The sequence below is a fragment of the Alteromonas sp. 07-89-2 genome (assembly GCF_013113925.1).
In the GTDB taxonomy this organism is placed as follows: Bacteria; Pseudomonadota; Gammaproteobacteria; order Enterobacterales; family Alteromonadaceae; genus Alteromonas; species Alteromonas macleodii.
On record NZ_VTYM01000009.1, the window covers coordinates 1 to 115,343 of the forward strand.

Below are 115,343 nucleotides of genomic sequence, written 5' to 3' on the forward strand. Positions count from 1 at the left end.
AGATGTGTATAAGAGACAGATTTTATGTTTACTAGATATAGCCCGCACAGACCATTTTTTTGCTTGTTAAGACCAGCATGCCCTAATCAAAACATCTATAGCTAAAAACTAGGATAGTTTTAATCGGCTATTAATACGCTTTTTAGCTTGATAGAAATATTATAAATGTAGTTTAAATAAAATTCATAAAAACAAGCATATTCAAACTATTGAATAAACTTTTGCTCTATTAACGGACAATTATTTTGAAAATTATTACATCATTAAAAATACTTGCTAGCAGTGCTTTGTTACTCTGTTTAACGACTCCTGTACATGCAACAGAAGATCCTTCACGCCCTAATGTATTAGCGATATGGGGAGATGATATAGGCATGGATAACTTAAGCGCCTATACCATGGGACAAGCAGGTCACTGGACACCAAATATTGACCGTATTGCTAAAGAAGGCGCAATATTTACTGATTACTACGCAGAAAACTCTTGTACTGCTGGTCGCTCTGCATTTATTCATGGCCAACATCCAATGCGTACAGGCTTAACCAAAGTTGGCTTACCTGGTGCTAAAGAAGGCGCTCGTGAAGATGATGTTACATTAGCAGGTTTATTAAAGCCTCTAGGTTACATGACCGCCCAGTTTGGTAAAAATCATTTTGGCGATCAAGACAGTCATTTACCTACAAACCATGGTTTTGACGAATTTTATGGCAACCTGTATCACTTAAATGCCGAAGAAGAGCCTGAACATGAAGACTATAACCGATTCATGACTGCGGAAATGAAGAAGCGTTTTAGCCCTCGCGGCGTTATTCATTCATTTGCTGATGGACGTATTGAAGACTCAGGTCCATTAACCAAAAAGCGTATGGAAACAGCCGACGAAGAGTTTTTAGCAGCCACCATAAAGTTTATGGAAAAAGCGCACAAAGCTAAAAAGCCATTTTTTGCATGGTTTAATGCAACTCGAATGCATATTTGGACACATTTAAAAGATGATGTTAAAGGTATCTCTAAACGTGGCGGCCTATATGGCGACGGCTTGGTAGAGCATGATCGTCACGTAGGACAATTACTCGATAAGCTCGATGAGCTAGGCATCAGTGGCAATACAATCGTTATTTACACAACGGATAATGGCGCAGAAAAGTTTTCTTGGCCTGATGGGGGCACAGTGCGCTTCCGTGGCGAAAAAAATACCACTTGGGAAGGTGGCTTTAGAGCACCTGCCATGGTTCGTTGGCCAAATAAAATAAAATCAGGTCAGATAGTTAACGAACTAACCGCTCATAATGACTGGTTACCAACGGTTATGGCTGCGGTAGGTAATACAAATATTAAAGAACAGTTAAAGAAAGGGGCAATATTTAACGGTCGTCAATATAAAATTCATTTAGACGGTTACAACATATTGCCACAACTAATTGAAGGTAAAAATACTACTGCTGACGATAATACAAACTGGCCTCGTAAAAACTTTATTTATGCAACCGATGGCGGCAAAGTTGCTGCAATTAGAATGGGCGACTGGAAATTATTATTCTTAGAGCAAAAATGTAAGGGTTGGGAAGTATGGGCTTGTCCTTTAGTGGCACGCCGTCTACCTTTAATTTTAAATTTACGCCAAGATCCATATGAAGAAGCACCAATAAATGCGGGAGGCTATGATAGATGGTCGGTAGATCACTTATTTACTGTTGCTCCTGCGGCAACAGAAGTAATAAAATTCTTACAAACATTTAAAGAATTCCCGCCATCACAAGCACCAGCCGACTTTACCTTTTCAACGGTTGTTGAAAAAATGAAAATTTGGGAAAACGTGACATATAAATAAAAATCACAAAAAAAAAAGCAAGAGTTAATACAGCTCTTGCTTTTTCGTTCTACACTAAAATAAAAGCTTAGTTATGTAATTCATTAAAAACCATGTATTTATACACACTTTTGGCATTACAAATAAACTAATAACACCATTACCAATAAAGAATAAATATGGCCGAAAACATATTAGCTCAAATTAAAGCGCTTCAGTCAGAAGTAAACCAGTCAATTTTAGGGCAAGAAAAGCTCGTTAATGCCTTAATAATTGCATTGCTGACCAACGGCAACGTACTGCTTGAAGGATTACCTGGTACCGCTAAAACCCGCTCTATTCGCACCTTGGCTAAAGTGCTTGAAGCTAAGTTGGGGCGTATTCAATTTACGCCCGACTTGTTACCATCAGACGTTACAGGCACAGAAATGTTCCAAGATATCGATGGTAAAACTGATCTCTCCTTTAAAGAAGGGCCTATATTCAATCAATTAGTTCTAGCCGACGAAATCAATAGAGCTCCTGCAAAAGTACAAGCGGCATTGCTTGAAGCAATGGAAGAAAGACAAGTTACTGTGATGGGGAAAAGCTATCAATTACCTGATCTATTTATGGTATTGGCCACACAGAATCCAATAGAGCAAGAAGGTACCTACCCTCTTCCTGAAGCACAAATCGATCGTTTCGCGCTAAAAATTCAAATCGACTACCCTGATGATGAACAAGAATTATCAATAATTCGTTTAGTGCGCTCAGAAGAAGGTAACAAACAACAAGCGCCTATCAAAATACAACAAAGTGTTGTTTTTGATGCTCGTCAACAAGTATTAAACATACACATGAGTGAAGCGGTAGAAAAGTACATTGTCGCAATAGTGATGGCGACTCGTAAACCAGAACGCTACCCAAATAGCAATTTAAAAAACTGGATAGCAGTTGGCGCTAGTCCTCGCGCTAGTATCATTTTAGACAGGTGTTCACGAGCACAAGCATTCTTAAATGAAAAAGACTATGTAGATCCCGATGATGTTAGACAAGTAGTTTGTGACGTCCTCAGACATCGAATAAACCTAAGTTATGAAGCGCAAGCTGACGGAATAACTTCTGACGATGTTATTAACGAAATAATTAAGCAAGTCGCTGTCGTATAAACCAAGCCAATGAAAACAGTTAAAGCAATTGATGAACGCATACAAATAACGCTAAAACAACTTATGCGTTTAAAACACGACGCTCATGGCTTTAGCTTTTTATCTAATCAACCATTAAAAAGTAAATTAATGGGTCGTAAACGCTCTACCATTAGGGGAAGAGGTTTGGACTTCTCCGAGTTAAGAGATTATCGCCCAGGAGACGATATAAGAAATGTTGACTGGCGTGTCACTAATCGTATGGGCAAGCCCTATGTGCGCCTTTATTGTGAAGAAAAAGACTGTTCTGCGCAACTAAATCAGGACACTTTTCTTAAGGAACTTTGCTCATATTCTATTGGCGACAGATCACCATTAGCGGTATGAAGTCGCTCTAAGTTGTAATAGCGCATATACGCAGTTACATCATTTCTCATATGTTCACGAGTTGGTTGTGGTATTTTCAATAGCCAATCATGTTTTAAGCTGCCGAAGAACCTTTCAACTACCGCATTATCCCAACAAGCACCAACATCACCCATGCTCGCTCTTATACCGAAATTGGCTAGCAATTTACGATAATGCTTACTGGTGTATTGTGAGCCTCTATCCGAGTGAAACACTAAGCCTTTAGGCGGTTGGCGCAAGTTATAAGCCTTCATCATAGCTTTGCTTACTAAGTCAGTCGTCATTCGTTTGTCGATATGCCAACCAACGATGCGGCGTGAATATAAGTCCATAACAATGGCTAAGTACATCCAGCCTTCACCTGTTCTTAAGTAAGTCACATCACCAGCCCAGACCTGATTTGGTGCAACAGGGTTAAAGTTCTGGTTCAACAGGTTATCAGCAACAGCATCACTGTGTTTGCGTTTGGTTGTCACCTTGTATGCCACTCGTTGAGTCACAACTAAGCCAAGTGTTGCCATTAACTTCTGAACGCCATAATCACTGACGTTAAAGCCCTCTCTGCGTAACTTCTTTCTAAGCTCCCGATAACCTAAGCTATTTCTGCTTTTCTCGAAGAAGTGCTTTGCCATTCGATATAAGTTCAGTTGCTCTGCTGTGATGATTTTGACTGGCCGTTTGAGCCAAGCGTAATAAGCACTACGGCTTACTTTCATCACTTTACAGAGCTTAACTACGGGAAATGCCGAAGATAACTGCTTAATCGTTTTAAACGTTACTTGGTTTCCTTTAGCAGGAGGGCGCTGGCCTTTTTTAAAATCTCTTTTTCCATCCTTAGCTCTTTATTTTCCTTACGTAGTTTTAGCAGCTCTGCTCGTTCATCCGCATTTAAACTGGCTCCAGATTGCTCAGCCTCGAATTTAGCTTTCCAGTGATAAAGTAACTTATCTGTGATACCTAAAGACGCTGCTGCTTTTGGTACGCTGTAGCCTTGCTCGGTTACCAATTTGACAGCTTCTTGTTTAAATTCAGCCGTGTAACTTCTGTTTGTTCGTTTTGTCATTTAACACCTCAATAATTGGATTATATTCCATTATTAAAGTGTCCTGTTTGATTAAAGCAGATCAAGCTCTTCCGCTAGCTTTTTATCAACAGAGTTCTCAACCTTACCAGTAAGAACGACATTACCGTTTTTAACGTCAGTATTAATGTCGAATGAATCAAGGTTACCATTGAACAACAGCGTTGCTTCTGCTTTGCCATCAATCCATGCGTCTTTGGCACCTTTCTCCCATTTATTACTTGTGCTGTCTGTGTCCATGTCACCTGCATATGCAGCTGTAGTCAAAGTTGTAGCAACAATCATAGAAATAAGTGAACGTTTCATAACATTTCTCCTTTGTCGAAACTCGTAGATAGTCATGCCAATTCCTTGCCAACAAAATAAGATATTGTTTTATATGATAAATATTCAGTTCCAGGGCTAGTTAAGTATTTTTTGTTTTGCAAACTTTGCCTTTGTTTGAGAACTTTTTACTTAACTCTGTTAATGCCCAAAACTCGTCAACGTCACTTAAGAAAGCACCTCTTAATTGTACTAGGAAATAACTCTTCGCCGTTGCCCGCCACCTTGTTGCAGTGATACCTAGGTTAAACTTATTTCACAAAGCAGCCGTAGTTATAACGATTCGTATCGCTTCACTAGCTGCCATTAATTTAATCTTGCAGACAGAAGCAACAGGTGGAGTGTTTTTCGTTAATTTAACTCAAGGACCAACTAGACATGGATACTGCACTTACTGCTGTTTCAGTCTTATTTATAGCCGTAAGCTGGGCCCCTTTGCTTCCTTCTTCTCATTGGTTAGTAAGAGTGTGGGAATTTCCGCGACTACAAATAGCAGCTATCATTTCTTTGCTAATTGCTGGGCATATTTTTGAATCAACCTATTACGCACAGATAGATAGCCTAGCAGTAATTATTGTCGCTGGATTAACAGTTAGCCTTATTTATCAGGTTATCTGGATCATTCCTTATACCCCTCTGTATAAAAGAGAAGTTAGGCACGTCGAGGTTGAGAGTGCGAGCCAAAAGCTAAGTGTTTTATCAAGCAATGTGTATATGCCTAATGACGATTTTCGCAAGCTCATTGAACATGTACGTAATAAGCAACCTGATTTTCTCGTAACGTTGGAATCTAATGAGAAGTGGCAGAAAGGCATCAGTGAAATTGAATCTGAATACCCGTATCGTAAATTTTGCCCACTCGAAAACCTCTACGGTATGCATCTTTATAGTAAGCTTCCCTTTGAAGAGGTCTCATTGCGATTTCTAATAGAAGAAGATGTGCCGTCTATGAAAGTTAAAATCAATCACCACGGACAAGATGTCACGCTATATTTTCTTCATCCAAAACCACCAAGCCCAACAGAAAACACGTATGCAAAGCCCAGAGACGTAGAACTTAATGTTGTGGGGGAAGAAATAGCTGAAACAGAGGGCCCTATTGTCGTCGCTGGCGATCTTAACGATGTAGCTTGGTCACCTACTACCAGAAAGTTCAAGAAAATAAGCGGACTTTTAGACCCACGAGAGGGGCGCGGTTTTTTCAATACATTTCACGCGAAATATCCTTTAGTGAAATGGCCGTTAGACCACGTATTTCACTCGGAACACTTTGCATTGGTCAATATAGAGAAGCTTGAAAGCATAGGCTCAGACCACTACCCGCTTTATACTGAACTAGCGCTAATCACGGACAAAGATTAATATTCAAGACTTTAACTTTAATGAAAGCTACGGTGTTTGACACACCACATGAGGCTATCACACGCCTCCTCACGCTTTTTAAAGTGGGCCAGCCCTATTAGCTTGTTATCCCGAGGCCAAACCGCTTGGTTAAGCACCTCATGATCTTCTGCCGATAGTTGTTCGCTATCTAACACAATCTCAACCGCTTTTTTATTGGGTTTTATTAATGTGGGGTTAGCTTCTTTGACCAGAGCAGAGTTCACACAAATATACTCTCTCTTAACAGGATCTCTCACCACGCCGATGTAGTTGTTGTCACAAATTATAGCTGGCCAGCCTTCCGTTATTCTGCTCTGTCCAAACATTACGAGTGTAAAAGCAACAAGAACGAAAAGCGTTAAACCGATAAATTGAGCGCTCAAATCTGGTGCTACACTTACAATAACGCCGACAACAGCAGCGAAAAATATCCAGCCGCCAAATACTCTGCGCATAGCATTTGGTGAGATACCAGATATAACATCAACCACCTTTAATGATTGTTTGTCATAGTGTCGAATGAATACAAACGATTGTGATTCCACAGCCTTTGTCCACCAGAAAAAATACGAAATACAGAAATTAATACGTTACAAGTAAGGCTGAAGATTTACCTACTCTCTGAGTGAGTAAAAACCAATAATATGAGATTAGTTCTACTCGAAAGAAAACGTGTTAAGCAATATTTGTAGGAATATTTAAACTATTGAATTGTAATGTTTAACCTACTAACCAAGCATATCAAAATATGTGGGAACGGCAAAGCAATTACGCGCTAGATGCACAGTAAAAACAAGACTTATGAAAAGAAGCGTCATGTTAAACTGCAAATAAGAACAAACCACCAAAAATTAATATAAAAAACTGCTATTAGCCTCGATACATTCGTTTGTAAATTTTTCTCTCCCTTTGCACCTCTTGCTTGTTTTGGCGCTCAACCATTGCTAAAAATTTTCAAAAACATAACTTGATAACAATTCTTTTATCTAACAATCAATAATTTACAAAAAAAGGAACACTCTTTGCTTGTACGAAAGTATAACGTTCAACATTTCATGTCGTCGTTATTACAGGTTCAACAAATTAGAAAGGGAGGAAGAGTATGCGTTCACCGATAAGTGCAGTAACTATTGTTAAGAGCAGAACTGAGAAGCTGACCAATTTGATAACTCAGTTAGAGCAATGCTCTCCAACGCCAGATGAGCTAGTCATTGTTTGGATGGCACCTCCTTCTGATTTGTCACTCGTACGCAGTGACAAATTCGACATTGTTCACAAGTTTGTGACTCAAGATGCGCTTCCGATAGCGAAAGCGCGCAACAAGGGTATGTCAGCGGCCAAGCACGCGAATTTAGTTTACCTAAACGTAGACGCAGTTATTGCCCCATCGCTTTTTAGAGATGGCTTGCTTGCGCTTCGTGACAACACCGTAGTGATCACATCAGTGGTGTTTTTACCCAATGAGCACTGTTGCAAGCCCTACCGACAAATTTCAAAAGATGAAAAAGAAATCGGTTATTTAGCAAGTAATGACGACACGTTAACCGAAGACGACAATAACGAAATACCTTCAAGAGATCAGGAAATTAATCATGGAAAGTTTAATGACGATAGTATTTGTTCTACAGTGTTTTTTATTCGTAAGGCAGACTTTCATAAAACCGGCGGCTTCGATGAAGGCTACGCGGGTTTCGGACTAAACGACGAAGATTTTTTCACTAACTGTAGAGCATTAGGGTTTTCGTTAGAGCAATTGCCCACGCGCACATTTGCACCACACCGCCCTAATTATCAATGCCCGATAAATCACCTTTTAGACTTTGTTCATAATGCACAGCGTTTTCACTCGAAATGGGGATTTTACCCATGTGTCAATGTATTGAACGCGTATGCAGACCAAGGTTTTATTAATGCTGACTTCAAGCAAAACGGCATTAAGATCAAGCACCTCCCCCAGCAGGTAGAGGAAGACAAGGCGGACGCGCCGGTTGAGCAATTAACGGTAACCAACGCCCAAAACAATGTTGAATTTACGTCTTTTCATTCGCCGGAGAAAGGCTCTGACCTTTTAAGCACGACCGCATAAAACGCTTTCAGGGAGATATGGAATGTCTTTAATGAAACCGAATCTAACCGAGCGCTTTTTGTCGTTTGTAGGGGAAGCCGATTTCCCCTGCGTCGGAGCCAAAACAGCCCTCAATAAAAGCCAAATTCATGTAAATCAATACGACGATATTCGCTGTCCTCTCAATGAGACAGATATGTTGGCGTCAATTCACCAATTTGTAGAGTCGTTTGATCTTGAACGGGACATGTACTCCTCTTTGGTCGCAACTTTTGAGCTTCCAGATACGATAAGCGAAACTGAATTTGATCGGGTTTTATGGGAAAAATTGCAGCGTTTACACGAGATTGACGCCTGTTTAAAACCTTGGGATAGTAAAGTATCAAGTGACCCTCATAACGCTCAGTTTAGCTTGAGTTTAGGCGGAAAGGGTTTCTTTGTAGTTGGACTGCATCCGAATGCATCAAGAAAAAGCCGTCGATTTCCCTACCCTGCCATCGTGTTTAATTTACACGAGCAATTTGACATGTTGAGAAAGCAGAAGCGTTTTGAAGCATTCAAAGACCACATTCGTAAACGAGATACCGCGTACTGCGGAAGTAAAAATGAGCTACTCGCAAACCATGGTGATAGCTCAGAGGTATATCAATATAGTGGTGTAAAACATTCCGAAAACTGGGAATGCCCGTTCAAGCGGATTAAGCACTAAACCTAAATAAAAGGGACAAGTCACATAATGTTACAAACTATACAGCCAAGAAGCGGCACTGCATTTACTATGAAAAAAGGGGAAAGACTTAAAGTTATTGATCCAGAAGGTGAACAAGTGGCCGACCTCTATGCGTTCAATGAACACGATAAAAATGAGTTTATCTCTTCAGGACGAAGTTTAGATTACAATGAAAGCATCCAATTCAAAAAAGGCAGCTTGCTATACTCTAATCAAAGTAACGTGATGTTCGAAATTATTGAAGACACTGTAGAAGACCATGACTTTCTTTTGACTCCTTGCAGTGTTGACACGTTTAAGCATTTTTATCCCAATGAAGAGCCAGTACCTGGGTGCCACGGCAATTTAGTCGCGGCTTTTTCAGAGTTTGACATCCCAGAGCATCACGTTTGTACCACATTCAATACCTTTATGAATGTGGAGGTAGACGCCAAGGGTAAAATATCTGTTCTTCCTCCTAAGTCTAATGCCGGTGATTACACAATATTTGAAGCAAAGATGGATCTAATCGTAGGGTTAACCGCGTGTTCAGCGGGCGAGTCAAATAACTTCCGTTACAAACCGATTCAGTTTGAAATTTTACCCGCGGCTAACATCTAGCCGCGAGCGTTATCTTCTAAATAAACAAGCGCTACCGAGCTTCTGCAATGGCGCTTGGCTTTTCTTGTTGCCAGTTAAGTCGCATATCCCACTTGAAACGATGTTCAGGCTTAAGCGGTGGCTGTTCGGCATCAATAGTGCTTAACACGTTAGTCGCCTTAGTCAGCGTTGCGTCGCGACCGAACAAATAGCTTTGCTCTTTCACTATGGTCAAATACGCTTTGTTTAACGCATACGCGCGCTCTGGTGAAGAAGTAATGATGTCGTACACTGACTTGGCACGTTGCACTGCTTCCACCTTGACCATGCCTTTTTCATCAAACCATTTGGCCAGCATTTCTCCGTTCTGACGGAACTCATCGCCACCGCCCACGCGCTCCATATAAGTAAGGAACTCGCCTTTTTCCTCGTTAATATTTGGCACATCTTCAATTTCACGCAGGTCTATATAGCCCCACCCTGCTTGTCCGGGAACTTTCCGTGCAAATGAAAATGTTTGGTCGAAGGTTGACCCTACTGTTTTGTGACAGCCGTTACAAAACGCAAGCTCTTGATCGTGCTGTGCACGAAGTTCGCCCTGCTCATTTTCAATGAAGCCATTAATTGTCCAGCCAAAGCCGTTGTCTATCCCTTTTTCACCTAGGTAGCGGGTTTGGGGCAGCTTTTCAAAATGCTTATCTTTTGCTTCCGCATAATAGGCAGATGCTAAGCTTTCTCTGCTTCTGAACATATGCTTTTTCATGTAGCGCACTTCCTTCATACGCGGCGCGTTATAAATATTCCCGTTTTCATCCACGCCAATGTAGCGCACGGTATGTAAGAATTCTGTACCTTCGGGGTAAAGCATGTGCGCTAGCGGAACATCGCTTGCGTCGCCAACGTAATGCGACGAACGAGCAACTTCAGTTACGGATTCTGACAGCTTGCCGTCTTGATTAATGTCAATATTCAGTTCCACCTCATTAACCGGCGCTACAGTTAATGTGTCTAGCTCTTTAAGTGCCATTTCAACTAGGCTTAGGTTCAATGTGTAAATAGCTTTGTTGTAGTCGCCACTTAGCGTTTGAAAGTTTTCCGGAAGTCGGATCATGGCATCGCCCGTCGACCCGTTGGTCGGCCAGAAAGTGCTCGGGAAAGGTTTGTAGTTGTATGATACCCACCCGCTGCCATCTTTAGCAAAACCGTCGCTATCAAAGGCTTTATCAGCGGCGCTCAAATTTTCAATACGCATGTAGTCTGGCATGGCGTCATTGTTAAGCGAAGCGGTATAGTTGTCTTGCGCTATATATTTTTTAATCGTGGCATCATCAATGCCCGCAATTAGTGATGTACGGTCAATAAACAGGTTTTTCCAGCTGTTTGTTAACCCTACGTCAGAAAATTCGTAGTTGCCCTGTAACGTACCATCGCCCATTTGATTAGGACGCTTTTCCATTGAATCGTAACTTTGGTGGCATGCATAACATGGGTTGTTAACACCTTCTGTTTTGGTGTAACACTGGGGAGGAATAACCGATTCAGGGTTATACACTTCATCGTGTTCAATATATGCCAGAGCGGGAATAGCATCGCCTTCTTGATAAGGATAAGCGTGGGTGCTGTCGGTCTTTTCGTGAGTAGAAGTAGGCAGTTGTGTGTCAACTGTAAAGCTTGTTGAGTTTTGCTCATAGTTTGACTGATTGTTCACGTCAGTACCCGTGTTATCAGTGCATCCTACACTGATAAGTAGTGAAAGCAGAATGCTTACACCTGAAGTTATTTTTAACATTTTCATAATCGTCACAACGGAAAAATCCGGGCACATAAGTGCCCGGAGTATTTTTAAATTAAAAAGAAAACTTACTTATCTGCTGGCTCATACATCCACAGCGTATTGTTTTCTTGGAAACCGTCTTCACCGATAAGAATACGGCCGTCGTTCATCACCACTACGTTATCTGGTTGAGAAAGCTGTTCAACGTCACAACGCTCGGCGCCAGTTAGGCTTGAACGGTACGTACCGCCCATCACTACAGGTTCAATACGAGAGATGTTATAGCCTTCTTCAAGCTTGGCACGATAAACGCCACCACAGTCTTTAACGCGGGCAGAAAGCTGCATATCGCCTTCACCGTCAATCATTGTGTTGTCGATATCAGCGATGCCGATGTAAAGGTATGCATTCTGTACCACTTCACCTTCGATAGTATCTACACCTTCAACCGCTTCTTTTGCGCGTTTCTGGTTGATTGAGATACCTTCCAGTTTTCTCCACTCTGCGGTAGCCCCTTTAAGACGGGCCGCTGCACGACTCTCTAAGAACGCTACGCGGTTATCCATTGGCTGTCCTGCTGTTACGCTAGAGCCACCTTCCTCTACCGTTGGATAGGTCGCATCGCCATCAGCCCATGCTTGAACGTCGGCCATAGTAATGTAAGAGCTTTGTCCATCCACGTAATCGTCGGTACCAATACCATTGTATTCATCAATCCACGCGCGAATAGTCAGGTTATCACCGCTAGCTAATTCCACCCATTCAACCGCAAAACCAGTTGTCGCAGGATCATTCTGACCTGCATCCTGAGTGAGCTTAGCGCCGTAAAGTGTACCTGCCGATAAGTCTTCAGCTGTGTCTGCGACAAACTTAAACAGTACGCCACCCGTATCATCTTGAGAAAGGTAAACCGTTTTACCGTCAGGCATGACCGTTGAGTTCTCATGCTCGTACCGGCCCATGGCAAAATGCTTAACAATAACCGGCTCATCAGCCAACGGCTCTGTTACTTCCGCAATGTAGCCATAGTTGTAAGGGTTTGGCGCATCTGGCGCCGTCATTTGCCACATACGACCTAAGCGCGCATCTGTAGAAACGGCCTCTGGGTTATTCCAGCTTGGTGATGTTGTCGTATCCACCGCCGAATCAACCACCCACTCTTCTGAAGTAAGCGGTGTACCCCAAGGTGACATTGAACCAAAGCAGTTTGCCGCCGTTCCCCACACTGGCGAGAAATCCAGCATCATGGCTTCAGTTACTTCCCACATACCAAACTCGTCTTTTTCAACTTTCATGCGGCTCATACCGCCAGGAAGCTCTTCCCAGTTCGAGAAAAGGTAACCTTCGCCTTCGGCGGTTGATATGAAGCCGTTAAAATCAGGCATGTCATTTTCAAGAACCAACTCTTCGCCATCCAACGTGTAGATGTGACCTAAGCCTTCTGGTAGGTCAGTACCGAAAGTGTCGCCCGTTTGTCCGAGTACTTGATATTGACCAATGGCAGAAACCACCAGCTCTTTTTCTTCATCTGAGCTTGGTACAGGTGAATTTGGTAATGTTACTGGCAGATTGTTGAAGTTAGCACCTGCAAGCACGCCCACTGTACCGGTGTTGATAGGCATTGCATTTACACTGGTTGTCGCCGCATTAGTGCCAGACGGGTGCTGAACGTTAAAAAATAAATCGCCTTCGTCTGTTAAGAATATACCGGTCACTTCTGCACCAAGTGGAACCGTAGCGATACGTGTTAGCGTACCTGCACTATCACCTTGAGGACCTTGATCGCCCACCGGGCCTTGATCTCCTACTGGGCCTTGCTCACCTACAGGGCCTTGTACACCGTCTTCGCCATCGTCACCTTCCAGTGAACAGGCAGTCATCCCTAGTGTTACAGCCAGTGCTATCGCTGAATACTTAATTCCACGAAGAGTTTCGCTTTTCATTATAGTTCCTTGCTTATACTTGTTTTCGATGTTGAGTGGAGGTAAGCAGAAGACTCACCTCAGTAAACGGTCTTAGCGGGCGAAAGTCTGGAGGACATTTGTGACATTCCGGTGACAGTGAATTGACACCAAAATGAAGCTTTATTGACACAAGGGTATGAAAAAACGAATAAAACAAATGCGAAGATTTACGAAGGCGCTGTAATCATTGGGATTATTGAATACTCAATCAAGAAAACCTAAACCACTCAGTCAGTTTATGAATTATTTGTTTCACAATACTGGTCAGAGCTTTGTGCCCGTGAACACAACAGCACATAACTGCTTGAAAGTTGGATGGGCTAAAATGGAAAAAGTGGGTAGTTGAAGAAGGCAATTAGAGAAAGACATAATATAAGCTAACGGGCTACGCATTTCGCTACAGCCCGCTAGCCTGGTCGCTAAGTAATACTTAGTTTAAGACGGTAAGAGGATGATTATACATCTTTAATTTATTAACCAGATAATCTTCGAACTGCTTTGCAGTTTGTACATCACTGCTGCGCTTAGGCCAAACCGCGAGAATTTTATAATCTAAAGCGGTTAAAGGTTTGAACAATACAAGGTGGTCATGTTCACCCTCGAATACCTTTTCGACCTGATCTAATCGATAAACAACGGCTAATCCTAAGTTGTCATTATCTGCCAAGATACTTTGCGTTCCCCAAGTCGCTACAACGCCCCACTCTCCACGCTCGGCTTTAATCACCTGCATTCCATCATGCGCCACTAAACCTGCGACAATATTATCCGATGGCTCTGATACAAAAACGCTGATGTGGGTTGTGGGGTCAAACGCATCAATTCGATAGTGCGTGGTAACGTCGATGCTGTCCGCTTTCGCATCAGACGATGACCACCCTTCGTAGCCAACCTCGAACTCAGCCCGCAACTGAGAATTCGAGACTAATTGGTATTGCGTATTCTCTACATGCTGAAAGTGCATAACTGTCTGCGTTGAGGAGTCTTGGGTTTCTTGTTCTGTTAATCGACCTAGCGCACCCACGCCCAACGATCTACCAACTTTAAGCGCGTCTCCACCCCACGAAGATAAATTATGATAGCTATCGTAGCCGTCTTGCCCCACCTCAGGTAATACTACACTGTCGTTCGCTTTAACAAAGACATCAATAGCGTTACGCCAATCAAGATAAAGGCGATAGCCCATTTGATCTGACTCCCAGCCTGGTCCTTCGTAACGCAAAAAGTAAGAATGATCGGTCAATTGCGGAGGCGATGTGAATGAAGTAACTTCTTCAAAAGAAAAACCCTCAGCGCTATATACTGCGTCTTGCCATTCTCCTCCTGTTCTTACGGAAAGTTCAGCGTGCGCCCGGTCTTGGAGGTTAACATTCGTAGCTTGCTCAGGTGGCCTAAGTTCCAATGACGCACTACTTCCTGGCGCAATGGATGCTGCACCTAGTAACACCGCTTGCCCTTCGCTATTCTCAATCCATTCTGACGGATATTGCTTTAACTTCCACCCCGAATATTGCGGGGGCAGAGATACTTCAAAAATTTGATCGCCACTACCACCGTCTGCCGAATTTTTCACCTTAACAGACAAAGCCGAATTTATATCCCCTTGTGAGCAACTTGCCAATAATGGCACCAAAATTAGACCTATCTTACTAAATTTCATCACTTTTATGCTCTCCATCGGTTGTTAACGCATTTAACTAATTAACGATATTTATAAACAATATATTGACAAATGCCACCGGTGGCAATTATTTTAAATTTTGTTAACGAGATTTTTCAATTTAGTATGTCGATAAAATTCGTCATACCCATGAACCATTTAGTGAAAGGTAAATTACATGGTCAACTTTAGCCTAGAAGGTAAAACCGCATTAGTGACCGGAGCAAGTCGAGGTATAGGCCAAGCGCTTGCTTTAGCACTCGCCACTTCTGGCGCCTTCGTCATCTGCGCCAGTTCTCGACCAGGTGGATGTGACGAGACACTACGTAAAATTCAAAGTGAAGGTGGTCAAGCCATGGCATTAGATGCCGACCTCGCTGATGCCGACGCGGTAGTTAAACTTGCTGAAGATGCGTTAAGCATTAAAGGACACATCGACATCCTGCTGAATAACGGCGGCACTATTTTCAGAGCACCAGCAACCGACTTTCCTTTTGACGAGTGGAAAAACGTGCTTGCTGTCAACATCGATTCAGCTTTCCTACTTAGCCAAACTATTGGCAAGACGATGGTAGAACGGGGACAAGGCAAAATCATCAATATTGCATCAATGTTAAGTTATACAGGTGGCATCACCGTTCCTGCCTACACAGCGAGTAAACACGCCATCGCGGGTCTTACGAAAGCGCTAGCAAACGAATGGGGCCAATATAATGTGCAGGTGAACGCAATTGCGCCAGGTTACATCAAAACCGATAACACCCAAGCACTGCAAGATGATGAAACGCGCAGTGCTGAAATTTGTGCCCGCATTCCAGCTAATCGCTGGGGGGAAAGTGATGATTTAGCAGGTGCGGCGGTATTTCTTGCTAGCGCAGCAAGCAATTACGTAAACGGCCATATCCTTGCCGTCGACGGCGGCTTTCTAGCACGTTAATTCACGAATGGGGGATACAGCCATGAGCGATAGAAAAGACATGAGCAAGAAAATAGACACCCGATATGCTATCGGTCGTAAAGAGGCCAATGCTTACAACACGCAAGAATTGCGTGACGCGTTTTTAGTCGACGCCCTAATGACACAAGGTGAAGTCGTGTGGATATACACCCACTACGAACGCTTTATGCTTGGAAGTGCCGTACCGACAACGTCAGCGCTAACGCTAGAAACCATTGAAGATCAGTTAAAGATGCCGTTCTTTACCGCCCGTCGCGAAGTCGGTGTAATTAATATCGGCGGGCCTGGAACCATTACTGTTTCAGGCACCACTTATCACCTAGATAATGAAGAGGCCTTGTACATCGGACAAGGCAATGAAGAAGTCATTTTTGAGTCGGACAATGCGTCCAATCCTGCCAAATATTACTTAAACTCGGCGCCGGCTCACCACGCCTATCCCTGCAAGAAAATAGGCAGCACAGATGCAAACATCCTTCACTTAGGCAGCCAGGAAACCTCCAACAAGCGTGATATCAAACAGTTACTTATCAATACTGTTGTCGATACTTGTCAGCTTCAAATGGGCCTAACGCGTCTGCATACAGGCTCTGTCTGGAACACCATGCCAGCTCATCAACATGACCGACGCAATGAAGTGTACTTTTACTTTGATATGGATAGCGAAAGTCGCGTATGTCACTTCATGGGCGAACCTCACGAAACTCGCCATATTTTTGTAGCGAATGAAGAAGCCGTGGTATCGCCACCTTGGTCCATTCATTGTGGTGTAGGTACTGGAAGCTATGCATTTATCTGGGGAATGGCAGGTGAAAACCTGGATTACGATGATATGGATAAGTTTCCGCCTTCACAGTTGCGTTAAGCAGCCCTGCTCTAATTAGGTGTAATGATTATGTTGCGGTATATAAAACTCACACTGTCAGCCACGGCCCTGTTGCTAACCTCGGCGTGTTCGCAAAATGAACTGCAAGGCGAAGTCACCGTATTGCGCTTGGGGCATACGCTGGACACTCAACACTCAGTACATAAAGCAATGGAATATCTTGGAGAGCGCCTAGATTACTATTCTGACGGTACAATGAGTGTGGTTATTTACCCGAGCAGCCAGCTGGGAACCGAGAGGGAGATGGTAGAACTGCTGCAGATTGGCTCACTCGCCATGACTAAGGTGTCGGCAAGTCCTTTGGAAGGGTTTGCTCCCGAAATGAAGATTTTTAGCATTCCCTACATTTTCCGCGATAACGAACACTTCTGGCGTGTATTAAACAGCGATTTAGGCGATGAGTTGCTATCTGGTGTTGAAGACTTTCGACTTAAAGGTCTCGGCTATTACGATGCGGGAAGCCGCAGTTTTTACACCAACGACAAACCAATAGAAACACCAAGCGATCTGAACGGGCTCAAAATTCGCGTATTGAACAGCCCTACTGCAGTAGCAACAGTTCGCGCACTCGGAGGAGCTGCAACCCCCGTTGCCTGGGGAGAACTGTACACTGCGCTTCAGCAAGGCGTTGTAGACGGCGCAGAGAATAACCCGCCCAGCTACTACCTTTCACGTCATTATGAAATTGCCCGTTACTACAGTCTTGACGAGCATACCAGTGTTCCAGACGTCATGCTGGCATCGCTGCCGGTATGGGAAAGTTTGAATGAACAGCAGCAAACGTGGCTAACCAAAGCAATGGAAGACTCTGTTGAATACCAACGCGAACTTTGGAAAACATCTACGCAAGCCTCTTTAGAAAAGGTAAAAGCCGAAGGCGTCACAGTTATTACGCCTGATAAAGCGCCTTTCGTCGAAGCGGTAAAGCCTTTTCATAAGAGCTTTGAAGACACGCCAATTGGCGACTTAATTACGCAAATAAAAGCGATGTAACAATGACAATAATACGCCTCATCGATAAAGCCTTAGCCGGCACCCTTATTATTGCCATGGTAAGTATTTTACTTACCGTAATTTGGCAAGTGGTCTCACGTTACGTACTTAAAGACCCCGCTTCGGTCACCGAAGAGTTGTCTAGGTTCATACTTATTTGGATTGGCATCTTAGGTGCGGCCTACGCCTATCGCCAAAACGCGCATTTGGGGTTCAACTTAATTGTTGAGCGTCAGTCTCGTAAAGTGAAACGCCTTCTACTTACCTGCGTTGAAGTCATTGTCATTATCTTCTGTGTATTGGTGATGGTTTACGGCGGTGCTGAACTAGTGTCTCTTACATTAGAGCTAGAGCAAATCTCAGCGGCGCTAGGTGTAAAAATGGGCTTTATCTATAGCGTGCTTCCCTTATCTGGAGGCCTTATCATTGCCTATGCACTGGTTAACATTACTGCACTTTGGCGAAACAACAATAAGGAGTCAGCGTAATGGAACTGACCGGTATTATCTTAGTCGTCACCTTTTTTGTACTCCTTCTTTTAAATGTTCCCATTTCAATCAGCATTGGTGTAGCCACGCTGCTTGCTATGGTAATGAGCATGGACATTGCTCCGGCTACCATTACTATTGCCCAGCGTATGGCAGGTGGTCTTAATAGCTTTGCGCTCTTGGCAATCCCATTTTTTGTTTTATCTGGCCTTATCATGGGACGCGGCGGGATAGCCAAGCGATTAATTGAATGTGCAATGGCGCTTATTGGTGCCCTTCCCGGTGGTTTAGCCTTAGTAAATGTTGTTTCCTGCATGCTGTTTGGTGCAATTTCAGGGTCTGCAGTAGCGACTACGTCTGCTATTGGCAGCTTCATGTTGCCCGAAATGAAGAAAGCTGGCTACGAGCCGAATTTTAGCGCAGCGGTCACTGCCGCTGCATCAACTACGGGAATGTTAATTCCGCCAAGTAATATCTTAATTGTATACGCAATCGCTAGCGGTGGCGTATCCATCGCCGCCCTCTTTATGGCTGGCTATATTCCAGGCATTATGGTGGGTCTAGCGCTCATGCTGGTGTGCTTTATCTACGCAAAAATGAAGGGATACCCCCTATCGCCGCGGCTTCCTATTAAAGTAGTTGTCGAAAAAACTATCGCAGCACTCCCTTCCCTATTCCTCATATTCTTAGTGATTGGCGGCATTGTGGGCGGCGTTTTTACCGCTACCGAAGCTGGTGCCATTGCGGTGGTTTACTCATTGCTGTTAGCTGTGGTGTTTTATAAAGAAGTGGATGCGAAAGCCCTACCTGATATTTTCTTGAAGGCGGCAGAAACGACGGCAATTGTAATGCTGCTTATCGCGGCCTCAACGGCGATGTCTTGGCTATTGTCGTTTGAGAACATTCCGCAAACCTTAAGTAACGCACTGTTGTCGATAAGCGATAACCCATTACTTATTCTTCTCTTAATCAACCTATTGCTTATCGTAGTTGGTGCATTTTTGGATATGACACCTGCCGTACTTATTTTTACGCCCATATTTTTGCCGGTGGCCTTAGAACTTGGAATGAGCGAACTGCAATTCGGCATCATGCTCGTGCTCAACCTGTCTATCGGATTGTGCTCACCGCCCGTCGGCGCCGTACTTTTCATTACCTGTGCCATTGCCAAAACTAAACTTGAGAACATCATTCGACCGCTAATACCTTTATATGTGGCTATGTTTGTCGTTCTTATGCTAGTTACGTATGTCGCATGGTTCAGCGAAGCGCTACCACGTGCACTAGGATTTTAGTAAGGTAGAATCATCAAAACTGAAAGGTGTGGTCAGGCGGAGTTTGATCACACGAACTTTCACTTTTGAGTAACAAAAACATATTGCCCGTATTTGTGTGGTAATATCGGAAGTAACGACATAATAGCGCGGAAAAACAGAGAATTATGAACAAGCGCCCGACGATCAATGATGTTGCAGCCCTAGCAGGTGTTTCAAAGCGTACCGTGTCACGCGTCATTAACGGTGCGACCAATGTGGGAAAAGCAACACGTGAGCGCATTGAAGCGGTCATTCAAGAAACGGGGTTTGCCCCTGACAAGCAAGCGCGTGGTTTAAGTACTAGCCGCTCATACTTGATAGGCCTAATTTACGACAACCCCGATGCCTTGTATATCGACCAAGTGCAAAGAGGCGTGTTAAGCATATGTTCTCAAAAGGGTTATGAGTTAGTTGTACACCCGTGTAGTTATAATGCCGAAGGTTTTGTAGAAGACTGTATTAACTTTGTGCGTCGTTCAAACATAGATGGTGTCATCATATTGCCACCGGTATCCGAATCGAAGGTATTAGCCGACGCGCTGCAACAAAAGAGCATTAACTATGTGCGAATGGCGTCAGTAGATTTAGATGACCATCAAAATATCGTAGTGAGTGACGACAGAGCTGCTTTAAGTGACTTAGCGCGCTATATGGTTTCACTAGGTCATAAAGACATTGGTATCATCAGCGGTCCGCAACAGTATTATTCCTCAAAAGAGCGTTTGGAAGGCTTTGTTGAAACGCTTAACGGCCTGGGGGTCGATGTACCTAAAAACAGGGTAATTGAGGGTAAAAACAGCTTCGAAAGCGGTATAGAATGCGCGCGTCAATTGCTTATTCAGTCACCACGAGTTAAAGCTATTTTTGCAAACAACGATGAAATGGCAGCAGGCGTATTGAAAGTGGCTCATGAAATGGGAATAACCGTACCTGACGAACTATCCGTCGCGGGGTTCGATGACAACCTACTTGCTGCCCGTGTAATCCCTGCCCTTACTACTGTTCAACGTCCCGTTGGCGATATGGCAGCTATCGCAGTGCGTAAAATCATCGCGCACATCGAAGGCAGTGAAGTTAGTGAAACCGAAACGTATCTGGTCAAACCTCACCTAATTATTCGCGATTCAATCAAAAAAGTGTGATTTTTTACAATGAAGTGTTGCTAACACTTCTTTTTCGACCTATTATGCCACCGGTGGCACGACAATAAAAAAGAATGTTAAAAATAAACAATTTGTAAACAGAGCGTAAAAAGCAACGTTTTCTAATCTATCGCTCCTTTTAAATACACAGTGCTTATTTAACAACGCTTAGCGGTTAAATAAGCCGTAAAGATAAAGCAGGACTTGTAATGGACGTTAAAACACAACTAGTTAAAGTGCATAATAACGATAACGTTGCGGTTGCAACCTGCCCTATCGTGGCTGGCACTTACATCGCTGAATATGACATTACAGTTAGCCAAGACATTCCTGCTGGCCATAAAGTTGCCCTAGTTACCGTGTCAGACGGTGGCGACATCGTAAAATATGGTTTCAGCATTGGTGCTGCAACAAGCCAAATTAATGCTGGTGAACATGTTCACAGCCATAACGCAAAGACTAAGTTAAAAGGCACTGAACAATACGTTTACGCGCCGTCAAATACCGCTTCAAAACAAAACCATCTTACTTCTGGGTTACAGTTCATGGGCTACAGAAGAGAAAATGGAAAAGTAGGTATTCGCAATGAAGTATGGATCATCAATACCGTAGGCTGCGTAAATAGAACAGCAGACCGTATTGCCAACGAATGTAATCGTCGTTTCGCTAGCGAGTGCGACGGGTTCCGCGCATTTACCCACCCTTTTGGCTGTTCTCAGCTGGGCGATGATTTAGATGACACGCGCACTATCTTAGCCTCTCTCGCATCTCACCCGAACGCTGGTGCGGTGTTAATTGTAGGCTTGGGTTGCGAAAACAATCAGCTTAAGAGTTTACTGCCTCACGTTGATAAACCGGCAAATCGGGTTCGCTTCTACAACGCACAAGAAGTGGTAGATGAGTTAGAAGAAGGTGTCAATGCGGTTTATGACTTGTTAAAAGTAATGGCTAATGACAAACGTGAGCCTATCGACGCTAGCGAATTAACCTTAGGCATGAAGTGTGGTGGTAGCGACGCTTTTAGCGGTATTACTGCCAACCCAACAGTAGGGCGTGTTACCGATTTAATGTGTAATCTAGGTGGCTCGGTCATTTTAACCGAAACGCCAGAAATGTTTGGCGCCGAACAGCTTTTAATGAATCGCGCTAAAAACAAAGACGTATTCGAGGCGTTTAACTCGCTGATTGATGAGTTTAAGAACTACTTTATCGCCCACAACCAACCTATTTACGAAAACCCGTCTCCAGGCAATAAGGCAGGAGGTTTAACCACGCTAGAGGAAAAGTCTCTCGGCGCGGTTCAAAAAGGTGGAACGTCTACTATTCAGTCTATCTTGCAGTATGGCGAGCCCAAGCAAGATAAAGGCTTAAGTTTATTACAAGCACCTGGTAACGATGCCGTTAGTTCAACGGCGTTGGCAGCATCGGGGGCACATATCGTTTTATTCACCACAGGCCGAGGCACGCCCCTTGGTTTTCCTGTACCCACAGTCAAGATATCGTCAAATTCAGATATCGCTAATAAGAAGCCACATTGGATAGATTTTAACGCTGGACAAGTTCTGGAAGGCATCTCTATCGATAAGTGTGCCGAAGCGCTACTCCAACATTGTTTGGCAGTGGCATCTGGTCAACAAACCTGCAACGAGAAGAATGGCAGCCATGAGATTGCTATTTGGAAACGTGGCGTCACCCTCTAAAAGAGAGCGTTATGGAATCGATATTATTACATGAAGATAGACTTTTTCCTGCCGATGAAGCAACCCGAAGTGTTGCAAAGGCGCTGTATAAGGAAATTCGAGATCTCCCTATCATAAGTCCACATGGCCATACTGACCCACGTTGGTTTGCACAAAACAATAATTTCACCAATGCAACCGAGTTGTTTATCACCCCTGATCACTATGTGTTCAGAATGCTGTATAGCCAAGGTATTAAATTAACCGATATTGGTGTGCCACGTTGGGACGGCGGTGAGACGGAAAAGGATCCACGTAAAATCTGGAAACTTCTGGCAGATAACTATCATCTATTTGCTGCCACACCATCGCGTTTGTGGTTAGACACTGTATTTCACGATGTATTTGGTTTGCGAGAGATGTTGTGTAGCGACAACGCAACGCATTATTACGACCACATCACTGCGCAGCTTCAAGGGGATGACTTTAAACCCCGTGCACTGATGGACCGCTTCAATATTGAAGTGATTGCTACCACCGAAGGTGCGCTTGATGCTCTTCCCCATCACGCAGCGATTAAAGATACACCGTGGGCAAAGCGGGTTATTACCACCTTTAGACCTGATGATGTAGTCGATGCTTCACGCGAAGATATTGTTTCAAACATTGAGAAACTTGGTGAACTCACTGGTGAAGACACGGCAACCTGGCAGGGCTACCTGAACGCAATTCGTGCAAGACGTGCCGTCTTTAGAGAGCACGGTGCGACAGCAACAGACCACGGACACCCAACAGCAAATACTGCTGATTTAAGTGAAGCAGAGTGTATTGCTTTATTCGATAAAGTAAGAAGTGGAAACAGTAACGCTGAAGAGCAAGAGCTATTTAGAGCGCAAATGCTTACCGAATTAGCGGGAATGAGTGTAGAAGACGGCATGGTGATGCAAATTCACCCTGGTTCGCTTAGAAACCACAATAGTCAGCTCTTTGCACAGTTTGGTCGCGATAAAGGCCACGACATTCCAATGCAAACAGATTTTGTTAAAGCGCTTCGCCCGTTACTCGGTAAATACGGTAACGAGCCTAACCTGGACATAATTCTATTTACATTAGATGAAACCACGTACAGCCGTGAATTAGCACCACTTGCAGGCCACTACCCTTGCCTGAAACTCGGTCCTTCATGGTGGTTCCACGATAGCCCTGAAGGCATGTTGCGCTTTAGACACCAAGTGACAGAAACCGCTGGTTTCTTCAATACAGTTGGTTTTAACGACGATACACGCGCCTTCTTGTCTATCCCTGCGCGTCATGATGTTGCCAGACGTATTGATTGTCGCTTCCTTGCACAGCTAGTTGTGGAGCACCGCATCAGTGAAACAGAAGCGACCAGCATTGCAAGAAAACTCACTTATGATTTTGCTAAACAAGCGTACAAACTGGGGTAATCATGACAAAGCCGTTATCAATTTCAACGCTACCTCTTTTAAGTGACAGCGTAAGTAAACCAAATTACGACCTGGAAGCAACCGGTTGTGGCATTGTGCATATTGGTCCAGGCGCTTTTCACCGTGCGCACCAAGCGTATTATACCGAAAAGGCGCTGGCTTATGGCGGTGACTGGCGCATTCACGGTGTATCAATGCGCAGCGCATCACTTAAAGAAGCGTTGAGTACACAAGACAATCTCTATGCGTTGTGTATTGTTGATAACGAGCCTGAAACCCACATTATCGGCGCAATAAAAACCCTTTCAACATTAGCACATGATCGTGAAGACATTGTTGCTGCGCTGGTAAACAAGCAAACTAAAATTGTGACGCTTACCGTGACAGAAAAGGGCTATTGCCTTAATGCGCAAGGTCATCTAGATACTGATCATCCGGATATTAAAGCTGATTTAGTCACGCCAGAAACACCGGTAAGTGCAGTTGGCCTAATTGTGCAAGCGCTAGCACAACGTAAGCAGGCAGGCTATGCAGATATTACCATTATCAGCTGTGACAACGTGTCAGACAACGGTAAAAAGCTGCAAAAAGCGGTGACCGAGTTCGCCAATAAAACGGATGAATCACTCGGCCAATGGATCAGCGAGAACATCGCCTTCCCCTGCACTATGGTTGACAGTATTACGCCAGCAACTGAAGACAGCTTTAAAGCCAACGTTGCCGCTGAGCTGGGTTTAACTGATAACTGGCCTATTCAGCGAGAGGCATTTACTCAATGGGTGGTTGAAGATAATTTTTCTGGCCCACGACCTGCTTGGGATAAAGTTGGCGTTACTTTTACTCATGATGTGAGCTTTTTTGAAAAAGCTAAGCTTCGCATTCTAAACGGCACACATTCAACACTGGCCTACATAGGGTTATTGCTTGGCAAGGAAACCGTATTCGACGCAATGCGTACCCCAGCCATAAAGCAACTGATTCAAACCATGTTGAAAGAAGAAATTGTGCCGTCTCTATCCAGTGATAACGAGAATGCCGATAGCGGAACACAAGACTTCGATCTGAACGCTTACGCACAAGACATTGTTAAGCGCTATGAGAATAAGCATATTCGCCACCTGTTGTCGCAAATTGCTTGGGATGGGTCACAGAAAATCCCATTTCGAATTCTCGACACAGTACGCGATAACCTAAAAGCAAAACGAAATATTGATTTGCTCTGCAGTGCCGTTGCGGCCTGGTGCCTATTTGTAAACAACAAGGCACGTTTAAACGAAACTATCACCGACCCGCTAGATAGTATGTTAAGGGCCACAGCAAAATCGGTAGACTTTCAGGCAATAGAACTTGCTAAAAAATTGCTATCTCTTGAAACCATGTTCGCTGAACTGTCGGTAAACACTACGTTCAAAGAAAAAGTGCTCGAAAAAGTTAATCAGCTGCTTAGCATTTTATCGCACGAAAACAGCAACGAAGGTCAGCAAGGTTCTGCTCCCACTACGTTAACAGAAAGTTCGCTAGATTCACTAAAAGGAACCGCGTGATGAAAAGTACCTTTTCCATGCTTAAAGGCGCCCCATTACTCCCTATTATTCAGCCTAAATCTGTTGACGAGGGGCTTCACCTAGCAGAAGCAATTGCAAATAGCGGCCTGTGCAACATAGAAGTAGTGAAACGCAGCGACGCAGCATTTGAAGCCCTGTCAGCGATTAGAAAACAGTTTCCTGAACTCGTTGTGGGCATGGGCACATTGTTAAATCGCAACCACGTATTTGAAGCGTTGGATGCAGGCGCGCAATTTTTGATAACGCCCACAAGCTCAGAGACATTGCTCGATACACTGATTGCGTCTAATGCACCCTTTTTGCCAGGTGTCGCTACGCCTGCCGATATTCTTTTGGCGCACCAAAAAGGCATTCGCGAAATGAAGTTCTTTCCTGCGAGTCTTAGCGGCGGAACACCTTTTCTTAAAGCTATTTCAAGCGTATTTAGCGATGTTTCCTTCTGCCCTACCGGCGGCATTAATGGCGACAACGCGAATGAGTATCTCTCGCTTGGCAATGTTCGAGCAGTAGGCGGTACATGGATGATGCCCAAGGCAGCTATTGAAGCACAAAATTGGCAAGCGATTACTTTGGCATGCCAACAAAGCCTAACATTATTTGATGAGGCCGCGGCATGAGCATAGTTGATACCAAACAAAGAATGGTTATTTTTGGCGAGTGCATGGTAGAGCTTCGAAGCACTCAGCGTGAGTCATCAGTGAGTACGCGCGATGAAAACACAGATAATAATCTGATGGCGAAAAGCTTTGCTGGCGACACGTACAACACTGCGGTTTATTTAAAACGCTGCTTGCCTTCATCTTCCATTAGCTACTTAACAGCGATTGGCGCAGACTTTTTAAGCGATGAGCTGCTGTTTAAAATGGGTGAGCACGAAATTAACACTGATTTAGTGTTTCGCTCGTCGTCGCGTAACCTTGGCCTGTATATGATCCGCAACGACAACGAAGGTGAAAGAACCTTTGCATATTGGCGTAACCAATCTGCAGCAACACAGACGCTCAACATCATGAAGGGCGCCGAGTTTGCGTGTGACTGGTTTTATTTGAGCGGTATCTCTATTGCCATTTTAGACGACGAACAGCGTGCTACACTATTCGAACTGATTTCGTCCCTCAAGGCCAAAGGCAGTAAGATTGCCTTCGATCCCAACTATCGAGCACGCCTTTGGTCGTCTCAAGAGGATGCTAAATACTGGACGGGTAAGGCTTATGCTGAAGCAGACTTAGCGTTCCCTGGCGCAGACGACCATTTAATGCTGTTTGGCCACACCAATGCTGATGAAATATTTAGCTATTTAGCCGACAAACAGATTGAAGAAATCGTAATGAAAAACGGGGCAGTTGGCGTTCATATACTCCGCCAACAAGAGCAATGTATTGTGCCTGTTGAGCGTGTTGAACAGGTGGTTGATACAACGGCTGCTGGCGATGCATTTAATGGCGGTTATATGGCCGCTCGACTTGCAGGTAGAAAGCCTGTTGAGAGCGCGAGCTATGGGGCAAAAGTGGCAGCGACTGTGATTACCTACCCCGGTGCCATTATATCAGGCGATGCCTTCACTAATCACATACCGTCGCTATAGTCGGTATGTGACATTCCTCTTTCTTTTCTCTTCTATTTCCTGCCATTGTAACCATAAGCAAGCACGCTAATTAAAATAAAGGCGATCCCCCAATAAAAAGACGCGGCACGCCCGCAATAACGCGCCACTTCATTTTTATGCGAGCTTACAACGTGTCTCGATATACGTATTTTGCCAGTGGGTGCGCTGTCGCTTTTAGCTGTCGCACGAATATTTGCGCCATTTTCGCCGCGCCCACAACGTTCAAGTGAGTGTCGTCCGTTTTGCCTTCAGGGTAGCGCGCATAAAGGTCGGCGGGCACCTTAATGAAGTAATGGTTGCTGTTAGGCTCGCCTACCTGTGCAAGAAAATCGCAAGTTAAAGCGTTCATAGGAATAAATGGCACGCTATTTTGTGCTGCCACTTTCTTCGCTGCATCGGCATACGCCAGCAACGTGCGTTTCAACACGCCTTCCTCGGTGAAATGACGCCTGCAAATACTACTTGCAATAATCACTGATGCGCCTCTCGCTTCAACGTCTTGCACAAACTGTTTCAAATAAGCAGGATAGGCATTTTCCGGGTCGGCATAGCGAGCGGGGTCCGACTGTTTTTGATCGTTGTGACCAAACTGAATTACCACAAAGTCACCTTCAGAAAGATCGGATAACAGAAGCTGCCAGCGTCCCTCATCTACAAATCGCTTTGTGCTTCTGCCGTTAGCCGCATGGTTTTTAATATTAAGATTGGGCAGCATGAATTCAGGAAGTAATTGCCCCCACCCACGTTCTGGATATGACAACATAGGCTTGTCTGACATGGTTGAATCGCCGACCAGATGTAGGGTAACTGGCTTTTTGTAGGGTGGAGCTTTTACAGCCTCTTCACTGCCTTTATTAGTAGCGCTTTGGATTGAAGCACTTTGGGAACCCGAACTGGTAAGTGCATAAGCGCTAGATTGCGCCGCGTAACTAATGTGAAGTGTACTCGTGCCTTGCTGGTCTGCTACTGCAAAAGTACTCGATACAACAAAAACGCTTGCAAGACTGTAGCGCAGCGCGTTGAATATTTTCCCTGTGGTGAGTTTACTTGAATTTTTCACACCTTTTCTCCTTTTCAATATTTCTTTTGTTACGATGCAAATTGCTCAAAAAGTGAGGTAGAGGCGTGCTGAACTCCTCCCGGCCTGCACTTTTTGCACATAAAAAAGGCCATCATTACGATGGCCAAACACACCCGTCTTCACGGAACACAACATTTAATTATTATCTCAGGCCGGCCAACATAATTGGCCGGCCTGTTTTTTTACATAGTATAACGAGCGCCCAAGAAGAACTGACGGCCCGTGTGGTTGTACTCACGTACCAAGTTCAAAGAGCCATCACCCGTGGTAAACAAGCGCTCGTACTCATCGGTAAGGTTAATGACTTCAAAGGTCAACGTTAGCTCGTCGTTTACGTTATAAAATGACGAGAAATCTACCTGCGTAGGTCCTGTCGTACCGTGCGCAACGTTACCATTGCTGCCAGTAAAGTCTGTCAGGTAATCGTCGCGTTTGTTAACTGACACACGCGCACCGTATTGGTCTGTTTCGTAATACACCGTAAAGTTGTACGATGTTTCACTCATACCTTCGATGTCGTCAGCATTAACGTGAGTGTAGTTCGACACGATACCCATGTTTTCGAACAGTCCTGGTAAGAAACTTAGCGGCTGCTGATAAATTAACTCATAACCGCTTACACTTCTGTCTTCAGCGTTAATTGGACTGCTATGCTCGTATGGAATAGTGCGTGGGTCTAGCGCAATTACAGGGTCAAACTGTGCATCGTTGTCGATAAAGTCGTAGTAAGCACTGTCGACTAAACGCTCTTCTGATGCGCGAACAATCCAGTTATCAATGTCTTTGTAGAACACTGTTGCTGCTAGTAGCGCTTCGTCATCGAAGTACCATTCAACACCAAAGTCAACGTTGTTCGACGTAAACGGATCAAGGAATGGGTTCCCCACGCTCACCGAGCCGTTAATATAATCAAAGCTTGGGTTACCAGGGTTTAATGAGTTCAGGCTTGGGCGAGTCATAGACTGTGTTAAGCCAAGACGAACAACTACGTCATCAGTTGCTTCAAGTGCTAAGTTAACTGCTGGTAAAAAGTTATTGTATTCGTTTTCGATTTGTACCGTTTCGCCTTGAATAAAGCCTTCAGAGGTTGTGGTTGTTTTCACATAACGCACACCGTAATTAGCGCGAAGTAACATGTCGGCAATCTCATAGCTCGTATCAAGCTCAAGGTACATAGCTGATGTTTCTTCGCCTACTTGCCAGCTTTGTGCAGAACGCGGTGTCCAAACAACATCTAACAATTGGCTATTAATAGCGTCAAAGTCGGCAACAAGGAACGGGTCAAGAGGGCCATCAAAACCACTTCCGAAATCGTCTACCGGCATCATTTCAGCAAAACCTACTGCCGAGTCTTGGTCTGGGAAGCCATTTATTTGCTCTTCACTGTAGGTTACAACACGGTCATTGTAGGCAAACCCAGCCTTAATCGTGACTTCATCACCTAAGTATGTCGCATCAAATTTGACCGTGTCGTTTTCACGCAATACATCAGTAGCACGTAATCGGCCATCGCTTAGGTTATAGTTACTTGCATCGTTAACATCGTAACCGTAAGTCACTTCTGGCGCGTTGCTGTTATTGCTAAAGTCAAAGCCGTAGCTGGTTTCGTCCAGCAGCGTCATATTGTAACGATATTGCTCTGAACGAGCGTCAGACTCTGCGGTACCTGCCATCATATCAAGTTTAAGGTTTTCACCAATAAACCACTCGCCAGAAATTACAAATTGGCTAAAGTCAGTGGTTGATTCTTGTAAACGGCTTTCAATACGCGATTTAATACCGTCGTACGTACCAGCCAACACCTGTTGACCATTAGGATGAACAGTAATGGAGGTAGGCGTAATTTCTTCAAATGTACTTCTGAACATGTGGAAGAAGTTATACATGGTACGGGTGTTATCAAGCTTGGACACTAAACCGTCTAGCGTTAGTGTGAAATTATCTGTTGCAGCCCACTGAATTGAACCGGTGAAGCCTACACGCTCTTGATCATTACCAAAGTAATCAGGTCTAGGTAAACGAGGTGTCCATAAACAATTAATCGGGTCTACCGACTCACCTTCATACTGGCAATCATCTACGTCAGGTGTGCCGTTAACAACCGTGTTTGATGTATCGCCAAAGATGCCACCACCATCGCGAACTGGAGTAGTCCAACGAACTGTACCAAAACCTTCCTGTCTTACTGTGCGCTCTGAGAACGCGGCCGAGAAAAGCACACCGACTTTGTCGTCAGCGAAACGGTTGCTGATCATGAAGGCGGCGCGAGGATCGGTCTCTTCTGTAATGCTGTTATAGCCGCCTTGAAGAGATGAAACGAATTTAAAACCGTCGTAATCAAACGGCTTTGCCGAATACAGATCAACCGTACCTGCAATGCCGCCTTCTTCCATAGAGGCAGTAGGAGATTTTTGAATATCTACGCGGTTGAACAATTCAGAAGCGAAAATGTTAAAGTCAAAGCCACGTCCACCGTTTACACCGCCACCTGAGTCTGTGCCATCTGTACTTGCTGGCACTTCCATGCCATTAAGTGTTGTGCGGGTAAATGAAGGGCTCAAACCACGCAAAGTAATTTGGCGCCCTTCTCCACCTTCACGAGAAATGGCTACGCCGGGTACACGTTGAATTGACTCAGCAATATTTAAGTCCGGGAATTTACCAATGTCTTGCGCAACAATTGATTCTTTACTGTTAACTGATGTTCGCTTTTCCATCAGTGATTTATTAAGTGATCCACGAAAGCCTGATACTTCAATGACTTCCATATTTTGCGCTTCGGTTTCACTGGCTTGTTCGTCTGTGGCTTCTTGCGCATGAATATGTGCGCCTGACAACGCTAGCGTAACAAGAACAGCGAGTTGCTTTTTCTTTGGTAACATTGTTGTTTCTCCGGTTTTTATATTTATAAGAGACGCGCATACTGACAAAAGGTGAAGATGCTTTTGAAACGTGTGTGAACTATTCAAATTTACAAAAATTCAACATTTATCGTATTTAACCATCTCACTCCCCTTTATGCCACCGGATAACATTTTGGTGATTAATACCGTCAATGCTTTACATTTATCCGATAGCACGTCTTGGCTGTTAAGGAAGCGAAAACGCGTCAATTCTAATTCATTCTCTGTAGTGGTTTCGTAAACCACCAAAACCTTGAATGAGAAGAGTTGCAGGGTACAGCTATGTTTTCTAATTAACGCAAAACTTCTCTTCGGCAATAATGTAAACCTCGAAAACAACACTCAAGCTTTACATTTGATTTACATCCTAAACAGTTATGCTACCGGTGGCAACTATTTTGTTGAAAAAATTTACAATAAGTAGAAATTTAATATGCAGTGATGAAAGAAGAAGAGACTATTTGGACTAACCCAAATAGGATGAAAACATTAATTAAGACATTTAAATACAGTAATTTACGTTATATTAGACGCTTTTTAAACGCGTAAAATAAAAGTTAAAAAAATGTAAATAATTCCGTTGACATATGAGCAAATAAAAACCATTATGCTACCGGTAGCACAGAGTGTATTTACAATGTTATAAAAATAAGGGTTTGTTATGCTAAAAGGTATTCTACGCGCAGCTTCCGTTGTAGCTTGCACGGCGTTTGTTTCTTCCGCTGCTAATGCAAATGATTGGGTACAAATGCCTCTCGACAACACACAATCATGGTCTATGAGAATGATAGAGTCTGAGATGGTGCGTTTCCCAGAAGCTTGGCAAATCGATTGGGATGAGAAGCCACAATGGGATTACGTTCACGGTCTCAACCTCCTTGCCATAACAGAAGTCTATCAAGATACTAAAGATCCCCGCCTCCTGTCTTATGTAAAAGGTTACTACGACATGTTGGTTCAACAAGACGGAAGTATCAAAACCTATGATATCAATAAGTTTAATATTGATATGGTTAACCCTGGTAAAGTGCTGTTTTTCCTCTATGAAGAAACCGGCAACCCTAAGTACAAAAAAGCCGCTGACCTACTTAGAACGCAGCTTACTACTCACCCACGTACCGAGCAAGGTGGCTTTTGGCATAAGAAACGCTATCCAGACCAGATGTGGCTTGATGGCCTATACATGGGGGCCCCCTTCTACGCTGAATACATTGTTAAGTACGGCGATATGAAAGAGCTAGACGACGTATTTCTGCAATTTGAACTCATTGAAGAGCACCTTTACGACGAAAAAACAGGCCTCCCCTTACATGGCTGGGACGCATCTAAAAAGCAAAAGTGGGCTGATAAAGAAACAGGTCTTTCTCAACATCACTGGTCACGTTCGCTAGGCTGGTATGCTATGGCAATGGTGGATGTGCTAGAAGTTGTTCCTGCCGAACACCCAAAAACACCGTGGCTAAAAGCGCGCTTTAAAGCGTTTATCGACGCTACGCTTACCTATCAACATAATTCAGGCACCTGGTATCAGGTTACTGACTTGGGAAGCCGTGAAGGAAACTACCTTGAAGCATCAGGTACAGCAATGTTGACCTACGCTATGGCTAAAGGTGCAAGCCTTAAGTTTCTTCCTAAGGAATACAAAGCTCATGCAGAAAAAGGGTTTGCTGGACTCCTTGATCAAATGATTTCGGTTAATCCAGAAACTAACGTCATCAGCCTTGAACAAGTTTGCGCTGTTGCTGGTCTTGGTGGAAATCCATATAGAGATGGTTCATTCGACTACTACATGAGTGAGCCAATCAGAGCAAACGACGCGAAAGGTGTAGGTCCATTCATTCTGGCTGCACATTATTTGAATAAGTAAAAAGCGCTAAATCGTTAATAAAAGGGGTATATGATGGTCCGACCTAACTCACCGAATGCCAGACGTCACTTCTTAAAGTCTGGTCTCGCCACCACTGTTGCAGCTTCTGGGATGGCTGTAGGTGTTCCTACATTCCTATCCGGATGTGCAAATGTGACCGAAACGGGAAGGACTCAACGCCAGTGGGACGCTGAAGCAAACCTTATTAAAGGGATGATAAAGCGCCCCACCTTTGCAAAGCGCGAAGCTAATGTTACCGACTTTTTAAATGAAAATGGCAGTGATTTTAAGCAAGCGTTACATGCAGCTATCGACCAAGTCGCACGCCAAGGTGGTGGCAAAGTGGTTGTGCCAAAAGGCGACTGGCTATGCAGCGGCCCAATTCACTTACAGTCGAATATAAACTTGCGTATTGAGGCAGGCGCAACAATTCGATTTTCTACCAACCCTGAAGATTACAAACCATACGTTTTTACTCGCTGGGAAGGTATGGAGTTAATGGGTTACTCCCCTCTTATTTATGCTTTTGAACAAAGTAATATCGCAATTACCGGCAAAGGTACGCTTGACGGTAGCGCGGCGAAAGACAACTGGTGGCCATGGAAAGGTAAGTGGAAGGCTTCAACATGGGGTGACGATCCGGTTGAGAACCAAAAATATACCAGAGACACGCTGCAAGAAATGGTAGAAAACGGGACACCCGTTAGTGACCGCGTTTTTGAAAATAATTACCTGCGCCCTCCGTTTATACAACCTTACCGCTGTGAAAATGTACTTATCGAGGGTGTTACCATCCTGCGCTCTCCATTTTGGTTAGTTAACCCTGTGCTTTGCAAGAACGTCACCGTTAACGACGTGTACTGTAAAAGTTTCGGCCCAAATTCGGACGGGTGCGACCCTGAAAGCTGCACGAACGTCCTTATCTCTAACTGTACATTTGATACAGGGGACGATTGCATTGCCATTAAATCTGGACGCAATGCAGACGGCAGAAGGGTCAATGTTCCCTGTAGTAATATCGTCATAGAACATTGCGAGATGAAGGCTGGCCATGGCGGTGTTGTAATCGGCAGTGAAATATCCGGCGGTGTAGAGAATCTCTATGCTCAGCATTGCACCATGAGTAGCCCTGATTTAGACCGCGGCATTAGAATTAAAACCAACAGTATTCGGGGTGGTCACCTAAAAAATCTAAACTATCGCAATATCGATATTGGGACGGTGAAAGACGCTGTTGTCGTGAATTTCTTCTACGAAGAAGGTGATGCCGGTAAATTCCCTCCTCTACTGGAAGATATCACTATAGAGAACTTGAACGTTGCGTCAGCTAACCGGGCCTTTGTGCTTCGCGGGTATGACCATACGCCTATTTCTGGGTTGACGTTGAATAACATAACGATAAAACGTGCGCTTAAAGATGCCGTTATCGAAAACGTAGCGCATCTTTCAATAAACAATGTGTTTATTAATAGCCAACCATTTAACAAGCACGGGCTGTAGAAGAATAAATACTATGGAATTTAATAAAGCACGTGTCAGTCTTAGTTTAGCCTTTGTGTTGCTGGCAGGTATACTTTTCAGTGGATTAAGCGCGGCAATGCCAGCAACGACGGATGTTGTGGTAGCTAAATCACATGACAGTGACGATGACAGTGACGTAAGTAAGGACGCTTTACCTCATTTTAACTCTGTGTCCCAAGCTGTTGCTTATATCGCGTCTCACAAGCCACAAAAAGATAAAGTATGGACCGTCTTTATTAACGAAGGCATTTATCGAGAGCGTGTCGTCATAAACGTTGATAATGTTCACTTTGTGGGCCAGTCGCAAGAAACAACGACTATCGTTTTCAATCGATATGCAGGTCAACAAGTCGCAGAGAATTCTCAAGAAAAATGGGGAACTCGTCGCACTGCCACTGTGGAGATTTTAGGTGATAATATCACTCTGGAAAATATCACTATCACCAATGATTTTGATTATCCCGGTAACGAGGTCAAAGCAAAAGACGACCCTACTCGATTATCAGGTACGCAGGCAGTAGCGCTTAAAACCGATGTGAACTCAGATCGCACTTACCTTAAAAATGTCGCACTCTGGGGTTACCAAGATACCCTCTATTTAAAAGGTGACCGCGCTCTGATTGAAGGCGGAACAATAGCAGGACATATTGACTTTATTTTTGGTGAGGGCACCGCGTTTTTTGAAAGCGTTTCTATTGTTTCCCGTACACGTTATTCTGGCGGTGATAGCGAAGGACTAACAGGCTACATTACCGCCCCAAGCACTCATTTACAGCGCCCTTATGGATTAACGTTCAATAACTGTAGGCTTGAAAGAGAACACGGCGTTCCAGATGAAAGCGTGGCACTGGGAAGGCCTTGGCATCCTACAACCACCTTTTCAGATGGCCGATATGCAAACCCTTACGCTGTAGGTAAAACAACGTTTATCAACACCTATATGGCAGGTCATATCATCCAAAAGCGCTGGACTACTATGGGTGGAACTACGCCATCAGGTACAAAGAGACCATTTAATCCCCACACAGAAGCAAGATTTTCCGAGTACCAATCTCATGGAGAAGGTGCACCTAAAGCAGTCTCCTCACCAGCAATAAACTCTCATTTTCTGAATGATAAAAACGCGGCTTTTTACACTAAAGAGGCGGTATTGCGAGGCTGGGTGCCTAATAACATTCCGAACGATATTAAATAGAGCAACATAAGCGTAAGTAATTTGCTCGGCACATTGCGTAACCACTTGGTATCTATTATCTTTTAGTTATCACGGTGCCACTACTACCCTTATGTCTATACGTGTTCGTTATATCGTTGCGTTATTGCTAACCGCTACACTCGTCACTCTTTCTTTTATTGTACTTTATGAATTAATCAGTGATCAGAAGAAGGATGCGGAAATTATCAATATCGCGGGTCAGCAACGCATGCTTTCACAGCGTATTGCGTTGCTCACCTCTACACCAAACATTTGCGACGACAGTGAAGAGCAAAGGTATTTGGCGCAATCGTTAGCACGTTTCAAACAAAATCATCAACAGCTTGTGTCACTCGATAACCTTCCCTCCTCTATCTCTAATACTTACTTTAACGAAGGCCAGCTCGACAACAAAGTAAACCGATACATAAAAAGCGCCGATCAAATTTTAGATGCAGCACAGTGTCAGCCCACTACGCTTTTAGATATTCAAGCGCTGACATCGCTATTACAACAGCTTGATTATGTCGTCGCGCAGTTCGAGCAAGACGCCACTGCTAGAGTAGATGTGGTTCTTTCGATTGAAGTTTACTTATGGCTAGCCACACTCGCTCTATTATGTATCGAGGCAGCATTCATCTTTTCCCCTATGGAGCGTACCGTTAAACGGTCATTTGCCAAACTAACGAGCTTGAAAGAGCAAGCAGAAAGTTCGGCTGATGAGGCTCGTAGAGCAAGCAAAGCAAAATCAGAGTTTCTTTCAAGCATGAGTCACGAACTTCGCACACCAATGAACGGCCTGTTTGGCATGATCGAGTTGGCCATAGACAACCCTGACAAAAGCAACATCTACCTTAAAAAAGCCAAAACTGCTGGTAGGCAACTCCTTGTGTTAATCAACGATATTCTCGATATATCAAAAATTGAAGCAGGCAAAATCAAAATTGAACAGGCGCCAGTCGACCTATTACAAGTCTTGGACGATGTGGTGTCGTTACAGCGGGTTTACTGCCAAAGAAAAGGTCTTGAATTTCATTACTTAAAAGACCCTGACTTACCTCACGTAATTAAAGGCGATATCACTCGTATTTCGCAAATTCTGCACAACTTGTTAAGTAATGCAATTAAGTTTACTGAACTAGGTTCTGTCACGTTAAAGGTCACCTATACCAAACGCCCAAACGGCAATTATTTAAGCTTCGATGTTATTGATACCGGCATTGGTATCGAGTCATCTAAGCTTGGTAATATCTTTAAGAAATTTGAGCAAGCCGACCAATCCACCACCCGCGAGTACGGGGGCACAGGACTAGGGTTAAGTATTGCGAAGCAGTTGGCGAAACTCATGCTCGGCGACATCAATGTAACTTCATTTGTAGGTCAAGGAAGTACCTTCAGTTTTACTATGGCAGCGGAAGAATCTCAGCTGCCTGACATTAACGTTGAACCCAGTGCTAATTTGCGCTGTGCGATAGTTGATGATTTACAAACCAGCCGCGAATATTTTGAGCATGTCGTTACTTCTATGTCGATTGTGCCCCGAAGTTATGATAGTGCAAAAGCCTACCTATCAGACAGCCCACTGGCTTTCGACGTTATTATTCTTGATTTGTCTATGCCAGAGATGAGCGGGGTCGATTTGATAGAACAGTTGAAGGCGATGAACCCAGATAAATTTCCTAAAATCATTCTTATCTCTGCTGAACTGGAACGACTAGAAGATGAAAATGATGTTTCTGAACTTATCTGGCGCACGCATGCTAAGCCCATTAATCGTCGAGAACTTGAGCATGATTTAGGAAAGTTAATTGATACAAAACCCGTATCTCATAATGATGTTAAAGAAGGCAATAAGAAGAAACGCATACTGCTAGCTGAAGACAACGACATCAATGCCGAAATCGTGAAGACTATATTGCAGTCCGAAGGCTATAAGTTCCTGCATGTTAAGAACGGAAAAGATGCAATAGACGTGGGCAAGCGACATCAATTCGACCTTATTTTGATGGACTGCAATATGCCCGTCATGGGAGGAATTGAGGCATCAACGATTTTACGCAAGGCATTGGAGGTTGATACTCCAATTGTTGCGCTCACTGCAAACGCTTTCGCAGAAGACAAAGAAGAGTGCTTGGCTGCCGGCATGACTGACTTTTTAGCCAAGCCTTTAGACAAAGACACGCTGCTGGTTTGTATCAAGAAATATATCGGTTAGCTGCATGTACTAACACTCAACAAGGTGCTGTTTGGCAGGCCACTTCCACATTTTATACGGTATAGGGTTCTTGCTCTGCAATGTACCCTGGCGCGATGGCTAAATTGTCGGTATTCGCAAGGCTCTGCTGATTCCTAAGCCAAAGTTGATACTCTCCGGTACGTAAGCTTGCATGTTTTGTACAATCAACATTCCAACGTCTAAGCAGGTATCCCGCCATGGCAGCCCGTACTTCCAATGTAAGCACGCCTTCTTCCATGGCGTAATCAAGCTCTATTGCGGTGGCATATTTTATATTCTTAGGATGCGGCACAATTTCAAGTGAGATAAGTCGTCCCCACTCTTCATCACAATCTATGCATTCATGGGTTTCAGGTTCCGCTTTAACCGTTACCTTACTAATTCGAGTTAGCACAAAATCTCTGAAACTTTGTGATTTTCTGTCGAATGCGCGAACATGCCAGCGTTGACCGTTGTCAACAATACTGTGAGGCACTAACTCTCTTGCGCCACTGCCGCTGGAAAGCGACGTATAGATTACACTCATCGCCTTTTTGTTCACGATGGCTTGTACCACTTTCGCCACCACAAAAATATCAGGAACATTAAGTGAAGATGCACTTTCAACAGGGAAATGTATGTCACCTATCGCATCGAACCCATCTAATATGTCGTTAGCAAGCTTCACAAGGGTTCGCTTTGCATCGTGTTCGAAAACCGGAATAAAGCTTTCTGTTTGAAAGTAACGTTTTTCCCGTGGATCGTAGACTAAGTTATCAGGGGCGAGCTCTTTGTATAGCGTAAAGTCACGAGAACCAGCCGATAGCCCCACTTCAAAGCGATTTATTAAGTCTTGGCGATGGATAGCCCCTTTGAATAGAAGGCAGAAATCGATATAAGCCAGTCGTTGGCGTTGAGAAAAAGAAATGGTTTCTAACATGGTGCGCACTTATTGTATTTTTATTCAGTGTGGTTTATTTAAAGCCACATGTAAATAGCAAAACAAATAAAAAAGCCCAGCATTTGGCTGGGCTTAAACTTTTAACAAATAAGGTTTATGACTTCACACGTTTGCGAGCGAAAAACATACCACCTAAAGCCAGAAGCGATAGCGCGAAGGTACCTGGTGCAGGTACTTCTGCAATACTGAAACTTGCGCTACTCACTTGTATAGGCGTCAGCTGCCCCCCTTGAGAGCCTTGAAAAATGTAAGAACCTGACAACCCATCGATTGTAATGTCACCAACAGACTGCGCGATAAATTGCACGGTGTATAAACCAATCACTGGTGTCTGCAGTTGATAGAACAAATCAATTTGTTCCAAGTAAGCTAGTGAACCTATCTCTAAAATTCCCCCCGGTAGAAAAGGAGGTAGAAACATCTCTAACACTGGGTTCCCCAAGCTGCTAACTGAGCCAAAAGGATTTAACGTAGAAGCGCCAATAAAACTCAAGAGCGAATCGTTAAAACCAATTGTCGTGTTATATACATCAAACGGTTGAGGAAACGGTACGCTACCTAAAAAAGCATCTTCATTAGAAAAGCTTACCGTCGCAGTGATAGTTTCTCCTACTTGATAAATTGATTTATCCGTAGAGATTTCAATTATTGCGGCATTTGCATTAAAAGTAGCAATTGCCAATACCATTAAAATAATTTTTTTCATTTTCTTTCCAACTACTGAACTGCACATGCGGTACGTGTACACATAGACATTAACGCGTATAAATCGTAGATATTTAATCTGCCGTCATTGTTAAAGTCGTGCTCTTCAACCGTCGCTTGACGTTGCAGAAGCAAGGTGTAGAACGCCACAATATCGGTGTTGTCTATGTCACTATCGCCATCAAAATCACCAATTACTGGATCCGGCTCACTCGTTTCAGGGAAATCCAGCACAACAATTACTGGATCGTGATCTGACGAACGATAAGCATCAGCCCCGTAATAGCTAGAAAGCTGTGTTTCTGACTTATATTCAACGTTGTAGTCGAAGACACGAGGCTCATCAGCATTGATATGCCAAACCGTTGCGTCTGCCACATACTCAGTCAAAGTTGAGCTTGATAGCGCGTGATCTAAGTAACCTATTTCGCCGCCGAAGCTATAAGAATAAGCACTTTCGCCGTGGAAGAGGTTGACCAAGTTGCTGTAACCGGCGTCTTCGAGAGCAAGAATTGGATCTTCTTTCGCATAAGCATTTAGGTCACCCATTACGATAACTCGGTCAGACAAACCTTCACTGTTTTGCACAAGCGCTGTCAGCCCTAACGCAGCTTGGGTACGTAGCTCGTTCCAGCAGCCTTGTCCATCACCCAAATCAGCATCATTACCTGTTGCACTGCCACAGCTTCCTTTTGATTTGAAATGATTTACCGCGAGCGTAAACGCTTCGCGGTTACTATTTACGCTAAAGGTTTGCAACAGCGGCTGGCGGTTACCGTAGTCAAAAGGAGCTTCAGAGGAAGTAACCGCTGCGCCTTGTGGTGTAACCGTTGCAGGCTTATAAATAATACCTACCGCAATTTCATCACCACCAAGTAATGATTCAAGTGCTACATAGCTATACACGTCACTACCAAGTTCAGCATTTACGCTATTTACAAGAGAAGCAATGGCAGAATCACTCCCGTATCCATCGTTTTCGATTTCTACTAAGCCAAGTACATCTGCGTCCATCGCAACGATGGCTGCTACTGTCTTCGCTTGCTGGCGGGCAAATTCATCTTCTGAGTCTGCACCACGAGAGGTAGGGAAGTTCGGACCATTAAAGTAGTTAAGCACGTTAAAGCTAGCCACTTTGACATCGCCTTGTACGTCTAACTGGGGCACATCTGTTCTTGGGTTTGTGCGTACAGTTTGAAGAGCGCCAACTGGAATTAAGTTATAAGCACCAAATGCGTAGTGCACTACACCTTCCAGGCCTTCTACACTGTCGCCTAAACGCAGAGGATTCGCATGAGATAAGCCTCCAACTGGGAAAGGAATATCATCAGCATTTTGTGCGCTTGAGCCATCATCAACCAACAATGTGTTGCGTGCATTCGCTTCAGCCAAGGCAATAGCTTCACTTGAACCCGCGGCATATTGGTTTGTCGGAATCATCAGGCGGCCTGATGACACGTTGAATTGCCCATATCGACCAAGATTGTAAACGTCTGTCACGTTCAAAGTTTGCTGGAATTGAACCTGCATACCTTCAAGTGACTCTAGGTTAACGCTCTCGTCAAATGGCATTTCAATGCTTGTCGTTAGTATATCAGCACCTGCACCTAGCGTTTCAGCATTGGCGCTTAGTACAATTTCTGTAATGCCATTGTATTCAGCCACTGCACCGCTAACACGCACAGCATCACCAACAGATGGGTATTCAGTGAAGGTTGTCGAGTAGGCAAATACACCTTCAGACGTCGCAGCATTACCATCAGAGTCGGCGGATTCTTCTTGAATAAAGAATCCGTTCATTTCCGGCACAACTTTAGTCACTACTGCCTCAACAACAACGTCATTGCCTGTAAGTGGCGAGGTATCGCCTTCGCCTTGGATAGCGCTAATTAATACTACTTCACCAACTGGGTCAGTTGGGTCTGTAGGATCAGTTGGGTCGGTCGGGTCAGTTGGATCCGTAGGCTCGCTAACAGATCCATTGTGCGAACCAAAATTGTTAAGCGTATCTTTTGGTAGGCTATCCCATTCTTCAAGGGTAAACGCTGGGTTGCGGTTAGGGTTACCTGCCGTTACTGAACTCTTGCGCACCAAAGTAACGTCTTTACCCCAGTTAGTTTTAACGCCGTACGTACCTAGAGCATCAACAACCTGACCGTTGGCGACGAGCTCAATGTAGTCATCGCCATTGAAATTAATCACGAAGCTGCTAATCGTTGAGCCGGCAGTTAACAGTGCGTCTGCACTTCCGTGAGCGAATGTTGCTACGCCACCTGCTGGGATTGTGCCTTCAAGTGCTAACACTTTACGGTCAGCATCTGCGGTCTCACCATTGGAGAGTAAAACTAACTCATAACCCGCTAGACTTACCGGTTGTGTCGAGCTATTGAAAAGCTCTATACCTTTATTGAAACCGCCACCTTCGATGTATTCTGAAATGTAAATACTGCTGGTAGAAGGTGTTGTGTCGCCGCCGGTATCACCACCTGTGTCGCCGCCGGTATCGCCACCCGTGTCACCGCCAGTATCGCCACCCGTACCATCACAACTCTCGTTGAAGATAAGTGAAGCAAGTTCAGGTTTGTCAATAAACGGATTTCGGTTTCCTTGGAATTCATAAACGCGCTCGTTACGACGACGTTCGAAATCATCCACTGGATCACTTTCATGCCATTGAAGCAATACGCAAAGCTTACCAAACGCGGCCTCGCTAGTAGAGGTAAGGCGATTTACTAACACTAAGTCGTCTTCGGTATCACCAGCTGTATTGCCATCGTAACGCACGTCCATGTATAGCATTGAGCGTGCTACATCACCTTTTACCGCGTCACGAGGCTCAAAAGAGTCACCATCAACTCGGTTTAACGGAGCTTCAGAAAGCGCGCTATCACTAAAATCAAAATCTAAGTTGCCGCGCGAGCTATTTACAGAAATATCGGTAGGACGCAGGTGCAGAATATCGCTGTATGCCGTTAGGCTAGAGCTAGGAAAACCATGGCTCTTAGCCCAAACATGTTCGCGATTCCAATTGTCTGGGTTGGTGCTTTGACTACCGCTACCGTTGGTAAACTTGCCTTGTGATATGCCTTTGTAGAACAAGATAACGTTATCGGTGTTAGCAGGATCTTCGTCAGTGTAAGTGAGTGCTGTCCACACTTCTGAGTAAGAAAGCGTACGGTGACCATTTTCAATGATGTTATGCGCCGTGTCTTTTAACGTTTGCGCACTTTCACCGTTTGCAATAGCTGTGTCGAGAGCTGCGTAATAGTCAGATGCAACAAAGTCGCTGGCTAGGTTAACTGCTTCCAAATCAGGGCAGTTAAAACAAGTACCACTTAAGAAAAGAAGTTCATTTGAAGGTTCACCGCCGTCGTCAGGGTTACCGCCAGTATCCCCACCATCGGTAGTTCCATTTCCACTTACTGAAATACCGTCTAAATTGAGATATTCGGTACCCGAGTTGTTAGCCATGGCTACTTTCAGTTCTAAAGTGCTTCCGCTACCTATCGTTTCGGTCAGTGTTGCAGAACCAAAGTCTTCCTGTACCGTATTCGTTGCCCCTTCTGAAAGCGTAATAAGCTCGAATGCGCCACCATCTAATGAGTAAAATACATCGATGTAGTCTGTCGACTCAAAATTTCCACTTTGAGAAAGCACGGCATTTATGGTGATATCACCGGCACCAGATATATCGATAGACTCGCTCAACCAGACTACTTCACCGTCAGTATCACGTGCTTGCATTGCGCCGCTTTCAACACGGAACCAGTCTGAAGTGGCACTTAGCTCACTCGCTGACACGTCTACTGACCAACGATCAACACCTTCAAGGTCAACAATTGCTCCCGCTGGGTCTGAGCCAGTTGCGCCCTTGCCTTGCAGTTCATTTGCTTCGAAGTCTTCTTGCCATACTGTATCTGCAGAGGCATTAATAGAAACAACGCCTAACGACAATGCACCCGCCAACAACGCGTTGACTACTTTAGCTGATCTCCTCAGCTTATACTTTTGTGTGTTACCCTCATGAATCATTTTGCTTTCCGCTTTTTTGTATAAGGAAGGTATAAATTCTTATACATACGTATAGACAGCAAGCACTTAATAAAAATAATAATATAAACGTCACAAACGTTAAAAATCAGAAACTTAGACGTTTAAAATAAACTTACTTATTGATTAACTCTGCTGAACTTTGGTACAGGGAAAGTTGATTTGTCACAATGCGTAAATGTTTCAGCTTTGAAATATTTCAGTGACTCGCCGTGGTGCATGTTACAGTTTTATGCACAAAAAAAGAGCGCCTTGTGGGCGCTCTTTCAATCATAACTTTAGGATAAAAAGCGCTGGGAAAACGCCTTTTCGTTGTTGCCTATAACTGCTCGTTTAAGAAGGCGTTAAAGTCTGCCTGAAACGCAGATTTCAGCCGCATACACTGTTGAGACTCGTCCTGCATAATTTCGACACCGCGTGCCATTCCTTGATAAGTCTCGCTAATTGGCGCGTAGAACGCTTTGGCCATTTCTAAGTTTTCAGCCGAACAGGTTGTTGAAACAAATTCCGGCATTCTGCTTACATGGTAATCAGGCATTTTTGCTAGTAGCGCGTCTTTATTCTTACTAAGCCACTCATACAATAGCGTATGATCGTCTAAGTTACGTGCTACTCTCACCACCATATACATGGTATTTGCAGGCGTAATATCATCGGTAAGCGCTAAATCTAACATTTTAAAGACGGTCGCTTTGTCTTCAAAGTACATCGAATACACCAGCGTGCTTTTCACATTTGGCAACTGTGCTTTTTTAAATGCCTCTACAATTGTATTAAACCATGTGCCCTGCTCGCCTTGTTCACTATTTCGCGTAGCAATTTCAATTGCTGTACCGGCAATACCGGAAGGAACACTGCTAGTATCTGCAAGGTACTGTTTCGCTATCTTAACGCTTTGTTCAACAAGTTGCTCATTGTTCGAATGAGTACCCAGTAAGCTGTATAGCTGGTTACGCAGGCGAATGACATCTGCGTTATCCTGCTCACTTTGAGACAAGGTAAGCTTGTTTAACAAAGGCATATAATTTTGATTTAGAAGCTTTGCATATGCGGCTTTATTGTCTTCATTTACTAAATAACTAAACTCAGCTAACACGCCAACAGCCGCACGAATGACCGCAGGGTCATCATCTTTTGCCAAGCTATTAAGCACCTTCATCACGCTGTCTACACCTACTTGATCTGCGTTTAACAGCGCCTGGTAGTTGTATAGCACATTTTTCTTTTCACGCTTATTTAGCGCATCAATATTATTTAGCAGTGCGTTTAACTGAGCTGGTTCAATTGACCAACGGAAGTAACCTGTTGCATTGTCATTAGGGTACACCCAGTCTGCTTCAGCAAGCTGAGGTAAAACTGTGGTTTCTTTATCAATAAAAACCACTTCGTTTAGTATTTTTCCGTTTGATTGATAAGTCAGCTTTAATGGAACTGCCCATGTCTTATCTTCCACGGTAGCGCCAGCAAGGTGAAAACGGGACTGGGTTAATTTGCCATCTTTTGAAATATGAATAAGTGGGTAGCCCGGCTGTTCCAAGTAGGCTTTCATCATGGCGCTTAAGTTGAAATCGGACACTTCATCTAGAGCGCGCCACAAATCGTCTGCTACGGTATTACCCCAAGCATGGGAATTCATGTAGTTTTGAACGCCTTCACGAAACTTTTCTGTACCAATTAGCGATTCAATCATTTGTAAAATTGATTCACCTTTTGAGTAGTTCAAGCCCAACCCATCCATCACATCTGGCTGACTTTTCACTACCTTTTTAACAGGTTTCACCGTGGGACTAGCATCTGCACCAAATGCTCCCTCTTGTACTATGCGATCGGCGTAGTTCAACTCTGGATACAAGGTTTTCATGGTATGGCTTGCAGCCCAAGACGCAAACGCTTCGTTCAGCCATAGGTCATCCCACCACGCCATTGTTACCAAGTTGCCAAACCATTGGTGAGCAAGTTCATGCGCGATAACATTTAGCGGTCGTGAACGCTCTGTGACGCTTGGGTTATCTTCTAGCAGTAACAAACTATCGCGATAGGTAATTAAACCTACGTTTTCCATTGCACCGTGGGTAAAGTTTGGTACGGCAACAAAATCCATTTTTTTATAGGGGTACTTGATACCGAAAAAATCTTCTAGCGAGGCTAGGATTTCTGGGATGTGTTTGATAACAAATTTGGTTTTATCGGCATACCCTTTTGGAACGTATATTTTTCCTGGCACCGACAGCCCAGAAATTTCAGCACTATCAAAAGGCCCTACGGTATAGGCGATAAGATATGTCGGCATGGGCTTAGTTTTTTCAAACACTACGGTTTTGATCCCGTTTTCCACTGTCACCTTTTCAACAGGTGTATTACCCACAATTTCCTGATGTTCAGGAGAACTGATGGTCATTTGATAAGGAATTTTGAAGTTTGGCTCATCAAAACTTGGAAACGCTTTTCGCGCATGCATATCTTCAAACTGGGTAAATATATAGTTGGTCTCTTCAAAACGTGACAGATACATGCCATCTGAAGACGTGTTCACTTTCCCTTCAAACGTAATCTCTAATGTATACTTTCCAGGCGCAATCTCATCTTGCGATTCGCCCCAATTGATGTCGTATTCTCCAATCGTAACATTTAGAGGAAAGCTGCTGCTTCCAGACACTAAACGCGCAGAAGTTACGGTCAAATCTTGCTGATAAAAGCCCACTTTCTTAGTTGGGGTTTTAACCGTTACATCAATATTCGTTTTTCCAGAATATGTAGGGTTATCAGGGTCGATATTTAAGTGAATGCGTTGAAAAGTGGGAGCGATTGTTGACGGTAAGCGGTATTCAACATCAGCAAGTGTCTTTTTCGCGGGTGATACGACTGCAGATGCAGTTTGCGCTTCTTGCGCCACTACTGCCGTTGTCGATAGCGATGTGAATGCAAAAACACTCGCAACCACACCGGCTAGTGTAGATAGTTGTTTCATTATGGTTTATCCATGTTATGGGAAGATCCCTATATTCATCCATGGGTAAGAATAAATATCAAAAAGGGCCTTAGCAATCTAAAGCCCTTTTGGCATTGGTTCAAATTGTTACTATTCATGTCAACCGCAAGAAATGTGCATTTCAGCGTAGATTGACTCTGGCGAATTATCTTGTTTCTGCTTCACTGCCTGCTGACAGCCAAATCAATTGAATAAGCCAGTAACTCTAGAAATGGTATCGTCGCAACTGCATTTGCATTTGCTTAACTTGCTGAACTAAGGCTTCACAGTTATCTACCACTTCTTTTGCATAGGTAGTATTGGCATTGCCCACCTGTTGAATACTGCTTACCCCTTTATTCACATCGTTAGCAACTTCTGTTTGTCCTTCAGCCATTGTGGCAGCGTCTCGATTTAACGTTGTGATGCGTGCAACAGCGTCAAGCGCCTGCTTTAACGAATCGCCAGCATGTTTTGTGGTGTCCACGGTTTTATAGGCGGTTTCTTTATTTTGCTGCATTTTTTCAGAAGCCACGCGGCTACCTTGCTGAAGGCGTTCAATCATATTGCGAATTTCTTCCGTGGAAGACTGCGTTCTGCTTGCTAGCGAACGGACTTCGTCAGCGACAACGGCAAAGCCACGTCCCTGCTCACCAGCGCGAGCCGCTTCAATAGCTGCATTAAGCGCAAGTAGATTCGTTTGCTCTGCGATATTCCTGATAACTTCCATTACACCGCTAATTTCTTCACTTGCCTGAGCCAACTCAGTGATAACCTGTACTGACGCGTCCACATCGCTTGCCTGAGACTGGATGTCTTTAATGGTTTGCGCCAGAACGCTTACGCTGTTTCGCGTATCTTGATCGGCAGCGTGTGCCGCTTCACTTGAACTGCGAATGGTTGACGACACAGTTTGTGCATTCTGCTGCATTAATGAAATGGCGTTATTAATTGACTCCGTTTCTCGGCTAAGTTGTGAAACGGTATCTTTGGATTGCAACGCTGTTGCATTTAACCTTTCTGACTTTGCTAGCATGTGGTCAGTGGCTTCGTCCACACTCTGCAACGTGTCTTGTAACTGGCTAAGAAGCCCATTAAACGCTCTTGCCATGGTGCCAAACTCGTCGCTTCTTGATGCCTGAAAACGGAACGTTAAATCTCCCTCACCAGAAGACAAGTTGTTTACTACGCCAATGAATTCTTCAAGTGGCTTGCCAACAATATACTTAACGAGCAACCAAATGGTGATCAAAATTCCCACGCTCGCCAATACGATTTTAAGTACAACAACCAACACAGAGCTTCGAACCATAGCCGATTTTTCTGACGTCGACGCCACTAATATAATATCGTACCCCCAAGGCGAAAACGGTACCACTTCTACAACCCAGTCATCATTAGGTTGAAGGGCGTCGGCCACCTGCCGATCATTCACATGTGCGGAATGCATGCGAATGTTACCTTTTGCATCACGAAGGGCAACAAAGCCTTCTTTTAGCACGTGACTTTGCTTAATGGCTTGCTCTAAGACGTTAAGGTCGGCTGAGTATCCCACATACCAGATGCCCACAACGTCACCACTGCTGTTAAACATTGGCTCGTAACCTGTTAAATAAGGGCTACCCAAAATATCAACCGCACCGTAATACGCTTCCTGCTGATTAATCTTTTTGATCGCCTTGCCATCAGGGGCCAACTTAGTGCCAATCGCCCTCTCACCATTTTTAATGACATTGGTACTCACGCGAATATAGTCGTCTCCTGTTTTACTAAAAAGCGTGGCGGTGCCTCCCATTACGCTTGTCAGGTTATCGACCAAATCGAATGTGTTGGCTTGCTCCGCATTGCCCAACCTTAGCTGCCGAGCCTGCGTATTTTTAACGGTAACAATATCGGTTTGATTGGGTTCACCGATTGCCTCACCTCGTTGTTTAAGCAACGCCATACTGCTTTTGACGCGTTCAAGCATGATAGAGTCAGTCACAGTAAGAATATTCACTAAACGATCGGCGGTGTTCTTCTTTTGCTCTTGAACAAGGGTTGAAACATTTGAGGAAGTGGTGATAACCGTTGCCACAGCAACAATTAGAGCGAACAAAGCGATAACAGCAGAAATAGAAAATAGAAACTTTCTTTGAATGGACATTTATCATCTCGATATGTAGACGTTTAATACAAAGCCATTCCGTTGCGCTTTCTAACCTCGGCCTTAAATTTTTTACCAAAAAGCACAACGGCTTGAGGCAGCATTCCCTTTATATTAATTTAGGCAAAAATTACGTAAGAGCAAATTATCCAAACGTTTATATTTTAAAAAAGTTGTCCAATTAACAATCGATTATCAGTCAGTGCTACTTCATGGTCACCTTTGTGCCAACAATTTTCAGGGCCGGTGCACCTCGAATTAAGGCATTCCTTGCAAACTGTCCGTGACAAGAAGGACATATTCCTTCTTCATGAGTAAAGTCCTCAACTATTCTCTCTTTAAAGCATTTAACCAACGCGCCTTTGCCGCCTTTTCGATATTTAAATAGCTGGAATTTGCACTTGGAGCAATAAATTTGCACGGTTCTGACCGGCCCTTTTGCATTAGGTTTTGCCATAATTTCTCTTTGTATGTTTTAGGATCCTTCAAATTTCACCTTTTGTCGAAATGCGACAAATTGTAAATCTCGGTTATACTTTCGTGAGGGCGTGTCGCCCTTGGGTACAAACCACTAGCATGCTTGCCTCGATGTTAGCGAGTTAAGAACGAAGGTAATATCAATGAAGATAGTTGCAGCCCTGTGCTTTTTAATGTCTGCGCCGATTTATGCCGGTACAGCCGTGATAATAAATGCCAATAACAATTCTGGGATCGATATCGATACCGTCAAGAAAATATATTTGGGGAAAGTAAAAGCATTTCCCGATGGAAGTCGCGCAATTCCCCTTACCTTCGAACAAGGTAATAATATCAGAGACGCTTTTAATAATAATGTGCTTGGAAAATCTGAATCACAATACTCTGCATTCTGGTCGAAGCTTGTGTTTACTGGCAGAGGCACACCACCTGAAATGATAGCAACTGAGGATGAGATGTTAAATCTTGTCGCGACCAACCCCAATACCATAGGTTTTGTGGATGAAGGTAAAGTTGATGGCACGGTAAAAGTTGTCGGTACATTTTAGAGCCTGCTGTTGTTTAATATTCAGCAAAGACCAACAAGCCCTGTTTATTTAAACTAGGAACAATTGGCGACGCCTTGTCCAAATGCGTCGCCCTTTTTAGGCGTCTAGCTTCAATCAGGAAGTGTCGAAAGATAGTTAATGTTTGCAAAAGCCATTATGACATCTTTGGCGAAGTCGACCCTAGGATGACGAAGCGCTCCCTTTTTCCACACTAAATAAACATCGTTTTCTGGGCCTGGCTTGCCCAGCGCGACCAATTCGCCTTTTGCAATACCTTCTTTACATAAGTAGTCAGGCAAAACGGAATAACCAATTCCCGCTTTGATAATACTACTTATTGCTCTTATATCGGGGCAAACAGCCGCGACAGGCGACTCACACGCGGCATTAAATACCTCCGAAAAGTATCGCCGAACAAGCGGCAACTGTTCATCATACGTCACTACTTTATGTTGGTTGAGTAGCGCTGCCGATATTTCTCTTTCTCCCAGCAACTTTCCCTGCACACGGTTCATCACTAAGATTAAGCGCTCTTTATCCAACTTCTGATATTCATACATCGCGTCAGTGGGCTCAGAGGCCGTAATGGCAAGCTCCGCTACATCGTTTTCCAACAAATGATAAATATTACTTTTGTTGCCGGTATGGATCACTAAATTCACTTTATCGGCCTGAAGCAAGTTAGCGAGTGCCGGACCTGCCACCAGACTGAGGTACTCCGCAGGGCCTGCTAGGTGTAACGTGCCGTGATCGGTGGAAGCACGGCTGCGAATAGAAGCCACTTTCTGCTCTAACGTATCAATGTGACTGGCGACCTGCAGCGCCAAGTCATCTGCGATAGCCGTTGGCTCAACGCCTCTCGCTTTTCTTACGAACAACTCTTTACCGACAATATTCTCCATGGCTTGTATGTGAGAAGTGACCGCTGGCTGAGACATATGAAGGCGAGCTGCAGCACGTGTAATGTTGCCGCTTCGATAAACTTCTACAAAGGTTTTTAACTGTGTTAAGTAAGACATAATCCCTACCCATCAGATTTTTGATGACTCATCACAATTTATCTGACTTCTCGATGTAAGCCAACCTCTCTAAGATACACGCACTTTCTAATGCGACAGGAGCTGCACATGAAATCAGCACCATCAATTTTATCGCTCGCCATTATTGCGGGTTTATCACAGTCGGCCTATGCGGCAGACGTTAAAGCTGCGAATACCAGTAAAGGCGAAATACTTGTACTACTTTCAAGTGAAAATGTAATGCAGCTTGCAGATGGCAAAACAGAGCCTACAGGCTATTACCTTAACGAGTTTGGGGTGCCGGCAAAAGCATTGGTAGACGCAGGCTACAAACTGGTATTGGCCACGCCAAAAGGCAATGCGCCATCTGTAGATAAAAAGTCAGTAATACCGCAATACTTTGATGGCGGCGAATCGCAAATGCGAGACATTCAAACGTTTGTAGCGTCAATAGAAGGCATTGATGACACGCTGTCATTGAGCGAAGTGATTGGACAAGGGCTGGAAGAGTTTGAAGGCGTATTCATTCCAGGCGGTCACGCACCGCTTATCGACCTGGCAAACAATCCTCAAGTGGGTGAAATTTTGTCTCACTTTCACAGTGAAGGAAAACCTACTGCCGCTATCTGCCATGGCCCAATCGCCTTACTTTCTGGGCAATCTAACCCGCAGGCATTTGAACTGGCATTGAAATCCGGTGAGCAAGCCTCATCTGAGAGTTGGATTTATGATGGCTACAAAATGACAATCTTCTCCACACCGGAAGAGGCCTATTTTGAAAGCACGTTAAACGACGCAACGTTATTGTACTACCCAGCAGACGCCATGGCGCAAGCGGGTGGCAAGATGGAATTCAAGGAAATGTGGGCGCCTAATGTAGTAGTAGACCGTGAGCTTATTACAGGCCAAAACCCGTTTTCTGATGAACTGTTAGCTGAAAAGCTTTTACAACAGTTAAATTCACAATCTAATTAAGGACAGGCAACACTATGCTTAATTTTACGTTTAAGAATCAAACCGAAATTTTGTTCGGCAAAGGGCAACTAAGTGAAGTGTCTTCACGTTTGCCGAAACAAGCAAAAGTCCTCTTCCTCTACGGTGGCGGCTCAATTAAGAAAAATGGTATTTACGATAAAGTAACGACTGCACTAGCAGGTGCTGAAGTTATTGAATTTCAGGGTGTTGAACCAAACCCAGAATTTGAAACACTGATGAAAGCTGTGAATGTCGCCCGTGAAAATGACGTGAACTTCATTCTTGCGGTTGGCGGTGGAAGTGTTATTGATGGCGCGAAATTTGTAGCTGCTGCCGTTAACTTTGCAGGCGATCCGTGGGACATACTTGTTAAAGGTGCAGCATTTGAAAATCCATTACCTATTGGCGCAGTACTTACTTTACCTGCGACAGGGTCTGAGAGTAACGGTAACTCGGTAGTAAACAGAAAAGAAACGTCGCAAAAACGCGCGTTTTCTTCTGAAACAGTTCAGCCTGTTTTTGCCGTGCTTGATCCTGAGTTCACCTATTCACTTCCACCACGTCAAGTATCAAACGGCGTGGTTGATGCTTTTGTTCACGTGATTGAGCAATACCTTACCTACCCTGTAAACGCACCGCTTCAAGACCGCTTTGCAGAAGGAATTTTACAAACCTTAGTTCAAGAAGGTCCTAAAGCGTTAGCGACGCCTGAAGATTACGATGTGCGTGCAAACGTAATGTGGTCAGCAACAATGGCGCTTAACGGATTAATCGGCAAAGGTGTACCGCAAGACTGGGGCACACATATGATAGGTCACGAACTTACTGCGTTACACGGTTTAGATCACGCCGTGACCCTAGCAATTGTTCTACCGTCGTTAATGTTCGTGCAGCGTGACAAAAAGCAGGAAAAGATTCTGCAGCTAGGTGAGCGCGTGTTTGGCATTCAGGAAGATGACAAAGAAAAGGCCATCGACTTAACCGTAAAAGCGGTTCAGGACTTTTTTGAAACTATGCAGGTTAAAACCCGCCTGTCAGACCACAACATTGAAAAGTCCGCCATTGATGGGCTAATCGAGAACCTTGAACGCAACGGCTTAACAGCGCTTGGCGAGCATGGTGACATCGATCTTGCTAAAGCCCGTGAAATTCTAACTCTCGCGGCATAACCCCTAGATTCTAAAGCACTCAGCCTTCGCTGAGTGCTTTTGTGTTTATTTAAAAAGAGAGAAATATGACTGCATTATTTGAACAATTTTCGTTAAAAGACGTGACGCTTCGCAATCGTATTGCTGTGCCTCCTATGTGCCAATACTCTGCAGAAGATGGGTTTACAAACCAGTGGCATGAAGCAAACTACCAGTCATTTGCCCGAGGCGGTGCTGGATTGGTTATCGTTGAGGCAACCGCCGTCTCGCCAGAAGGACGCATCACGCCAAATTGCTTAGGTATTTGGAAAGATGAACACGTTAGTGGCTTAAAAAATGTTGCTGATCGTATAAAAAGCCAAGGCGCTGTTGCTGGAATTCAAATTGCACATGCCGGGCGCAAAGCGAGTGCTAACCGCCCTTGGGAAGGCGATGACCACATTCAGCCAAGTGAAGAAAAAGGGTGGCAGCCTATTGGACCTTCGGCAGAAGCCTTTGGTGCACACTTACCTGTTACGCCTAGAGAAATGACCAAAGCCGATATTGAGCGCGTTAAGAGTGACTTTGTGAAAGGTGCCCAGCGCGCGCTTGAAGCTGGATTCGAGTGGCTTGAACTGCATTTTGCCCACGGTTATTTGGCTCAAAGCTTTTTCTCGAAGCACGCCAATAAGCGTACCGACGAATACGGCGGTGATGCGCAAGGCCGTGGTCGATTCTTACTTGAAACACTGAGCGCAGTGCGCGCGGTTTGGCCTGAAAACCTACCGCTTACCGTACGCTTTGGCGTTATCGAATACGATGGTGATGACGAACAGACGTTGAGCGAGTCTATCGAACTTGTAAAACAGTTCAAAGAAATTGGTACTGATTTCGTTAGCGTTAGCGTTGGCTTTAACACGCCTGATGCGAATATTCCTTGGGGCCCTGCTTTCCTTGCTCCAATTGCTAAAAAGGTACGTGATGAAGCCGGGATCCCGGTTGCTACAGCGTGGGGAGTAGACACACCAGAGCTCGCCAATGATACCATTGAAAACCAACAACTTGACGTTGTTATGGTAGGTAGAATGCATCTTACTAACCCACACTGGTCTTATTTTGCAGCGAAAAAGCTAGGCGTTGAAAAACCATCTTGGGTAATGCCTGCACCATATGCACACTGATTGGAGCGTTACGCACCATCAGACGAAAGGTAGTTATTGACTTTACAGGCAGCAGTGCTTTCGAGCACTGCTGTGTTTTTCCTCGTCTTTTGCCAATAACGTATAACGTTGCGTCTCTGCACTTGCTTTTTTCCAAGTTAGGTTTAAGGTTGCTATAAACCTCCTTCAAGATTTGGAAGAATGCAGGTTAAAGATTTTTTTTCCTCATCAGCAAAGCTTGCTGACCTAACGTCACTCCGAAGGCGCCGTGTCATTCAAATAAGCGCGGTAACAGGCTTCGGGCTTTTCGCTTCGTCTCTGGTCGCGAGAGGCATAACTTTTGATATCTTTTTACTGGGCTTGTTCTCATTAATCGTCACTGGCTCGCTCGCATACAAGTATTACGTTACCACCAGCAGTTACCTACTTTTAGGCGCTATGTCGTCAATGCTGTTTGCCCTATCCGCAACAGGTGCAGGCGTATTTGATATCGCCATGATTGGCTATCCTGGCGTCATCATATTTGCGGCTTTATTAGGTGGAATTGCCCTATTTGGCACCGTTTTATCTTTAGTGCTTCTTCAGTGCATTACGCTTACGTGGTTGATAATGCAAGATGTAGTAACACCAAACCCGCCTATTTTGAGCTGGTCTCACGTGCTCTTCATCATGGTTATTTACGTTATTACGGGCTTCAGCGTTTTTATTTTGATACAGGATATTCGTCGGCTTATGCAGTCACTGCAGCAAGAGGTGTCTAAAGTTGAGCAAAATAGAGCACATATCCAGCACTTAGCACATCACGATCCGCTCACAAACTTGCCAAATAGGATTTTGGGCGAGCGACTTTTCAACGAAAAGCTACGTGAGAGTGAAGAAAAAGGGCTTCAGCTCGCGCTGCTGTTTATAGACTTAGACAACTTTAAACCCGTGAATGACGCTCTTGGCCATGCTGCGGGCGATCGGTTTCTTCAAAAAATATCTCAAACCATCACCGACCACCTATCCACAAAGCAAAGTTTAATACGCTTCGGTGGCGATGAGTTTATTGTGTTGGCGCCAGAAATATCAGACAAATCTGAAATCGATGACTTATGTAAGAACTTAATTACGTGGTGTTCGAACGAATTCGAAGTGCTGCAAACCAAAGTGGTAGTATCGGGTTCAATTGGTGTAGCACAAGCGCCTTATGACGGAATTAAATTTAAACAGCTGTGCCGAAAAGCTGATATTGCCATGTACGAAGCGAAACGCAACGGCAGAAATAGATACGAATACTATGACGTGCGCTTTGACGAAGAAAACGATGAAAAATTCACACTTATTCAGCGTTTGCGCCCGGCTGTACAGGCCAATGAATTCGAGGTGTACTACCAACCGTTGATAGACCTTGCCTCTAACGAGGTTCAAGCAGTAGAGGCGCTTTTGAGATGGCCTCAGAAAGACGGCTCAATGATATTCCCCGACAAGTTCATACCTTTAGCGGAAAGCAGTGGCCTGATCATCCCTCTTGGTGCGTGGGTGTTAAACCAGGCTTGTGAATTTTGCGCTAAACAGCATGAAAACGGTCATACTAATCTTACGGTTGCCGTAAACTTATCCTTCGCACAATTCAAAGATGGTACGCTCCCCGCTGTCGTTGAGCAGGCCTTGCAAAATTCACAATTAGCACCGCAATTTTTAGAGCTGGAGCTAACTGAAACCATACTCGCGGATGAAAATGGCACCACTGGCGAACAACTTGAAGCCATTAAATCGTTAGGCGTGCACTTTGCTATTGATGATTTTGGTACCGGTTACTCTAATTTAAATTATCTACAGACATTTAGCGCTCGCAAACTCAAAATAGACCGCATTTTTATCAACACCTTGGGCATTGGGGAAAACGACGCACCTTTAGTTGCAGCAATTATCAGCATTGCCGACAGCCTTGGCATGAAAGCGGTAGCTGAAGGTATTGAAAGTAAACCCGCTTTAGAAAAGCTAATAAAAATGGGATGTGACTTGGGCCAAGGCTATTATTGGAGCAAGCCACTCCCCGTGCCCGAGATAGAACGATTCTTAAGTAATCATCCAACAAAGTAACCACTTACACTAAAAATTCGGAAATGTTCCGCTGTGAAGGCACCGTTTTAGAGGCTCATTATATTTCAAACGGACGTTTTCATGCCGATGGCTTAATGCAGTATTGGCTTGCTGAAAAAATACCGAGCCGCCTAAATCGAAAAACGCTAAAACCCGTGATACGTCACAAACTCTTCGTTGTCGGCGCGAGTTGAGCGAACCTCGTTTGCAGCGAACTCTGGGTCTGGATAGCCCAAGGCTATGCAAATCATAATGGCCTCATCATCAGGGATGTTAGCGTGCTTGTGTACTACATCGGACTGCATAATGCCCTGACCATTGATAACACAACCAAGCCCTAAGTCCCATGCAGCTAGCACAATGCCATACGCCAGCGACCCTAAACCAAACTGGGTGATCCCTGCTGGCTCTAAAGACTTGTCATAGGTAAGCACCAAAGAAACGGGTGCATCAAACTGCCTAAAGCCGCGCATCATCCAATCCATACGCTTTTCCTTGTCTTCTCGGGTTATTCCCATTACGTCAAACAGCTGTATGGCTACATCAATTTGACGCTGACGGTGAATCCCCTCGTAGTCCTCTTTGTATGGAAAGTCTCGAACGTGCGGTTTACCTTCAAGTGTATTTTTGGTGTTGCCTTCACGAATTTTATCAAGCACGTCGCCTGTTACTGCATGAATTTTCCAGGTTTGCGTGTTATAGGACGATGGCGCCCACTTCGCTGCGTTGATAATCGCGTCTACTGTTTCCTTAGTAACAGGCTGTTTAGTGAACCCTCTAACACTCTTTCTTGATGCTGCAAACTCGGCAAAATTCATACACTTCCTTAAACGCGGTAATTGAACTTGTTAAGTTAGAGTAAACACGACGAGTTTGCTCTTCAATAGGCGGCAAACTTAATTCAGATTGTTTGTTTTTATAGATATATATAGAAGTTTGTAAACCCTTTCATTTAGCAGTGCGTAGCAAAAGCATGTCATGAGTCAGGCACACATGATGTTTATGGAAGTTTGGCTTTCGAAAGAAGCATACGAAAGGAGTTTTATAATGGCTAAGAAACCGCAATTAACCACGTCGGCAGGCGCCCCCGTAGTAAGTAACGAAACCACTAAAACAGCAGGAGAGCGCGGCCCCGCCCTCTTACAAGATTATCAACTAATCGAAAAGTTAGCGCATCAAAACCGCGAACGAATTCCAGAACGTGTCGTTCACGCGAAAGGCTGGGGTGCACAGGGCACATTTACGGTCACGCACGACATTACCGATTACACATGCGCTGACTTATTCTCAGAAGTGGGTAAACAAACTGAAGTATTAAGCCGGTGGTCTACGGTAGCAGGAGAATCAGGCGCAGCTGATACCGAGCGTGACGTGCGAGGCTTTAGCTTGAAGTTTTACACACAACAAGGCAACTGGGATATGGTAGGTAATAATACTCCTATCTTCTTCATTCGCGATGGATACAAGTTCCCTGACTTCATTCGTACGCAAAAACGTCATCCGAAAACTAACCTGCGCTCACCAGAAGCCATGTTCGACTTTTGGGCTGCACAGCCAGAAAGCGTGCATCAAGTTACCATTTTAATGTCGGACCGTGGTATTCCGGTGTCACCTATGCACATGAACGGCTATGGCAGCCACACTTTCAGCATGTGGAATAAAGAAGGCAAGCGTCATTGGGTGAAGTTCCATTTCAAAACTCAACAAGGCATTAAAAACTACACCAATGAAACGTCTGAAAAAATCATTGGAAGCACTCGGGAAAAATATCAAGAAGAGCTATATAACGCCATTGAAGAAGGCAATTTCCCAAAATGGACAATGTACATTCAGGCCATGCCAGAAGAGGAAGCAGGACAGCAAAGCTATAACCCGTTCGACCTAACCAAGGTGTGGCCGCACGATGACTATCCGCTTATTGAAGTTGGCGAACTGGAAATGAACAGAAATCCAGAAAACTACTTTCAAATGATAGAAAACGCAGCATTCAGTCCGTCAAATGTTGTCCCTGGTATTGGCTTTAGCCCTGACAAAATGCTTCAGGCTCGCATATTTTCTTATGCTGATGCCCATCGCTATCGTTTGGGCACACACTATGAAGCACTCCCCGCTAACGCGCCGAAAAATAGCAAGGTAAACCACTATCACAAAGACGGCGCGATGCGCTTCTTTACCAATGATTTTGGTAACCCTGACGCCTACTATGAGCCCAATCAATACGAAGGTCCGGTGGCTGACTTTTCAGTGAAAGAGCCTCCGCTTCGCATTGATGGAGACGCTGATAGATATCATCAAGATGAAGCAGATGTGGATTACGTGCAGCCGCGAAAACTGTATGAGATGTTTTCTGATGATCAAAAAGAACGGCTGTATAAAAACTACGCTGCCGCAATGGGCCCGTGCTCAGATAGCGTAAAAGAGCGTTGGTACGCCGTGCTAGAAAAGGTACATCCAGACTACGCCGCAGGCGTACGAAATGCGGTAGAAAGCTTAGATACCGACGTAAATACGGTACCGATTACTGAAAATACCCCTATCGAAGATAGCTAAACGCTATTGTTGTAAGGTATCGCGGCCCAGCAGTTTTCTCTTACTGGAATCTGCTGGGCTCCACAATTTAACAAACTTGGCATATTTTTAATACTTGCCTAAAACACATCTAACTGATGATAAAGAGACTTCTGTCATCAAAATATGCTCATTGAACTTTAGAACAAAACTTGTCGAGTAAGTTTGCGAGATTGAAAATTGTGGCTTACGTTTAATGTATCTAAACGTTTATAGCGCTATGTATGTCGTTATTTAAGAAGTCAAAAACAGAACAATCCACCTCTCGCCAAGCTCCATGGAAAATAGCCATAATCGATGATGAAGAAGGCGTACATGAGGTCACTAAACTCACTCTGCGGAAATTTAATTTCGAAAAACGCGGGGTTGAATTTCTATCAGCTCACAGTGGCGCTGAAGGCCTAGCACTTTTCAAAGCAAATCCAGACATCGCTCTCGCTTTCGTTGATGTGGTGATGGAAACTGACGATGCGGGTTTGAATTTGGTTGATGCCATTCGCAACGAGCTCAATAACCATACCGCCCGCCTTATTCTGCGAACAGGTCAACCTGGTCAGGCGCCGGAAGAAGAGGTAATCAGGCGTTACGACATAAACGACTACAAAGCCAAAACTGAATTATCATCGCTTAAACTTAAGTCTTGTGTGTACACAGCAATAAGGTCGTATCGGGATATTCAGACTATTGAGCAAGGTAAGCGCGGTATGGAAGACGTTTTAAAATCCTCGTCTTCCGTTTTAGCAAGCCAGTCTTTAGCCCAATTTGGCACCGCAGTGTTGAAACAGACACTTACACTGCTTAACCTAAACAACTCTGTACTCTACTTGTCTACTCAGCACACCGACTTATATGGCGATACGACCATGACGGTGCTAGGTGCCAGCGGCGACCTAGTTGGATTATGCGAACCTGGAATTTCTAGCCGAATTCCTGAAACCATCGAAGAAGAAATCAAACAAGTCTTAGAAAACAAAAGTCACTATCAGTCTAAAGATTTATTCATCGGCTACTACCCTACTGGAGAAGATAGCCACAACATCTTGTATGTTAAATTAGATCATCCACTGGATGCTCTGCAACGCAAGACCTTAGAGATGTTTGCCTCTAATGTGGCGGTAATATTCCAGAATCTCACGCAAAAAGAAGACATACAAAAAACCCAAAAAGAACTCATTATGGTGCTTAGCGACGCAATCGAAATGCGGAGTAAAGAGACCGGTGGCCATGTGAGAAGGGTCATTCTTATGACCGAATTTCTCTCTGAAAAGCTTCACATGAGCCGAGAGTTTATTGAGACCATACGGTATTCAGCCGCACTTCATGACGTGGGTAAAATTAGCATCCCTGAAACTATTTTACATAAGCCGGGCAAACTCGACCCCGAAGAATGGGAGATCATGAAGACCCATGCACAAAAAGGCTACGAGCTACTTGCGGGATCTGATCGCATCGTTGCTAAAATGGGCGCCATCATTGCGAAAACGCATCATGAGCGGTGGGATGGTCAAGGTTACCCTGAAGGATTAGCTGGAGACGACATTCCCGTGGAGGGTCGTATTATGGCAATTGTCGACGTTGTCGACGCATTGCTATCTAAGCGCTGCTATAAACCGGCATGGAGTCCTGAGGAAGTAAAAGCCTATCTTCATGAGAATTCCGGGAAACAATTCGATCCGCTAATCACCCACATTATGATAGAGCACTTCGACAGGATCCTTGAAATCCGAGCCACAGAACCGGACGAAGATGAATGAAAGAATCGCTAGAACTAATCTTATTACGCGTTAGCCAAAGCGCAGATATTGATAAAGGTGAATTAGACGTTGCTTCTAGACTTATTATCAACTCGGTGTGTGAGGGTTTGCAAATTACTCGAGCTGGCATTTGGTTGTATGATGAAATGCAAACACTGGTCCAGTGCACATTGCTCATTGATAAGGGTAATGACCTGGACCACGAAAGCTTAGTGCTTACCCGAAAAGACTTTCCTCACTATTTCGAGGCGCTAGATTCAGAGAGAACCATTGCGGCCCACGACGCATTAACAGATGTTGCAACATTTGAATTTGCAGAAGTATATTTAACGCCGCTTGGAATTAGCTCTATGCTTGATGTCCCTATTCGCCACCGCGGCAAAATGATTGGGATAATTTGTTGTGAACACCAAGGCAAAGCCCGTGAATGGCATGCCGATGAAGTTGTATTTGCGGCATCACTGGCAGACCTTTACGGGCGTGCAGTGAGTGCAAATGAGCGCGCAGATTACGAGCAGAGGCTAATTGAGGCCAACCAAACCCTTGAGCAAAAAGTAATAGACCGCACGGCTGAACTTGAGGCCGCACAAGAAAAGCTCGTCGAGTCAGAAAAAATGGCGGCGTTAGGAAATCTAGTCGCAGGCATTGCTCACGAAGTTAATACGCCGTTAGGCATTGCACTTACCTCCGTCAGTAACTGCAAAGAAGAACTAAAAGGCATCTATCGAGACTTCGAAAACGATGAATTAACCGAGCAGGGTTTTAAAGACTTCGAAGCTATTTGCTCTGAAGGGCTAAACTTGGCTGAAACGAGCCTGATGCGGGCAGCGAATTTAGTACAAGACTTTAAGCGCACTTCTGCTGACCAAACGTCGTTAGAAATAGAAGAAATTGCATTAGACGAATATATCCCTAGAGTCTGTAACCCTTTAAAACCCATGCTTCGCAAAGAACAAGTTGAGCTAAGCATAGACGTTACGCCCAATTTGGTGATAACCACCTGTCCCGGCATTATTGCCCAATTGCTAACAAATTTAATATCGAATGCTCAGCGTCACGCTTTTGGTCCATCGGTAAATAACGACGTGAATAGAGTGAGTGTGAGCTGCAGTAAAAATGTCAAAGGCATTGTGATTAGCGTACAAGACAATGGCAAAGGTATACCAGAGGCGCTTCACAAGAAGGTATTCGAGCCATTTTACACCACAGCTCGTGATAAAGGCGGTACAGGGCTGGGCCTAAATATTTTATACAACTTAGTACGACAAAAATTTAACGGTGAGATTGACTTAGCATCAACCCCTGGAGAGGGAACGAAAGTAACCGTCTGTATTCCGGTTGAAGACTAGCGTACCTCTCATTTTCCACTACCTATACCCTGCGTTATAAATTCCCTGTGCAGCGCGCGACATTATTAAAATGTCGCCCTCACGACAGACGTGAAATCAAAGGCTGGGCAAGCTAAATACAAAAACATAACAAGGCATGTAGAAATGCAACTTTCACATTGGCGAAGTTCCGGCCACTTTTTAAACGTCGACGGTCAGCAAGTTTTTTATAAAACAGAAGGCACGGGACCAGTACTATTACTCATTCACGGATACCCCACCGCAAGTTTTGATTGGACTAAAATATGGCCAGCACTTACAAACAAGTATCAATGCGTGACGCTCGATATGCCGGGGTTTGGTTTTAGCGATAAGTCACCAAAAAAATACTTAATTAAAGAACAAGCAGACACGATAAGTGAGGTAATAAGGCATTTAGGTATTACAAGTGCCCATGTTCTATCTCATGATTACGGTGATACGGTTGCGCAAGAAATGATGGCGCAGCAACTGGAAAACGACCTTGCCTTTCGCATCGAATCGCTGCACTTACTTAACGGTGGCCTTTTTCCTGAGACACATCGTGCTCTGCCCATTCAAAAGCTGCTGCTCTCTCCAATTGGTGGTCTACTCATTCGCTTTTTAAACAAAAATGCAATTCGAAAAAGCATGCACAACATATTTGGTCCAAACACACCTCCTTCAGATCAAGACATCAATGATTTTTGGATACTTATCAGTACAAATAATGGTCACCAACACATGCACTTGCTTTTGGACTATATGAAGCAGCGTAAACAATACCGAGAGCGCTGGGTAAGTGCACTGCAAAATGCCAATGCCCCTCTTCGACTAACCGCAGGTATGGCTGATCCAATCTCTGGCGCGCATATGGTGGCGCGGTACAAACAACTCATTCCTAATGCAGACGTAATTGAGCTCGATCAAATTGGGCACTATCCGCAAATTGAAAGTGCTGAAGCCGTGGTGAAATCTATAACAAGCTTTTTAGGTCGCTACACTAACTAAACGTGAAACTTTGTTTTGATACAGCACGCGACAGGGGTAATATAACGCTTCACTGATTTAACTCTAGACTCGCAACCAACGTTTATGGACGCTTCAACCAACAACGAAATTATTCCTGCCGCTAGCTTTAAGCAGATTGATATTGGTTTCGTGACCCCTGCTGCTTCCATAAAACGGTTTGTACAATGCATATGGGTGATTGATAACCCAGAAGGCTCACCTACAACCCTAAACGAAAAATTTTATCCCGATGCAGGTGCTAGTTTGACTTTCTATCTCGATCAAACTAACTGTGAAGCGCAATTGTTTTACCATACTCAAGTCTGCGCCATGCCGTGGGAACTGGCTTGCAGACAAATAAGTGTAAGATTTAGGCCCGGTGCCTTGAAATATTTGTTCGGTTTAACCTTTGATGACAGTAAAAACCAACAAATCGACATCGCGTTGGCTATGGTTAAGCAGCGTGATTCCTATCAACGACTGCAAGCCTATCTTATTGGAAAAACTATTAGCCAGCAGTGCTTAGCAATACAGCACTGGCTGATTGAGCTAGCAGAAAATACTGATGGAGCCTTTCAGAAATGGGAGCGCATGCTTTATCAGTCAATGAATTTACTGGTGCCCCCACAACATCTTGCCGATCAGTTCGGCGTCAGCCGAAGAACGCTGGAGCGCCAATTTCGCACTAACTTTGGTTTCTCGCCAAACAAACTGTATCAATTTGCTCAAATACGCCATGCTCGATCGTTATTAACCTCAAATTCTGAAGCGCTGAGCCACGTCGCATTGGCATGTGGTTACTTCGACCAAGCGCACTTTACGCATTCGTTTAGTGATTTCGCGCTGGAAACGCCCCTTCAGTATAGAAAGCGAAAGTTGTCGCAAATTTACAATTAAGCGTTTTGCTTAGACTTTATAGTTCTCCGCAGTTTAAAGGAGATCACTATGAAAAAACGTATTACACAATCTGAGCTATATTCTGAATATCCCCATATTCTTGAACACCTCACAGGCTTGGTTAAGCCTTCAGTCAAAAGTACTTTAAGTCATAAACTCATACATTTAGTTAAGCTTCGTGCGTCACAAATTAATCAGTGCGGCTTCTGCCAACACATGCACGCCGAAGAAGCGAGAGAGTCTGATGAAAATCAGTCAAGGCTTGATGTATTGTCTGCATGGAGAGAGCTAGATTGTTTCAGTTTTGAAGAGAGAACAGCATTAGCGTGGACGGAAGCGTTAACGCTTATCCACTCTTCCACTATTACTGAAGAAATGTATAACAGTGTAGAAAGCACCTTCGGAAAAAAAGGGCTGATAGAACTCACGTCTATTATTCTGCAAATTAATAGCTGGAACCGTATTTCAGTAAGCCTTCAGTTTCAACCTTCTATTTAGTAGTAAGGAAGACGTGAAAATGACTATCATGAAACAAGTACAAAATAACAAATTGGGTGTAGCCGCCTGCTTGTGCTTTTTTTGGGGAAGTACCCTTTTCTTGCCAGCCTTCAGCAAATTTGCAACCGCTGGAGTATGGTTGTTTATGGCGGGTTCTCTATTGATGCTTTTCGACATCTTGAGCATTAAAACCAACTAGGCTTTGCGCTAATAATGCTTAAGAGTGTATATACAAGTATGCACTCTTTTATTGAGCGAAATTTACTGCTGTATATTGGTACAAGAAAAGTGAGTTTCGATTTTACTTTGATATATATGGCATAAGCCATTGAATGGGGAGAGAGAAGTTGGTCGGTGTGAGAGGATTTGAACCTCCGCCCCCTGACACCCCATGACAGTTACAACAGTGCAAACAGGAGTATTAAAGTGTAAAAAGCAATCCTGTCAAAGAGAACATCCAAAATGTGATGATTATCAAAGCAGAAATTCTCCATGCCATACCGGGAGCAGAAAGAGTTTCAATATCGCCACTATCCTTTTTAACATTGACGAGACCGCTTACTTTGCAATAAGAGGTAAATGCTGCATCAGCGTCTTCAGATTGACACAAAATGCGAATCACACTAAATGGAATCGCCTTGCCATAATACAAAGAAAAAGCTCTCGCTATTGAAAAGTGGCGTGTTGGAAAAAGCCACGCCTTGTCTTTTGCTAATCCGTCAATGATGTCCAACAAATCAACTTTGATTGCTTGTAATGCCACATCACGATTTCGTTTGTGTACGTATAGCAAGCCGAGTACACCAATTATTGCTGCCAAAACCATGTTTACATTGCAAACTTGGTCTGGATTTGTAATAAAGTCGATAAAATTTTCCATTGTTAGAATCATGTTCCTTGAAAATATTGTGAAACCTAAAAGGGTAACGAGGTTCGCCTACATTGTTTTAGTTCGACATCAGAAAAATTCTCAAAACGGCAACCCATTCGCCATCTTGTTTAAGTCGCTGAATGCAACCACGCCTAAGACTGAAGTTCGTATCAAAGAAGAGGTGGTGACATCAAGTTTTGCAAGACTCTTAATATTGGCACTACCTAGACTTATCCTCAGTTAACAGCCAAACCATATACTCCATTGCTTTTGCATCTGCGTTTATTAACGCTTCATTTTCTTCTAGCGACGTTAGATAGGGTTCAAACTCTGTTTCGATGAGCCAACCCACGGTTTGAATATGATTAAACGCATGAACGGATAAGAGCGTATGCTTGATGGCCAAAAAGCACAAAGAAAAAAAGGTAAAGTTGGTTCTCTTGGCATAGTCTCCATAAAATTTCGCGAAACCATCTGAAAACCGAAAGCCAAAAGCATGAGGAATGGTGCGAGCAAACGCTTTAAATTCCTCGTGGTCTCGCTCCACTTCACCTTCCTCAACTTCAATGACAAAGGTGTTGATATGTCCATATAAACTTTTGAGTTTGCGCCGTAATTGAGCTTTATACGTAGACTTATTAATTCGAAAGTTTTGCTCCGAAAGGCTGTTTTGTGGAAATACGGTTTTATAAAGCTTGTCGCTGTCATACACCTCTATGAATCCCTCGTACTCCTTTGGTATACCAGCGTTTCCTATATGCTCCATAAAATGGTTGCGGTGCGCGAAGTAGTTGTTGAATGCGTTGTTTTCAACCGTTAACGTATTTGCTTTGGCTCGCTGCTTTGATGCATGGAAACGACCCACCGCTACGCTTATCGGGAGGCAAAGTGATGCAACAAAGATAGGAAAACCCAGTTGTTTCAGCAAGGCTTCATAATCAGTCGGACTAGGCCAACAGAAACACCAATAAGGCACGGTCAACAGAAGTGCCCATCCAACGAAAAACAAAATTGGCCACCAGAACACCATGTGCTTATGCAGCGGTAATTCATCGTAAATAGAAAAAGGACGCCAATTGAATTCGATGGCTTGCAACTTCTCTTTAACCCGTTTCCAGTGTTGAGCAATGTTGCTTTGGTTTGGGTCAGTTGGCGGTGGTGCAGGTGTTTTTGAGTGATTTGTCAATGCTTAGTTTTTCTTATCAGCAACGAACGCTACGACATATGTTAGGACAATTGAGTTCTCTCGCGCAACAACGACGTTGTTTTTAGGCTTTAAAACTGTTTCAGTCTCTAAATGATTCTGCCCCTTTTGATTCTTGCTTCGTTTATTAACTTTCACCTTGAATAGCCAATACCGAAAATTCATCACCCGCACTATTACTAACTTTAAAACACAAACCCCGCCGAAGCGGGATTTGGTTTCAAATTATGATTGATGCTCTTGTTTTTAGCTCTAACCGCACTTAACCCAATTTGATTTTGAGTTGCCCCCTTTTATTCTTGAGGCTAGCTGCATATCGCGCTCTTTCGAAAGTGGAATCAACCAAAACCTGATTGACAATCATCAGACTTTATACTCAAAAGAGTCGCGCCCGGCAATGATAACTCCAAGCAGGAAATCGCCAAGCTTACTGGAATAGCACTCAAATCAACACAGCTAGGCCGCCCCAGAGGCAAACAAGCCAAAATTAACTCTGACCTCGTTATTTTTCTCAGACACTGACACCATTATTCTCCTACCCCCCCAACCTGCTGTGCTCTAGTGATCATTTCTGCTGCTATTGGTCGTTCAGTCTGCAGCAAATGATAAAGTACTAATGAAGACCCGATTATAGTAATGACATAGACTCAACCTAGCTCAGCCATCAACTAGCTCAAACTGATTGGAATTTAATACTAATATATCTATTGTCTCGCCGTTTTCATTCGAAAATTCAACGTCGTAATTTCCATCACCGAAGTCATCTATAACATAACCTACAACTCCCTCAGGCAAACCTTCGTCTTTGAACTCTGAGGCTTTCAGAACGACTTTTTTGTATAACATATATAGCTCCCTATCTGACGAAGCCTGAGAATGGCCTCGATAAAGTTATCGAACCATCTTGCCTAATCATCCAGCCTGATTTGACGTAGGAGCTTCTTCCATACGCTGCACTAATTCAGGGTACGTTAATTCCAATTTCAATACGTTGTCCGTATTTGGTCATTTCACCAGCATTGAATCTTCCTTGAGAATATAGCTTTGCAGCTTGACTTTGATACATTTTAGCAAGCTGAGAAGAATGCTCTACACCATAGCCAAGACTTCTGAAAATATGGTCCTTGCCATGTGTAGCGCCATCTTTAAAAATGTATCCTGAAAATTTCTCGACAGGAACACCAACATTTACTTTGGCTGTCAAACTTGATCCTGACAACTTAGAGCTCGACGTTACTGCGGTCCTCATCGACACTGAGGCACTATTCAAACCTCGAATGAGTGGCGAACCAGCGAACCCCAGCGGCATAATACTATTTGCCAGTATTTGTTTGTTCCAAAATCTTCCATTAATGCCAAATAATCCATCATAAACATCCCGGATCTCTCCATAATTTTCCAGCCCCATAGCGTCACTTGAACGTACCCAATCATGAATATCGAATGAGCCACAGTTGCCATAGCCAGCTGCACACTGCTGAACAGCAAGCCAGTCGACGCGCCCTACGTCTTCACCTGTATCTTGTTGTTTTGATGCTTGGCTTTCAATTTCTGTGGTTTCTGAAACATTAGTAAACCTTGTTTCGTTACTTGTAGGAGAAGCGCCATTTTGCATTGACGAGAGCTCGCTCTCGACATTGTTCATGGCTATCTCACTTACTCTATCGTAATCGCCGGGAGTACCAATCACCTTCGCACCAGTACTTGCACAGCTAGTTCCTTTAATTCTTGAACCTGTGCATGACATGTAGCCGGAGGGATCAGTTCCAGCTAAGGGGTTATTCATAATATATGAATATGGGTTTATCGATTGTGAATTGCCCGGAGCCTGAATGAACGGATCAACACTCAAAAAACGCCCAAGGTTATGATCGTACACCCGCCCGTTCATATGAATGACGATGCAGTACGTTTAGTACCTTAGGTCAACAGCAAGCTTTTAAAGAACAAATAGTTAGAAACAACTTTTTGATTAGATTAATGTAACTGCCCTAAAGAATACAACATTTAAAATTTTGAAGAACAACTTGAATTTGTTAATTACTCACTGTAAGAACGTTAGTAACGCGTTCAAGGGATGATAGAAAATGGAAATGACTTCACTACGATTGCTGCACAAAAGTATGTTAGCAGTTGGCACGGATATTCAGCAGTTTAGAATCAATACTGGATCAGCCAGCTTCGACTGTTTGTTTTCAACAAGAGAAAATCCCTTTTCGCTCGCCCTGACCTCTAGAGGTAGTAATCCAAAATTCTTTAAATTTGACGTTCAGGTAGGTTATAGAATAGTCCCATACTTCGGTGATTTTTATTCGGATTTAGTAGAAGTACTCCGAAGTGGCGCGAACACTGGGCAAAAGCTAATACCCAAAGATTTTCTTGAGCAACTAAATAACCAAATCCCTATCAAAGCAACATCTAGCAATACCCCTTCAACTAGTGAGATCATTCGCTTACGTCAAGACATTACCGAAGATAGAGAAAGACCTCATTTCGACACATGGATATTTTGGAAATCGAAAGATAGACAAGGGCCAACGAAAGAGAATCAACATAAAACACTCGTAGTAATGGGACCAGAAGCCCTTCAATTTAGTCTAGATAACCGAGCTTCATCCAAGTGGAGTGCGAAAGACTTGGGGCGAGATTGGCGTGAAATCAAAAAAAAGCCAGATACGCCGAGCTAACCAATCTTTTTATGTTAAATTCAATTCATCATAGTTGATCTGCTACTGTATGAACTACAGCTCTTCTTAAATCGTTTCCTTTTTCTAACAATTCTGTTTTCGATTTGCTATTCCAGTATTCGACATTCGCTTTGACAATATCAACCAACGCCGTGAACAAAGATTCGTTTTTTACTGCGGTTTCCCGTGCTCTTGCATACTCTTGGCCTTGAGATTCCAGCTTTTTGAAGAAGGACTCTATGTGTTGGAGCATAAGCATTTTGCTGGTTGATGTATCCGCATCCTCTTCTTTGCAGTGTTGCATAAACGACACGAAAAAGTCTTCGCAGGTTGCTTCTGTCCCCGTCAAGTAATCGAAGTCATTTATGTTGCAAACAAAAATGTTTTCGTAAGGAATTGGTTGACCAAACTTTGATTCCAGATTTGATATGGTGTCGGCGGCTATATGCTTGGCTATGTTGCTAAAGCGTTTCAGATAATATTCGCCTTGCGTAACAATAAGCCCATATCTTTCGGCTTTCTCCGGCAGTTTTTGATAGCATTGTTGTTCCAATCTGAAAGCACATTCGATAATTTGTTTTGCCGCTCTGATCACCGTGTCCTTCAGGTGGTGTTTAATTAGTCTCGGCTCTGCGGTAATCATTGTCTCGACTTTTGGGACAACGCCTTTAGCTTCAACGAAAACAACGCCATCGGTAGCTTTTACCACCGCATCAACCACTTTACCTTCAACCCTGTGCTCTTTGTATAGCAGTTTTAGTTCATCCTCAGAATCGAAGGAAACGTCGTCTCGAATTAGGCAGCCTCTGACATAGTTCTCATATGCATCGCCATAACGCATTCTGAAACCATCGCGGTTTATTCTTAAAAAATGATTAAAAGCAGATTCTGACAACCCTCGTCTCAATAACGCATGGTCTGGCGTATAGAGGCCACGAGTATTGAGAATAACGGGGCAATGAATCAATCGAGTGTCTGCGTTTATAATGCTCATCGCGTTTTCGCGAGGCATTTTCTCCGATAGAAAACGCTCAATTTCTTCAGGAAACATAGCGAAAACTCTTATGGCCTTAGCAATTGTGTCAATACTGAAATGCGGATGCAGTGCTTTCACCACTTCAAAATAATTCATCACACGACGTTCATTATCCATCCCTACCAAAATAGCAGCGGTGATGTGAAAATAATCACTGAGCGTTATTTTTGTAGCTTGGAAAAATTCATCATTGAATGGACTTTTTCCCATAGGGAACATGAGTGCATGCTGTAACACGAGTCCTCTTAACCAATACGCTTTAGAATGCTGAATCCAGAACTGGTTGTTGATCAATGGTCTTAAAAATAAAGTGACTGATTCAATATTATTGTTGCCAAAGTTTGAATCGTTTAGCTGCCACAACCTGTTCATAAACCATGTTATGTCACGAGCCGAGGCGATTTTAGGCGTTCCTTTGTTTTCAACCTCAAACAGCCACTCCAACAGCAAATAAACGAGTGACGGCATGCGTTGATGTTTTTCTATACTGCCATCGGCGTGGCGTGCCAATAGTTGGTCAAGTTGTTGCCCAAAACTCTGTTTATCGTAGTACCTAACGCGTTTTTTAAGTTTGAAAACCTCTGCATTATCGGACATGAACTTCTACTTCTTTGTTGTTCTGACTATTGAGAAAGTTGATTTTGCAACGCGCCTAGGTGCAATTCATAATCTTCAGGGCGAGATTGCTTGAACTTCTCCAGATTAATCAGCTTCCATTTCACCGAAGGAAACTGGGAGAAGTCGTATATTGACCAGTCAGGCTTTAGCTGATTTACACTGAGTAAAAATGCGCGATCTTTCTCGTCTAATCCGCTGTTCACAACGTGGATAAGCTCACTTCTGGTGGCTTCAAAATCTTCATAGGTGAAAGCATGTTCGGACATACCTTTGAATTGACTTTCAAAGGCAATTCGTTGGTCAATGTGATTGGGGTTTAACATCTCATGGGTAGGCCGATTGCTACAAATAAGGGCGTATATAACGCCTTTCGCTATCTCGCGTGAATAGCCTTGGTGTTTGAGCAACAAGTTAACGTCAAACAAATCTCTTGGGTGTTGGCGGTCAAGGGCTGCGCAGATTTTACCGCCATACAGTTGTGATAGTGGCACCACCTGAATATCACAGAACACATCAAATTCATCCTGCGCGGTGTCACACAGCGGCATAACCTCAGCACTATCATCAAGCACACCTCTGCCAACCATATTCACTTCAATCTTAACCAGTACATCGCCTTCTTCTACCATCAACTTGCAGACATCAGCTTTGTGCGTAACTTTTATAGTCGGCCTTAGTGACTTGATACTACCCATTATTCTTGTCAGCGCATGATTGATTTCACGAAGGCTCTCGCTTCGGTCTTGAATCGGTATGTATGTCAAATCAATATCTACAGACAACCGTGGCATGTCCAGTACAAATAGATTGATAGCGGTGCCGCCATGCAGCGCAAAGCAGATTTCTTTCGCTACTTCGGGAATGACGTTTAGCAGCAAACTGACTTGTTCTAGATAAAGTGATTTCATGTATGTGATTCAAGCTCTTTGGGCACGGTTATTTGGTACTTAGGGATATACACACCCTCAGCCACTATCTGGCGCTTACCTTTGCCTAAATCGATAGCATCCAGTTTTAGGTAGTTCAACCAACTGTGACCGGCTTTTTCGGCCATATATAAAAACAATCGCTTTACTTTGATAGAAGTACACGCCTCCAATAGTTCTTGAACTGACTTTGGTCTCAGATTATTCAATCCTTCCATTAACTCATAAACCTCTATAAGCGGTTGCTTATCAGGGGTGAGATACAAACACTCCATTACTGCACGTGCGGGGCTGGATACCTTGATTGAGAAGTCTTTGACATCATACTTTGTCATTCCAAGTTCAGCAGGTAAAAATGATGACGCGTGATAATCTAAGTCTATTCCCCAATCATACTTTTTAAACCACGAAGGTAACCTCTCGGTTTGTGAACCGAATAGCTGGCAGCGCTGCATAGCTAATTCAAGGTAGTGTAACTTACCCAACAGTGATAAGGCGGTTTTGGCACCGATGTGTATGCTCAATTCAAGTTGCGTTTGCAGTGCATAAAGTCCGCCTAATACATCAACTTTGTCCCCATCTCTTATCAGGGCACCTCGCTCAAGCTGTCTAAGCCAGTTACTCTTGCGGTAGCGTTTTTGCAGATCTAGGCTGTAACCTTGCTCAGTCAGCCACGCAGACGCTAATACGACACCTTGAGGTGTCGAAGACATTAGATGGTTTATTTTACTTCTATTTTCGGTACTCATGGTTCTAGTTTAGTGTAAAAATCAAACCCGCACAAACCAATAGTTTAAATTTACTCTTAAATAGGCACTCAAAGTACGCTTTTACTTAAATTTATAAACCCGGCATGTAAAAGCATATTGCTATTTTCAGCTACTCATTCAAATATTGATTTGCGCAGCATTAAACATTAAAGCCCCCCTCCGCAAGATTTGAAAACAAAGCGCCGTAAAAATCGAAGACTTGTGTCAATGAGGAGATTCGATATTTCAGCTGCATCAGGGTTCGGGGGAATAAATACTAGGAAGACTTGCAGCGGGATGAGTGCGAACGTAGTCATTCCTCAGTTTGCCAACAGCGATATGGGTATACACTTGTGTGGTACTCACGTCCTCATCCCCAAGCATCTTCTGGACGGTTAACAAATCAGCGCCACTATCCAGCATAACGGTCGCAGTAGTATGTCGGTAAAGGTTGCTTGCACCGCGCTTTGAAATGCCTGCACGTCGTTTATATCTTACTTTGGTGGACGATTAGCGCAATGCAAATTTGCATTCCGTTAAATCCACAGATTTGCCGAATAAGATTTAGCGACCGCAAAATTGCAGTCGGTAAATTCTGAGTTGAACATGCAAAAGTTCAGTTACTTACCGTACCGAATATTGTCGGTTTGGCTCTGCATAATTCCCGACCGAAATCACCAGCAGAGCCTGTGCGATGTCTTCGTATATTGTCAAGATGAACGTTGCGACTGGCTTGAAGATTGTCTTAGCGATGTTTCCGTGGCGCGTAGAGGCACCCTATGGGGGGGAGTTGAGGCTTCATCATTGTCGATTTGGCCTCTCAGATTTTTGTAGTGAAAACTTTTCAATCATAAATCAAAACAAGTAGTATGACGCGGTAAGTTTTTTCAGGGAAGCAAAAATAATGAAGGTCCATCACTACACTACAATTGATACTTTAGAACTCATCTTGATGAACCGTACGATAAGACTTAATCGTTTAGATTACGTCGATGATAAACAAGAGAGTGAACTCATAGCGCATAGACATTGGGCTAAATTTATCTTCGTTAGTAGTTGGACTGCGAACGAGCATGAGTCACGTTCAATGTGGGATTACTCTGGATTAAATGGGGTGATGATAAGCCTCCCAAAGTTTCCATTTAAAAAATATCAACTGAACTCGAAGCAAGAGATGATGCTATCCGTTGGCGATGGAACATCCAGCCCTGTTCCATTTGAGAGAATGTACAACAAGAAATGGATGTTTGTAATACCCCCCTTGATTGAGGAAATTTATGGAAATAACGTTGAATATGACCCTGACCCTACACGACTAGTTGGAGTTCATAGGATTGATGAAAATGACGACCATCACTTCAGTCTGGGAAAGGAATTAGCACGAATAAAAGATATTGCATGGAAATACCAAGAAGAATACCGATACGTATTCGTTATCGTTCCAATAGATGCCGAGGCTTTTCAAAAATGGCAAAATACTGGTAACTCTGAAGAATTTTTTAGGTCCGGTTTAACTAATTTTATCCGAGGTTCTGATACCACGTTAGATTACTTCGATGTTGAATTAGATGATTCCTTGGAGTCAATTCACGTTACATTTGGTCCTCAATGTAGTACGAATGAAAAAAAGCGGGTTGAAAACTTAATTGCACAATACGCCTCCGCGGGCACAACTAGCGAGAGTAGGTTAACAGGAAAGCTTCAGGAGCCTAAGCGTAGCTAAACTTTAACTATGCTTCATTTCATTAACTACAGTTAGAAACTAGCTTCAAGCAGTCAGCTTCATGAATCCTCTCGACATACTGCCACAGTTCGTCCTTGTTCTTATACTTACTGTACAAGTTATACGTCAAGGACAACTGCTTGTGCACTGCTAGTTTCGTAGCGATGTCTTCAGGACAACCGACTTGCTCTAGCGCTGTCGCGAAGTGACCTCTAAACGAGTGTAAGCCTGTCTTGTAGCCCTCAACCTTGGCGAATCCTTTAGTTATCTTACCGAACTTCGACGAGATACTGTTAGCGGCACCTTCAGCACCAATAACAGCCTCACCGATCTCAGGGAACAACCAAGGGCTATCTCCTGCCCTCTCTATGACCTGAAGCACAAGAGGTTTAATAGCTGGTGATACAGGCACAATGCGTTGAGCGTTAACTTGTATGTCAAGCCACTCAAGGGTGAGAGAGAAGTTGGTCGGTGTGAGAGGATTTGAACCTCCGACCCCTGACACCCCATGACAGTGCGCTACCAGGCTGCGCTACACACCGACCGAAAGAGCCGACAAGTCTACTCAATTTCAACGACTTTGCAATGTAAAAAAACCAAATAACCGCCTAAACGATTATTTGGTAATCAAAACCCATCTAAAACGAAGCTTATTACAAGTCGTCTGCACTTACATCTTTGATTTCTGGCCATTCTTCATTCGCCTCATCTATATGAGTAGGAATGTTCTTCGCCCATGCTTTGTATACACTTTCGTCTTTATTCACATAAAGTACGCCATCAACAATTTCAAAGGCTTTGCCGTTGATTTCAAATTTCTTACCAAACGTTGCGCCGTAGGCACAAAAGCCGCCGTACGCTGGTGCGTATTTGCCTGGATTGCTTACAAACATGTCTCTATTTTTCTGCGATGAAAATCGGTAAATAGCGTCGTTGTGGACAGCCGTTATAGTCGCTTTACCCAGCACTGGCTTACCTTCAGTAAAATAAGCTACAGCGTCGTGCCCGGCTAAAATAATTCCGTTTTCGTCGGTCTCTGTATCAACGCCAGCGAATACCGCGCCACTAGCAATTAGTGAAATTGCAAATAAACTACCTTTTAAGAATGCTCTCATGCTATTTCTTCTCCACATTGGTGTTTCGAGTGTTTTCACACTATCTCTGTATAAGTTCGAAGAATATGGTACGTACTTCGGTCTTATACAAACATGCTCCAAACGCTTAAATACTTGTCCAAAACACCATGAAAAATTTAGAAAGCCTTTTTGACAAACTTCAAATAACCACCAATGTATTTCACAACGGACAATATTGCGGTAACTGGCAAATTGACACTTCTGGCACCGGCTTTATTAATTTTCACGCCGTAACTCACGGTCAATGCTACTTACACCGTAACGACGACGGCCCAATTCTGTTAGAAAAAGGCGACATGGTTTTACTGCCTGTTGATAGCCCACACCTTTTAAGCCCTACAAAAACTCACACTTACAAAAATGTTAGCGCAAGCTCTATTCCTGTTAGCGAGAAACTAGGAGCTGAAGGCCCGGTGCTACTTTGCGGTTACTTCGAGTATCAGCACCCTTTAATGAGAGTAATAACAAAAGAACTGCCAGAATTTTGGATAATTAAAAAAGCATCAAAAGAAAGTAGAGTGCTACATGAAAGTCTGCAGTTACTTATCAGCGCGTCGTTAGAAGTGTCGGACTCAACCTTCACTTCGTCGGTTCTGCTAAACAAAATCGCTGAGGTTGTATTCCTTTTGATTGTGAAGCATTTAATGAGCAAGTACTCATCAACCTTAGGGGCTCTACTGCATCCGGCCATAGCCAATAGCCTTCAAGCGCTGCATAACTCGCCTGAGCAACATTGGAACGTAGAAATGCTAGCGAGTATTGCGAATATGTCTAAATCTAACTACGCAGCAAAGTTCAAAGCCTGTGCAGGCGTAACTCCAATTAAATACCTAACACAATGGCGCCTGCGTTGTGCCTGCACAGAAATAATTCAAAGCAACAAGCCATTAATTACCATTGCAAACCAATATGGTTACGAAACGGAAGCTTCTTTTTCAAAAGCCTTTAAAAGAGAGATTGGCGTATCTCCTTCACAAAAGCGCGTTCAAGCTAGGCCAGCGTAACGTAACACACCCCAGTTACTACCAGTGCAACTAACACGTTTAGCACCACCCCCTCTCTGGCCATAGTTTTTATGTCGAACTTTTCCGTTGAGTATGCAATGGCGTTAGGCGCTGTGGCTACTGGCAGCATAAAAGCGCAACTTGCGCTAATTGCCGCGGGGATCATCAACAACTTAGGATCTACGCCCACAGCCATACCCGCGGCCGCTAGAATTGGCATTAGTAGTGTAGATGTTGCCGTGTTAGAGGTAATTTCCGTCAAGAAGGTAACGAACAAGCAAATTCCAAGTACCAATAGAAGAACAGGAAGCGTAGAAAGTCCCGTTAGCCATGTTCCCATAAGAACACTTAAGCCCGATGACATAAATGCTTTGGCAATACAAATACCGCCGGCAAACAATAACAACATGCCCCACGGAATATCGTTTGCGGTTTTCCAATCAAGCAGTTTGTCGTTGTTTCCTTTTTCGTCTACTTCACCATTATCGTTTCCGCTGTTGGTAAAGAACATAGCCGCAACACCCGCCACGGCAATAGTACTGTCACTTATTGTGCTTATGCCTATCCAAGCAGTCCAAAAAGGTCTGAAAATCCAAGCTAAAGCGACAGTGCCAAAAATAGCAAGAACACGCTTCTCGGCTTTTGTCCATGTGCTTGGCACAGGTAAATCGATGTTCCCCACTTGTTTAATACCGCGCGCTAACCATAAAGCCATAATCGGTACGCCTAGTATTACGATTGGTACACCTGTTTTCATCCAGTCGATAAAGCTGTATTCAATACCTTGGGTCTCTTCATACACGCTCATAAAGATAATATTAGGTGGCGTCCCAATCGGTGTCCCTACCCCACCTAAGCTTGCCGAATAAGCGATACCAAGTATAAGCGCCACGCCAAATCGCGGATTGTCTACTGCGTTGATAATAGCGATAGCCATTGGCAACATCATTAGGATTGTTGCCGTGTTACTAATCCACATACTGAGCACTGCAGTTGTTAACATGAAGCCCAGTACCAGCTTGAGCGGGCTGCCGCTGCCCGTTATACGCAACATGTAAATGGCGAAACGCTTGTGTAAGTTAGCGCGCTCCAACCCTTTTGAAAGCATGAAAGCAGCCATTAATAGAATGATAACGTGGCTTCCGAGAGCAGAGGCAGCTTCGCTGTGAGACAGCACACCAAATAGCGGGAATAGCGCGAAGGGTAAAAGTGAGGTAGCGGGAATGGGGAGCGCTTCAGTCACCCAGAGCACAGCGACAAATAGCGTAATTGCTGCGGTAAAAATGATCTCGCTGGGCTGGTCAATAGCCCACAATCCCAAGCCACATAATACTGAAGCGATAAAGGCAAATAGAATTATACTGTTTTTGCGTGTTGGCTTTCGTTGTAGAATTTCTGAAGAAGGTTCAGAGTTTGTGTGCATTGCGCTTCCCGTTACTAATAGCTTTATTATAAGTGCTAGTTATTGCTCTTATATTTTCTATCAGTAATTAGCGGGAAACGCACTACGCTTTTGCGAAAAAACGTGTTTTTAAGACGGTTTCTATTATTTACTCTCGTCGTCTGACGAGATTCGGCTTGCAACTGCGCCTGCTTGGCCTTTGTATTTAGCGTCCACTCGTGCGTTGTACGGCTTTTCGGCTGGCGCCGATAAAACCTCAAAGCTAAGTGCCCCTATTTTCATTTTAGGGCGAAGCGCCAGCGGTAACTTACCACTGTTGTAAAACTCAAGAACGATGTTGCCCGACCAGCCTGGATCTATTCGATGTGCGGTCACGTGAACCATTAAGCCCAAACGCGCAAGCGAAGAACGCCCGTCTAACCAACCTACGATGTTGTCAGGCAAGGTTACTGACTCGTGGGTAATGGCAAGCGCTAGCTCCCCAGGGTGTAGAAAGAAGGCTTTACCCTCTTCTAGTTCAATTTCATCGCTCATAACATGGTCGAGCGCTTCTTGAACCTGTGCTTTCGGCCCACTTAAATCGATAAACGGCGCTTGGTGATCTTCAAACACGCGAAATTTATTACCTAGGCGGATATCTACCGTTACACCACTTATCTGATCGTAGCTGGGTGTAGGGTCAATTTTAATTTTTCCATCTTGCAGATGTTGGTAGATATCGCGGTCGCACAAGCGCATGGTGTATTCCTCATTTCGTTAGGCCGCTATTATGCGTATGTCGCCGCATGCATTCAACTGCTCAAAGGCTTGTTTTATCTGCTTTTGCGCAATTTTCGTATAGTTTTATCAAATTTTAAATTGAAGCAATCGAACCTGGCTATAATTCACCTTTGCTACACCTGTCTGAATTTACCTATCCGACGGGCATTCCCGATATTTGTTACCTAGGTATTTCAAGCTAGTTACTCTTTACCAACAATGCCAATAGGGTTGCCCTTAATGTGTTTAACTGCCCCTTTTCGTGGCGCAACAGTAAGGGCCAACTGCATAGACAGGGCGCGAGCAGCCTCGCGATAGCTCTCACTCAAGTCACTGTTGGGCGAGGTAATTAACAAAGGCGTACCGGCATCGCCATGTTCACGAATATGAATATCAAGCGGTAGCTGTCCCAAAAGCGGCAGTCCGTGGCGTTCGGCAAGCGCCTCGCCCCCGTCTTTTGAAAACACATAGTCTTTGGTACCACAGGCTCTGCACTGGTAATAACTCATGTTTTCAATAAGCCCTAATACAGGTACGTTCACTTTTTCAAACATGCTTATGCCTTTTTGGGCGTCGGCTAGCGCTAAGTCCTGTGGCGTTGTAACTACCACTGAAGCAGTCAGCGGTACTTGTTGCGCCATTGTCAGTTGGATATCTCCTGTTCCTGGTGGCATGTCTACAATCAAGTAGTCCAGCACGGGCCATAGGGTTTCATCTAATAATTGCTTTAATGCCCTGCTTGCCATGGGTCCGCGCCATACCGCCGCATCTTCCTGAGGCACTAGATAGCCAATTGAGTTCGCCACCAGCCCATGTGCCGTTAGCGGCTGCATGTGCTTATTATCTTCGCTTTCAGGGTGTGCATCGGGGTTGCCCAACATAATGGGAATAGACGGCCCATAAATATCGGCATCTAAAATCCCAACTTTCGCACCTTCTTGCATAAGCGCAAACGCTAAATTAATACTGGTTGTCGACTTACCTACGCCGCCCTTGCCAGAGGCGACCGCTATGATGTTTTTAATGTTGGTGACCGGCGCTACTTCTGTTTCTCCACTTGCTACGCTTTGTTTAAACGTAAGCTGGTCATCGCCAAGCTTCCCTTTTAACTGCGTGAGCACTTCTTGTTTAAGCGCGTCTAACTGAGTAGCAATACAAAACGGCAAAGTAACTGTCACACCGGCATCTTCATTTTCTGGCTTGCTAAAAGCACACCATGGCAAGGTATCTTCAACATCTAACGAAAAATACTTGGCCAAAATTACAGCAACTTTTTGAGTTGCCGGCTCTGCTTTGCGAGAAAAGAACATAAAATGCCTTACTAGTAGTAGAATTGTGTGAATTACGTAATGCAAAAAACGCGGTTTTCCGCTAGTATTTGCAGCCATTTTGAAACGCAAAGAATCAATAACGTCATTATGTCAGAAAAACGCCGAATTCTGGTAACCAGTGCGTTGCCATACGCAAATGGCTCTATTCACTTAGGTCATTTGCTAGAACACATTCAAACCGACATCTGGACTCGTTTTCAGCGCCTTCGCGGAAACGAATGTTACAGTGTTTGCGCCGACGATGCACACGGTACGCCGGTTATGCTTAAAGCCCAAGAGCTTGGCATTACACCAGAAGAAATGGTGGCAAGAACGCGTGCTGAACATCACCAAGACCTTGTTGATTTTCACGTAGATTACGACAACTACTATGTAACCCATTCGCCAGAAAACAAGGCGTTGTGTGAAGAAATTTACACCCGTTTGGATAATGCGGGTTACATCAGCAAGCGCACCATAAACCAACTGTTCGACCCTGAAAAAGAAATGTTCTTGCCGGATCGTTTCGTTAAGGGTACCTGCCCAAGCTGTGGTGCAGAAGACCAAAACGGCGACAGCTGCGACGTGTGTGGCGCAACGTATAGCCCAACAGAAGTAAAGAACCCGCGCAGCGTTGTATCGGGTGCTACACCAGTACTTCGTGAGTCTGAGCACTTCTTCTTTGACCTGCCAAAATTTGAAGGCATGTTAAAAGAGTGGATCCGCTCAGGTGCCCTGCAAGAAGAAATGGCTAACAAGCTACAAGAGTGGTTTACTGAAGGCCTTCAACAGTGGGACATCAGCCGTGACGCGCCTTACTTCGGCTTTGAAATTCCAGGTGCGCCGAACAAGTTCTTCTACGTGTGGGTAGATGCGCCTGTTGGCTACATGGCAAGTTTCAAAAACTTCTGCGACCAAAACAACTTAGAGTTTGATGATTTCTGGAAAGCAGACTCAGAGGCTGAGCTTTATCACTTTATTGGTAAAGATATTACCTACTTCCACTGCCTATTCTGGCCTGCGATGCTAGAAGGTGCGGGATACCGTAAGCCTACTGGCGTAAATATTCACGGTTTCGTAACGGTGAACGGCGCGAAAATGTCAAAGTCGCGCGGTACGTTTATTAAAGGCCGTACTTACCTTGACCATCTGAACCCAGAATATCTGCGTTACTACTTTGCGTCTAAGTTAGGCGACGGTGTTACCGACATCGACCTTAACTTTACTGACTTCGCACAAAAAGTGAATTCAGACCTGGTAGGTAAAGTGGTTAACATTGCAAGCCGCTGTGCAAGCTTTATCACCAAGCGTTTCGACGGAAAGCTGTCTGAGAACGTGATTGAGCCAGAACTGATTGCTGAGTTCCAAAACGCATCTGAAAGCATTGCTGCACTATTTGAGAAGCGTAAGTACCACCAAGCCGTGCGCGAAATCATGGCGCTTGCTGACAAAGCAAACCAGTTCATTGATAACAACGCACCTTGGGTAACCATTAAAGACGAGACTAAGCAGCAGTTCACACACGATGTGTGCTCGCTAGGTATCAACATGTTCCGTCTGTTAGTGGTTTACTTGAAGCCTGTACTACCAGTACTTGCAGAAAAAGCAGAAGAATTCCTAAACGACAAGTTCGACTGGAATTCGCTGCAAACCCTATTGAAAGGCCACGCCATCAACAAATTTAAGCCGATGATGCAGCGTGTAGAAATGGAGAAAATCGACGCCATGGTTGAAGATTCAAAAGAAAGCCTAGCGCCAGCAACACCGGCTATCGACCCAGACACCCCGCTTGCTAAAGACCCTATCAGCGACACTATCTCGTTTGATGAGTTCGCCAAGGTAGATTTACGTATTGCGCGTATCGCTAAAGCTGAACACGTGGAAAAAGCCGATAAGCTTCTACGCTTAGAGCTAGATTTAGGCGGCGAAACCAAGCAAGTTTTTGCTGGTATTAAGTCGGCCTACTCGCCTGAAGCCCTAATTGGTAAGCACACGGTAATGGTGGCGAATCTCGCTCCTCGTAAAATGCGTTTTGGCATGAGTGAAGGCATGGTACTAGCCGCGGGCCCTGGTGGCGACGAGCTATACATTCTTGAGCCGCACGAAGGTGCAAAGCCGGGTATGCGTGTTAAGTAAGCTGTAAAGCGCCCCCTTAAAAGTAAGGTGACATTCAGCGCTATTGAGCGACGGGATGTCACCTTTTTTGTTGAGCGGTTATTTAAACTCTTCAATTTTTAATACCCAAAGTTATCCGGATACTCCCGGCACAAGCACACAGCCGTATTAGCTCAGTAATCTCCCCCATCGGCTAGCTCCACCATTACTCACATGTTCTGCAACTTAATCTGCTATTACCCTCTTGCCCTCTTGCCCTCTTGCCCTCTTGCCCTCTTGCCCTCTTGCCCTCTTGCCCTCTTGCCCTCTTGCAAAAGAGGCTACCAACTTCAAATCAACAAAAAAACTAGTTCACTCGCGTTAATTTACGGCGATCTATCATTCTTTTTTTAACGTAATCAACGTGGTTAATTAATAAAAGAGGTATTTATGGAAGATTTCTTCGGGACTAATATCGATTTATCGGAATTAACCGAAAAAGCTATATCACTGGTGATGACTTACACCCCCAAATTGTTATTGGCTATTCTTACTTTGGTGGTGGGTCTCTGGTTAGTGAATCGTTTTGTAAACCTATTAGATCATCGGCTAGGTAAAAAGGATCCCACGTTAAATAAGTTTCTGTGCGGACTTATTAGTGCGGTGCTAAAAGTAATGCTGTTGATTTCAGTTGCCTCAATGATAGGTATTGAAACCACCTCATTTATTGCCGTCGTGGGTGCTGCAGGTTTGGCTATTGGTCTGGCACTACAAGGCAGCCTGGCGAACTTTGCTGGCGGTGTGCTAATACTGATTTTTAAACCCTTTAAAGTGGGTGACACCATTGAAGCAGAGGGTCATTTAGGCTCAGTGTCAGAGATACAAATTCTTTATACTGTACTTAACACTTTTGACAATAAGCGCATTGTTATTCCCAATGGCAGCCTGTCTAATGCCACGTTAATTAACGTTAGCGTATATGATAAACGCCGTTGCGACATGACATTTGGTATAGGTTACGATGACGATATCGATAAAGCGAAGAAGGTGTTGCAGCGTCTGTTTGAAGAAGATGAGCGCTCGTTGACCGACCCAGCACCAAGAATTTGTGTAGGCGGATTAGGCGATAACTCAGTCGATTTAATGTTTAGACCGTGGGTCGCCACAGATGACTTGTGGCCTTACTACTGGGATATGCAGGAAAAAGTTAAAAAAGCCTTTGATGAAGAAGGTATTAGCATCCCATATCCACAGCGAGATGTGCACCTCTATAAAACGAGTGACGATTAGTCTTTCATTTTGGAGATAGCAGTCTATGCTATCTCCTATTCCCCTTTCAGACTTACTTTATAACGCGACAGCCTTGCGTTGTGATTACAGTACCTTAATGAATTTTGAAGATGGTTAGCGTTTGTCGCTGCTTCCTAGTTAAGAGCGTGGCGTGCTCTCTATGAACATGGCACATACATTAACAGTACTAACGCAGCGTACGATTCACCGTAGAAGTCCTTACGCTTGCCCCTACCGCGGAGAAACGCGGCTTTAAGTTGCGTTTGGGTTTTATTGCGGTCATGGGTATAACCCGCTTTTTCGCGAGTATTACGTACACCGCACTGCACCATGGCAAGTAAGATGCTAAATAGTCTTGAAGCTTAACCGCCCCTTTCCATTTTTGTTGAAAAAAGAGCGTTGAAAACATCACTTGACGTTGTTCAACAATTTCAAATCCCAGCAGCTGAAGCCAATCTTTAATGCGATAGGACGTAAAAAAGCGGGCATCGTGTAGAATATTACCGCGCTTAACAGGTAGAAATTTGGCAATGCCGGCGAGGCTTAAGGGGTTAAAGCCACTTATGATCACATAGCCGTTTTGTGTAATAACGCGGTCTACTTCTCTTAATATTTCGTGAGGGTCTTGTGCAAAATCTAATTCATTAGCAAGTAGAAAGCCATCAATGCTGTTTTCGGCGAAGGGTAAGCAGTGCGACTGCCCAACTACCGTGTTTTCTCTACTTATTTTCGGTTCGCGTTTATCACCGCCTAACGATATACCCGATGCATTTTGATTGGGAAAGCCCTCTTTCGCTTCATTGTGGTGTGGCTGCTCGCTAGCTAGGTCATTAAACGGAACGTGATTGATGTGGTGTCGAATTGGACTAGTGTCGAGATTTATATCGGCACTTAGCGAGCCTAGTTTGGCAAAGTGATACCCAAAAATTCGCTCAGCATAATCGCTACAAACTGCATTGACCGCATGTCGAATGTGCTCTCCGGCGGGGAAATCATTCCAATTTGTAGGGTAGCGTGGCGGTTTGGCTTTAAATGCCGATCTCATTAACACTGCGCGCTCTTAGGTTGCTCTGCTCTTCACAAGTCCCTATAGTAACGCATAATTCTACCTACACAAGCAGGTACTCTTATGACGGCAGAAACACTTCCTTCAGGCGTAGCCATTCATCCTATTCCCGCTTTTACCGACAATTACATTTGGTGTATTTATAACGAGAGTAGCGCTATTGTTGTCGACCCAGGTGATGCTGAGCCAGTGCTGGCCTTTATTAAAGCCAAAGGCTTAACGCTGAGTGCAGTTCTCATCACTCATCATCACAGAGACCACACAGGTGGTATTGCTAAATTAGTAACTGCAGTACCAGATTTGCCAGTTATTGGCCCAAGAGGCAATCACATAAGAGGAATAACTAAATCTGTTTCTCAAGGCGATACTGTCTCGCTACCTGTTTTTAAAATGGCACTGCAAGTGATGGAAGTGCCAGGTCATACCCTTGATCACATTGCTTTCTTCGGGCATGGCGCATTGTTTTGCGGCGACACGTTATTTTCAGCAGGTTGCGGACGATTGTTTGAAGGTTCGCCAGAGCAAATGCATCATTCACTGAATAAGTTAAAGCGACTGCCCGACACCACGAAAGTGTTCTGTACACATGAGTACACTCAGGCTAATGTCCAGTTTGCTTTAGCGGTAGAGCCAGACAATAAGGCGCTGTGTGACTACGCACAGTGGGTGGCAGAAAAACGCGCTCAAGGTCAGCCTACACTACCAAGTAATCTCAAAGAGCAAAAAAACATTAACCCATTTTTACGGGCTCATGAACTTTCTGTGAAAACTGCTGCCGAAGCCTATTGCGAAAATAACCTGGCTGACGATGTAGCGGTATTTGCTGCAGTTCGCCGCTGGAAAGATGAGTTTTGATGCAAAAGTAAGCCGATTATCGTAACATGGTCGGTTTGCAGTGCTCCACGAGGTTTCTTCATATATGCAGTTGAAGTTTTTCCCACTGTCGCCACTGATATTGGCGCTAGGTTTAACGGGTTGTCAGTTAACCGATAATAATAACGACAATGCACAATTAGAAAGTAACGAAACCGCTTCGCTAGAAGCGTGCAGTGAAATTCATAACAACGAAGAAGCCATTTCTGATTGTGAGATTGCAAAAGACGGCGTTATTGATGTTGTTCACCCAAATGATGATACGCTAGAAGAAGGCGCTGAGCTTACCGATACACCGGATATGCATACGCAGGCGGTCGTTACAGACGTATGGGAACGTGCAAGTGCGAGTTTCGCCTTACCTATCCCTGACGACAAACGCATTAGCGCACAGCGTAAATGGTACCTGAAGCACCCAGAGTATATGGCTCGCGTTGTAAAACGTGCCAAGCCTTTTCTTTATTACATTACCGAAGAAATTGAAAAGCGCGACATGCCGATGGAGCTTGTGCTTTTACCAATAGTAGAAAGTGCTTTCGATCCCTTTGCTTATTCCCATGGCCGAGCGGCTGGTATGTGGCAGTTTATTCCTGGCACGGGCAAGCGCTTTGGTATGCAACAGAATTGGTGGTATGACGGACGTCGAGACGTTGTTGCGTCTACTCAAGGTGCACTTGACTATCTAACCTATCTAAACGAAATGTTTGATGGTAATTGGCTGCACGCACTTGCCGCCTATAATAGTGGCGAAGGCCGCGTTCAAAGGGCTATTAAAGCTAACAAACGCGCGGGTAAACCTACCGACTTTTGGAACTTAAATTTACCCAAAGAGACACGTGCTTACGTGCCTAAATTGCTTGCGCTAGCTGATATTCTAAAAAATAAAGATGAATATGCGTATGTGTGGCCTGAAGTTGAGAATGTAGCGGTTATCGAAGTTGTTGATATCGGCTCACAGGTCGATTTAGCGTTTGCCGCCGAACTTGCTGGTATGTCTTTAAAAGAACTACACGGGTTAAACCCAGGGTTCAACCGTTGGGCAACGTCGCCAGAAGGGCCCCATAGGTTGATACTTCCTATAGACAAAGCGGCCGCTTTTTCCCAAGCATTGGCCAAAATTGATCAAAAAGAGCGATTGAACTGGGTACGCCACTCGGTGAAGCCCGGCGACAGCTTAGGTAAAATCGCTAAGCAGTATCACACCACCGTGAAAGTTCTTAAAAAAGTGAATGAGCTAGACTCGTCCATGATCCGCGTGGGTCAAGCGATAATGGTGCCAGTAGCACTTCAAGAACTGGACAGCTACACATTATCTCAGGAACAGCGTCTAGCCAGCTTGCAGAACGGCAACACGTCTAAGCAAAAAGTACGTCATACCGTACAATCTGGTGATACGCTTTGGGATATTGCCCGTAAGTACAATATAGGCACTAAACAGTTAGCTAAATGGAACGGTATGGCCCCTGGCGATATGCTTCACCCTGGCAAAACCTTAGTTATCTGGCAGGAAGGTAAATCGCAAGACGGTGTTACCAAAAAAGTGACCTACACAGTAAGAAATGGCGATTCGTTGTCTCGTATCGCCAGCAAATTCAATGTTAGAGTAAGCGACATAGGCAAGTGGAATTCACTTAATACTAAGCGCTATCTACAACCTGGTCAGAAGCTAAAACTTTATGTAGACGTAACAAGGTTGAACGCATCAAGCTAACCTTTAATACTTAAAGTTCAATACTGTTCATGCCTAACTGCATTTACGTTACGCTTTAAGTCAGAATACAGGATAAGGAAATGCTAAGAATTAACCGAGAAAATTTGCGAAACAGTCATGAAACGCCTTGGTTAATCTTAGATTTAGTCATGTTAGGTATACTTTTTGTGAACCTAACATGGCTCATTTTCGACGCCTTATACGCCACCGACTTTGTCTATGGTCTATTGGGCACGTATTTTCCCGCTTTTCTTAGTGCTTACGATCCCGTTCACAACAACTTTCTGTTGGTCGACCTGGTATTTATCGCCATTTTCTTCAGCGAATTTTGCTTCCGGTGGGTTGTAGCTATTGTGCGTAAAGAACACTTACGCTGGTACTTTTTTCCGTTTCTGCATTGGTACGACATCATAGGCCTAATCCCTACTGGACCTACCCGCCTATTTCGTTTCTTGCGCATATTTTCTATTTTGCACCGCCTGCACAAATTCGAAATCATCGACTTAAATCAAACCGCGGTCTTTCGCTTTTTTGCGTTTTACTACGATGTATTTGTTGAAGAGTTAAGCGATCGGATTGTTGTAAAAGTGCTCAGCGATGCGCAAAAAGACATCTCAGCAGGTTCGCCTTTATTAGACGATATCAACGCACAGGTACTGGCCCCCCGCCGTCCTGTCATTACCCAATGGATGGCTGGCGTTATAAACCATTTAGGCCAGTCAATTCAAAGCGAAGAGCACGGTGAGGTGATACGGGAGCACGTGCGCAAGAGCGTGGGTAAAGCGGTGAGAAGTAATGCACAAGTTTCTTCCCTGCATTACCTACCTGTTATCGGCAAAACCATTGAAAATACGTTGGAAGAGTCAGTCACCGATATCGTGACCACATCGCTAGTTAATCTGTTAAGCGACTTAGACGCAGAGCGCATCGACCATTTCATTTCAGTCGGCATGCACGACTATACCCCTACCGCCGATGCACTTGATAAAGAAGTACTTAACGTTGTAAACGAATGCTTAGAACTGGTGAAAGCGCACGTTGCACAGCAGCGTTGGAAGTCACATCTCACCGAAAAAGAATCGGCAATCCCCACTGGCAAGCCCGAAATTTAAATGATGACCTTACCAAACAAGAAAGCTCGCATATGCGAGCTTTCTTGTTACCAGTTAATTACAGGCTGCTAATTACGCTTTACGCCATGTAGTACCGCTTGGGCCGTCTTCCAACACTACGCCTTTTGCGTTTAACGCATCGCGTGCGGCATCTGCCGCTGCCCAATCTTTGGAGGCACGGGCATCGTTACGCTGTTTAATTAACGCTTCAATTTCAGCCGCTTCGTCGTCATTGCCTTCACCGCCTTTCAAGAAGGTGTCTGGATCACTTTGAAGCATACCCAAAATTGCGCCTAGGCCTTTAAGAACAGCAGCCAGTTTACCTGCTTCTTCTACATTATCTTTTTGGCGGTTAAGCTCACGTGCCACATCGAACAACACCGAAAAGGCTTCAGGTACGTTTAAATCGTCGTTCATTGCCGCTTCAAAGCGCGTTAGGTAGCCACCGTGGTTAAGTTCAGTGCTTTCGTCTACTGTTACACCACGCAGCGCAGTGTACAAACGCTCTAGGGCGGCCTTCGCTTGAGTAATATTGTCTTGAGAGTAACTTAACTGGCTACGGTAATGCGCCGACATCAAGAAGAAACGCAATGTTTCTGAGTCGTGCTCTTTAAGGACATCGCGCAAGGTAAAAAAGTTACCCAATGACTTAGACATTTTTTCGTCATTAACCTGTACCATACCCGCGTGCATCCACACGTTTACGTAAGGTGTGTCATACGCACAGCACGACTGAGCCACTTCGTTTTCGTGATGTGGAAACGTTAAATCCGAGCCACCGCCGTGAATATCAAAGTGCGCACCAAGATGCTTATGATTCATTGCAGAACATTCAATGTGCCATCCCGGACGTCCCTCGCCCCATGGCGATTGCCATGCTGGCTCACCAGGCTTGGTGGTTTTCCACAGTACGAAGTCTAGCGGGTCGTCTTTTCCTGCCGCCACTTCAACACGAGCACCCGCTTTAAGCTGATCTAAGTCTTGTTTGCTTAACTTGCCATAATCTTCGTACTTGCTTACGTCGAATAGTACATCGCCGCTTTTAGCTTGATAGGCGTAACCTTTGTCCATTAGCCGCTGGATAATTTCAATGATCTCATCCATATGTCCACTTACTGTCGGCTCGACGTCTGGCTCTAGTAAGTTAATCTCAGCAAAGTCTTCGTGCATCATGGCAATAGTGCGTGCAGTTAGCGCCTCAAAGCTTTCGCCATTTTCATTGGCGCGAGCAATAATCTTATCGTCGATATCGGTGATATTGCGCACGTACTTCACATCTAAACCAAGGTGGCGCATGTAGCGTACTAAGACATCGAAACTCAGGTAAGTACGGGCATGACCCATATGACTTAGGTCATAAACGGTAATACCACACACATACAAACCCACTTTCCCTTCTTGAAGCGGTACAAACTTCGCTTTTTCACGGGTTCGGGTGTTGTAAAGATGTAGCATGTCTATATTTCCTATTTGTCATAATTTTTCGGCCGCAAAGTTTAGCACTGTCACGATTTAAATGGTACAGGCCTTTTGCAACGATATTGCTGGGTTTTGCGATAACCGTCTCTTTGCGCTAACGACTCGTTTTGCGCTAAAATGCCGCCACTTTATATGTATGCTAACACACAGGACAAACCACTATGGTTACGTTAAAAACAAATTTCGGTGACATCACCCTAGAACTTTTTGAAGATAAAGCGCCTAAAACGGTAGCTAACTTCATTTCTTATGTTGAAGACGGTTTTTTTGATAACACTATTTTTCACCGTGTAATCAACAACTTTATGATCCAAGGTGGTGGTTTTACGCCAGATATGGATCAGAAAGACACAAAAGACCCTATTGAAAACGAAGCGGACAACGGCGTAGCAAACGAAGTGGGTACAATCGCGATGGCGCGTACCCAAGATCCACACTCTGCGACGGCTCAGTTTTTTATTAATGTAAATAACAACGACTTCCTTAACCACTCTAGCAAGTCTGTCAATGGTTGGGGCTACTGTGCATTCGGTAAAGTAACTGAAGGTATGGATGTTGTTGAAAAAATTAAGGCTGTTAAAACCGGTAACAGCGGCTATCACCAGGATGTTCCTGTTGAGCCTGTTATCATTGAAAAAGCGACTATTTCTTAAATAGCCGCTGACATCTATGCTTGAATAGCTGTCTCAATAACGCCTTGGCCAATATGTTTTTTTAAGACATAGTCAAGGCCTTGAGTTAAGAACAAGCCGCATTGCTTTAACGCGGCTTTTTAAACCACAATAAGAAGATTTATGTCGTTCACCTACTTCATTGCCGACTTGCATCTAAGTGCCGACCGCCCTGATATTACAGAATGCTTAATGCGCTTTTTAAAAGAAGACGCGATTAATGCTGATGCACTTTACGTTCTTGGTGACTTGTTTGAAGTTTGGATTGGCGACGACAACGTTACTCCATTTAACACTGCCATTGCATCGGCTTTCAAGGCAGTGAGTCAGCATTGCCCTATTTACTTTATTCACGGTAATCGCGATTTCGCCATACGTGAAAAGTGGCTATCAAAAGCCGGCATGACGTTATTAAACGAACAAGAAGTTGTAGACTTATACGGCACACCTACCCTGCTTACTCATGGTGACGAACTATGCACTCGCGATGTTGCTTATCAAAAGTTTCGCAAGAAATCCCGCGGTTGGTGGTGGCCACGTTTAATGCTTGCGCTTCCTTTATGGTATCGACAGCGTGTTGCCGATAATGGTCGCAAGGAAAGTAAGGCTAAGCAGCAAAATCTTAAGCCAGATATTATGGATGTCACGCCTGAAGAAGTGGTGAAAGTCATGGAAAAATGGGGCGTGCAGCGTATGATTCATGGCCACACACACAGACCCAACATTCATAGCCTTACAGCAAACGGCAAGCCTGCAACTCGTATTGTACTTGGCGATTGGTATGATCAAGGCAGTGTATTGAAGGTTACTGAAAATGATGTGATGCTGCAGAAACATAACTTCAGTTAGTCCCCATCATTATTTGTTACAAACTAGCCGAAAGTACATGTGTCAGACGCTGGCTTAATTTTTGTTCTGTGGTATAAAGAATAAAAGTAAGTTAGTCATCATGGATGGTGTAAATGACAGATGTTCTTCTTTCCCCTACAAACTTCTGGTTTAGCATTTCGCTTATAGCCGTTTTCTTTATTTTCATACTAGAACTTGTTAGCACTATTTTTGGTATAAGCCTGTTGGGGTTAGGCGATGATTTTGCAGAGTTTGATGGCGATGGGTTTCTCAATACCTCGTTTGCCAACTGGCTTAATATCAATAAAGTTCCCTTTCTTATTTACCTGGTAGTACTTCTTACTCTATTCGGTTTAGTTGGCTTGATGGTCAACGGCTTAACAGCGAGTGCGCTTGGCTACACCTTGCCAGCTTTCCTGTCCGTTCCTCTTGCATTTGTTATTGGCGCATTCGTAACAGCTAAAACCGTAAAGGTAATTTCAGGCTTGTTGCCTAGTGTAGAGTCTAGCGCGGTTAACAGCGAGGACTTCATTGGGTCTGTGGCCGAAATCACGATTGGAAAAGCAAGCCGAGGCAACCCAGCTGAAGCAAAGTTTACCGACCATTATTCACAGCCTCATTTTGTGTTAGTAGAACCTTTCGAAGATGAAGAGTTGTTCGCACAGGGAGAGCGCGTCATTTTAGTTCAGAAAAAACAACACAGCTGGTTAGCAACCCGCTACCTATAACCTAAAAGAGATAAAAGTATGGATACAATTCAACCATCTAGCTTGCCGTCAATACTCTTTATTGCCGGTGCTATTGTTGTAGGGCTTATCGTTATTGGCCTTATCTTTGCCAAACTTTACACCCGCGCGACGAAAGAAACAGCGTTCGTAAGAACCGGTTTAGGCGGTGAAAAAGTCATTAAGGACGGTGGCGCTATCGTGCTTCCTGTCGTTCACGAAATAATTCCTGTAAATATGAACACCCTTCGTATAGAAGTGGAAAAAATTCAAAAAGACGCGCTTATTACTAAAGATCGCATGCGTGTTGATGTTAAGGCAGACTTCTATTTACGCGTGGCCCCCAATGCCAATGGCATATCAATGGCTGCGCAAACGCTAGGAACGCGCACCACTCGCGCTGAAGAAGTTAAAAAGCTAATGGAGTCTAAGTTTGTTGACGTACTACGTGCCGTAGCTGCTGAAATGAGCATGACCGAAATGCATGAGCAGCGTGCTGACTTTGTACAAAAAGTTCAGCAAAGCGTGGCTAACGATCTTGAAAAGAACGGACTTGAGTTAGAATCGGTGAGCTTGACTGGTTTTGACCAAACCGACCTACAGTTTTTCAATGAAAACAACGCTTTCGATGCCGAGGGGCGTGCACGCTTAACGAAGATCATTGAAGAAAAGCGCAAAGAAACCAACGATATTCAACAGGAAAACCGCATTTTCATTGAACAGCGTAATTTGGCTGCTGAGAAACAATCACTAGAAGTGAAACGAGATGAAGAAGAAGCTCGCTTAGCCCAAGAGCAAATTCTTGCCTTTAAACGTCAGGAACAAAAAGCAGAAATTGCTAAGCAGCGCGAAATGAAAGAACGGGAAGAGCGCGAAGCAGAGATTGCTAAAAACCGTGCTATCGAGGCTGCGGAAATTGAAAAATCACGGGAAATTGAAACCCAAGAAATTGCTAAGCGTCAGGCATTAGAGCAAGCGCGCATTCGTCAGCAGCAAGAAGTTGAGGTTTCTGAGCAAATTAAACAAATTGCCGTTGCGACAAAATCTGAGGAAGAGTCGGCCGCACGTGCTAAAGCTGCTGAAGCGGAAAAGGCTAAAGTAGAAAAAGTGGAAGCAGTAACCACAGCCAAAATGGTGGCAGAAGCTGAGCGTAAGAAACAAATTGAAGTTATAGACGCGCGTAAAGAGGCAGAGCGTGAGGCTGTGGGCATTACCGTAGAAGCACAAGCTAAGAAAGAAGCAGCTGAAAACTCTGCTGCCGCTATTCTTACGGAAGCTAAGGCCGCTGCCGATGCAAAAATGCTTCAGGCTGAAGCTGATGAGAAAGTGCTTGCTGTTGAAGCACAAGGTAAACAAGCGCTTTATGAGGCTGAAAATACGCTTAAGACCGAGCAAATTGAGCTGCAAAAAGCCCTTGCCATGCTCAAAATATTGCCTGAGCTTGTGGCACACGCCGTTAAGCCACTTGAAAACATAGAAGGTATTAAAATTCTTCAAGGCTACGGCCAAGGGAGTGGCGTGAAAGGCGATCACACCGTTGCTACTGCTGGTAGTGGTTTAGCTGAACAAGTAACGCAAGCCGCACTAAGCTATCGTGCTAACGCCCCACTGGTAGACTCTATGTTGCGTGAAGTGGGCTTGGTCGATGCGGAAAAAGGCACATTAGATGATTTGGTAACAGGCAACAGCGACATACTGACCAAGGCCAATGCCGTAAAACCTAAACCTATTGTGGCAGCACCAGAAAACCTAAATGGTAATAAAGCGTCGGAAGAGCTTCCAGCTGATTAATGCTCGTTGAGCTAGTATTTAGCTAGCTAACACGACACAACATCCAAAGCCCTGTAATTCAACAGGGCTTTTTGTTTTCACGTAATTTATCAACTAACCATTCTGAAAATACTTTTAACCGAAGTGGCAAGATTTTGCTCCCCGGTATACAGCGCCTACGGAATGGCTAAAGGAGCCATAGAGGTAATGAGTCGTTACCTGGCTGCAGAGTTAGGAGCCCGTAAAATTAGAGTAAACACCCTGGCTCCAGGTGCCATTGAGACTGACTTTAGCGGTGGCTATGTTCGCGATAATACCGAAGTCAATAATGCTATAGCCTCTCAGACCGCTTTGGGCCGCGTTGGCCAACCCGAAGATATAGGTGGTGTTATGGCAGCGCTATTAAGTGACGATAGTTATTGGATTAACGGCCAAAGGATTGAGGCATCTGGTGGTATGAAGTTGTAACACCATAAGCATGATAGCGTTGATGTCATCTTTTACGTATTAACGAAAATAGCTTAAACGCCTTTGTAACCTTTCAAGCTGCAAAGGCGTATCATAAGGAGTAACATACACAAGCAAAGTTGTATTCTCTGCGCTTAAACATTAGGTTTGGACGTGAGGATATTGTTAAGTCTTGAAAATATTATCTGAGATTTAGATATTTTTAAGGAAGAAAGTCGAGGATAAGTGCTATGAAGTCGCTACCCGAAGAACCAGAGAAACCATTAAGAGACGATTGTTGCGGCGGAGGTTCGTGTTGCCCATGTATTTGGGACGTATACTACGAGAAGCTCGCTCAGTGGAAAGAAGCAAAACGAGAATTTGACGAGTTAGCGAATAATGAGTTATCAGACACAAGGTCTCCAGACTAGCGGTCCGAACTCGTATTTAGAATACCGTGTTCGCTATTTCCTACTATTGAACAGCCCTTGAACGAGCTACCCTGCCTTAGAACTTGCCTAATTGAAACCGCCGCATGAGCGTTTGACAGTTCCATTTTTTAAACTTCTCATTTACAAATTTCTATTCTACTGCTATTTTATCTTAATCGATTAAGATTTCGATTTTCTGTGAGTATCAACCAAATTTGGTCAATCAATAACAGAAGATTAAGAATTAAGCTAAACCCGTTACATGGTTAATTTTGAATCTGCCAGACTGGTAGTGCTTAATTCGTAGTAATGTGTGCTCGCGATACACAAGAGAAGTACGAGCAAGCGCATGCTGAATTTTGGAGAGTTATCATGTCTATACGCAATGGCGTTCAACTAATCACCTATGCAGACCGACTAGGCGATGGCAACATCGAGAGTCTAACAAGCATACTTCAGGGCCCGTTAGGTGGCCTGTTTACGGGTGTTCACATCCTTCCTTTTTACTACCCTTACGATGGTGAAGACGCGGGTTTCGATCCTATCGATCATACCTTGGTCGATGAGCGCTTGGGCGATTGGGAGAACGTAAAAAAGCTTGGCGAATCGGTAGATATCATGGCCGACCTCATTGTCAACCATATGTCGGGGCAAAGTGAAGCGTTCAAAGACGTGCTGAAAAACGGGCGCGAATCGAGTTATTGGCCGCTGTTCTTAACCAAGGAAGATATTTTTAAGGGCAACGATCAAGCACAAATTGACGAACAAATAGCACAAGTGTTCCGCCCTCGACCCACACCATTTTTCAGCGATTACGAGGTGGGCACAGAGACTGGTAACCCTGAAACCGTGCCGTTCTGGACAACTTTTACCTCTAATCAAATTGATATTGATGTGGAGTCACAGTTAGGCAAAGACTACCTATCTTCTATTCTTCAGTCGTTTACTGAAAGTAATGTTGATCTTATTCGCCTAGATGCGGCGGGCTATGCAATTAAACGCGCAGGTTCGAACTGCTTTATGCTTGAAGAAACCTTCGAATTTATCGAAGAATTATCAAACCGCGCACGTGGTATGGGCATGCAGTGTTTAGTCGAAATACACAGTCACTATCAAACTCAAATTGATATTGCTGCGCGTTGCGACAGTGTTTACGACTTCGCTTTACCTCCGCTTGTACTACACACCTTGTTCTCTAAAAATGCAGAAGCATTGGCATACTGGCTGTCAATTTCGCCACGTAACTGCTTTACCGTGCTTGATACTCACGATGGCATCGGCATTGTTGACGTGGGCGCGAGTGGTGACAAACCAGGTCTGCTTACCGCAGATGCGATTAATTCGCTCGTTGACCAAATACATGAAAATTCCAATGGCGAGTCTAAAAAAGCCACCGGCGCTGCGGCAAATAATGTAGACCTTTACCAGGTAAACTGCACATATTACGATGCGTTAGGTAAAGATGACTTCGCCTATTTGGTTGCACGCGCCATTCAATTTTTTAGCCCGGGTATCCCTCAAGTTTATTACGGTGGCTTGCTTGCTGCGCACAATGATATGGCGTTACTTGCTAAAACCAATGTTGGCCGCGACATTAACCGCCCTTACCTGTCATCTTCGATGGTTAAAGATGCCGTTGAAAAGCCGGTTGTCAAAGGCTTAATGAAGCTTATTACACTGAGAAACGAAAGCGATGCTTTTAACGGTGTATTTGACGTGAGTTACATCAACAACGTATTCGTGCTTTCGTGGAAAAACGGCAACCATGCGGCGTCACTAAACGTGAACTTCAGCACAATGGATGCAACTATTCATACGGTGGATAATTGTGAAGAAAGCGTGTTGTCAATCAACTCACTACTTGCTTAAAACGCAATCTTTAGCGATAGTTTAGCTACTTAGCGCTCAGCTATTCAGGAATTACACGTGCCGTCAATGCGCTTAAACGCATTAGCGGCACGTAAACTTTGGATTAGCCATTACGATTTAAGTATTACAAGCCCCACCAGAAGAACTGGTATTGTTGTGAATTAACTCAGTACTCGTTTACCTAAACGACGTATTATTTTGTGTTGGTGTTTTATCTGTAGTCGTCGTTATACGCCCTACCCCAGTCACATAGCTGACGTAAAGTTGGCTCTAGTGTACGGCCTAAATCGGTAAGAGAATACTCTACACGAGGGGGCACTTCAGCATACACTTTCCTGTTTACCAACCCATCACGCTCTAACTCTCTGAGTTGCTGTGTAAGCATTTTTTGGGTAACGCCTTGCAATCGTCTACGCAACTGACTGAAACGTAGGGTTTTATGGCAAAGATGCCACAAAATAACCCCTTTCCATTTACCGCCTATTATCTCAAGGGATACTGCTACGCCACAAATGTATTGATTTGAATCGTTCGTATTTTCTGCAGCATTGGGCTCATTATCTTGTTTCTGGCTCTTTAGGACGACATTATTATCAATGTCTGATGTCACATCACTTTCCTCTGCCACTACACTGTTCAAAGTTGCGGTCATACTACTCCCTCTTAGAGTAACTACATTCATATTTACTACGTTACAGGCACTGTTATTGATGTCAGCATTGATGTCGGTGCGCTTTGTTAAAGCGACCAGTCGAATAAAGGGCTTACATCACGCCAATAGTATCTATTAGGGTACTACCCTACTAAAAAGTGCATACTTGCGCAAAGTTTATATATTGTCACAATGGGTAGCGTAATCATTCGACTAACGGAGACAGGTATGACATCGTTTAAAGCTTTGCTTGTAGAAAAGCAGGAAGATAAATCCTTCACGCGTAAAGTAACTCAGCGTTCACTTGATGACTTGCCTGAAGGCACGCTGCTCATTAAGGTGCATTATTCATCGCTTAACTACAAAGATGCACTGTCAGCCACCGGCAATCCAGGTGTGAGCAGAAACTTTCCTCATACCCCAGGAATTGATGCCGCGGGTACGGTGGTATCGTGTGGTGAAAATCGCTTTAAAGAAGGAGACGAAGTTATTGTCACCGGATTTGACCTCGGCATGAACACTGCTGGAGGCTTTGGCGAATACATCAGAATTCCAAGTGAATGGGCGGTAGCTAAGCCAAATGGACTTACGTTGAGAGAGTCAATGATCATTGGTACCGCAGGTTTTACTGCAGGACTATCGGTACAAGGCTTGGTTGAACACGGGGTGACTCCTGACAAAGGCGATATTCTAGTCACTGGCGCTACAGGAGGTGTGGGCTCTGTCGCTGTTGCCCTGTTGGCCAAAGCTGGCTTTTCGGTTGTGGCATGCACTGGGAAAAAAGAGCATGAGTCATTTTTAAAGACACTTGGCGCAAGCAAAGTGATAACTCGCGACGAACTATTAGAAAACAAAGAACGCCCCATGCTTAAGGAGCAATTCGCTGGCGCCGTTGATACAGTGGGCGGAGAGTATCTAGCACAGGCAATCAAAGCTACGCAATATGGCGGCGCAGTGACGTGCTGCGGTCTTACGGCTGCTGCAGATCTTAACGTGAGTGTATTTCCATTTATCTTGCGAGGCATTTCATTGCTTGGAATCGACTCTGTGCAGTGCCCAATGCCTCCAAGATTGCGGTTGTGGGACAAGCTTGCTAGTGAATGGAAGCTAAACTGCCTTGATGACCTTACCGAGGAAGTGACCCTTGATGCGGTAAATGAAAAAATAGACGCAATCTTAAAAGGCCAGGTTTCTGGCCGTACTTTAGTTAATGTTCAAGGCTAAGTACATAAAAAGAAGGCACCTTAATATGGTGCCTTCGGTTTATCTGACTCGCCCCTACGAGTGACTAGTTTCCGTCGTTACTCATTTTTTTAGACAAGTGAATGGTATTACGGAATATAACCTTAAGCACGCTTTCTTTAGAAGCCCTCCAGCACTAACTTACCTATAGCACGCCCTTCTTCTAAAATTTTGTGAGCCTCGATTAAGTTAGCCGCATTTATTTTACCTAAATGCTTGCCTACAGTAGTCTTAATTTTACCGTCGTCGATAAGCGATGCTACATGAGTAAGTAAGCGGCTTTGCTCTGCCATATCGTCGGTTTCAAACATTGAGCGCGTAAACATGAACTCCCAATGAAGTGACAAGCTCTTCTGCTTAAGCTTGGCTACGTCAAGACTTTCTGGGTCGTCAATTAGCGCTAGTTTGCCCTTCGGCTTCATAACTTCAACAAAGCTTTCAATGTACTGGTGCGTATTATTTAAACTTGCGACATGAGTCACTTCACCAATGTTTAAGGCCTTGATTTGCTCAGCCATAGGCTTGCTATGATCCACTACGTAGTCGGCACCTAACTCCTGAACCCAGCTTTTTGAGCTTTCGCGCGAGGCAGTGGCGATCACGGTAGCCCCCGTTAGTACTTTAAGCAATTGCAGCATAATAGAACCCACGCCACCAGCTGCGCCTACCACAAGCACAACCTCATCGCTCTTTTCACTTTGTTGCCTTAGAGCAAGATGATCAAACAGCAATTCGTACGCTGTGATTGTGGTTAGAGGAAGTGCCGCAGCATCGCTGTCTGACAGAAACTTAGGCGCTTTACCGACAATACGTTCATCAACTAATTGAAACTCTGCGTTTGAGCCGGCTCTGGTAAGGTCGCCAGCGTAGTAAACTCTGTCACCAACTGCGAACTCGGTAACATCAGCGCCTATATCAACGATTTCACCTACTGCATCCCACCCCAGAATTTTGGGATCACCTCCATTAGGATTAACGCGATGACGAATTTTATAATCGACCGGGTTAACTGCTATCGCACTTATTTTTACAAGTAAATCTCGACCCGACGCGCTGGGCTTTTCGATGTCAATATCCACCAGTGCATTAGGCTCATTAATACCAAGTGAGTGGGTATAACCAATAGCTTTCATCATTTGTCTCTCCTTTGAGTAATATCATCATCATACTCTTGATTAAATTTGGATAAACAGCACAATAAAAGAAACATTATCAAATAGTTTTTGAAAGCCATGTTACTCGACGACTTGAATGTAGTAATAAAAGTTGCTGAATTTAGAAACATTACTGCAGCAGCGACACATTTGAATATGCGTACAGCAACCGCAAGTGCTGCGGTCAAACGCGTAGAACAGGCCCTTGGTGCCGAATTATTTGTTCGTACTACACGCTCACTACGTCTGTCGTCTGCGGGTGAAAGGTTTTTGCCAACGTGCCAAGAAGCCATGACAATGCTGGCTAATGCCAAGCAGAACTTAAAGGGTGATACAGGCGTGATTGAGGGCGAGCTTAGGTTAGGTTTATCGTCTGATTTAGGCCGAAATGTGATTGCGCCTTGGCTAGATGACTTTATGGATTTGCATGACAAAATAACCGTAAAGCTCAACCTGAGTGACAGCAACATTGACTTTTATCGCGATCCCGTCGATTTAGCGCTAAGGTACGGTACTCCAACCGATGCGAATGTATACGGTTTCAAAATTTGTGATGTACCAAGTTTACTTGTTGCCTCCCCTTCTTATATCAGCTCTCATGGTGCCCCTGAAAAATTTGAAGACTTGCAAACACACAACGGGCTTTTTTACCAACTACACGACAAGGTATATAACGAATGGGAGTTTTTTCATAAAGGGACACCGCTGAAGATAAAAATGCGAGGCAACAGAACCGCAAACGACGGAGAAATAGTAAAGCGTTGGGCCGTCGCGGGTAAAGGTATTGCTGTTAAATCTGGCTTAGATGCGTGCGACGACATTTTAAAGGGTAGACTTGTAACCTTGTTGCCCGAATATCAACCTAAACCGAAACAGCTTTGGCTGATTTGCCCTAGCCGCCAATCTATTACTCCAGCAGTAAGACTATTCAGAGATATGCTGAAAGAGCGCTGCGCTGAATGTTTAGCGCAGCTAGCCGCATTCAGCGTGTCAAAATATCAAAAATAGACGAGTATCTGTGCATTTACTTTTGAATACTTTGATTTAGCTGTACGTAAGCTTCCTCAAAACCTGTCAATGATATGGGTAAGGTAACTTGCTGGTTTTCAGATTTTTGAAACGCTATTAGCATAGTCTGTCCACTGTGCATTTGTTTCAAAAGTTCATTGTCGATTTTCACTATACTTTGGCAAGACTTCTCGTCACAGCCTGAGAATGGCACTTGTATGGATGCAAAATCGTCTATTTTTACTCCTACACCATTTTTAGTGAGTGTATTTTTTGGAAGCTTTATTTTCAATACTGGAAAATCTTGCGAATAGGAGTAGTCAACGTTGACGCCCAATAGCACTTTTTTTGCTTCTTTGTCTTTGGCAACGAGCTGGCTAAGCGTACACACAGATGAATCATTACATAGCAAACTCCAACTACCAAAGTCACTTGTGGTCACAGCCCATGAAAAAAACGATGCAAGTACTAAACTAACTGCTACTAAATATTTCACTTTCACCTCTTAGCAAAACGGGGAGCGCACGCTCCCCCTCTTTTATGACAACTCTATTGCTTCCGCTTTCTTATAACAAGCGTAGCAAACATTGCACTTAGCATTAGAAAAAGAGTATTTGGTGTTGGCACAGATACAGGATCAGCTACAAACACAGTAACGGCATTCTGGTTCATATTAACAACGCCAGAACCATCGAAAGTGAGGCCGGTTACAAATGCGTCCGGCGTAGGCTCAAGCATATTCGAAACATCTATTCCCATAATTCTAAAGCGGTCAACTGGGGTATTGAAGTCGTACTCCTCACCACCAGTGATATCTGTGCCTGTATCGAACCAATCCATCAGAACATTGTCCCAAAGAAATAGGTCAAACATGTTGTCGTCGTAACCTTCAGGCAAAAGTACTGACGCGATATTTGGACCACTATTTACAATATAGTCATAGCCTACTGCTACATCTGGGTCGATGAACACAAGTTCATCTGGATCATCGATAGAGAATTCAAATTCATAGTCTGTCGGTGTTTCTGGATTAACAATTGGCAATATAGGGTTTTCTGGAGTATCACCCGGTAGTACGCCATCGCGAATAGCAAACTTCCAAATACCAGGCGTGCCCGTGTTGCTGTTACTTTCGTCTATATCAGCGATAGCGGCGGTTTGAGACCCCGGCACAGTGAAAAAGTTTTCCCCATCACCTGCGTCATAACCCGCCTGAGCCGGTATTCCATCTGACGCGCTACCTGAAGTCCAGCCGATATCTTCATATCTAAACTCAACGTCAAAATTACCTGCACCTGTGTCTTCCCGATCAATTAACACTAATTGGAACGTGTTTGTAGGGTTACTGTTTTGGTTGTAGTAACCAACATCGTTCCATGTCACTACCAGCGTGTTTTCATTCGGTGAACCGATAAACACGTCGCCACACTCTGCACAGCGCGTATCTACATCGCCCCAAAATGGCGCGATCATTGGCTGATTGCTTATAGGGAATGGCGTTGGCGTATAGGAACTCACGGTGCCGTTGAAGGTAATATTACCGTTATTGTTAATGAAGAATCTATCGTATGAAGTACCAAAGAAATTTACGCCACTATCGAAGGCAAGCGATTCAAATGCGTCAAATACGATAGCGCCCGATGAACTGTCGTCGTTACCATTCATCGCTAAGTTACCAAATCCACTTTCAGTAGAGCCTTCCCAGCCGGAAAGGAGCACTGAAGCATTGGCTGTGGTGCTTGAGATTGAGAATGCTAGCGCTGCGCTCGCCAACAGGGATAATGAAAAACGCGAAGACTTTTTCATGTATACGTCCTTGTAGTTTATGTTAATAAGAATTTCATTATTTAGCAGACTCGATTTAGCAAAGTGTAAGCCAAATATAAAATAGCTTTTAAATACATAAGCTTAAAAAAATAAATAATGAATTAGTTTAATATAATGTAAAAAAACCTGACATCCTTGTCTTTAGATTTTCAGACGTACTATCGCTTGTATTCAGCAGCTATACCTTTGCCTGGTGTGCTCATTTTAATAAACTCGCGTAGGTCTTGGTTGGACTGTTTTAAGTCGTCGCGACGCAGATACATCATGTGGCCGCTGCGATATCCTTTAAAGCTCAAACGGTCTTTTAAATTGCCACTTTGATCGAGCTGCCACATCGTGTACTTGGCATCAAAGTAGTTCGTTGCGCCGTCGTAATAGCCAGCTTGAATCATCACATTCAGATACGGGTTTTGCGCCATGGCCAATCGCAAGTTCTCACCCGTTTGATTATTGCTTCTATCCCACGGGTGCACGTTTCCAAACATGTTGTACTTAATATCAGTTTTGTAGTTTAACTCTTCACGCAAATAGTAATTGATAGCGGGCGTGAACGAATGAAGCCATGATGTTAGCTCAGCCCAATAGTCAGGGCGGTCGCCGCTTTGCTTAGCATCTATACCCAAATAGCGGCTGTCTAAACGACCTAGCGTCTTCCCTTCGTCGCGCAGTAAGTCTTTCCAGAAAAATGCAGTGCTCACGTCTAAGTTGTTTTGCGCAATAGACGCTTCACTTAACCCAGAATAGCGCGCCATTTGCTTTAACACATCTCGCTTTTCCGTTTCACCAATGAAGCCACCTTTGGCCAGAGCAGGAATAAGCGTATTGATGGTGAAGTCTTCAACTTCAGGCAATAGTTCAGTAAGATCTTTGTTTTGCAACGCGGGTTCAAGCTTATTGTGATACCACGCCGCGGCAGCAAAATAAGGCAGTCGATTAGCGGCTTTTACCGGCCCGTTGCGCTCTATACCAATATCGGTTGGCGATACAAGCACTACGCCGTTTAAGTACATCCATTGGCGATTTTGAAGCTCTAATGCTAATCCTGACACACGCGTCGTGCCGTAACTTTCACCGATAAGATATTTAGGTGAACGCCAGCGATTATTACGCGTTACAAAAGTATTCACCCAATCTGCCAAATAGCTAATATCGGCGTTTACACCAAAGAACATTTTCTGCTGTTCATCTTGCGATGGCATGCTGCCGTCAGCTTTAGGCAGCACACGGCTGTACCCTGTATTCACTGGGTTAACAAACACAATGTCTGCCACATCCAAAATGGAGTAAGGATTGGTTTGAACACCATAGGGCTGAACTGGATAGCCCTCATCATCAATATTAAGAATACGGGGGCCTGTGTAGGCTACATGCATCCACACTGACGCAGAGCCTGGACCACCGTTAAAAGAAATAATAAGCGGGCGCTCAGTATTCTCTTTTACGTCAGTGCGCTGATAGTAAGTGTAAAACAAAGTGGCAACCGCTTCGTCTTTACTGTTCCAAACCGGTTGAGTACCCGTGGTGGCACTGTACTTTACGCGTTTTCCTAGGATTTTAGTTTCGTGCTCTGTCACTACACTGCTATCAATTTTTATTGAACGAACATGAGCAGATGCGCTTTCTTCTTGCGCTGAAGCACTGGTAGTTAAGCTTACAAAAGCAATTAAGGCTGCCGTTAACCATGCTAGGGTCGAGTGCGATTGCGCTTTGTGTTTATTTTTACCCAGACTTAATAATACGGGCGATGTATTTCTAACTAAGGATTGAATATTCATCATTATTATCTTTGAGTGTCGTTAATTTTAACTTTTTTGTGTTGTCTTTGTATTGCACGCTTTACTATATCGCTGTTCACACGACAGCTTAGCAATGAACGACAAAACGACCAATTTCTTCGATACATTTCTGTAACACGGTTAAGCCTTTCAAATATTCTCTGGGCCGTTACTTTCGATATGCTTGATGAGATCAGGAAAAAAATCCAGAAATATCACTTCAATCTCGGCTTTGTTCGCATTTATATCATCTACAGCTTTATGAAACATGTTGGGGAAACGAATACGTTTAGCGACCACAGCAATCGCCTTAGCAATGCCCTCTTCCTTAGCATAATCTTCAAACCAGTCATGGGTTATCATATGCCCGACACTGTGCTGCATCGTTCTTGGCATAGTGGGCAATCGCTGTTCTAACAATGCGAAACTCTGTTCCCTGAAGTCGTCAAAACCCTGTGTTGTAAACGACGCCCAATGTTTAATTAGCAAGTGATCGAAGTAGATATCCAGCGCCACAGGTGCAAAGCGCCGACGACTTTTATGAAATAACGCCTTTGCTGCTAAGACGCTGGTATGACTGTCGGTGAACCTATCGACTTCATAGTGGTTTTTAAGACCTAGCTGCACCGCTTGTCCAAACTCTTTAATATCAACACCCCGCCTGAAGTCACCGAGTAAGTTACCGAATTGAGAATCGGCAGTTGGTCGGGCTAAGAAAAGATGGGCAAGATAATTCATTTTGTAATTTATTGGCCTCTATTTTAAGTTGTAAGGGCTTGTAGGTATCAAGTAAAATTGCGGTCCAATTCAGATACGCTAAATTTGTACTTTTATAAACCGAACTGCCGAAACTAGCGTTGGCAGCAGCCAAATTCAAATGTAACTGAAAAACCGTAGCACTTAAAATTGAGTTTCAACATGTCTGTAATATCCACTTCTGAAGTCACGTCTCTACTTTCACCAATCAATGCCTTTTTACATTGCGAGACGCCACAGTCGTGGATAGAAGAAGCACAGAAAGAAGAAAACCTTCGCGTTATCCTTACCGACCATTTAATTTGCGAGCTAAAAGCAGCTCAGTCGGCCATGTACCTCCTTCGCCGCTATGTGGCCGATGAGGAAACCAGTAAGGTATTGCTGGAATGGTTGAAACCTTACGAAGACTTCACATACCGCCACGAAGGCGTTTGGCAATCGCTGAATACTAAGCACCTTTCCAAAAATGTATTTAACACTGAAGGGCTAGACCCTTTTAAAAAAGGCATGCTTGATAAAATGGTCATGCTAATTAAAGAAGAGCTTCATCATTTTTACCAAGTGCTAGAAATTATGCACGAGTTGGGCTTTGAATATAAGTCAGTGACATCAAGCCGTTATGCCAATGGCTTATTGCGTCACGTACGCACTTACGAACCTGAAAAGCTTGTCGACAAGCTCATTTGTGGTGCCTACATTGAAGCGCGCTCCTGTGAACGCTTTGCCAAACTTGCACCGTATGTTTCCGAAGATTTAGGCAAGTTCTATGTGTCATTGCTGCGTTCAGAAGCCAGACATTTTGAAGACTACCTAACGCTGGCTGGGCAAATCGCTAAAAATGATATTTCAGAGCGCGTTGCCCACTTCGGAGACGTTGAAAGATCATTGATTGAAAGCGACGATGACGAATTGCGTTTCCACTCAGGCGCACCACGCTTAAGTTAACGCTTTGCATCCGTTTATAAATTAATCAATTTATATTGACGGCTTAGTCATTCTGCTGCACACTCAATTTGTAAACATATTGTTAACGGCAGTGTTTAGCGCTTTGCGCTGTGTTTGTGTTTCCTTGGTTTTACGGTTAATCCGTGTGTTCTCCCTGCCTCACAACAATATTTTTTAAAATAATAACGTTGGTGAACAAGGCAGGACTCTATGATTTTGAATCATTTAATTGGTATTTACACTCATCCAAAAGAAGAGTGGCAAACCATTGATACCAAACACGAAACCTATTTTTACGCGCTTACCCATATCGCTTTTATAGCACTTATCCCTTCACTCGTGGCCTATTATTCCAGTGCCCATACTGGCTGGAGTATCGGCGCAGGTGACATAATTCGCCTTAGCGAAAATACCGCCATTATGATGGGTATAGGCATGTATTTTGGCTTAATTGCAGGCGTGGTCGCATTGGCTGTACTTATTCATGAGTTGGCTAAAGCGTTTGATGCGACGCCAACATATACGCAGTCGCTGGAACTTGCGGCCTACACGGCTACACCGCTGTTTATGGTGGGCTTCGCAGGTCTTTATCCAGAACTCTGGGTAGTGATGACGGCGCTGTTAGTCGGTATTAGCTATTCGGTATACCTGCTCTACTCTGGCGTGCCAATTTTGATGCATATGCCAGAAGATAAAGGGTTCATTTATTCAAGCTCGGTAGTGACATGTGGGCTAGTATTGCTCGTTATTCTAATGACAGGTTCGGTATTGGTGTGGGGACTGTCCGGCGGACCGGTATTTGTTCACTAGCCTCTTTCATTGAAATAAAGCATTAAAAAAGCCGCTTTAAAAAGCGGCTTTTTGTTATATCAAAGAGCGTCTTACATTAATCAGCGGCATCAATATTATGCACATCAAGGTTGCTAAGCTCTGCTTGTACCACTGGCGCTTTTCTTGACGCTTCACCGCGCGACATATCAATTCGCTCAAGGTACTCTTGATCGATATCCGCAGTAATATAGTTCCCATCAAACACTGACGTTTCAAAACGCTGAATGGTTCCGTTCTCTTCGCGAACAGCATCCACCAAGTCAGAAATGTCTTGGAAGATAAGGCCATCTGCTTGGATAAGCTCTGCAATTTGATCGATTTCACGACCGTAAGCAATCAACTCGTTTGCCGATGGCATATCAATACCATACACATTTGGGAAACGAATTTCTGGAGCAGCTGACGCAAAGTATACTTTCTTCGCACCTGACTCACGCGCCATCTCAATTATTTGACCTGATGTAGTACCGCGCACGATAGAGTCATCGACTAGTAGTACACTCTTACCTTTAAACTCAGATGAGATTGCGTTTAGCTTACGGCGTACTGATTTTTTACGCATGGTTTGTCCAGGCATAATGAAAGTACGGCCAATGTAGCGGTTTTTAACGAAGCCTTGGCGATATGGCAAATCCAGTGTGTTCGCGATTTGAAGCGCCACATCCATCGACGTTTCAGGAATAGGAATAACCACGTCGATATCCAGATCTGCCCATTCGCGCTTAATTTTTTCACCTAGCTTACGGCCCATGTTTACGCGCGATGCATAAACTGAAATGCCATCTATAAAGCTATCTGGGCGAGCAAAATAAACAAACTCAAAGATACACGGAGAGGTTACTGGATTCTCGGCGCACTGTCTGGTGTGCAGTTGACCCTCTTCGGTAATGAATACCGCTTCACCTGGCATTACATCGCGCACAAACTGGAAGCCAACAGCATCAAGCGCCACGCTTTCAGATGCCACCATCCATTCCTCACCCAGCTCGCTCATACGCTTACCGAGTGCTAGAGGACGAATACCGTGCGGGTCGCGAAACGCTACAATACCTTGGCCGATGATGGCCGCAACGACTGCGTAGGCACCACGAATTTTCTTATGAACTTTCGTTACTACTTCAAAAATGTGTTCGGCACTTACGCTTAAACCTGCTACCTGCTGCAGTTCATGCGCAAGAATGTTAAGCAATAATTCTGAATCTGAGGTGGTGTTGATGTGGCGGCGTGCAATGCGGAATACTTCTTCCTGTAACTCATGGGCGTTGGTGAGGTTACCGTTATGAGCAAAGGCAATACCAAACGGCGAGTTCACATAAAACGGTTGCGCCTCTGCAGAGCTTGATGTACCCGCGGTAGGATAGCGAACATGGCCAATACCCATGTTGCCAGACAGCCTCTTCATATGACGCGTATGGAAAACATCTCGAACCAAACCATTTGCCTTACGCAAATTAAACATATTTTGGTCGATAGTCATTATGCCTGCGGCATCCTGTCCACGGTGTTGAATAACCGTTAGACCGTCGTACAGTGACTGAGCTACGGGCGTTTTACCAACTATTCCGACTATACCACACATGTGCGTTACCTATTTCAAGCGGGATTTAAGAAACTGGAGGAGTCTTTCACATAGCTGAAAAACCACTCAATGATGACACCAAACTCTGGAATGAGTACCGATGCTTGCCACCAATCTGAGGAGGCTGCACCAGTAAAGGTATCCATAAAAAAGAGCAATGCGCTAACAATAAGCACGCCACGCAGTGCGCCAAAAACTATACCGAGGGCCCTATCTGTTCCAGACAGCCCTGTTGCCTGAACCAATTGGCTAATCACGTAATTGATCATGCCGCCAAGAATGAGCGTGGTGACAAACAATGCTGCAATTGCAGCACCGTTTTTTAAGTAAGGATCGTCAATGGCTGTGAAGTAAACGGCGAGGTCAGCGTAGAAATTGCTTGAAATAAAGAGTGCAGCAAACCATACCACTAACGAGATGGCTTCTTTAACAAACCCTCTGATCAGGCTTATTAAGGTAGATACCGCAATGATACCCAGTATGGAAAAGTCTACCCAGTTCATCGTCTCTTTATTGCGTTGATGTTGCTTTTTATCGTAAAGCAACGAGCCTTTGGCGAGATGGCGCGCATTCTAACAGAAGATAAAAATATTACTAGTCTGTAATACCAATCCCTGTTGCTCTATCCGTGCTTAATTCGACTAGCACCAGGAACAATGCGCACTATTCAACTTTGAACGTAGTGACCTTACCTTTGAGACTCGTGAGTTCCTTTAAGTGAGGTAGTGCCGATTCCAGCTTTTTCTTGTCTAGATCTGGTCCAACGAAAACTTTATTAAGCGGGCCAGAACTGGTTTGAATTTTGCGACTAAACGCACGATACCCAGCTTTTTCCAGTTTCGTCAGCAGTGCCTTCACGTTTTTCTCGTGTCGGAAGCTGCCAAGTTGAATAACCCAACCAGCGTCATCGTCTGCGACACTTTTTGTATTAACCACCGTTTGGCTTGCTAGATTGTCCTCTTCTTCAAAGGTTTTCACCGCTGGCGCTTTTGCGGTAGTGGCTTCACCTGCACTACCACTTTCCCCTGCGCCAGAAGAATCCAGATCATCATCTAATGCCGTTTCATCTTTAATTTCAACCGCTGGCACCGCAGCTTTCGCTACGCGCTCTGATGGAAAAGATTCTGGCTCTACGATGGGCTTTTTAGGCGGATTAGCAGGTACAGAGACAAAAGGTTCTCTGTTTGTTTGCTTTTTGCCATCAAGAAAGTCTGGTAAAAAGATTACCGCTAGGGCGACAACAATAATTGTCCCCACCAGTCTATTCTTTAATGCCGATGTCACTGTGCTCTCCTGCTTGAATACACGGTTTTACTCTACAATGCGCGTGTTAGTTTTGCTCAGCAAGCACGTCTGCTACGGTAACAAAAGAACCAAAAACGAGAATAAGTTCACCAGTTTGATAATCTGCAAGCGCGCGCTGATATGCCGAGGTCACGTCCTGAAACGTGTCTATATTCTCTATGGTTGTGCCGGCATTAACAAGTGCATTTTCAAGTACTTCTGCCTTGCAGCCCCGAGGACCACTCGTTGACGCTACGTACCACTTGGCATTAAGTGTCGCCAGTGGCGCTAAGGTCTCTGCGATAGACTTATCTTTTAGCATGCCCACCACAACGCGCATTTGGCTTACATCGTAACGGTTTAGCCAATCTTGCATAGCTGTCGTCGCCTGTGGATTATGGGCAACATCTACAACTACGAGGGGTGATTCACTGATAGTCTGCTGGCGCCCTGGCATGGTGGTATTTTCAATAATATCTCTAACCACATGTTCTTCGGGCAGCAAGTCTAAAAGTTCCAGAGCGGCCAACGCAGTACTCGCATTTTGAAGTGGAATTTTAGGATAAGGTAGCGACGTATAACTATTGCTCTTCCCTTTCCAGCTCCACTCACTGTAATCACTTGCTACCACTGTTTCGAAATCTTGTGTGGCCCAACGTACGTTAGCTTGTAGCTCGTTAGCCACATCGTAAAGCGATGATGGAGGAAACAGCTCACCAACTACTGCATTGCCGTTTTTGCGCATAATGCCCGCTTTTTCCCGAGCAATTTTTTCGCGGGTATTACCAAGCCAATCTTGATGGTCAAGATCGATAGTCGTAATAACAGCTAGATTGGGATCAATAATGTTGGTGGCATCCAAACGTCCGCCTAGGCCTACTTCAAGAATGACCACATCAACAGCCCATGACTGCATCATTTTCATGGCAGCCAGAGTACCGAACTCAAAGTAAGTTAGAGTAATAGGTTCGCCACCCGTGTCTTTTCGCGCGCTTTCAACAAACTCAAATGCATTCACAAATTCATCGGCAGTCGGTAATTCGCCGTTGTAACGCACGCGTTCACGATAGTCGGTTAAATGGGGTGAACTGTATACCGCAACACTTTTGCCTTGCGAAAGCATGGCCTGCTCGAGTAAGCGGCACGTTGTGCCTTTACCGTTTGTGCCTGCAACAGTTATAACCAAAGACTGGCTGAGTGAAAGTGCCATGGCATTGGCCACTTCTTTCACTCTGTCTAGCCCCATATCGATGGCGCTAGGATGAATAGATTCTAGGTAGGATAACCACTGGCTCAGGCTTTTTTTCGAAGGCGAAGACGCTGAGGCGTTTTCTGCGTGTGGCGCTGAGCCAGTATTTAGATTGTTTTCGTTATTCACTAATTCTTATAATGCAACTTAACCAACAGGCTGTGTAATCTATCACGCATATCTCTGCGGTCAACAATCATATCAATTGCACCTTTCTCAACAAGGAATTCACTGCGCTGGAAACCTTCAGGCAGCTTTTCTCTTACTGTTTGTTCGATTACGCGAGGACCCGCGAAGCCGATAAGCGCTTTTGGCTCGGCTACGTTTACGTCACCAAGCATTGCCAAGCTTGCAGATACACCGCCCATTGTAGGGTCGGTAAGCACGCTAATATAAGGCAGGCCTTTCTTGCTCATTTTAGCAAGCGCTGCAGATGTTTTAGCCATTTGCATTAGCGACATCAATGCTTCTTGCATACGTGCACCACCACTTGCACTAAAGCAAATAAGCGGCATATCGTTTTCTAAACATGCATTAACAGCAGCAACGAAGCGAGCGCCTACAACCGATGCCATTGAGCCTCCCATAAACGCAAACTCAAAACACGCAACCACTACCGGCATACCTTTTAGCTTGCCCTGCATTACCACTAGTGCGTCTTTTTCGTTTGTTGCCTTCTGTGCAGCAACGATACGGTCTTTATAGCGCTTAGAGTCTTTAAACTTAAGTACGTCTTGCGGCTCGTGCTCTGCACCTAACTCAACGCGATCGCCATCGTCTAAGAACGCATCGATACGGCGGCGCGCCGTAATACGCATGTGATGGTCGCATTTAGGGCAAACTTCCTGAAGTTTTTCCAGTTCGCTCTTATATAGCACTGCTTGGCATGAACCACACTTCGTCCAGATACCTTCTGGTACGTTACCTTTGGTTGATGTTTGCGTGCGAGGAAGAATTTTTTGAATCCAGCTCATGGAAATTGAATCCTTTGTTTTTTGTTTGCCGACCATGACGATTGATGTTTGTTCATACTTGTGGTCAACAACACATTAATTTTTTAAGTTTCATACTGTATTACAAAGAAAAAATACGTAACACAATAGAACAGCTACCTAATATAGCGCGCTATTAGACCACAATACAACGAAATGGAAAAAACAAAACTGGTCTTAGAAGTTGGCAAGGGATGATTTGAAGATACACGCTTCAGTACAACTTGAGTTAACTGCTAGCCGATGTGCAGCTAACTCAGATTGAAAAATTTAAAGACGAAGGTAGATAGATTAGGCCTCTGGAAGGAATAGCGGCCCTAAAGGCGGTTTAGGCAAACCGTGCTCGTCAGGGTATGTGACGTCAACCAAGTACAACCCATTTGGCTTCGCCGTGGCTGCAGATTTACTTCTGTCTTTCAGGCTTAACAAGTGAGCTATCCAATTTACATCTTGCTCCCCTGCCCCAATCTCAACAAGCGCGCCCGTGATATTGCGAACCATATGATGCAAGAAAGCATTGGCGCGAATATCGATAATAACGTATCGCCCTTGGCGATATACGCTTACATCAGTAACGTTGCGAAATGGTGTTTTACTTTGGCACAGCGCTGCGCGAAACGAGGTAAAATCTTGTTCGCCTAGCAATGCTTGTGCGGCAACATGCATTTTTTTCTCGTCTAATTCGCGGTGGATATGGGTAACCCCGGAATGGAGAATAGCTGGACGCATTTTCGCATTATGAATAACGTAACGATAGCGGCGATGGGTAGCAGAAAAACGTGCATGGAAGTCATCGCTGACGTTCTTTGCCCAGGTAACAGCAACAGAGTTAGGCAGATTCGCATTTACGCCGAGTGTCCAAGCACGCTCTGAGCGTGGTGCATCACAGTTAAAGTGAACCACTTGCCCAGTAGCATGTACACCAGCATCGGTACGTCCAGCGCATTGCACTTCAATGGGTTCGTTGGCTACTGTCGATAGTGCCTTTTCAAGATGTTCCTGAACACTTGGTACTTCACGCTGGCGTTGCCATCCGTATACAGCAGCACCGTCGTATTCAATCCCTAAGGCAATTCGCCCCATATCTGTATTACCCCGTTTCTGAAAAGGCGCTAAGTGTAGTCATGTCGCTTGCAACATGCAATGCCGCTAATACGCAAAACTCTTTTAGGTCATAGAAAATAAATGTACATCACCTAAAACAAAAACGGCCTGCGTATCTTGTAAATACACAGGCCGTTCATTATGTCTGGCGAACAATCTATTGTGTGCGTCCGCACAGATTATCTAGGCGATATTCGCTATAATCGCTGCAGCTTCCTGTTTTTGCTCTTCGCTACCCTCTTTCATCACTTCTTCGAGTAACTCTTTTGCAGCGTCCACATCGTCCATTTCAATATAGGCACGAGCCAAATCCAAGTTAGCGTTTTGCCCTGCGTCTTTATCTATATCAATCACCGTATCTTCATCAGATACACCTGTGAAGTCAGATAAACTTACATCAAGATCTAGCGCTTGGCTATCCGGGTCAATAGCGTCTGCATCATCGCCATCGTCCATTAAAGCCTCTACATCAAGGAAGTCTTCTGGTGGCGTTTGCGCGTCACTTTCACCATCGACATCACTAAGTAAGGCGGCAAGATCTAAATCAGGGTTATCGAGTTTAAGGTCGTCCTCTTGAGCCTTTTCAGTCTCAGCGGATTGAGCCTCTTGTTCATCCTCTTCAATTTCAGTTGGCGTGGCAATATCCAATTCCACATCATCTGGAATTTCAAGGTCGTCTAATGCAAGTTCCGAATCATCTTCTTCAAGGGCGAAAGTATCTTCGTCGTCTTCTTGCTCAGACTCAAAAGCACCATCTTCGTCTAGCTCAAAGGTTTCATCTTCTTCGTCTAGTTCAAACGTATCATCGCTTTCGTTGAATCCAAGGTTGTCGTCACTCCCTTCTAACTCGAATGTGGCTTCATCATCTTCCTGCTCAAGTTCGAAAGTATCTTCACTCTCTGCTGAAGATGCTTCTGGATCCTGACCGTCGTCATCACTTTCAATTTCACTGGTGTCGACATCACTTGTATCAACAATAGCGTCTGACTCAAGACTTTGAAGAAGCTCATCGAATTCCGCACTGTCAAGATCGTCAAGAATCTCGTTGTCGTCTACATGATCGTCGTCATCGGAAGCAGACAGCCAGTCGTCAAGGCCAGGAACATCGTCAAGTTCGTTAAAGTCTTCTTCGCTGCTCTTATCTGAATCGCTTTGGTTTAAATCAGTTTCTTCTGGTGAACTCGATTCTTCAGTAGCACTAGATTCTGATGATATTTCGTCACCTTCATCTTCACCGTCTACTACACCGTCAATTTCTTGCCCTAATTCAAAGCTTTCTACTTCGTCATACGCAGCGTTTAACAGGCTGTCGTCGTATTCATCACTGTCTTCTGCTGAAGCATCTTCCGCTGGCGCTGATGGCTTTTCCTGCGCTAATGGCTCTTCCGTATCCATCTGACTGAACGAAGGAATATCATCCATCATTTGTCTTTCAAACGCTTCAATAGCGTCATCTAGTGGATCGTCTGACGTTTCCTCCGCTCTTTCTTCGGCATCTTCATCGACTGTTTCGGGATCTGGCTCTACGTCTGTTTCTGGCTGTAGTTCTGTCTCGGCTTCAGGTTCAACTTTTTCTTCTGGTTCTTGGTCTTGTTCTGATTCAGAATCGATATCCTGTTCTAATTCAGATTCAAGCTCAGCATCAGCTTCAAATTCTAGCTCCGATTCCGGCTCTGGCTCAGACTCAAGTTCCGCTTCTAGTTCAGGCTCAATCTCAGCGTCTTGTTCTGCTTCTACTTCAGTGCCAAACTCTGGCTCTGAATCTAGTTCTGACTCCGTCTCACCTTCGGCTTCCGCCTCTAGCTCTGCTTCATCTTCCAAGTCGGCTTCAGGTTCAGGTTTTTCTTCTGAGTCCTGGTTTTGTTCTGTTTCAGCATTGAAATCCTGTTCTAATTCAGATTCAAGCTCAGGCTCAGCTTCAAATTCTAGCTCTGACTCCGGCGCTGGCTCAGACTCAAGTTCCGCTTCTAGTTCAGGCTCAATCTCAGCGTCTTGTTCTGCTTCTACTTCAGTGCCAAATTCTGGCTCTGAATCTAGTTCTGACTCCGTTTCACCTTCGGCTTCCGCCTCTAGCTCTGTTCTGTTTCAGTACCAAAATCCTGTTCTAATTCAGATTTAAGCTCAGGCTCAGCTTCAAATTCAAGCTCTGACTCCGGCGCTGGCTCAGAGTCAAGTTCCGCTTCTAATTCAGGCTCAATCTCAGCGTCTTGTTCTGCTTCTACTTCAGTGCCAAATTCTGGCTCTGGCTCAGACTCAAGTGCCACTTCATCCTCTGACTCAATCTCGACTTCAGATTCAAACTCTGCGTCTGTTTCATCATCAGCTTCTATTTCGGATTCAAGTTCAGAAAGTAGCTCGTCTGTCAGCAGATCCACATCTTCACTGCCTTTAGATTCCTCAGCTTCTAATTCAGCAAGCAGCTCGTCAGTTAGCGGGTCGCTAAAATCATCGTCATTATCTTCGCTTTCGGAATCATCAAGGTCCAAATCTTCATCATGAGGTTCGGGGCTAACTTCAGGCTCACCTTCCAATTCTGCTTCTAGTTCTGCAAGTAACTCGTCGGTAAACGGGTCGTCAAAGTCACCATCTTCATCACTATCAGAAAGTAATGCGCTTGTGTCATTTTGTTCAGCCTCGTCATCAGACGAATTATTTTCATCCTCTAAATGCTCTTGCTCTGTTGAGGTCGATTGATCCGCTGAAGGCTCTTCAGCAAGCTCATCTTCCGCCTGTAGCTCAGCAATAAGCTCATCGGAAAGAGGATCACTGAAGTCCGCGTTAGTTTCGATTTCGTCGGTGACTATTTCGTCTAAATCGTCGGTAATGGCATCAAGACTCTGAATAGACTGCGGCGACGGCGAAGATGTTGTTATTTCTTCCTCAAGGTCATCCTCGTCTTCGTCATCTTCTTCACCTAGGCCACCCATCATTTCGATTTGCTCAATTTCATTTAACAAATCGTCGGTGATTTTATCAATTTCTTTATTTTGCTGATTAATCTCGTCGTCGAGCTTGCTCAGCATATCCTCATTGATAAGGTCGTCATTGCTGTCTAGCTCATCAGTA

At 44.2% G+C, this 115,343-nt stretch carries 93 protein-coding genes, 1 tRNA gene and 4 pseudogenes (1 of these 98 running past the window's edge); 53 read left to right on the plus strand and 45 right to left on the minus strand.

The annotated features are described in order from the left end of the window. Nucleotides 1-242: 242 nt before the first annotated feature. The 3 genes from F0261_RS07755 (at nucleotide 243) to F0261_RS19920 (ending at nucleotide 3,328) form a co-directional block, all read left to right on the plus strand. The gene (locus tag F0261_RS07755) at nucleotides 243-1,832 is read left to right on the plus strand and encodes an arylsulfatase (protein WP_041702934.1); all 1,590 of its coding nucleotides are present in this window, start codon (nucleotides 243-245) and stop codon (nucleotides 1,830-1,832) included. A 158-nt stretch (nucleotides 1,833-1,990) separates the two neighbouring features. Next, nucleotides 1,991-2,962, plus strand: coding sequence for a MoxR family ATPase (locus F0261_RS07760; protein ID WP_008305436.1), 972 nt, complete (start codon nucleotides 1,991-1,993; stop codon nucleotides 2,960-2,962). Between the two features lie 129 nt (nucleotides 2,963-3,091). Then, a complete protein-coding gene (locus F0261_RS19920) occupies nucleotides 3,092-3,328 on the plus strand; it encodes a DUF58 domain-containing protein (protein WP_253819311.1) in 237 nt (78 codons plus the stop codon). On the opposite strand, the gene F0261_RS07770 is transcribed toward F0261_RS19920, so the two are convergent. Both F0261_RS07770 and F0261_RS07775 read right to left on the minus strand, forming a co-directional pair. Then, a protein-coding gene (locus F0261_RS07770; RefSeq protein ID WP_085929704.1) for an IS3 family transposase occupies nucleotides 3,262-4,412 on the minus strand; the annotation gives its coding sequence in 2 pieces (ribosomal slippage) (nucleotides 3,262-4,136 and nucleotides 4,136-4,412; 1,152 coding nt in all). The two genes, F0261_RS19920 and F0261_RS07770, sit on opposite strands and share 67 nt — an antisense overlap. A 63-nt stretch (nucleotides 4,413-4,475) precedes the next feature. Then, nucleotides 4,476-4,736: pseudogene (locus F0261_RS07775) on the minus strand (BON domain-containing protein); the annotation flags it as partial. A 396-nt stretch (nucleotides 4,737-5,132) separates the two neighbouring features. On the opposite strand from F0261_RS07775, the gene F0261_RS07780 reads away from it, so the two are divergent. Then, nucleotides 5,133-6,116 carry an endonuclease/exonuclease/phosphatase family protein gene (locus F0261_RS07780; protein WP_039216569.1) on the plus strand — a complete coding sequence of 328 codons (984 nt, stop codon included), beginning with the start codon at nucleotides 5,133-5,135 and terminating at the stop codon, nucleotides 6,114-6,116. 17 nt (nucleotides 6,117-6,133) lie between these two features. Here F0261_RS07780 and F0261_RS07785 read toward each other — a convergent pair whose 3' ends face one another. Beyond that, nucleotides 6,134-6,682, minus strand: coding sequence for a hypothetical protein (locus F0261_RS07785; RefSeq protein WP_171337607.1), 549 nt, complete (start codon nucleotides 6,680-6,682; stop codon nucleotides 6,134-6,136). Nucleotides 6,683-7,239: 557 nt separating this feature from the next. On the opposite strand from F0261_RS07785, the gene F0261_RS07790 reads away from it, so the two are divergent. The 3 genes from F0261_RS07790 to F0261_RS07800 are packed head-to-tail and all read left to right on the plus strand — an operon-like array spanning nucleotide 7,240 to nucleotide 9,532. After that, a complete protein-coding gene (locus F0261_RS07790; protein WP_171337608.1) occupies nucleotides 7,240-8,223 on the plus strand; it encodes a glycosyltransferase family 2 protein in 984 nt (327 codons plus the stop codon). Nucleotides 8,224-8,245: 22 nt separating this feature from the next. Continuing rightward, on the plus strand, nucleotides 8,246-8,911 hold the full coding sequence (gene gntA, locus F0261_RS07795) for a guanitoxin biosynthesis heme-dependent pre-guanitoxin N-hydroxylase GntA (RefSeq protein ID WP_061095321.1): 666 nt from the start codon (nucleotides 8,246-8,248) through the stop codon (nucleotides 8,909-8,911). A gap of 27 nt (nucleotides 8,912-8,938) precedes the next feature. Next, a complete protein-coding gene (locus F0261_RS07800; protein WP_014976827.1) occupies nucleotides 8,939-9,532 on the plus strand; it encodes a DUF1989 domain-containing protein in 594 nt (197 codons plus the stop codon). Nucleotides 9,533-9,563: 31 nt separating this feature from the next. On the opposite strand, the gene F0261_RS07805 is transcribed toward F0261_RS07800, so the two are convergent. From F0261_RS07805 to F0261_RS07815, 3 genes are all read right to left on the minus strand, one after another. Beyond that, complete coding sequence (locus F0261_RS07805; protein WP_171337609.1) at nucleotides 9,564-11,306, minus strand: hypothetical protein; 1,743 nt, start codon at nucleotides 11,304-11,306, stop codon at nucleotides 9,564-9,566. A 65-nt stretch (nucleotides 11,307-11,371) separates the two neighbouring features. Beyond that, nucleotides 11,372-13,228 (minus strand): alkaline phosphatase PhoX, encoded by a 1,857-nt coding sequence (locus F0261_RS07810; protein ID WP_014949867.1) that lies wholly within the window; start codon nucleotides 13,226-13,228, stop codon nucleotides 11,372-11,374. Between the two features lie 451 nt (nucleotides 13,229-13,679). Continuing rightward, nucleotides 13,680-14,909, minus strand: coding sequence for a DUF4861 family protein (locus F0261_RS07815; RefSeq protein ID WP_049589020.1), 1,230 nt, complete (start codon nucleotides 14,907-14,909; stop codon nucleotides 13,680-13,682). A 178-nt stretch (nucleotides 14,910-15,087) separates the two neighbouring features. On the opposite strand from F0261_RS07815, the gene kduD reads away from it, so the two are divergent. The 11 genes from kduD to F0261_RS07870 all read left to right on the plus strand — a co-directional run bounded on the left by kduD (nucleotide 15,088) and on the right by F0261_RS07870 (nucleotide 26,969). Then, nucleotides 15,088-15,846, plus strand: coding sequence for a 2-dehydro-3-deoxy-D-gluconate 5-dehydrogenase KduD (gene kduD, locus F0261_RS07820; RefSeq protein WP_014976831.1), 759 nt, complete (start codon nucleotides 15,088-15,090; stop codon nucleotides 15,844-15,846). 40 nt (nucleotides 15,847-15,886) lie between these two features. Continuing rightward, nucleotides 15,887-16,732 carry a 5-dehydro-4-deoxy-D-glucuronate isomerase gene (kduI, locus tag F0261_RS07825; RefSeq protein ID WP_049589026.1) on the plus strand — a complete coding sequence of 282 codons (846 nt, stop codon included), beginning with the start codon at nucleotides 15,887-15,889 and terminating at the stop codon, nucleotides 16,730-16,732. 30 nt (nucleotides 16,733-16,762) lie between these two features. After that, nucleotides 16,763-17,746, plus strand: coding sequence for a TRAP transporter substrate-binding protein (locus F0261_RS07830; RefSeq protein WP_014976833.1), 984 nt, complete (start codon nucleotides 16,763-16,765; stop codon nucleotides 17,744-17,746). Nucleotides 17,747-17,748: 2 nt separating this feature from the next. Next, entirely contained in the window at nucleotides 17,749-18,234 is a 486-nt protein-coding gene (locus tag F0261_RS07835) for a TRAP transporter small permease (protein ID WP_014949872.1), read from the plus strand. After that, nucleotides 18,234-19,529 carry a TRAP transporter large permease gene (locus F0261_RS07840; protein WP_049589019.1) on the plus strand — a complete coding sequence of 432 codons (1,296 nt, stop codon included), beginning with the start codon at nucleotides 18,234-18,236 and terminating at the stop codon, nucleotides 19,527-19,529. Before F0261_RS07835 ends, F0261_RS07840 begins: the two co-directional genes overlap by 1 nt. Before the next feature lie 146 nt (nucleotides 19,530-19,675). After that, nucleotides 19,676-20,692: a LacI family DNA-binding transcriptional regulator gene (locus F0261_RS07845; protein WP_171337610.1), complete on the plus strand. Its 1,017-nt coding sequence runs from the start codon at nucleotides 19,676-19,678 to the stop codon at nucleotides 20,690-20,692. A gap of 209 nt (nucleotides 20,693-20,901) precedes the next feature. Then, nucleotides 20,902-22,392, plus strand: coding sequence for a UxaA family hydrolase (locus F0261_RS07850; protein WP_171337611.1), 1,491 nt, complete (start codon nucleotides 20,902-20,904; stop codon nucleotides 22,390-22,392). Nucleotides 22,393-22,403: 11 nt separating this feature from the next. Further along, complete coding sequence (gene uxaC / locus F0261_RS07855; RefSeq protein WP_171337612.1) at nucleotides 22,404-23,819, plus strand: glucuronate isomerase; 1,416 nt, start codon at nucleotides 22,404-22,406, stop codon at nucleotides 23,817-23,819. 2 nt (nucleotides 23,820-23,821) lie between these two features. Continuing rightward, complete coding sequence (locus tag F0261_RS07860) at nucleotides 23,822-25,363, plus strand: mannitol dehydrogenase family protein (protein WP_171337613.1); 1,542 nt, start codon at nucleotides 23,822-23,824, stop codon at nucleotides 25,361-25,363. Then, the gene (gene eda / locus F0261_RS07865) at nucleotides 25,363-26,001 is read left to right on the plus strand and encodes a bifunctional 4-hydroxy-2-oxoglutarate aldolase/2-dehydro-3-deoxy-phosphogluconate aldolase (RefSeq protein WP_039216584.1); all 639 of its coding nucleotides are present in this window, start codon (nucleotides 25,363-25,365) and stop codon (nucleotides 25,999-26,001) included. Before F0261_RS07860 ends, eda begins: the two co-directional genes overlap by 1 nt. Then, a complete protein-coding gene (locus F0261_RS07870) occupies nucleotides 25,998-26,969 on the plus strand; it encodes a sugar kinase (RefSeq protein ID WP_171337614.1) in 972 nt (323 codons plus the stop codon). Before eda ends, F0261_RS07870 begins: the two co-directional genes overlap by 4 nt. A gap of 145 nt (nucleotides 26,970-27,114) precedes the next feature. Here F0261_RS07870 and F0261_RS07875 read toward each other — a convergent pair whose 3' ends face one another. Beyond that, nucleotides 27,115-28,050 (minus strand): GDSL-type esterase/lipase family protein, encoded by a 936-nt coding sequence (locus F0261_RS07875; RefSeq protein WP_171337615.1) that lies wholly within the window; start codon nucleotides 28,048-28,050, stop codon nucleotides 27,115-27,117. A gap of 203 nt (nucleotides 28,051-28,253) precedes the next feature. Continuing rightward, on the minus strand, nucleotides 28,254-30,953 hold the full coding sequence (locus F0261_RS07880; protein ID WP_014979617.1) for a TonB-dependent receptor: 2,700 nt from the start codon (nucleotides 30,951-30,953) through the stop codon (nucleotides 28,254-28,256). Nucleotides 30,954-31,635: 682 nt separating this feature from the next. On the opposite strand from F0261_RS07880, the gene F0261_RS07885 reads away from it, so the two are divergent. The 4 genes from F0261_RS07885 (at nucleotide 31,636) to F0261_RS07900 (ending at nucleotide 37,772) form a co-directional block, all read left to right on the plus strand. Beyond that, on the plus strand, nucleotides 31,636-32,841 hold the full coding sequence (locus F0261_RS07885) for a glycoside hydrolase family 105 protein (RefSeq protein WP_014979618.1): 1,206 nt from the start codon (nucleotides 31,636-31,638) through the stop codon (nucleotides 32,839-32,841). A 33-nt stretch (nucleotides 32,842-32,874) separates the two neighbouring features. Next, on the plus strand, nucleotides 32,875-34,341 hold the full coding sequence (locus F0261_RS07890) for a glycoside hydrolase family 28 protein (RefSeq protein WP_014979619.1): 1,467 nt from the start codon (nucleotides 32,875-32,877) through the stop codon (nucleotides 34,339-34,341). A gap of 13 nt (nucleotides 34,342-34,354) precedes the next feature. After that, a complete protein-coding gene (locus tag F0261_RS07895; protein WP_171337616.1) occupies nucleotides 34,355-35,557 on the plus strand; it encodes a pectinesterase family protein in 1,203 nt (400 codons plus the stop codon). Nucleotides 35,558-35,648: 91 nt separating this feature from the next. Then, nucleotides 35,649-37,772 (plus strand): response regulator, encoded by a 2,124-nt coding sequence (locus tag F0261_RS07900; protein WP_014979621.1) that lies wholly within the window; start codon nucleotides 35,649-35,651, stop codon nucleotides 37,770-37,772. Nucleotides 37,773-37,824: 52 nt separating this feature from the next. On the opposite strand, the gene F0261_RS07905 is transcribed toward F0261_RS07900, so the two are convergent. From F0261_RS07905 to F0261_RS07930, 6 genes are all read right to left on the minus strand, one after another. Beyond that, nucleotides 37,825-38,712, minus strand: a complete 888-nt coding sequence (locus tag F0261_RS07905) for a WYL domain-containing protein (protein ID WP_014979622.1) — start codon at nucleotides 38,710-38,712, stop codon at nucleotides 37,825-37,827. Nucleotides 38,713-38,827: 115 nt separating this feature from the next. Further along, the gene (locus F0261_RS07910) at nucleotides 38,828-39,439 is read right to left on the minus strand and encodes a PEP-CTERM sorting domain-containing protein (protein ID WP_014979623.1); all 612 of its coding nucleotides are present in this window, start codon (nucleotides 39,437-39,439) and stop codon (nucleotides 38,828-38,830) included. 11 nt (nucleotides 39,440-39,450) lie between these two features. Beyond that, nucleotides 39,451-43,470, minus strand: a complete 4,020-nt coding sequence (locus F0261_RS07915; RefSeq protein ID WP_171337617.1) for an ExeM/NucH family extracellular endonuclease — start codon at nucleotides 43,468-43,470, stop codon at nucleotides 39,451-39,453. A 337-nt stretch (nucleotides 43,471-43,807) separates the two neighbouring features. Further along, the gene (locus tag F0261_RS07920; RefSeq protein ID WP_014979625.1) at nucleotides 43,808-46,456 is read right to left on the minus strand and encodes a M1 family metallopeptidase; all 2,649 of its coding nucleotides are present in this window, start codon (nucleotides 46,454-46,456) and stop codon (nucleotides 43,808-43,810) included. A gap of 226 nt (nucleotides 46,457-46,682) precedes the next feature. Continuing rightward, entirely contained in the window at nucleotides 46,683-48,602 is a 1,920-nt protein-coding gene (locus tag F0261_RS07925; RefSeq protein ID WP_014979626.1) for a Cache 3/Cache 2 fusion domain-containing protein, read from the minus strand. A gap of 205 nt (nucleotides 48,603-48,807) precedes the next feature. After that, a complete protein-coding gene (locus tag F0261_RS07930; protein WP_014949892.1) occupies nucleotides 48,808-49,059 on the minus strand; it encodes a hypothetical protein in 252 nt (83 codons plus the stop codon). Nucleotides 49,060-49,222: 163 nt separating this feature from the next. Between F0261_RS07930 and F0261_RS07935 the strand changes: the two genes are divergently transcribed. Continuing rightward, nucleotides 49,223-49,627, plus strand: a complete 405-nt coding sequence (locus F0261_RS07935; RefSeq protein ID WP_014949893.1) for a phosphate ABC transporter substrate-binding protein — start codon at nucleotides 49,223-49,225, stop codon at nucleotides 49,625-49,627. Between the two features lie 110 nt (nucleotides 49,628-49,737). Here F0261_RS07935 and F0261_RS07940 read toward each other — a convergent pair whose 3' ends face one another. Beyond that, nucleotides 49,738-50,646 carry a LysR family transcriptional regulator gene (locus F0261_RS07940; protein ID WP_110288678.1) on the minus strand — a complete coding sequence of 303 codons (909 nt, stop codon included), beginning with the start codon at nucleotides 50,644-50,646 and terminating at the stop codon, nucleotides 49,738-49,740. Between the two features lie 108 nt (nucleotides 50,647-50,754). On the opposite strand from F0261_RS07940, the gene F0261_RS07945 reads away from it, so the two are divergent. From F0261_RS07945 to F0261_RS07960, 4 genes are all read left to right on the plus strand, one after another. Next, a complete protein-coding gene (locus tag F0261_RS07945) occupies nucleotides 50,755-51,621 on the plus strand; it encodes a type 1 glutamine amidotransferase domain-containing protein (RefSeq protein ID WP_171337618.1) in 867 nt (288 codons plus the stop codon). Nucleotides 51,622-51,635: 14 nt separating this feature from the next. Continuing rightward, on the plus strand, nucleotides 51,636-52,790 hold the full coding sequence (locus F0261_RS07950; RefSeq protein WP_171337619.1) for an iron-containing alcohol dehydrogenase: 1,155 nt from the start codon (nucleotides 51,636-51,638) through the stop codon (nucleotides 52,788-52,790). A gap of 65 nt (nucleotides 52,791-52,855) precedes the next feature. After that, nucleotides 52,856-53,929, plus strand: coding sequence for an NADH:flavin oxidoreductase/NADH oxidase (locus F0261_RS07955; RefSeq protein ID WP_171337620.1), 1,074 nt, complete (start codon nucleotides 52,856-52,858; stop codon nucleotides 53,927-53,929). A 180-nt stretch (nucleotides 53,930-54,109) separates the two neighbouring features. Next, entirely contained in the window at nucleotides 54,110-55,993 is a 1,884-nt protein-coding gene (locus F0261_RS07960; RefSeq protein WP_171337621.1) for a bifunctional diguanylate cyclase/phosphodiesterase, read from the plus strand. A gap of 146 nt (nucleotides 55,994-56,139) precedes the next feature. Here F0261_RS07960 and F0261_RS07965 read toward each other — a convergent pair whose 3' ends face one another. After that, on the minus strand, nucleotides 56,140-56,811 hold the full coding sequence (locus F0261_RS07965; protein WP_168463440.1) for a nitroreductase: 672 nt from the start codon (nucleotides 56,809-56,811) through the stop codon (nucleotides 56,140-56,142). A 229-nt stretch (nucleotides 56,812-57,040) separates the two neighbouring features. On the opposite strand from F0261_RS07965, the gene F0261_RS07970 reads away from it, so the two are divergent. From F0261_RS07970 to F0261_RS08000, 7 genes are all read left to right on the plus strand, one after another. Beyond that, nucleotides 57,041-58,543 carry a catalase gene (locus F0261_RS07970; protein WP_039225577.1) on the plus strand — a complete coding sequence of 501 codons (1,503 nt, stop codon included), beginning with the start codon at nucleotides 57,041-57,043 and terminating at the stop codon, nucleotides 58,541-58,543. A gap of 242 nt (nucleotides 58,544-58,785) precedes the next feature. Further along, complete coding sequence (locus F0261_RS07975) at nucleotides 58,786-60,315, plus strand: DUF3369 domain-containing protein (RefSeq protein WP_049586905.1); 1,530 nt, start codon at nucleotides 58,786-58,788, stop codon at nucleotides 60,313-60,315. Further along, nucleotides 60,312-61,664, plus strand: coding sequence for a sensor histidine kinase (locus tag F0261_RS07980; protein WP_171337622.1), 1,353 nt, complete (start codon nucleotides 60,312-60,314; stop codon nucleotides 61,662-61,664). Before F0261_RS07975 ends, F0261_RS07980 begins: the two co-directional genes overlap by 4 nt. A gap of 144 nt (nucleotides 61,665-61,808) precedes the next feature. Then, nucleotides 61,809-62,672: an alpha/beta fold hydrolase gene (locus F0261_RS07985; RefSeq protein WP_171337623.1), complete on the plus strand. Its 864-nt coding sequence runs from the start codon at nucleotides 61,809-61,811 to the stop codon at nucleotides 62,670-62,672. Nucleotides 62,673-62,756: 84 nt separating this feature from the next. After that, entirely contained in the window at nucleotides 62,757-63,569 is an 813-nt protein-coding gene (locus tag F0261_RS07990) for a helix-turn-helix domain-containing protein (RefSeq protein ID WP_171337624.1), read from the plus strand. Between the two features lie 48 nt (nucleotides 63,570-63,617). Continuing rightward, nucleotides 63,618-64,067, plus strand: a complete 450-nt coding sequence (locus F0261_RS07995) for a carboxymuconolactone decarboxylase family protein (RefSeq protein WP_171337625.1) — start codon at nucleotides 63,618-63,620, stop codon at nucleotides 64,065-64,067. A gap of 28 nt (nucleotides 64,068-64,095) precedes the next feature. Further along, nucleotides 64,096-64,266, plus strand: coding sequence for a YrhK family protein (locus tag F0261_RS08000; protein ID WP_230633717.1), 171 nt, complete (start codon nucleotides 64,096-64,098; stop codon nucleotides 64,264-64,266). 222 nt (nucleotides 64,267-64,488) lie between these two features. On the opposite strand, the gene F0261_RS08005 is transcribed toward F0261_RS08000, so the two are convergent. The 4 genes from F0261_RS08005 to F0261_RS19925 form a co-directional block, all read right to left on the minus strand. Beyond that, nucleotides 64,489-64,947: a hypothetical protein gene (locus tag F0261_RS08005; protein WP_171337626.1), complete on the minus strand. Its 459-nt coding sequence runs from the start codon at nucleotides 64,945-64,947 to the stop codon at nucleotides 64,489-64,491. A 211-nt stretch (nucleotides 64,948-65,158) separates the two neighbouring features. Continuing rightward, nucleotides 65,159-66,124, minus strand: a complete 966-nt coding sequence (locus F0261_RS08010; protein ID WP_171337627.1) for a hypothetical protein — start codon at nucleotides 66,122-66,124, stop codon at nucleotides 65,159-65,161. 675 nt (nucleotides 66,125-66,799) lie between these two features. Then, entirely contained in the window at nucleotides 66,800-66,988 is a 189-nt protein-coding gene (locus F0261_RS08015; protein ID WP_171337628.1) for a DUF4926 domain-containing protein, read from the minus strand. A gap of 115 nt (nucleotides 66,989-67,103) precedes the next feature. Next, complete coding sequence (locus F0261_RS19925) at nucleotides 67,104-68,033, minus strand: RHS repeat-associated core domain-containing protein (RefSeq protein WP_301338803.1); 930 nt, start codon at nucleotides 68,031-68,033, stop codon at nucleotides 67,104-67,106. Nucleotides 68,034-68,229: 196 nt separating this feature from the next. Between F0261_RS19925 and F0261_RS08025 the strand changes: the two genes are divergently transcribed. Then, nucleotides 68,230-68,829, plus strand: coding sequence for a DUF6037 family protein (locus F0261_RS08025; protein WP_171337629.1), 600 nt, complete (start codon nucleotides 68,230-68,232; stop codon nucleotides 68,827-68,829). Between the two features lie 28 nt (nucleotides 68,830-68,857). On the opposite strand, the gene F0261_RS08030 is transcribed toward F0261_RS08025, so the two are convergent. The 4 genes and pseudogenes from F0261_RS08030 to F0261_RS20210 all read right to left on the minus strand — a co-directional run. Further along, on the minus strand, nucleotides 68,858-70,462 hold the full coding sequence (locus F0261_RS08030; RefSeq protein WP_171337630.1) for a hypothetical protein: 1,605 nt from the start codon (nucleotides 70,460-70,462) through the stop codon (nucleotides 68,858-68,860). Between the two features lie 26 nt (nucleotides 70,463-70,488). Next, nucleotides 70,489-71,391: a nucleotidyl transferase AbiEii/AbiGii toxin family protein gene (locus tag F0261_RS08035; RefSeq protein ID WP_171337631.1), complete on the minus strand. Its 903-nt coding sequence runs from the start codon at nucleotides 71,389-71,391 to the stop codon at nucleotides 70,489-70,491. After that, the gene (locus tag F0261_RS08040; RefSeq protein WP_171337632.1) at nucleotides 71,388-72,158 is read right to left on the minus strand and encodes a type IV toxin-antitoxin system AbiEi family antitoxin; all 771 of its coding nucleotides are present in this window, start codon (nucleotides 72,156-72,158) and stop codon (nucleotides 71,388-71,390) included. Before F0261_RS08040 ends, F0261_RS08035 begins: the two co-directional genes overlap by 4 nt. Before the next feature lie 255 nt (nucleotides 72,159-72,413). Beyond that, a pseudogene (locus tag F0261_RS20210) lies at nucleotides 72,414-72,641 on the minus strand (tyrosine-type recombinase/integrase); the annotation flags it as partial. Between the two features lie 421 nt (nucleotides 72,642-73,062). Here F0261_RS20210 and F0261_RS08050 point away from each other — a divergent pair. Then, on the plus strand, nucleotides 73,063-73,881 hold the full coding sequence (locus F0261_RS08050) for a hypothetical protein (RefSeq protein ID WP_171337633.1): 819 nt from the start codon (nucleotides 73,063-73,065) through the stop codon (nucleotides 73,879-73,881). Between the two features lie 22 nt (nucleotides 73,882-73,903). Here the strand turns inward: F0261_RS08050 and F0261_RS08055 are convergent, their stop codons facing one another. The 3 genes from F0261_RS08055 to F0261_RS08065 form a co-directional block, all read right to left on the minus strand. Beyond that, nucleotides 73,904-74,293, minus strand: a complete 390-nt coding sequence (locus F0261_RS08055; protein ID WP_171337634.1) for a hypothetical protein — start codon at nucleotides 74,291-74,293, stop codon at nucleotides 73,904-73,906. Between the two features lie 53 nt (nucleotides 74,294-74,346). Further along, a tRNA-Pro gene (locus F0261_RS08060) sits at nucleotides 74,347-74,423 on the minus strand. Between the two features lie 111 nt (nucleotides 74,424-74,534). Beyond that, entirely contained in the window at nucleotides 74,535-74,996 is a 462-nt protein-coding gene (locus F0261_RS08065) for a YHS domain-containing (seleno)protein (RefSeq protein ID WP_014979641.1), read from the minus strand. 128 nt (nucleotides 74,997-75,124) lie between these two features. On the opposite strand from F0261_RS08065, the gene F0261_RS08070 reads away from it, so the two are divergent. After that, the gene (locus F0261_RS08070; protein WP_171337635.1) at nucleotides 75,125-76,021 is read left to right on the plus strand and encodes an AraC family transcriptional regulator; all 897 of its coding nucleotides are present in this window, start codon (nucleotides 75,125-75,127) and stop codon (nucleotides 76,019-76,021) included. Here F0261_RS08070 and F0261_RS08075 read toward each other — a convergent pair. The 3 genes from F0261_RS08075 to apbC form a co-directional block, all read right to left on the minus strand. After that, a complete protein-coding gene (locus F0261_RS08075) occupies nucleotides 76,008-77,444 on the minus strand; it encodes a DASS family sodium-coupled anion symporter (RefSeq protein ID WP_171337636.1) in 1,437 nt (478 codons plus the stop codon). The genes F0261_RS08070 and F0261_RS08075 overlap by 14 nt on opposite strands. A 123-nt stretch (nucleotides 77,445-77,567) precedes the next feature. Further along, entirely contained in the window at nucleotides 77,568-78,161 is a 594-nt protein-coding gene (gene dcd / locus F0261_RS08080) for a dCTP deaminase (protein ID WP_014976864.1), read from the minus strand. Nucleotides 78,162-78,385: 224 nt separating this feature from the next. After that, nucleotides 78,386-79,492 carry an iron-sulfur cluster carrier protein ApbC gene (apbC, locus tag F0261_RS08085; RefSeq protein WP_171337637.1) on the minus strand — a complete coding sequence of 369 codons (1,107 nt, stop codon included), beginning with the start codon at nucleotides 79,490-79,492 and terminating at the stop codon, nucleotides 78,386-78,388. Nucleotides 79,493-79,600: 108 nt separating this feature from the next. On the opposite strand from apbC, the gene metG reads away from it, so the two are divergent. Together metG and F0261_RS08095 are read left to right on the plus strand one after the other, a co-directional pair. Further along, a complete protein-coding gene (gene metG / locus F0261_RS08090; protein ID WP_171337638.1) occupies nucleotides 79,601-81,628 on the plus strand; it encodes a methionine--tRNA ligase in 2,028 nt (675 codons plus the stop codon). Between the two features lie 408 nt (nucleotides 81,629-82,036). Next, nucleotides 82,037-82,876 (plus strand): mechanosensitive ion channel family protein, encoded by an 840-nt coding sequence (locus F0261_RS08095; protein WP_014949914.1) that lies wholly within the window; start codon nucleotides 82,037-82,039, stop codon nucleotides 82,874-82,876. Between the two features lie 187 nt (nucleotides 82,877-83,063). Here F0261_RS08095 and F0261_RS08100 read toward each other — a convergent pair whose 3' ends face one another. After that, a complete protein-coding gene (locus F0261_RS08100) occupies nucleotides 83,064-83,921 on the minus strand; it encodes a class I SAM-dependent methyltransferase (RefSeq protein WP_171337639.1) in 858 nt (285 codons plus the stop codon). A gap of 84 nt (nucleotides 83,922-84,005) precedes the next feature. Between F0261_RS08100 and gloB the strand changes: the two genes are divergently transcribed. From gloB to F0261_RS08115, 3 genes are all read left to right on the plus strand, one after another. Further along, on the plus strand, nucleotides 84,006-84,797 hold the full coding sequence (gloB, locus tag F0261_RS08105) for a hydroxyacylglutathione hydrolase (RefSeq protein ID WP_014979648.1): 792 nt from the start codon (nucleotides 84,006-84,008) through the stop codon (nucleotides 84,795-84,797). Between the two features lie 64 nt (nucleotides 84,798-84,861). Then, entirely contained in the window at nucleotides 84,862-86,526 is a 1,665-nt protein-coding gene (locus tag F0261_RS08110; RefSeq protein WP_171337640.1) for a LysM peptidoglycan-binding domain-containing protein, read from the plus strand. A gap of 80 nt (nucleotides 86,527-86,606) precedes the next feature. After that, on the plus strand, nucleotides 86,607-87,638 hold the full coding sequence (locus tag F0261_RS08115; RefSeq protein WP_014976870.1) for a hypothetical protein: 1,032 nt from the start codon (nucleotides 86,607-86,609) through the stop codon (nucleotides 87,636-87,638). Nucleotides 87,639-87,710: 72 nt separating this feature from the next. On the opposite strand, the gene cysS is transcribed toward F0261_RS08115, so the two are convergent. Continuing rightward, complete coding sequence (gene cysS, locus F0261_RS08120) at nucleotides 87,711-89,093, minus strand: cysteine--tRNA ligase (RefSeq protein ID WP_171337641.1); 1,383 nt, start codon at nucleotides 89,091-89,093, stop codon at nucleotides 87,711-87,713. A 185-nt stretch (nucleotides 89,094-89,278) separates the two neighbouring features. On the opposite strand from cysS, the gene F0261_RS08125 reads away from it, so the two are divergent. The 7 genes and pseudogenes from F0261_RS08125 to gtfA all read left to right on the plus strand — a co-directional run bounded on the left by F0261_RS08125 (nucleotide 89,279) and on the right by gtfA (nucleotide 95,879). Then, nucleotides 89,279-89,770: a peptidylprolyl isomerase gene (locus F0261_RS08125; RefSeq protein ID WP_014949922.1), complete on the plus strand. Its 492-nt coding sequence runs from the start codon at nucleotides 89,279-89,281 to the stop codon at nucleotides 89,768-89,770. Between the two features lie 141 nt (nucleotides 89,771-89,911). Next, nucleotides 89,912-90,637 carry a UDP-2,3-diacylglucosamine diphosphatase gene (gene lpxH / locus F0261_RS08130; RefSeq protein WP_014949923.1) on the plus strand — a complete coding sequence of 242 codons (726 nt, stop codon included), beginning with the start codon at nucleotides 89,912-89,914 and terminating at the stop codon, nucleotides 90,635-90,637. Nucleotides 90,638-90,750: 113 nt separating this feature from the next. After that, complete coding sequence (locus F0261_RS08135; protein ID WP_014979652.1) at nucleotides 90,751-91,365, plus strand: OB-fold-containig protein; 615 nt, start codon at nucleotides 90,751-90,753, stop codon at nucleotides 91,363-91,365. Nucleotides 91,366-91,383: 18 nt separating this feature from the next. Next, a complete protein-coding gene (locus F0261_RS08140; RefSeq protein ID WP_039236487.1) occupies nucleotides 91,384-93,153 on the plus strand; it encodes a flotillin family protein in 1,770 nt (589 codons plus the stop codon). Nucleotides 93,154-93,260: 107 nt separating this feature from the next. After that, nucleotides 93,261-93,600: pseudogene (locus F0261_RS08145) on the plus strand (SDR family NAD(P)-dependent oxidoreductase); the annotation flags it as partial. Between the two features lie 230 nt (nucleotides 93,601-93,830). Beyond that, nucleotides 93,831-94,010 carry an oxidoreductase-like domain-containing protein gene (locus tag F0261_RS08150; RefSeq protein WP_014979655.1) on the plus strand — a complete coding sequence of 60 codons (180 nt, stop codon included), beginning with the start codon at nucleotides 93,831-93,833 and terminating at the stop codon, nucleotides 94,008-94,010. A gap of 372 nt (nucleotides 94,011-94,382) precedes the next feature. Further along, nucleotides 94,383-95,879 carry a sucrose phosphorylase gene (gene gtfA, locus F0261_RS08155; RefSeq protein WP_171337642.1) on the plus strand — a complete coding sequence of 499 codons (1,497 nt, stop codon included), beginning with the start codon at nucleotides 94,383-94,385 and terminating at the stop codon, nucleotides 95,877-95,879. 211 nt (nucleotides 95,880-96,090) lie between these two features. Here gtfA and F0261_RS08160 read toward each other — a convergent pair whose 3' ends face one another. Then, nucleotides 96,091-96,531 (minus strand): helix-turn-helix domain-containing protein, encoded by a 441-nt coding sequence (locus F0261_RS08160; protein ID WP_014979657.1) that lies wholly within the window; start codon nucleotides 96,529-96,531, stop codon nucleotides 96,091-96,093. Between the two features lie 228 nt (nucleotides 96,532-96,759). Here F0261_RS08160 and F0261_RS08165 point away from each other — a divergent pair, with 228 nt between their 5' ends. Further along, complete coding sequence (locus F0261_RS08165) at nucleotides 96,760-97,755, plus strand: YhdH/YhfP family quinone oxidoreductase (RefSeq protein ID WP_171337643.1); 996 nt, start codon at nucleotides 96,760-96,762, stop codon at nucleotides 97,753-97,755. Between the two features lie 137 nt (nucleotides 97,756-97,892). On the opposite strand, the gene F0261_RS08170 is transcribed toward F0261_RS08165, so the two are convergent. Next, entirely contained in the window at nucleotides 97,893-98,906 is a 1,014-nt protein-coding gene (locus F0261_RS08170) for a zinc-binding alcohol dehydrogenase family protein (protein WP_171337733.1), read from the minus strand. Between the two features lie 99 nt (nucleotides 98,907-99,005). Between F0261_RS08170 and F0261_RS08175 the strand changes: the two genes are divergently transcribed. Continuing rightward, nucleotides 99,006-99,935, plus strand: a complete 930-nt coding sequence (locus F0261_RS08175; RefSeq protein ID WP_171337735.1) for a LysR family transcriptional regulator — start codon at nucleotides 99,006-99,008, stop codon at nucleotides 99,933-99,935. A gap of 16 nt (nucleotides 99,936-99,951) precedes the next feature. On the opposite strand, the gene F0261_RS08180 is transcribed toward F0261_RS08175, so the two are convergent. From F0261_RS08180 to F0261_RS08195, 4 genes are all read right to left on the minus strand, one after another. Further along, nucleotides 99,952-100,431: an invasion associated locus B family protein gene (locus F0261_RS08180; protein WP_014979661.1), complete on the minus strand. Its 480-nt coding sequence runs from the start codon at nucleotides 100,429-100,431 to the stop codon at nucleotides 99,952-99,954. Nucleotides 100,432-100,484: 53 nt separating this feature from the next. Continuing rightward, nucleotides 100,485-101,741: a nidogen-like domain-containing protein gene (locus tag F0261_RS08185; RefSeq protein ID WP_014979662.1), complete on the minus strand. Its 1,257-nt coding sequence runs from the start codon at nucleotides 101,739-101,741 to the stop codon at nucleotides 100,485-100,487. Between the two features lie 179 nt (nucleotides 101,742-101,920). Next, a complete protein-coding gene (locus F0261_RS08190) occupies nucleotides 101,921-103,537 on the minus strand; it encodes a S10 family peptidase (RefSeq protein ID WP_014979663.1) in 1,617 nt (538 codons plus the stop codon). A 150-nt stretch (nucleotides 103,538-103,687) separates the two neighbouring features. Then, nucleotides 103,688-104,275: an ACP phosphodiesterase gene (locus tag F0261_RS08195; RefSeq protein WP_014979664.1), complete on the minus strand. Its 588-nt coding sequence runs from the start codon at nucleotides 104,273-104,275 to the stop codon at nucleotides 103,688-103,690. Nucleotides 104,276-104,455: 180 nt separating this feature from the next. Here F0261_RS08195 and F0261_RS08200 point away from each other — a divergent pair, with 180 nt between their 5' ends. Further along, nucleotides 104,456-105,238 (plus strand): tRNA-(ms[2]io[6]A)-hydroxylase, encoded by a 783-nt coding sequence (locus F0261_RS08200; protein ID WP_171337644.1) that lies wholly within the window; start codon nucleotides 104,456-104,458, stop codon nucleotides 105,236-105,238. A 210-nt stretch (nucleotides 105,239-105,448) separates the two neighbouring features. Beyond that, entirely contained in the window at nucleotides 105,449-106,048 is a 600-nt protein-coding gene (locus F0261_RS08205) for a Yip1 family protein (RefSeq protein ID WP_014998797.1), read from the plus strand. A gap of 76 nt (nucleotides 106,049-106,124) precedes the next feature. Here the strand turns inward: F0261_RS08205 and purF are convergent, their stop codons facing one another. The 7 genes and pseudogenes from purF to F0261_RS08240 all read right to left on the minus strand — a co-directional run. After that, the gene (gene purF / locus F0261_RS08210; RefSeq protein ID WP_171337645.1) at nucleotides 106,125-107,648 is read right to left on the minus strand and encodes an amidophosphoribosyltransferase; all 1,524 of its coding nucleotides are present in this window, start codon (nucleotides 107,646-107,648) and stop codon (nucleotides 106,125-106,127) included. A 14-nt stretch (nucleotides 107,649-107,662) separates the two neighbouring features. Continuing rightward, nucleotides 107,663-108,151: a CvpA family protein gene (locus F0261_RS08215; protein WP_014949942.1), complete on the minus strand. Its 489-nt coding sequence runs from the start codon at nucleotides 108,149-108,151 to the stop codon at nucleotides 107,663-107,665. A 160-nt stretch (nucleotides 108,152-108,311) separates the two neighbouring features. Beyond that, the gene (locus F0261_RS08220) at nucleotides 108,312-108,932 is read right to left on the minus strand and encodes an SPOR domain-containing protein (RefSeq protein WP_014979667.1); all 621 of its coding nucleotides are present in this window, start codon (nucleotides 108,930-108,932) and stop codon (nucleotides 108,312-108,314) included. A gap of 46 nt (nucleotides 108,933-108,978) precedes the next feature. Next, nucleotides 108,979-110,310: a bifunctional tetrahydrofolate synthase/dihydrofolate synthase gene (folC, locus tag F0261_RS08225; RefSeq protein WP_171337646.1), complete on the minus strand. Its 1,332-nt coding sequence runs from the start codon at nucleotides 110,308-110,310 to the stop codon at nucleotides 108,979-108,981. After that, nucleotides 110,310-111,155, minus strand: coding sequence for an acetyl-CoA carboxylase, carboxyltransferase subunit beta (gene accD / locus F0261_RS08230; protein ID WP_014949945.1), 846 nt, complete (start codon nucleotides 111,153-111,155; stop codon nucleotides 110,310-110,312). Before accD ends, folC begins: the two co-directional genes overlap by 1 nt. 309 nt (nucleotides 111,156-111,464) lie before the next feature. After that, nucleotides 111,465-112,256, minus strand: a complete 792-nt coding sequence (truA, locus tag F0261_RS08235; RefSeq protein ID WP_014949946.1) for a tRNA pseudouridine(38-40) synthase TruA — start codon at nucleotides 112,254-112,256, stop codon at nucleotides 111,465-111,467. 204 nt (nucleotides 112,257-112,460) lie between these two features. Next, nucleotides 112,461-115,343, minus strand: a pseudogene (locus F0261_RS08240) (FimV/HubP family polar landmark protein); it runs 1,658 nt beyond the window's last position.

Bases quoted from the DNA above. Each gene is read 5' to 3' on its own strand.
- F0261_RS07760 (WP_008305436.1), top strand. From the start codon at position 1,991: ATGGCCGAAAACATATTAGCTCAAATTAAAGCGCTTCAGTCAGAAGTA.
- F0261_RS19920 (WP_253819311.1), top strand. From the start codon at position 3,092: ATGGGTCGTAAACGCTCTACCATTAGGGGAAGAGGTTTGGACTTCTCC.
- F0261_RS07780 (WP_039216569.1), top strand. From the start codon at position 5,133: ATGGATACTGCACTTACTGCTGTTTCAGTCTTATTTATAGCCGTAAGC.
- F0261_RS07790 (WP_171337608.1), top strand. From the start codon at position 7,240: ATGCGTTCACCGATAAGTGCAGTAACTATTGTTAAGAGCAGAACTGAG.
- gntA (WP_061095321.1), top strand. From the start codon at position 8,246: ATGTCTTTAATGAAACCGAATCTAACCGAGCGCTTTTTGTCGTTTGTA.
- F0261_RS07800 (WP_014976827.1), top strand. From the start codon at position 8,939: ATGTTACAAACTATACAGCCAAGAAGCGGCACTGCATTTACTATGAAA.
- F0261_RS07805 (WP_171337609.1), bottom strand. From the start codon at position 11,306: ATGAAAATGTTAAAAATAACTTCAGGTGTAAGCATTCTGCTTTCACTA.
- F0261_RS07810 (WP_014949867.1), bottom strand. From the start codon at position 13,228: ATGAAAAGCGAAACTCTTCGTGGAATTAAGTATTCAGCGATAGCACTG.
- F0261_RS07815 (WP_049589020.1), bottom strand. From the start codon at position 14,909: ATGAAATTTAGTAAGATAGGTCTAATTTTGGTGCCATTATTGGCAAGT.
- kduD (WP_014976831.1), top strand. From the start codon at position 15,088: ATGGTCAACTTTAGCCTAGAAGGTAAAACCGCATTAGTGACCGGAGCA.
- kduI (WP_049589026.1), top strand. From the start codon at position 15,887: ATGAGCAAGAAAATAGACACCCGATATGCTATCGGTCGTAAAGAGGCC.
- F0261_RS07830 (WP_014976833.1), top strand. From the start codon at position 16,763: ATGTTGCGGTATATAAAACTCACACTGTCAGCCACGGCCCTGTTGCTA.
- F0261_RS07835 (WP_014949872.1), top strand. From the start codon at position 17,749: ATGACAATAATACGCCTCATCGATAAAGCCTTAGCCGGCACCCTTATT.
- F0261_RS07840 (WP_049589019.1), top strand. From the start codon at position 18,234: ATGGAACTGACCGGTATTATCTTAGTCGTCACCTTTTTTGTACTCCTT.
- F0261_RS07845 (WP_171337610.1), top strand. From the start codon at position 19,676: ATGAACAAGCGCCCGACGATCAATGATGTTGCAGCCCTAGCAGGTGTT.
- F0261_RS07850 (WP_171337611.1), top strand. From the start codon at position 20,902: ATGGACGTTAAAACACAACTAGTTAAAGTGCATAATAACGATAACGTT.
- uxaC (WP_171337612.1), top strand. From the start codon at position 22,404: ATGGAATCGATATTATTACATGAAGATAGACTTTTTCCTGCCGATGAA.
- F0261_RS07860 (WP_171337613.1), top strand. From the start codon at position 23,822: ATGACAAAGCCGTTATCAATTTCAACGCTACCTCTTTTAAGTGACAGC.
- eda (WP_039216584.1), top strand. From the start codon at position 25,363: ATGAAAAGTACCTTTTCCATGCTTAAAGGCGCCCCATTACTCCCTATT.
- F0261_RS07870 (WP_171337614.1), top strand. From the start codon at position 25,998: ATGAGCATAGTTGATACCAAACAAAGAATGGTTATTTTTGGCGAGTGC.
- F0261_RS07880 (WP_014979617.1), bottom strand. From the start codon at position 30,953: ATGTTACCAAAGAAAAAGCAACTCGCTGTTCTTGTTACGCTAGCGTTG.
- F0261_RS07885 (WP_014979618.1), top strand. From the start codon at position 31,636: ATGCTAAAAGGTATTCTACGCGCAGCTTCCGTTGTAGCTTGCACGGCG.
- F0261_RS07890 (WP_014979619.1), top strand. From the start codon at position 32,875: ATGGTCCGACCTAACTCACCGAATGCCAGACGTCACTTCTTAAAGTCT.
- F0261_RS07895 (WP_171337616.1), top strand. From the start codon at position 34,355: ATGGAATTTAATAAAGCACGTGTCAGTCTTAGTTTAGCCTTTGTGTTG.
- F0261_RS07900 (WP_014979621.1), top strand. From the start codon at position 35,649: ATGTCTATACGTGTTCGTTATATCGTTGCGTTATTGCTAACCGCTACA.
- F0261_RS07905 (WP_014979622.1), bottom strand. From the start codon at position 38,712: ATGTTAGAAACCATTTCTTTTTCTCAACGCCAACGACTGGCTTATATC.
- F0261_RS07910 (WP_014979623.1), bottom strand. From the start codon at position 39,439: ATGAAAAAAATTATTTTAATGGTATTGGCAATTGCTACTTTTAATGCA.
- F0261_RS07915 (WP_171337617.1), bottom strand. From the start codon at position 43,470: ATGATTCATGAGGGTAACACACAAAAGTATAAGCTGAGGAGATCAGCT.
- F0261_RS07920 (WP_014979625.1), bottom strand. From the start codon at position 46,456: ATGAAACAACTATCTACACTAGCCGGTGTGGTTGCGAGTGTTTTTGCA.
- F0261_RS07925 (WP_014979626.1), bottom strand. From the start codon at position 48,602: ATGTCCATTCAAAGAAAGTTTCTATTTTCTATTTCTGCTGTTATCGCT.
- F0261_RS07930 (WP_014949892.1), bottom strand. From the start codon at position 49,059: ATGGCAAAACCTAATGCAAAAGGGCCGGTCAGAACCGTGCAAATTTAT.
- F0261_RS07935 (WP_014949893.1), top strand. From the start codon at position 49,223: ATGAAGATAGTTGCAGCCCTGTGCTTTTTAATGTCTGCGCCGATTTAT.
- F0261_RS07940 (WP_110288678.1), bottom strand. From the start codon at position 50,646: ATGTCTTACTTAACACAGTTAAAAACCTTTGTAGAAGTTTATCGAAGC.
- F0261_RS07945 (WP_171337618.1), top strand. From the start codon at position 50,755: ATGAAATCAGCACCATCAATTTTATCGCTCGCCATTATTGCGGGTTTA.
- F0261_RS07950 (WP_171337619.1), top strand. From the start codon at position 51,636: ATGCTTAATTTTACGTTTAAGAATCAAACCGAAATTTTGTTCGGCAAA.
- F0261_RS07955 (WP_171337620.1), top strand. From the start codon at position 52,856: ATGACTGCATTATTTGAACAATTTTCGTTAAAAGACGTGACGCTTCGC.
- F0261_RS07960 (WP_171337621.1), top strand. From the start codon at position 54,110: ATGCAGGTTAAAGATTTTTTTTCCTCATCAGCAAAGCTTGCTGACCTA.
- F0261_RS07965 (WP_168463440.1), bottom strand. From the start codon at position 56,811: ATGAATTTTGCCGAGTTTGCAGCATCAAGAAAGAGTGTTAGAGGGTTC.
- F0261_RS07970 (WP_039225577.1), top strand. From the start codon at position 57,041: ATGGCTAAGAAACCGCAATTAACCACGTCGGCAGGCGCCCCCGTAGTA.
- F0261_RS07975 (WP_049586905.1), top strand. From the start codon at position 58,786: ATGTCGTTATTTAAGAAGTCAAAAACAGAACAATCCACCTCTCGCCAA.
- F0261_RS07980 (WP_171337622.1), top strand. From the start codon at position 60,312: ATGAAAGAATCGCTAGAACTAATCTTATTACGCGTTAGCCAAAGCGCA.
- F0261_RS07985 (WP_171337623.1), top strand. From the start codon at position 61,809: ATGCAACTTTCACATTGGCGAAGTTCCGGCCACTTTTTAAACGTCGAC.
- F0261_RS07990 (WP_171337624.1), top strand. From the start codon at position 62,757: ATGGACGCTTCAACCAACAACGAAATTATTCCTGCCGCTAGCTTTAAG.
- F0261_RS07995 (WP_171337625.1), top strand. From the start codon at position 63,618: ATGAAAAAACGTATTACACAATCTGAGCTATATTCTGAATATCCCCAT.
- F0261_RS08000 (WP_230633717.1), top strand. From the start codon at position 64,096: ATGAAACAAGTACAAAATAACAAATTGGGTGTAGCCGCCTGCTTGTGC.
- F0261_RS08005 (WP_171337626.1), bottom strand. From the start codon at position 64,947: ATGGAAAATTTTATCGACTTTATTACAAATCCAGACCAAGTTTGCAAT.
- F0261_RS08015 (WP_171337628.1), bottom strand. From the start codon at position 66,988: ATGTTATACAAAAAAGTCGTTCTGAAAGCCTCAGAGTTCAAAGACGAA.
- F0261_RS19925 (WP_301338803.1), bottom strand. From the start codon at position 68,033: ATGAACGGGCGGGTGTACGATCATAACCTTGGGCGTTTTTTGAGTGTT.
- F0261_RS08025 (WP_171337629.1), top strand. From the start codon at position 68,230: ATGGAAATGACTTCACTACGATTGCTGCACAAAAGTATGTTAGCAGTT.
- F0261_RS08030 (WP_171337630.1), bottom strand. From the start codon at position 70,462: ATGTCCGATAATGCAGAGGTTTTCAAACTTAAAAAACGCGTTAGGTAC.
- F0261_RS08035 (WP_171337631.1), bottom strand. From the start codon at position 71,391: ATGAAATCACTTTATCTAGAACAAGTCAGTTTGCTGCTAAACGTCATT.
- F0261_RS08040 (WP_171337632.1), bottom strand. From the start codon at position 72,158: ATGAGTACCGAAAATAGAAGTAAAATAAACCATCTAATGTCTTCGACA.
- F0261_RS08050 (WP_171337633.1), top strand. From the start codon at position 73,063: ATGAAGGTCCATCACTACACTACAATTGATACTTTAGAACTCATCTTG.
- F0261_RS08065 (WP_014979641.1), bottom strand. From the start codon at position 74,996: ATGAGAGCATTCTTAAAAGGTAGTTTATTTGCAATTTCACTAATTGCT.
- F0261_RS08070 (WP_171337635.1), top strand. From the start codon at position 75,125: ATGAAAAATTTAGAAAGCCTTTTTGACAAACTTCAAATAACCACCAAT.
- F0261_RS08075 (WP_171337636.1), bottom strand. From the start codon at position 77,444: ATGCACACAAACTCTGAACCTTCTTCAGAAATTCTACAACGAAAGCCA.
- dcd (WP_014976864.1), bottom strand. From the start codon at position 78,161: ATGCGCTTGTGCGACCGCGATATCTACCAACATCTGCAAGATGGAAAA.
- apbC (WP_171337637.1), bottom strand. From the start codon at position 79,492: ATGTTCTTTTCTCGCAAAGCAGAGCCGGCAACTCAAAAAGTTGCTGTA.
- metG (WP_171337638.1), top strand. From the start codon at position 79,601: ATGTCAGAAAAACGCCGAATTCTGGTAACCAGTGCGTTGCCATACGCA.
- F0261_RS08095 (WP_014949914.1), top strand. From the start codon at position 82,037: ATGGAAGATTTCTTCGGGACTAATATCGATTTATCGGAATTAACCGAA.
- F0261_RS08100 (WP_171337639.1), bottom strand. From the start codon at position 83,921: ATGAGATCGGCATTTAAAGCCAAACCGCCACGCTACCCTACAAATTGG.
- gloB (WP_014979648.1), top strand. From the start codon at position 84,006: ATGACGGCAGAAACACTTCCTTCAGGCGTAGCCATTCATCCTATTCCC.
- F0261_RS08110 (WP_171337640.1), top strand. From the start codon at position 84,862: ATGCAGTTGAAGTTTTTCCCACTGTCGCCACTGATATTGGCGCTAGGT.
- F0261_RS08115 (WP_014976870.1), top strand. From the start codon at position 86,607: ATGCTAAGAATTAACCGAGAAAATTTGCGAAACAGTCATGAAACGCCT.
- cysS (WP_171337641.1), bottom strand. From the start codon at position 89,093: ATGCTACATCTTTACAACACCCGAACCCGTGAAAAAGCGAAGTTTGTA.
- F0261_RS08125 (WP_014949922.1), top strand. From the start codon at position 89,279: ATGGTTACGTTAAAAACAAATTTCGGTGACATCACCCTAGAACTTTTT.
- lpxH (WP_014949923.1), top strand. From the start codon at position 89,912: ATGTCGTTCACCTACTTCATTGCCGACTTGCATCTAAGTGCCGACCGC.
- F0261_RS08135 (WP_014979652.1), top strand. From the start codon at position 90,751: ATGACAGATGTTCTTCTTTCCCCTACAAACTTCTGGTTTAGCATTTCG.
- F0261_RS08140 (WP_039236487.1), top strand. From the start codon at position 91,384: ATGGATACAATTCAACCATCTAGCTTGCCGTCAATACTCTTTATTGCC.
- F0261_RS08150 (WP_014979655.1), top strand. From the start codon at position 93,831: ATGAAGTCGCTACCCGAAGAACCAGAGAAACCATTAAGAGACGATTGT.
- gtfA (WP_171337642.1), top strand. From the start codon at position 94,383: ATGTCTATACGCAATGGCGTTCAACTAATCACCTATGCAGACCGACTA.
- F0261_RS08160 (WP_014979657.1), bottom strand. From the start codon at position 96,531: ATGACCGCAACTTTGAACAGTGTAGTGGCAGAGGAAAGTGATGTGACA.
- F0261_RS08165 (WP_171337643.1), top strand. From the start codon at position 96,760: ATGACATCGTTTAAAGCTTTGCTTGTAGAAAAGCAGGAAGATAAATCC.
- F0261_RS08170 (WP_171337733.1), bottom strand. From the start codon at position 98,906: ATGAAAGCTATTGGTTATACCCACTCACTTGGTATTAATGAGCCTAAT.
- F0261_RS08175 (WP_171337735.1), top strand. From the start codon at position 99,006: ATGTTACTCGACGACTTGAATGTAGTAATAAAAGTTGCTGAATTTAGA.
- F0261_RS08185 (WP_014979662.1), bottom strand. From the start codon at position 101,741: ATGAAAAAGTCTTCGCGTTTTTCATTATCCCTGTTGGCGAGCGCAGCG.
- F0261_RS08190 (WP_014979663.1), bottom strand. From the start codon at position 103,537: ATGAATATTCAATCCTTAGTTAGAAATACATCGCCCGTATTATTAAGT.
- F0261_RS08195 (WP_014979664.1), bottom strand. From the start codon at position 104,275: ATGAATTATCTTGCCCATCTTTTCTTAGCCCGACCAACTGCCGATTCT.
- F0261_RS08200 (WP_171337644.1), top strand. From the start codon at position 104,456: ATGTCTGTAATATCCACTTCTGAAGTCACGTCTCTACTTTCACCAATC.
- F0261_RS08205 (WP_014998797.1), top strand. From the start codon at position 105,449: ATGATTTTGAATCATTTAATTGGTATTTACACTCATCCAAAAGAAGAG.
- purF (WP_171337645.1), bottom strand. From the start codon at position 107,648: ATGTGTGGTATAGTCGGAATAGTTGGTAAAACGCCCGTAGCTCAGTCA.
- F0261_RS08215 (WP_014949942.1), bottom strand. From the start codon at position 108,151: ATGAACTGGGTAGACTTTTCCATACTGGGTATCATTGCGGTATCTACC.
- accD (WP_014949945.1), bottom strand. From the start codon at position 111,155: ATGAGCTGGATTCAAAAAATTCTTCCTCGCACGCAAACATCAACCAAA.
- truA (WP_014949946.1), bottom strand. From the start codon at position 112,256: ATGGGGCGAATTGCCTTAGGGATTGAATACGACGGTGCTGCTGTATAC.